Below are 115,343 nucleotides of genomic sequence, written 5' to 3'. Positions count from 1 at the left end.
GGCAAACGTCTACACAGGGTGGATTATCGCAATGGAAACATTGGGTGCCCAAGTAAAAATGCCCTTCAGCAGGAACCTCATGGTAGTAGTTGTCGTCGGCTTCATCAAATTTCAATCCCTGGCCATCCTTCATTTCATGAATTCGGATATACTGCATCTCGGAATTTCTATCTTGATTGTTCTCTTCCACACAGGCACTTACACAATCCATATATCCCTGACATTTGGAAATATTGAAAGCATATCCGAATAGCACATTTTCCTGTGCATTTTCCGAAGTCATGGAGATGGTTTTGTTGGTACGAAGCTCGTAGGAGCGGACTAATCGGTCCACAGTGGCCTTCTTCTCTTCGTCACTCATCAACTTGTAGTTCCCCTTGAACTGTTCTTCCCAATCTATTTGTGCTTTTTCCTTGGATTTTTCATCGGCAACCACACTACAGGAAGTTGTAACGGCCCCAGCGCCAATAAGCAAACTGGCAGTCAATTTTTTAAATGCGGTTCTACGATCCATCTGCACATCAAAAACCTGCTCAAAACCATCTTTGTGCCTCTCATCTCCAATTGCACTACTTCGAATCTCATTTTGATGTCCACCACAACCTCCAGAAGTATTGCCACAGCCACAAGTTGAAGCTTGTTGCTTTGGTTTGCTATTGGACAGGTTTAGTGAAAACCATTTCGTATTATTTTCGCTCATACCTCAACAGTGTTAATGTGACAATCCTTCTTTTCTTTCCTTTTCCATCTGCGTATTAAATCGTGATGGCCAACGAGTATCAAAACTCGGGCTATGGGGATTATGGCAATTCACACAGGTCATGGAAGCCCTTGGCGGAGCCCAACCTGCTATTTTTTTGCCATGAGCTCCACCGGTCCAATCCTTAAATTGAGCCGTATGGCACTGACTACATAGTTTATAGCTTGCATCAAAATCAATTTCTGAACCCGTTAAACTTGTCAATTCATCTAAATTGCTTTCACTGTGACAAGTAATGCAATTCATGGTGAGATTATCAGCATGGGCTAATTTCACATTCCAATGGGCTTTTTTTCCAATCTCCAGAGATGTCATGGAAGCCAGTGGTTTGGTATGACATTCAGAACAGGCATAGGATTTAAGCTGCCCCTTGCGCTCTGGAATTAAAAAAGCATGCCCTTCTTCATGAATTTCCAGAAGTTTCATTTCCTCAAGCAGGGTTTCTAATGAAATGTCCGTACCAATAAAGTCCTTGCTCTCCTCTTCTATCTTGTCCGTAAGGCTATGATACTTGGATTCTTTGTGTTTACAAGAGAAGGAAAGGAACAGGGCCATGATCAGGCAACCGATGCTGTATGTATAGCAATTGTTATTCATAGCTTTCTTCCAGATTTCTTGAAAAAACTTCAATTTGATCATGCTCGACAGTGTTGGGAACATGGCATTGTCTACAATTGATGCGTTCCGGATGTGTAACCCTAATCTCTTTTGGGGCACTTGGCCCTACGTGACAGGATAAACAACTTTCCCGCATGCTAAGTAGGTGCGGAATCATGGGTGGACTTCCGGGAAGTGCATTGTTGACACCAACCTCTGGGGGAGATACCTTGGTAAAATTCGTCTCAGCAAAAAGCCCTTTGGTATTTTGTGTGACATGGCACTGTCTGCAATTGATCATTTCGGGATGGGGTGAAATAGGTGCATAGGCATCAAACTTTTGAACAAAACCTCCACTTTGATGGCATTGAAGACAAACATTGCCCCCCAAGTCCCTTTCTTTTTGGACTGGATGTGGAATACTTGGCGGCGCTCCTGGGTAGGCTCTGTTGTCGTAATAGGTTTCCAAGCTGCGCTGATGGGCCTCATCAATGGGCATTTGATTAAAGTCCAATGCATTTTCCGATTGTCTAAAAACACCGCTTTCCGAAGGAATCAACGTTCTGGAGGAGTTAGATTCAACAGGAATATACGGGCCTTCCAAGCCCTGTTCGTAGCTGTAGTTCCAAACAACAACAAAGCCAATGAACAACAGGGCAAACAACGATATGATCCCTAATCTTTTTCTCATATTTAGGCTTTTTCCACCCTTACTGCACACTTTTTATAATCGGGTTCCTTGGAAATGGGACAAAAGGAATCCAGCGTAATATCATTGATAAGTATATTTTCATCAAAGAAGGGAACAAAAACCTGCATGGGTGCCGGCACACCCCTCTCATTAATGGATGCCGGAAGTGTAATTTCCCCTCTTCTTGTGGTCAGTCTTACGGCATCGCCTGTCTTTATCTGCATGCGTTCGGCATCATCCGGGTGTAATTCTACATAAGCATGTGGCATAGCCTGGTGCAATACTGGAATCCTCCGGGTCATGGAGCCGGTATGCCAGTGTTCCACAACTCTCCCGGTATTGAGCCAATAGGGATACTCGTTATCCGGTTCTTCGGCTGCAGGTTCGTATGGGCGTTGCCAGATGATGGCTTTCCCATCCGGTTTTCCGTAAAAATGAAAATCCTCGCCATTGGAACAGGCTGGATCATATTTGGCATTGAACCTCCATTTGGTTGATTTCCCATCTACATAAGGCCATATAGCTCCGGATTGCGACTTTAGGACTTCCAATGGAGCCATATTGTGTTTTATATTGTCGTGATGTTTTCGATATTCGGTGTAAATCTCTTCAATGTGCGTTTCCTCTTTGTATGGAAACTGCTTTTCGTAACCAAGTCGTTTAGCTACCTCAATGAGCTGCCAAGTATCACTAATTGCTTCGCCGGGAGGATCCACCATTTGTTCAAAATACTGGGTTCTTCGCTCCGAGTTGCCATACATCCCCTCGCGTTCAATCCACATGGCAGAGGGCAAAATCACATCGGCGATGTCTGTAGTCGGAGTTGGGTACACATCGGATACCACAATAAATCTACCTTCTTTTTTGGCACCATCCCTATAGCGTTTTAGCTTGGGCATGGTTACCATGGGGTTGGTCACCTGAATCCACATAAAGCGAATATCCCCACGATCCAAAGCCCGGAACATTTCTACAGTGTGATAGGTGGGTTTGGAAGGGATGTTTTCTGCTGGCACACCCCAAATTTTGGCGGCAAATTCCCTGTGTTCCTTGTTCATGACCACGCCATGCGGGAGTTTGTGTGTCAGTGTTCCCACCTCTCTAACCGTACCACACGCACTAGGCTGCCCGGTCAATGAAAATGGACTATTTCCGGGTTGAGATATTTTACCTGTCAACAAATGGATGTTATAGACCAGATTATTGATCCAGGTGCCTCGTGTATGTTGATTCATCCCCATGCACCAAAGCGACATTACTTTCTTATTTGGATCCCCATAATACGAAGCCATGTACTTAATATCCCGTACCGAAACCCCGGATAATTTGGATACTTTTTCAGGAGTATAATCCTCTAGGAAGGTTTTATAATCCTCAAAGGAGATTTTCTCAGGCTTGTCAGTAAAAGTATAATTGTCCTCCAGTCCATAACCCATATTGGTTAGTCCTTTACTGAAGCTACAATGCTTTTCCACGAAAGAGTTGTTTACCCATCCGTTTTTAATGATTTCATAGCAAATGGCATTGGCCACAGCCAAATCTGTTTGGGGCAAAAATAAAATAGATTTATCCGCAGCGGTACTTGTTCGCGTGGTTCTGGTAGCAAAATCTATGATTTTCACTCCTCTCTTCAAGCGTTGGTCCAACAGACGGGAAAATAACACGGGGTGCATTTCGGCCATATTATTCCCCCAAAGAACAAACACATCGGCATGATCAATATCCTCATAACAACCCATGGGCTCATCTAAGCCAAAAGAGGTTAAAAATCCTGTTACAGCACTGGCCATGCACAAACGGGCATTGGCTTCTACATTGTTGGTACCTATACATCCTTTGAACAATTTGGAAGCTGCATATCCATCAGGAATGGTCCATTGCCCAGATCCATAAATGGAGACGGCATCTTTACCGTGCTCCGCAATGGTCTCTTTCATCTTGGATGCAATAAGATCCAAAGCTTCGTCCATGGAAGTCTTCACATATCGGCCATTCTTTTTGACCAAAGGGTGGGTTAAACGGTCTTTCCCATACAAAGCCATTATGGAATGATATCCTTTTACGCAACAAAGTCCCTTGTTAACTGGCGAATTGGGGTCTCCTTTTACGGCAACCGCCTTTCCGTTTTCCGTACCTACAAGTACGCCACAGCCCACACCACAAAATCTACAAGGGCCTTTTTTCCAATCCAAGTTTGCATTTTTTGGAATCCCCTTTTCTTGCTCTGCTGCAAACATGATTCCTGGAAACATGGATGCTGCAGCGGCTATTGCAGAAGCCATGGCCATTTTCTTTAAAAAACTTCTCCGGTCAGTAAGTGTAGTTTGCATAGTTGATTCTATTGTGGTGTATTGAATCCGGATACCAAGGCCAATAACTTTAAGCTTTTTATAGATTCCAAACGTGCTTTAAGCACTTCTTCTTCCTGCTTGGTCTCTGTTTCGGTAACCAAGGCAATTATTTCCATATTTTGGGCGGGAACTACTTCACAGGAAGCCATTGTAGATAACTCCTGCAAAAGTTCTTCTTTTTTGCCGTCATGGGGATGGACTAAATAGCTTTTAATGGGCATATGGTTTGAAATGGTATTCCATGGTAAACACAACCATGTTGATCGTTCAATATTGATTAGTCTTGAATAAAAATGAAATCAATTGCAACCTGGAATCCAGGAAGGAGGGTCCATCTTTTTCAATTTACTCAAAAATGAACATATTTCCATGCCGTTTTTATGACTTTTGTCATGTTTTTGACAAGAAAAAAGACCTGTCTTTGAAATAGTGTTATTTTTTTGGGAAATCTGTTTTAAAAAGCTCAGGCTTGATTATTAGTTGTACCCAAGCCCAATTGTTAGTGTTATCATGAGGCCTGCCTCCTTTGATCAAACTCATACTTTCAGAAGCAAACATATGGGAATAACCTAGATTGATTTTGGCATATTTCATCAGCTGCTGATTGAATACCAGGTCCAGTTCTGTTCCTAAATAACTGTCCTCGTCATTTGCAAATGCAGCATTGGCCGCAAAGTAATGGCCTTTTACCAGCAAGCTGTTCTTCTCACCAGTGGCAAAAACAACTTTGGCGTATAAATCATTCAAGCCTACATTATTGGCATGGTTGCCTACATAAAAATAGTCCATAAACCCGTTGAATTTGTGATTGGTTCCATAGAGCGGGAAGAAGGATTTATTTTTGGATTCCCCAGCTTGGTCGGTTCCGCTAATCAGCTCAAATCCTAAACCAAATAGGGTCTTCCCAGGTTTGTAGTTGGCTTCTAAGGCCAAAAGATAGGCAGCAAGGTCCGTAGTGGCATTAGCCTTACCAAATTGATAGTATACATTTCCATTGAACTTGATCTCATCTATTGGAAAACTAAAATGTGAACCAGCAGTATGTGTATAAAAAGTGCCGTCAGGTTGGTCGTTATCTATCCCTGTAAAGTTCTGAAAGCCCGTATTAAGTGCCAAAAAACTAATGGAACTCTTATCCCATGTTTTTTTCGCATGGGCATATTGCATGGCTTTATAGGTGAAAAATCCTTGAATAAAAAAGCCCGTACCTTCGTTGGATTGGTCCTCTTGACTAAAGGCTAAACCCAAATCTACTTTCCAATCATCCTTTTCATATTTCAGCAAAGCTGCATCATGAAATCGTCCTTGCATGGTCCAGTCCACTTCACCAAAAATGCGCTGATCATCATACGAAATGGCCTGACGACCTGCTTTTATTGACCAATTTTCGTCCAAATATAGCTGGCCCCAAGCCTGGAACAATCCAAAGGAATTGTTATCATCGCCAATTTGGAGTTGACGTGTGTCTCCCCAAGTGCTAACATCCTGCACACTAATGTATAGTCTAAGCATCTCATTTCTATAGCCCAAATTTAACCGGGAACGTTGTGTGACAAAGGCAGCTGGATCCGCATTGTCTGGGAACAGATTGTTAAATCCATGACGGTATTCGAATCGCGCTCTAAGGTCGGCTTCCAAAGTAAGTTGTGCATTGAGTTGAACTATCGAAAGAAAGCCACAGGCAATCAGGATTAGAGTAAACTTGTTGCTGGTCATAATTAAGTTATTTAGCGATACAAAAGTTGCCCGTGTTGACCATTAAAAATATGATAAATGTCATAACCTCAGTCACTTTAGGCCCATATCTTCGCTCAGTATTAGCATTTTAAATCATACAATATGGAAGTCGTCAAGGACAAAACTGTTTCAGAATTTGTGACTGAAAACATAAAAACCGCCCATGTATTTAAGAAGTTTGGAATTGATTTTTGTTGTGGGGGCGGTATCACAATAGCCAAGGCATGTGCCAAATTTGACGTGAACCAAGAGCTTTTGGAAAAAGAACTTTTGGAGGTTGAAAAAACTGTGGACCGAAATCATAATTATAATCAGTGGGACCTATCTTTTCTTATAGACCATATCATCAATGTGCATCACACCTATGTAAATGAAAGTTTACCCATTATCTCTGAATATGCGAACAAGGTTGCCAAGGTCCATGGCCATCATTATACGGAAGTGGTTGAAATCAATAGATTATTTCATGAAGTAGCCAATGAGCTGCTTTCGCATCTTCAAAAAGAAGAACAGGTGTTATTTCCATTTATCAAAAAAATGGTGCAAGCCGATAATATGGAAGTATCTGCTCCTTTTGGATCCGTAAACAACCCTATAGCGATGATGGAACACGAGCATGAAAGTGCTGGTAACATTTTTAAGGAAATCGAACAATTGACCAATGGCTACACTCCCCCACCGGAGGCTTGCAACACATTTAGGGCGCTTTATTCCAAGTTGGAAGAATTTGAACAGGATTTACATCTTCACATTCATTTGGAAAATAACATTCTGCATCCAAAAGCCATTGCCTTGGAAAAGAAAATGAGCTAAGTATTTACTTTGGACATGAAACTTTGGATTTATCCCATAAGTTGCAACCTTTAATCGTTAGCTTATGGGGTAGAAATCACTTTAAACTGTACTTTTAGTAGGTAAATAGGTTTAGTGCATTCACTCAAAAAACACAGCGTTCTTGCTTTAGGGTATTTCCTTTTGATAGCGCTGTTAGGTCTTTTATTGCGACTATTTCCGGTTGTTGAACTTCCCATCAACTACCGTTTTTTAGTCCACACCCATTCCCATATAGCTTTGTTGGGCTGGACTTATACCGCCTTGACCACCCTTATCTATAAGGCATACCTTAGTAAAGCGTCCATAGAAAGAAGGTATCGGATGTTGTTTTGGTGCACCCAGGGAACGATTATTGGGATGTTGCTGACTTTTCCTTTCACTGGATATGCACTTTTATCGATTGTTTTTTCAACCCTGTTCTTGATCGCATCGTATATTTTCATGTGGTTTTTTGTAAAGCATACTATAGCAGCGCAAAAAAAGACCCATGCCTATAAATGCATTTATGCCTCACTCTGGTACATGGTACTATCAAGCTTGGGGCCTTGGGCATTAGGTGCGATTATGAATACGGCTGGAAGTGGTTCAGACCTATATCGAAATGCCATTTATTTCTATTTGCATTTTCAATACAACGGGTGGTTTGTTATGGCGCTCCTTGGATTATTGCTGTATTTTCTCGAACAAAGGAAAATTGAATTGCCACACATTGGGTTCAAACAATTCTTTTGGTTCATGAATCTTGGGGTTATGGCTACATTTTGTATTTCTTTATTGTGGATGAAACCTTCAAACTCCGTTTACATTATTTCCTTATTAGGTTCTGTAATGCAGCTGTTTGCATTCTTTATTTTGATTAAACACGTATTGCCTTTCAAAAGTAAGGTTAACCGGATGGATTCCAAGCTATTCTATCTTTCATTAAAAATTGCAGCCATCTTCTTTTTGGTCAAAGTGTTTCTGCAACTATTGGGTTCCGTACCCTATTTTGCTTCTATTGTTTCCTCCAATATTGATTTGGTCATTGGGTACCTACATTGGATATTTTTAGGTGTTGTTAGCTTGACCGTCCTTGCCTTTTTGTTCCATTCCAAATTAATCGAGCTTAGCCGCACCTCGATAATACTTTATCTACTAGGTTTTATGCTAACTGAAGGGCTTATCTTCTATAAAGGCGCGATGGCTTGGATCAAAGAACCTGTAATGCAGTACTATCCTTGGTTATTGCTATTTGCTAGTTGTCTTCTCGTCATTGCAATTGGTTCTATTGTAATTCTGCAATTAAGACAAACATTGGTGCAGAAGTTGCGCTTAAAATAATTGAAATACTTTCAGCCAATTTTGGTAATTGTAATAATAATTAAAGGATTCCCATTTAGGACTAAGACATCTTTTTATACATTTGACGAAAGCAGAAATTTATGTTATCCAACGCATGTAAATATGCTATCCGCTCCATTCTATTTTTGGCAATGTACGTTGAAGAAGATGAAAAAATAGGAGTCAAAAAAATTGCAGAAGCTCTAGAAACACCCCAGCCATTTTTAGCCAAGCTATTGCAACAATTGGCCAAAAACAAGCTGGTTTCTTCACATAAAGGTCCCACGGGGGGCTTTTTCTTGGATGAGCACAATCTGGAAAATTCGATTTGGGATATTGTCAAGTGTATTGACGGTACGGTAAAATTTGACCAGTGCTTTATGGGCTTGCCATCATGTGGTGATGAAAACCCATGCCCTGTTCATTTTACTGTGGCTCCGTTCAAGAAAAAAATCTATGCTGATTTCAAAGACAAAACCATTAAAGAATTTGTAGCGGAAATTAAACAAAAGGGCAGGTTTATATCATTAAAGGACTTTGAAGCCATCAAAGCAATTAGGACTGATGTTTAATTCTTTCGTAAAGTTTCACCAACGATTGCAATAACTCAACCGGGGTGGTCAGAATTTGATAATGGTTTTGACCAAACATTTGCGGCAAGTAATATTTGGCTTGGGCCTCAATGGCCAATGCGTACGAGTTTATCTGACGTTCGTTGAGTTCCCGTAATGCCTGTTTGATGTCATTTATCCCATATTTTCCCTCGTAGCGATCATAATCGTTAGGCTTTCCATCAGAAATCAGGATGACCCATTTGTTCTTAGTGTCTCTTTTGTCCAATAATGCCCCTGAATGTCGCAAAGCAGGACCTATCCTTGTATATCCATTGGGTTCTATGGCCCCGATTTTAAATTTTGCCCGGTTCCAGTCCTCATCAAAACCTTTCATAGTGATATAGGAAGAGTGATTTCTTGTCTTGGAATAAAAACTGTTGATTGAGAAATCAATATTAAACTCCTCCAATATTTCCCCAAACAGGATGGACACCTGCTTTTCTACATCGATGACTCGATTCCCAGCAGCATAACCATCGCTGGAGAGGCTGCTATCTAATAGCAAAAGAATGGAAAGGTCCTTTTCCTTTTTGCGCTTGCACAGGTATATTTTTTCTGATGGGGTATGACCTGTATTCACATCCACAAACAAATCAGTTATGGCATCCAAGTCGAATTCTTCCCCTTGGGTTTGTCTGCGTTGCTGCTGATACTTATTGTTTACGGTGGTCAGCATTTTTCTTAGTCCCAACAAGGTTGACCTGTTTTTGGAAACCGCTTCTCTATAATAATCAGGGTTGGTTTTTGCAATGGTTTTGGGGTATACTTTACAAAAATTTTCCTTGTAGTTACGCTTGGTAAAATCCCATTCATCATAGCTGACAAAATACCCTTTATCATCCCTATCTGCGCTTTCGGCAATCGTCGTATTTTCCACAAAATCTGCTTGGTAAACCGAATGCGCCGTATCGTCAACCCGAACTGTAAATTTCATGTTTAGATCCTCCAGGGCGTTGGCATGGTCTTCCAAATCATCATCTCCATCCATATTTCTGAAATTCCCACCAAACTCATCCGCAGTTTCCACTTTTTCAAACTGATGTTGCAATACGGAATCTTCCACCTGTTTTTCATCTACTTGAACAGAAACAATTTCTTCCACTGCATTGGCTTTGAGCGTGGTTTTAGGTTGATGTTGTTCAGCTGACTTCACTTTTTCAGAAAAGTTTTCCAAGGTATCCCCCATTTCTTCCTCAGGAGAATCCCGCATCCATTTACCATAAATAAATGAAAAATCCGGTGCTGTTTTTGGCTTTACCTGGACCGAATAATGGGATATCAATCTTTGATAATATTCTTGGGTTACCGGATATTCCCTGAACAGAATTTCCAGTACCGGTGATGCTGTTTTTTGAGCCTTTTCCCGTGATGCATTCAATTCATGTTCACCATTGTCCTTCCAGTTTAGCCCAAAGTTTTTTTGAATGGATAAATACAGGATTCGAAATAAATAAAAGGACAGGTTTTCCTCCACAGTGCCAAACTGGGCGTATTTTGAAGGCAGAAAGAAATTGTTGTTCTTGTAGCCTCCTTCCCTTTCGGCGGCATAAAGCTCTATTGCTTGTCCTGTCACTGCCCGGGCAAATATGGTGAGTCGAGGTTTTATATCTGAAAGGTGAACCGCATGGGATACGTTGGCCTCTCTATTCTTTTTTCGTTTTTTGAAATAGTGGGCAAACTTGGTGAAGAGATATTCATCGGGTTCAAACTCGAACATAACTTATCTTTTGGAAGTGGGATTCACAGAACTCAGAACTCAGAATTCAAGACTCCTAACTCATTCTTCATCCTCAGATCATTAAATCGCAGAGATCGTTAAGGGCTTCAATTACCTCCAAATCATCTGTGAGCGGTTCCACAACAGCAGAATGCACGGCCAACCTTTTGGGCAAACCGGAACGCATCAATTTTGCAGCGTCCACCAGTAATCGGGTTGAAACGGTTTCCGTGAGTCCCAGCTCTGTTAAATTCCTGATTTTATTGGCGATGTTGACCAGTTTTTTGGCATCAGCCTCCAAAATGTTGGTTTCTTTTGCCAATATCTCTGCCTCTGCCTTAGCTTCTGGATAGTTGAAGGAAATTGCCACAAAGCGCTGTCTTGTGGACGGCTTTAATTCCTTAAAACCCCTTTGATAACCAGGATTAAATGAGGCAACCAACATAAAATGGGGATGGGCCTTAATCGTTGTACCGAGTTTATCAATGAATAACTCACGTCGGTGATCTGTCAGGGAATGAATGGCCACGATTACGTCAGGTCTAGCTTCTGCTATCTCATCCAAATACAATATTGCCCCAGTTTTGACTGCTATGGTCAGAGGTCCGTCCATCCAAACTGTTTCTGCCCCCTTGATAATATATCGTCCAATTAAATCGGTAGAAGAGGTCTCCTCATGACAACTGACCGTGATCAATTGTTGGTTAAGTTCATGGGCCATGAACTCAATGAATCGGGATTTACCAGTACCGGTAGGCCCTTTCAATAAGAATGGGATCCTACTGCTATAGGTATGCTTAAAAATTTCTGCCTCCTTTCCCACGGCCCTGTAGTAAGGGGCAACCTGGGTGTCTATATCCATTTTGATGCTTTTTGCTTCCACTGTATTGATCATTTCAATATATTTTAAGGTCTAAAAAGCAATCATGAATGAAGCAATCCTTGAAGAGTCAGGTATGAGTAAATTGAATGCTTCACCACTGGCTACGATTGCTTAATAGACCTATTTATTAACAGTTTCAATAATTTTTTCCACGGTTTCCTTGTTATCTACCCCTAATCCTTCTTGCTGGTGCACCAATTCTCCCTGAGGATTAAATACACTAATGATGTTGGAGTGTGAAAAGGCCATAGGGGAAATTTGTTTATACTTGACCGCAAGAACATTGGCAAATTCCCTTACCCCCATCTCCGTTCCTTGCAAAAAAGTCCAATGATCACCATCCATAAAGTTTTCCATTGCGAATGCCTTTAAATGGGTAGGCGTATCTGTTTTTGGGTCGATGCTTACCAAAACATATTGCATGTCGTTAGTAAAGGACTCTGGAATCTGTTTTTCAATATTTCGCATGTCAGCCACCAATCTGGGACAGGCCGCTTTGCATGTAGTGTAAATCATTACCATGACCAAGGTCTTTCCCTTTAAATCCTTTAATTCGATGCTGTTGCCCTCCTCCGTATTCCACTTAGAGGTAAGATTGAAAATGGATTCTTCCGAAATCTCTTCTGATTCCACAGGCTCTGCTGTCAGCGAAGTCAAAGTCATTAAATCCATTTTACAAACCGGACAGCTTCCTCCTTTATAATAAATTTTATCGCCCTCACATTTCATGGGACATGCATATGCTATCTCGTTACTTGCCATGGTTTTGGTTCCATTATTACAGGAAACCAGTACAAAGAGCATTGTGAAAATGCCAAGGACCCACTTATAGTTGTTCATCATCTTTGTTTTTTACACATCTAAACCCAAGGTTTTTCATGGTGTATTTTGCCTTCAAACTCCCTCGGGTTGCATATCGCATAAAGGCAGCGTAGTTCATTAAATCCGTAGCGCCAACTGCGCCACTCCCGCAGAATAGGTTACTGTCGTTGTCAACATCTTTCCGTGATTCGCCAGACATCAATACCGAATTGAAGTCGGAAGTCCATTCCCAAACTAAACCATGTAAATCGTAGACTCCCCAATAATTTTTGAAGGTGGAGCCAATTACATTGTTGAACGTTTTGGGCTTTTCATACCATCCCAGAATGTATTCGTTATAGGTTTCGTTTTTTCTGGCGTCCGGTTCATTTTCGTTCGCCATGGCCGCATACTCCCATTCATCAATGGTTGGCAAACGTTTTCCTTGGCATTCACAATAGGCATTGGCGGCAAACCAGCTAATGTTGGTAACCGGGGCAGTTAGTTCCAATCCTTCTTTCAAAGTTGTATCCGAGGTCCAGTTCATTAAGTAGCTGCCATCGGCAAACAACTTTTTTACCTTAGACTTTTGCCAATTTGGATTTTGCTTTACAAAAGCGACGAACTCCTGATTGGTCACCGGATATACGTCCATATAAAAATCTGAAATGGTGACTTTTAGGGAGTCCCTGCCATAAAGTGGGATATAGGTTCCGCCTTGAATAGCGACCATTTTAGATTGACAATTTGCATTGGCCACCCAAAGAAAAAGTATACAAAATGTCAATCTTAAAACAGTCATCCGCTATTAGTGATTAGTGCCCATTTTTAACCTGCTCCACTTGGGATCGGGTCACATTGGTTTTGTTGTTTCCCCATGAATTGTAGATATAGGTAAGCACATCGGCCACCTCATCGCTACTAATGGCCTGTTTGGTCATAACGCTGTTGTACTTTTGTCCATTGACCGTGATTTCACCGGTTTTACCATTCAAGACAATGTCAATGGCACGATTCACATCGGCATTGAGATAATCCGATTCAGCCAAAGGCGGGAATGCATTCGGAATCCCCTCTCCGTTGGCCTGGTGACATGCAAAACAGGTTTTGGTATAGATTTGTTTTCCAGACTCCATTTTTTCTGCCAAGGTCTTGGTACCAGAACTAATGTCTGTATCCTCATCTCCATTGGGCATAACCTGTATACCTCCTCCTTCAGGATTATAAATACCTTCTTGAACCACACCAGAATAGATGGTTTTGTTTTCTTCACCCTGCACCTTTAACATTCCCAATGCACCTTTGTTAAAAGCCCTAAAGATGGAATGGTCCACTAATATGAAGGTCCCTGGCACATCCACCCTGAACTCCACAATTGCAGCACCGCCGGCAGGAATTAAGGTAGTCTGCACATTCTCATTGATGCTGCTACCACCTTCCACCATTACCTTATCAAAAATCTCCCCAATAACATGAAAGGAGGACACCAAATTGGGCCCACCATTGCCAACATAAAGTCGAACGGTCTCACCCACATTGGCTGTTATGGCATTATCGCCGGTCAAGGCGCCCACACTCCCGTTGAAAACCACGTAATCTGCATCTTCATCTACTGCTTTTTGCATATCGAATGCTTGCAGGCCTGGATCACCGTTTTCGCCTTGGGTATAGAAATCCCCCTGCATGATGTAATATTCCTTGTCCACTCTGGGTAGTCCGCCTTCGGGTTCTACCAAAATCAATCCATACATACCATTGGCAACGTGCATCCCAACAGGCGCGGTAGCGCAGTGATATACATACAAGCCTTCATTAATAGTCTTAAAATTGAATTTCTTCTCATGACCTGGTGCCACAAAGGAAGATGTTGCCCCACCACCTGGACCGGTTACCGCATGTAAATCTATATTATGGGGCAACTTATTATCCGGGTGATTGGATAGGGTGAACTCCACCTCATCGCCTACTCTAGTTCTGATAAAACTTCCGGGAACAGAACCACCAAAAGTCCAATAGTTATAGGTAGTTCCATCCGTCATGGTGCCTTCTTGTTCCAGAATTTCCATGTTCACAATGAGCTTTTTGGCTTTACGATCGCCTACTCCTCTGGGAACATTTGGTGGCGCTGTCAGTTCTGCCGTCATTTCCCTGCTTACCGGAATATCGGCCGCAGAAGCGTATTCCTTTTTTGTGGTATTATCTATACAACTTTGCAATCCAATGGCTCCAATTGCCATTAGGTAAAGTACTGCTAGTCCATTTTTAGGTTTTCTCATTTAATTCTTTTTTGGTTTATGGTTGTAGTTCTAAAGCTTGATCTGTCGGTTTGCCGTGTTTGATAAAATCTATGATGTATAAGGCTATTCCCAACGTTAATATGGTGGCACATAGCAGTAACACCACAAAGTGGATGCTAATCTCATTCTGTACCTGCATGAATTCCATTTTAAACTTTCGTTCCAAGTACACTTGGGCAACACCGGCAACCCCAAAGGCCACAGTCATTCCGATCATACCGATGTTCGAAAGCCAAAAAGCAGCTCGTCCCCTAGCACTTAAATACAGTTTTCTTCCTGTCATATTGGGCATACTATAGCTTATAATTGCCAAAACAATCATAGCATAGGCTCCCCAAAATGCTAAGTGTCCGTGCATGGCTGTAACCAAGGTACCATGGGTATATAGGTTGGTTTGCGGTAGCGTGTGTGCAAACCCCAGTAATCCTGCTCCCAAAAAGGAAACAATGGCCGCGCCCAAGGTCCAGAACAATGCCAGTTTATTGGGATGTCTTTTTTCGCCTTTACGGTACATGTTGACAGCAAACAAGGCCATTGCCAAAAAAGCCAAAGGCTCTAAAGCGGAGAATATCCCTCCTACAATCAACCAAATCTTGTTAACACCGATATAATAATAGTGGTGCCCCGTTCCCAATACTCCAGAAAGGAAGGTGAGTCCAACAATTACATAGAGCCATTTTTCAATAACCTCTCGGTCTACTCCAGTAAGTTTAATCAGCAGGAAAGAAAGGATACCGCCCATAATCAATTCCCAAACACCTTCAACCCAAAGGTGAACCACCCACCAACGGAAGAAAGAATCCATCACTTGACTGTCAAAGGGTAACATCCCAGGTAGGTAAAGTAGAGCGGCGAACAATAGTCCCATAGAGAGTACCAAGGCTGTAGTGGTCCTTCGTTTTCCTTTAAACAAAGTGACCAAAATCAAGCCTAAAAACAAAAGGACATTGGCTACTACCAAAAAGTCCAATTGTCTCGGAATTTCAAGGAATTTTCGTCCTTCCCACCAGTTAAAATGATACCCGACTATGGCTGCAACTCCCACCAGCGCCAAAGAAATTAATTGTACATAAGCCAATTTTACATTGACCAATTCCCGTTGCGCTTCCTCTGGTATAATGTAGTAGGCGGCTCCCATAAACCCGGAAAGCAACCAAACTACCAATAAATTGGTATGTACGGCCCTTGCGGTATTAAAGGGGATAAAATCATGAAGTCCATCCAGCCCTATACGGGCAAAGCCCATAATAAATCCATAGGCTAGTTGCAAAACTAATAGTAGCATGGAAAGTGCAAAAAACCAGTAAGCTACTTTTTGTGATTTGTATTTCATATCGTTGGTTTTAGTTGTTGGTTTTGTCCTTGGCCAATGGAGATACCACCGTATCAAAACCATTGAGGTCAATGTCATCTATCCAATCAAAGAATGCAATCAGGTCTGCCGCTTCTTCGTCGGAAAATCCATAGGCCACCATTTTTCTACCGTTGGGTGCCCATGCATTTGGAGTGGTAAGTACCGCTTTGATGTAACCTTCACCTCTTCGGTCTATAACCTTGGTAAGTTCTGGCGCATAGTAGGCGCCCTCACCTAAAATGGTGTGACACCCCATACAATTGTTGGCTTCCCACAATTGTTTTCCCCGAACAACCTGTTCGGTAATGTTCCCGTAGTTGGATTGATCCTGTTCCTTGCTAAAGGAATAAATCGTAAGCCCGATAAAGACAAGAAATGTCACCACCGTCCCTCCAAGAAAAAAAGTACGTGCTTGTTTTTTTGATAACATGGTAAATTGATTAGTATTTGATAATAAAAGACTATTTTATCCTTTATTCTGTAAAAATAGATAGGTGCCTTAGTTGAACACATGATATTTATCATGTTTCACCATAAAGAGCGCTAAGATTGTGGTAATTGTCAGATGATTCGTTGTGTATCTGAAAAGTCAATTATGGGTTGACTCTTGGACTGATAACCATTCAGCACCTCAACTCTTTTCTTCGCCAAGTGCCCTTCTTTTTTATTTTCATGATAATATCTTAGACCATGTTCCCTTTGTCTTCCTGTACTAAAACTGGAAACCCGTTTCAAATATCCAATCACCCGAGTGGCATGATCCACTTCTTTGGAACTGCATTTACTACAGTTATGCAAGGTCCGCTTATCGATATGGTCACAACTGTTGCAAATAGTAATTTTAATATTGAAGCAGAAATAATTACATCCTGCTCTGGCCGTCGCGTGAATCAACTTTTCAAAACCCTCCTGATTGGGTGCCTCCTCCAGGTTAAGGTGTAGCGCCGAACCACCATCCAGGTATTTTATGGTTTCCTTACCGTGCAAAATAATTTTGTCCAAGGTGTTGGTATCTGTGTCCTCTACCCTATAGAAATAGGAGTTATAACAATCCCGGGGTACAAAAAGGCCATCCTTTCTATCCCAATTGGCATTTTTCACGCCCAGGTTTTCAGCTGGTACAAATTCAGTGTTGAACATATAACCATGCTCCTGTTTAGCATTTTTATTTTCAGTGTAGATGGCTTTGAGATAGGTGTTGACAAAGGCTTTGTAGTTTTCATTGTTCCCAACTTTGATTCCCTGACTCTCCGCTGCTTCCACCATTCCATTTATACCTATGGTCAGAAATTGTTTGTCCAACCCAATAAATCCAGCTTTATACACTGGCAGTAGTCCAGCAGCCTCATATTCTTCAATGAGTTTCCTGAAGGCCACTTGATATTTATGAATCTTTTTAACCTCTTCCGCGATATCCGCTCCTTTTTGAACCAATCGATTCATATTGAGCGTAATGACATTGATGGATCCGGTCGCGACGCCACCAGCGCCCAATGAATAACTGAAAGTGTTATCGCTGATCTCGTTACGGAGTCGGCAACAGGAAGCCAAGCTATCTGCATTTTCTGACTGATAAATAAAGAACGAATTACCTTCACTCAATTCCCTTGCGCACATTTGGGTGAATTCATGATCTACTGGCTTTCCTTCTTTGGTAAGCATGGCCGCGGTAACTACAGGAAAGGTCAAAATGGCTCTGGTGCGCTCGGCATTGAACCAGTTCATAAAGTAGGATTGCAGCTTTTTTACACTTTCCCACCTCGGTTTTGTCATGTCAGGAAAAACAAAATCCCCAAACATACTATTGAAGTAAGCTTCATCATATAGGGAAATATTCCAGAAAACAGATTGGTATCCCCTAGCGGCCGCTGGTTGATTAATAGCATAGACCACATGCTGTAAATGGTTGGCAATGGTCTTTTCATGGGTTTTCAGGTAATCTTCTCCATAATCAATCTTGGCAAAGTGATCAAAGTACATCAAAAACTCCACCGTGGCCAACGCCCCTGCAAATTGGGAACTGATAGCAAATACCAGATTGACAAACTCCCCACAAAAACTTTCCAAATGTTGGGGAGCCCTACTCTCCCCTCCCAATTTGGTAAGTCCGTCCAGCAGAAAAGGATACATGCTAATGGAAACGCAGTACGGTTTTAAAGAGGTTTCATCATGAACATAGATTTCATGGGACTCAATTTGCCTGGTATACTCTTCGGCAAGTTCATTACCAAAAAGGAATTCAATTTTATCTTTTACCAATTTTCTATTGACTTGGATGTTGATGTCCTTGTTCAATTCGGCCTCCATTGTGGCAATGTTTTTTGAGGTCACATTGGCGTTGGCATCCAGTTTTGATCCATCCGCCGCATTGGCTGAGTGCATATACTGGTTAATAAACTTTACTTTTTTTGAAATTTGTGCGTCGGTAAGTCGTATCATATGTGTTGTTCTTTTAGAAATAAGTGATTGCATATTTTGTTGGTCCGTACTTCTATGAATTTTTGGTTGGTCTTTTTGCTGTCCAATCCTCCAAGCTCTCGGATCCATTTTCCAGTTTTGATCCAGGTCAACTGTTGTAAGATGCCGTCTGTAACTTGATCCTGACCTGTGTACAAACAAGTTTTGTATCCTTTATTCTTGGCATGTTTTAAGTATTGAATAAGTTCATCTTGATGCCATTCCCCTCCCATGAAAAGGACACAGCTGGCGAATCCGTAATATTTATAAAGGATATGGTCAAACAGTTGGTGTGTAAGCTTTTCCCCGTTTCCCTCCTTCCATAAAAACGGGGAATGGCAGCCTTTGCAACGCAGTGAGCAACCAGAAATACTGAAGCAAAGGCTGATTTCGCCTGGTACTTCTTGAAGCACAATTTGGAGTTTGCTATAATACATAAATTAATAAAAGACCTTTTTATCTTTTAAAATTATAAAAGACTTCTATCCAAAAAATTCTATAGCAATTGAGTTATTAAGGATGTTATCAACATCAGGAAATTGCAAAAAATAGCTATTTTGTAGTTCAACTAACTGATTACATTCTCCCATGTACACTAGAAAAATTTTTCCCGTAAAGGGCGTTATCATGTGGACCAGAAGGCATATTTTACTTTTCCTTCTTTTGGCCTCCATTCCTGTTTTTCTGTTTGATGTTTTACGATGGAAATGGCTTCATGTGCCGTGGTTACCCCTTGGAGTATTGGGAACCGCTGTGGCATTTATCGTTAGTTTTAAGAACAATGCCTCCTATGACAGACTCTGGGAAGCCCGAAAAATCTGGGGAGGAATTGTCAACACCTCCAGGTCTTGGACCATTATGGTCAAGGATTTTATTACTAACAAACACGCCAAAATTCCGGTAAAGGATGTAGAGCTTAAAAGCATCAAACGGGAGTTGGTCCACCGACATGTAGCCTGGCTCACGGCTTTGCGATATCAATTACGAAAGGATAAACCTTGGGAATCTCATCTTAAAAATCAAAAGTCCAATAAGGAGTTCCGTGAATCCCAATATACCTTGTTGGAAGATAACGTTCCCATAGAAGAGGTCATCGCGCCCTACATTTCCAAAGACGAGTTTGAAGCCATATTCAGAAAAGGCAATCAGGCATCGCAATTGCTGGGTATCCAATCCAAAAGACTGGCTGAGCTTATGGATCAAGGCTTGATTGAGGATTTTCGACATATGGAAATGATGGCGATGCTCACCGAACTGTACACCCTTCAAGGGAAGAGTGAGCGAATCAAGAATTTTCCATATCCAAGGCAATTTGCCACCTTAAATTATGTATTCGTATGGGTATTTATTCTATTGGTTCCCTTTGGAATCATGGAGGGATTTGAGGTTATAGGAGATAGAATAATAAGTGACCTCAACGAGAACCCGGCCTATTTTGAGATCACCCAAAACCTTCAACTCTTTATTGGAAAACATTTTGTTTGGTTTTCCATTCCATTTAGTGCGTTGATCTCCTGGGTGTTCCATACCATGGAAGCTATTGGGGAGAATACCGAAAATCCGTTTGAAGGTGGACCTAATGACGTTCCCATCACCGATCTGAGTCGTGGCATAGAAATAGACATTCGCCAACTGATTGATGATACGGATATTCCGGAACCTTATCAATGGCAGAATGATATTGTAATGTAAATTCGATAGGATTGCTACCGCCTGTTGAGGTATAACAAAGTGGTTGTCTAAAGGTTCCCTCGAAGTCTTTCGAAAGCTTTAAAGGCCTTATCGACATCTTCTTTAGGTGCCCATTCAAATTCTCTTTGGGTTACCCCATAGTGGCTCTGGAGACTATCCAGTTTTTGACGCATTAAGGTAATTTGCTCGATGTATTGGGGGTCGTTGATGGCATTGCGTAGCTCGTTGGGATCTTTTTTCAGGTCATAAAACTCCCAAGCATCTATGTCATCATAAAAATGAATGAGCTTATAGCGCTGGGTTCTTACCCCGTATTGTTTTTTAACCATATGAAAGGCTGGGTAGTCATAATAATGGTAATAAATAGCTGCTTTAAAATCAGATTGGGAACCCTCCAAAACCTCTTTAAAGGATTCGCCTTGCATCTCAGAAGCATATTGGCTTCCACCTGCCAAGTCCAAAAAGGTGGGTGCGAAATCCAGATTCTGTACCATGGCACTAACTGACATACCAGGCTCAATTACTCCGGGTAACTGCATCAACAAGGGCATTCTCAGGGATTCTTCATACATAAACCGCTTGTCAAACCATCCTTTTTCACCCAAATAAAATCCTTGATCCGATGTGTACACCACCAAAGTATTTTTATCCAGTCCCGATTCCTCAAGATAATCGAGGATTTGACCAACCCCTTCGTCAACAGCAGCAACGGTAGCCAAATAATCCTGTAAATATCTCTGGCCCTTCCAAATATCCAATTCCTTGCCCGAAAGATTAGCAGCGTGATATGCATCATTCTTTGCGCTATAGGCATCGTCCCAAGCACTTCGTTGTTCCGGTGTCATACGTTCAAAATCCGTTGTCCAAGGATTATGAGCCAATGCAGGGTCTCCCAGTGCGGCCGTCATTTTTAAATCATGGCCCTCGTACATATCCCTAGAAATGGTCTGTTGCTGCTGTTGGGCTGCTAGTTGACCTTTATGTTCGCTGAAATATGTATCAGGCAACGGAAAAGTAACGGAATCATATTTGTTTGCATGTCTCAAAGCCGGCATCCAGTTCCTATGTGGGGCCTTATGGTGGACCATCATAAAAAAAGGCTTGCCATCTCTTTTATTCTGTAACCAATCCAGGCTTTTCTGGGTAATAATATCCGTAGCATATCCTTCAATAATGGTAGTATCTTTTCCCTTAATAAACTCTGGATTATAATAATTTCCCTGATCATTCAAAATTTCCCAATGATCAAATCCTGTTGGTTGCCCATAAAGATGCCATTTTCCAATGACCGCTGTTTGATAGTCCAGTTTTTGAAGGTATTTGGGCAAGGTAGCCTGATTATTGTCAAACCTTTCCCCGTTCATTCTAAAACCATTTATATGGCTGTGTTTTCCTGTAAGAATTACAGCCCGGCTAGGGCCACAAATGGAATTGGTGCAAAAACTATTCTGAAAAATTACCCCATTTGAAGCAATTCGGTCGATGTTGGGTGTAGGTGCCAATTGGGACAGCTGATGGCCATACGCACTAATTGCCTGAAAAGCATGATCATCTGCCATGATAAAAATAATGTTGGGTGGTACAACCTCGGTCTCATGCTTCTGACCTTTACAAGCCACGAGCAATAAAATGCCTATGTATATAATCACTTTTTGCATCCGTCTATTATTGCCTATTTGATTCTATTTTAAAGTGAAAGTTCTACTCAGAGCGGCATTGGAATCCGTTCCCACAAAAACTTCAAAGGCACCGGGTTCAGAAAGAAATTCCAAGTTCCCGTTGTAGAATTTCAAATCATCATGATTCAAGGTCAAGTGAACGGTTTTACGTTCACCTTTTTTGATAAAGACTTTTTTAAATCCTTTGAGTTCCCTCTTGGGGGGAGTAATGGAGCGGACCACATCGCGTAGGTAGAGCTGAACCACCTCTTCCCCATCAAAATTTCCGGTGTTCTTAACTTCTACCTGTATCTTCAATGATTCGTTCTGATGTATTTCCCGTTTATCCAGTTTTAAGTTTGAATATTTAAAGGTGGTATAACTCAATCCATACCCAAAAGGGAACAGTGGCGTATTGGGAGCATCCAAATAATTGGAGGTGAACTTTTGAAATTTTTCGTCTGGAGCTGGTCTTCCTGTATTTTTTACACTGTGGTAAACTGGAATCTGTCCCACATTTCTTGGCCAAGTTGCCGTGAGCTTACCAGATGGATTATAATCCCCAAAGACCACATCGGCTACCGCGTTTCCTGCCTCAACTCCAGGATGCCAAACTTGCAACAGGGCAATGGGTAATTCAAACTCTTCTGGAATGGTCAAAGGTCTTCCGCTCATTAATACTACGGCCACAGGATGTCCTGTATCAACCAAAGCCTTAATTAGTTTCTTTTGATTTTCGGGAATTGAAATATCTGTACGACTTGCGGCTTCCCCGCTCATTTCCGTGGCTTCACCCACTACAACTACCACAACATCTGCTTTCTTCGCAGTTTCTATCGCTTCGGCCAGTAATACGTTTGCAGGCTTTGGATCAATTTGAATGCGAGGGCCAAATACATTGACTTTTTTGGCAAAATCCTCATCATTGGAAATATTGGCACCTTTAGCATATTGGATATCCGCGCCTGGTGCAACGTCCTTAAACCCTTCCAAGATGGTAATGGCCAAATCTGGGTTTCCCGTAGGAGCCCAAGTACCTAACATGTTGTTTCTGCTGTCAGCTAATGGCCCAATCAAAGCAATTTTTGCTTTTTTATTCAACGGGAGGATTTGATCATGATTTTTGAGAAGAACAAAAGAACGGGTAGCTAGTTTTCTGGCCAAAGTCCTATTTTCAGCAGTCAGTATATCCTGTTTGGGGCGATTTGGGTCAAGATATCTGAAGGGGTTATCAAACAGACCTGCTTTGTATTTGGCTTCCAAAACTCTTCTACAAGCTTGCGTAATTTCAGCTTCGGTTACTTTACCCTCTTTTACAGATTTTTTCAAGGTGGTGAGAAACCCTTCACCCACCATATCCATGTCCAAACCTGCCTTGATGGCCAAACTGCTAACGGCTTGCAAATCGCCTAGACCGTGTGCCACCATTTCATTGATCGATGTGTAATCCGAAACCGCAAACCCATTGAACCCCCAACGTTCGCGCAACAATTCTGTCAGTAACCACTTATTGCCCGATGCGGGAATCCCGTCTATGTCATTAAAGGAACTCATCACACTGGCAACACCTGCATCCACAGCAGCTTTGTACGGAGGCAAGTACTGATTGAACATCTTGATCTTGCTCATATCCACGGAATGATAATCCCTTCCCGCTTCGGAAGCTCCATAAAGGGCCAAGTGTTTTACACAGGCCAACATCGTATTTGGCGCCATTAAATCGAGGCCCTGATATCCTTTAACCATAGCTCTAGCAATGGCTGAACCTAAAAAGGGGTCCTCCCCTGCTCCTTCGGCTATTCGTCCCCATCTGGGGTCCCGGGCAATGTCCACCATGGGCGAAAAATTCCACATAATGCCATCTGCAGTGGCTTCTTTGGCGGCCATTCGCGCAGCCTCTTCCATCAAATCCATATCCCAACTACACGAAAGTCCCAGTGGAATGGGATAGGTGGTTTGGTATCCATGAATGACATCTGCTCCTATCAGCAACGGAATTTTAAGCCGAGTATGGTTTACTGCCATTTCTTGTGCCATACGAACCTTGTCGGGACCGGAAATCCCAAACAAACCTCCAACCTGACCTGCCTTGATTTTGGCTTCTACGTTTTTGCTTACCACTGCGCCTGTTGCCACCCCACCTCCTGGTGTAAGTAAGTTTAATTGCCCTATTTTTTCCTCCAAGGTCATTTTGTCCAGCAAAGTCTCCACCTCTGGAATGGGTGATTTGATTTGGCCCTGGGTATGTCCAGTTACTAAAAAGCCTATCAGGAAGAACAAAAAGTAGTGTTGGATTTTGGTCATGTTAAATCGTTTCGAAAAGGATTGCCCCATCAGTGACTGGGGGTTTTAATTGTTGTATTGGAATCCAAACAGATCAAGTCCGTTCTGAACATCTTCATTCTGCATGAAAAGATCCCAGAGCAGTTCTGTTCTGTAATTTTCTATCATTAATACTTGAGGTCCCTGGTCTATGGCCAAATAAGCTTCTGCCACCCAAAAATCATTTTCAGGGCTAAAGGCATCATAAAAGCCAGCCGGCCCCAATAACTTATCCTTGTTCCGATGGAAATAATGCATGGCCTCCAATGCCTTTTCAGGAGCGTAGGGAATCGAAGAGATCGCCGCAGTGGGTGAAATCACACCAGTATCGTTGGCGGGATGATGGGCATTATAACCTAGGTTTCCATCACTGTTTCGGGTATAGCTAGCGGTAAGACCCCAACAATCCGGTCCGTAATCCTCAAAGTTTTTGGGATTCTCAACGCAATAGTTGTAGTTGATGTTGGTATGGTTAAGGTTTACACTCCAATAGTTGGCAAATTCATCTGAAAGCCCTTTTGGGTTCAATCCCAAATAGGAATAATGCGCCCAAAACAAAGGACCTCCATACTGTTGGGCCCCTGGATGTCTAACAATTAAGGGAATGCCATACTGGGTATTGGAGGATTTGATCCCACCATTTGAAGCCCAACCGTTGGTGTAGACCTCCTTGGTAATGCCATAATCAGGAGATGCGGCTGCCAAAACATAGGCAATCAAAACTTCATTGTATCCCTTGAGTTCCAAATTAATATCGAATCCAAAATTGGGACTCCAATGCCAATACAAGGCATTTTTTTCTTGAGTATACCAATTCCATTCTACCCCTTTCCACAGCGTATCCGCCTGTCCAGAAATCTCTTTTTCAACATCCGTCCCATTTTTGAAATATTCTTTAACGCAGATCAGTCCCTGAACCAGAAATGCCGTTTCCACCAAATCCCCACCATTGTCCGTTGGGCTAAAAGGTATAACGTTGCCCGTACTCCCATTTATCCAATGGGACCAAGCTCCATGGAACCTATCTGCATTTTCCAAAAAATCCAGCAATTGTGAAAGACGTCGTACCCCTTGCTCCCGCGTGATATATCCTCTTTCAACCCCTACCAAAATGGCCATCAGTCCGAAGCCTGTTCCACCAGAAGTGACCACATGCGAGTCCCTGCCCGGATCATTGGGGTGATACCGTTCTTTGGCTCCACCAGAATTGGTCTCTGCAAAATCCCAGAAATATCTGAAGGTCTCCCTTTGTGTCAAGTCTAGAAGTTCTTCATCGCTGATTGTAGGTTCTGGCACCACAGGCTCGTCATCATCTGGAAATGCGATTGGGGTATAGGTGTAATCATCTTCTCCACAAGCATAAATAAGACAGAGTAAAAAGACTAAAAAAAAGGGGGCTTTACCCATTATTTTCGGTTTTGGAATGTTGAAACCCTAGTTTATCTAAACCTTTTTGCACTTCTTGGTTGGACATGAACAGCTTCCAAAACAGCCCGCTTCGATGGTTTTCAATCATGACCGGTATTGGACCTTGATCAATGGCCAAGTACCGAGGTAAATACCATTTTTTATCCAAACTAAATGCGTCATATGGTCCGTATTTGCCTACTAAACTATCTTGTTCTGTATACATATATCGAAGGAAACGCATGCTTTCTTTAGGGGTGTACGGCATGGACGAAAGTGCCGCCGTGGGTGAAACTACACCAATGTCCCTATCCGGTCGGTGGCTGGCATATCCCTTGGGAGAATAACTGGAAGTGAGTCCCCAGCATTCCTCTCCATATCCCTTAAAGCCTTTTGGATTTTCCAAGCTGTGGTTGTAGTGAATCCGAGCGTGGTTCACGTTCAATTTCCAATAATCGGCATAAGCATCCGTAAGCCCTTTGGGATTTAAACCCAAATATGAATAATGTGCCCAAAACAAAGGTCCAACTGGCGAACTATCGTGTTCATAATGATCCAGTTCAGTTTCCAAGCCATAATAGATCGTATCCTTAGTGATATTACCGCTTTTGGCCCAACCCTTTTCGTACACATTTTTTTCAATAGGGTGGGTAGGAGAACTGGCCGCCAAAATGTACATGATCAAGGCTTCATTGTATCCACCCACTGGAAAATTCATTTCCCATTGATATTCCGGGCTCCAATGCCAGTAGAGTACCTTTTCCCCATTTTTGGTGTACCAATCCCACTCAACTTCCTCCCAGAGTTTTTGAATGCGCTCACAGAGCTGTTGTTCCTGTTCATTTCCGTTGCTGAAGTACGCTTTTACTGTAAGCAAACCTTGGATAAGAAAGGCGGTTTCCACAAGATCCCCTCCATTATCCTTTGGACTAAAAGGTGCCGTTTTACCGCTTGGTTGCAGCCAATGTGGCCAAGCCCCGTGAAATCGATCGGCCTTTTCCAAAAAGGACACAGCCTTTTCATATCGCAGAAGTGCCTGTTCCCTGTTTATAAACCCACGTTCCACGCCCACCAAAATGGCCATCAAGCCAAAGCCGGAACCTCCAATGGTGATTACGTCCTTGTCATGGCTGGGATAAATGTTATCCAAGTGAATACGCTCGCGGGCAAGTCCTGAAATTGGTTCAGCTCCTTCCCAAAAATAATTGAAGGTCTGTTCTTGAACGAGGTTCAACAAATCTTCATCCGAATATGCTTTAGCTGAAGTATTTTGAGCTATAGCCTTTTTGCTAGTTCCTTGGCCATTGCATCCCGCTACTGTGAATGCAACGACCAAAAGAACTGAAATTAAAAATAACCTCATTGAAAACTAACTAACTCTAATAATTGCTATTAATTTATAATGTCTTGTATCTCGGTCTGGGTCAAAGCTTTATTGAACAATCTAAGTTCATCGATATAACTCAAATCTGACCAATGGTTCCATTGGGTGAATCGTGGAGTACCTGATCCGATGGACAATACATCACATCCACTCCAATCGATTCCATCAAATGCGCCTTGAGCCACTACATCGCCGTTTATGTAGACCACACATTCTGTTCCGGAAATGGTGAAGGCCAAATGGACCCAATCTGTGGTATCGCTAGGTATTGAGGCCGTTGCTCCGCCATCAAACCAGCTGTCTGCTGTGCCATTACCGGCATTAAGCTTGAAAACCTGTCCGTCTCCCCCTGCTTCGCGGAAGAATCTAAATCCGTTCGTTCTTAGATTCTGCACATCTGGATATTCCGCATTTTCGGTATCTGGTGGTCCCATGACCAAAATTCCTGCCCTATCTGGGTCAGCGTTGATTTTGTACCACATGGTCGCACTAAACTCATCGCCTGTCAGGTTTGTGGTTGGGAAGGTTAAATAGGAATCTGCTGCACCTGCATAGGCCTCATCCCCGCTAACTCCTTCGCCCGCGGTTCCCGGAGTTCCCACGGCGGTTGCCTCTGCTCCACTCACCAAATCGGTATTAGTGCCATTAAAAGGAAGGTACAAGGTTTCACCATCCAGCGGTTGATACCCTCCCCCATAGACTTCTTGCACTTCTTCAAAACTCAATGCTTTGGTAAAGAAACGAAGTTCGTCCAGGGCACTTAAATCGGACAAATGGTTCCAATAGTCAAAAGTGGGGCCTCCGGACCCTATGTTGAACGTTTCGCAACCCGTCCAATCAACAGGTGCCGACATATCCGAAGAGCGGACTTCCACCCCATTAAAGTAGATGGTGTTCTTATCATTGGCTATGGTAAAGGTAATATGCACCCATTCGCCTGCCGCTACATCTATCACGTCACCATCGTTCCAACTTTCACCTGCACCGGTTCCTACGTTTAACTTGATGCGCTGTTCGTCAGCATTACCTTCCCTGAACAATCTAAAACCTTGGAAACGGTCATCTACATCGTCCCCAATTACTATAATTCCAGCCCGATCAGGGTCCGCGTTGACCATATACCAAAATGCTCCACTAAACTCAGAGGTGAGTAGTCCTTCCGCAGGGTAATTTATGTATGAATCGGTAGCTCCCATAAAAGCTTGATCTCCTTCCTGGCTATCATTTGTAAATCCAGTTGAGCCCACTTGTTGGGCCACTTTGCTTCCCACCATATCAATGTAGTCCCCTTCAAATGGCATGTACAATGACTCACCAGGGAACTTAGGGATGTAAGGATTCACCGCATTCAACATGATTTGAATATCAGTTTGTGAAAGCGCCTTATTAAAAATACGTAGCTCATCCATGTCACTGGAATCGGACTTGTGGTTCCAATAGTCAAATGTGGGGCCACCCGCCCCAATGGTCATCACCTCGCAATTGGTCCAATCAATAGGTGCTGCTAAATCGGCTGAAAGCGTTTCCATTCCGTTAAAATAGATGGTACTTTTTGTTCCCGAAATGGAAACGGCAATGTGTACCCATTCTCCAGCGGTTACATCTATAACACCTCCATCGTTCCAGCTTTCGCCATCTCCTGTGCCCACGTTGAGCTTGATTCGCTGTTCATCAGCACTACCTTCCCTGAATAACCTAAATCCTTGACGGCGGTCATCGGCATCATCGCCAACCACTAAAATACCTGCGCGGTCCGGGGTGGAATTTACTTTATACCAAAATGCCGCGCTGAATTCGTTGCTTTTCAAATTGTCCATTGGAAATTCCAAATAGGCATCTGTAGTGCCTCTATAGGCATCGGAACCAACAAAACCACCACCTGCAAAGCCAGGTGCCCCAACTTCTGTTGCTTGTTGAAATCCAATCAAGTCCCTGTAGTCCCCATCAAAGGGCATGTAGAACACTTCACCATCAAACATGGAAACATAGGGAGGGGCTTTGGCGAAATTCACCTCTTCCGTAGTTGTTTTTCCCTCTATGTCCGACGCCGTAACCGTTAGTTTATGGTCACCGTCCTTCAGACCATCATAGGTGAATTCTTCCAAAACAATCCTATAGTCCTTAAATGTATTGAAGGAAGCTATTTGGTTTCCGTCCAGAAGTACCTTGATATCTTTCACCTCAATGTCATCTGTTACTCTAATATCGATATCCAAGGTAGTCTCATCCTCAAAAACCTTTATTTCTGTTCCTTCAGTTGGGTAATTGATGGTCACCTGCGGGGCAGATTCATCTGCGCCTGCACCTACCTCGGTTATAGGGTCTATACCTTGATCACATGCGGTAAAAAATGCCACCGTTAGTAAGGCTGCCAGTATCTTATATGTTTTTTTCATCGTTTAGTTCTTTTCGGTTATTTCTGTTAGTTGCCCAAGATTGGAAACTGATCTACTTGAGCCTGTGGATACGGTAGAAATGCTTTGTCAGCACTAAAGGTTCTCCCATCATAACTTAGTTCACTGGTTCTATTGAGTCGGACCATGTCGTAATATCTCTTTCCCCATTCCATGCCCAATTCAGCGAACTTTTCATCCAAAACTTGATCTAAGGTGGCACCTGAAATAGCAGGCATATTGGCTCTAGTCCGAACCAAATTCACGGCTTGATCTGCGGACATTCCAGAAGCGGTTGCACCTTGGGCCAATGCTTCGGCATACATCAACAAAATCTCGGCATACCTGATAATGTTGAAGTTTTTATTGCTGCCATATGCTGTTCTACCTGATATTAGTTGATTGGAAGGCAGATAGTGTTTCCCACTGGCAAACAAGGCCCGGGCATAATCCTCAATGACGTCTCCATCCCTGGTAGTATTGCTTACAAAAGCAGGCAATGTGGCATAATTGGGATCCGTTTGCAATTCGGTAATGCCTCTGTCCGTGAACAAAACACTAGTCTCCAAGCGAACGGTTTCCCCCCGATCCAACATAAACTTGATGAATTTCATACTGGGTTCAAAAAAGCCCCAACCGCTGGAAGCTCCATCCACAGCTGGCGTCCATCCCTGCGGTCCATAAGGCGCGTACAAATGACTTTCACGATCTCCTTCACCTTGTCCAAAATCGGAATATTGCATATCGAGAATGCTCTCATCACTTAATTTTCCAGGGGTTTTAAATAACTCGTAGAAATCAGGGAACAAACTAAACTTGTTGGAGCTGATAATCTCTGAGCAAGCATCTGCCACCACTTGATAATTTCCCAATTCTTGATTGGCCAATGCCTTAATGGCCAAGGCTGTATACTCGGTAACCCCTCCAGGGAGATCCTGTCTCTCATTGGGACGCATATTAGGTAAAAATGGCAGAGCCTCATCCATTTGATCGGAAATGTGCTGCATGACCTCAGCTTGGGTTGGCACCGTTTCCACGTCAAAAAGTTCTGATGTTTCTGAAGATGTAGGAATAAATACATCCCCCCAAACTTGTGAAATATGGAATAGCATTATGGCCCTTAATACTTTGGCCTCTGCAATATATTGATCTCCCAAAGCCTGCCCCGCCGCATCAGCAACTTCCTGGTATCTGGCTATTTGCTCCATACCTGTATGGGCCGTAATCACATCCACATAGATGTTTTCCCAAAGGGAATTATACATCCAATAATCTTTGTTGTAATTGAAAAGGTCTGTTTCTGCAAAATCTTGCTGATCCCCCAATCCGCCAGCATTGACATCATCTCCACGTACTGCTATCAGCAAAGGTTGTTCCCAACCTCTGGATTGAAAGGCCTCATACACCCCAATAATGGAGAGTATCATGTCATCTGTATTTGTAAAGTCCGTACCACCGGCAAAATTGTTGTTCAATTGTGGTTCATCCAGTTTGTCCGAGCATCCTACTGCGGCCAAAAGAAGGAGTACCGCTAGGGTTATGTTCTTGATTTTCTTAGTTAGCTTCATTTTCTTTTTTTTAGATTTTTACGTTTACTCCAATGGTATAAACTGCGGGTATTGGATAGGTTTCGTTATCCACACCATTTGGTACTTCAGGATTGAATCCGTTGTAATTGAACAAGGTTAATGGCTTTTCAGCAGTAGCATAGATTCTTACCTGTGGTATTCCTTGTTGACTTCCATCTTTATTGATGGTATAGCCCAGGGTTATGTTTTGAATTCTAAAGAAATCGCCGTCTTCTATGAAAAAGTCGTTCAGTCTTTGGTTCCATCCCTTTCGAATTCCAGCTGAAGATGGGTAACTGTTCGATGTACCTTCACCATGCCATCTGTTTACCGCAAAGTCCCGATCCCAATTGGTATCATTGGTAAAGATTACCTCTCCGCGTTTCCGGTTGAGAATGGAATTGCCACCTTGACCAATGGCACTAGTACTAAAGTCCCAATTTTTATAATTGAATCCTATATTGAATCCATAGGTATACGAGGGAAGAAAAGACCCTAAAACGGTTCGGTCATCATCGTTAATATCTCCGTCGCCATTGATGTCCCTGTAAATAAAGTCCCCAGGTTCCAAGTCATTGGCAACCGCCACTGGATCGGCTTGTATTTGGGCTTCATTTTGATACACTCCTATGATTTCCCTACCATAAAAGGCAAATATGGATTCGCCTACAATGGATCGCTGACGGAATTCCGCCGTGCCGGCATCCAAAAATTCAGCTCCTCCTAAACCTAGAACCTCATTATCCAAGGAGGCAAAGTTGGCTCCTATAGAGTAGCTAAAGTCATTAGAAACCCTTTTGTCCCAGTTAAGAGCTATTTCCAACCCGCTATTTCTGATTTCGCCCACATTTTGTCTAGTGGATCCGGGAATAAGGGGCCGCAGTACTGGAATTACCGCATCTTCCGTGTCCCTTATATAATAGTCGGCTTCTATGGAAAGGTTATCGTTGAACATTCTTGCTGAAAGTCCTGCATTGATTTCCTCGGTTACTTCCCATTTAAGGGCAGTGAAATCGCTACTGGTGTTTAAACCACTGAAAAGAACGTCCCCGAGTGCGGTTGTCACTACTTCTGACGTAATGGAGCCTTCACTGGAAGGAACTCGGTCGTTCCCCAATTCTCCCCAACTACCTCTTAGCTTTAGGTAGTTAAGCGTATTATTTTCGGGAAAAAAGCTTTCTTCGGATACCACCCAACCTGCACCAACAGTGGGGAAATACCCCCATTTTTCCTGATACTTGTTGGTGCCATCTGCACGGAAAGTCCCATATAATAGATAGCGGTTGTTAAAGTTGTAGGACACCCTTCCGAAGTAGGAAAAGCCAAATTCCCTAGCACCTCCGTCAAAGGTATCTTCTTCCACAATGGTTTGCGCAAGATTTATAAAGTACGCTTCTTCTCCGGATAATGGAAAATTCAATCCTCTTGCCTGAATCAAGTCAATGGCTTCATCCCGAAAAGAAGAACCCGCCAATACGGTAAGGTTGTGCTTACCAAAATCATCGGTATAGGTAAGGGTATTGTCCCAAATCTGGTTGGATGTTGTCGTACTTCTTTTTAAGAGTGATGCATCCACTCTTTGGAAATTGTCGCCGATAAAATAGGGAAGCCGTACTTCTCGTCTGTCAATGGTTTCAAAGTTATGGTTGTAAGCCGTTCTAAATTTTAACTTTTCCGGTACTAGATCAACCTCTGCATAGAAATTAGCCACAATGTTTCGGATTTTAGAACGGTTCTCACTGAAATCCATAGTGGGAAATGGATTTTGTCCGCCGCGGTAACCCAAATCCTGGGCGTTGGCATAAGGTGTTGGGAATACATTTGGATCTTCTTCCAAAAGCGGGTCAAAAACCGGTAAAATAGGCACCGCAAAATATGCGGCTCTCCATGCTGAAGTTTCTGCATCAAATCGAGTAGAATTACTAAAAACCACACTTCCACCCACTTTTAGCCAATCATTGGCCTTGTAATCTATTTTACTTCGCAGGTTAAAACGTTCATATTCGTTCTTCATTTTTAGAATACCTCCTTGCTCAAAATAGTTGGCTCCAATAGCATAGGTGGCATTTTCACTTCCTCCGGAGATTCCAATACTATGATTTTGAATCAAGGCCAAGCGCATCACCTCATCATACCAATCGGTGTTGACATCGGGTACGTTAGGGTTAATTCTACTGCGTCCATATCGTTGCATGGCATTCAGAATAAACTCTGCATCTGGATCGGAACCTGATTCCAAGGCCAAAGTTGTAAACTGTTCCGCATTGGCCATTTTCAATACATTCTGTGGTACTTGATATCCGGAATAACCATCATAAGTAATTTGCGGTTTTTGGTTGAATTTTCCGGATTTAGTTTCAACAAGAACAACCCCATTGGCAGCCCTCACCCCATAAATAGCCGCAGCGGATGCATCCTTTAAGATAGAAACCGAAGCGATATCCGTTGGATTCAAAAAGGTGATATCACCAAAGAAAGCCCCGTCCACCACATAAAGCGGTTGACTTGGGTCAATGTTGTCATTAAGATTGGTGTCGTAAGATCCAATTCCCCTAACCCTTACGGTTGGGGACTGTCCTGGTCCTCCATTGTTCACAATCTGGAGTCCTGCCACCCGTCCTTGTAAGGCTTGCATGGGTTGACCCACTGGAGCTAGTTCCAGTACCTCAGAATCAACCGTGGTGATAGCGGATGTAAGGTCCTTTACCTTTAATTCGCCATAACCCACCACAACCACTTCATCAAGGAATTGGGTATCTTCCTGAAGTGTTACATTAATGGTTGTTTGACCATTAACAGCTATTTCCTGTGTACTATAGCCAATATAGCTAAACACCAAAGTGCCATTGGGGTCAATGTTGGAAATGGAGAAATTTCCATCAAAATCCGTCTGTACTCCTGTTGTTGTACCCTGTAAGATCACTGAAGCTCCGGGCAAAGGTTCTCCCAGCTCATCATTCACGGTTCCTGAAACTGTAATATTACTTTGCCCAAATGCAACAATTTGGCAGCACAAAAGTGATATTACCAATAATACGTTTCCAAATTTCATAATTGTTTAATAGTTGAGTTATGTTTTTGCTAATTTAATAATGGAACCCGCCCTCCATAGTTAAAAGGAGTACATAAAAAATACATCACTTTGAAACCGTCTGGAAAGCTCTATTTTCATAGGCTTTGCAGTAGTAAATTTGTTCAAATGAGAAAGATTTTTTTAGTAGTGATGTAGTAATGATGTATTGGTGTTTTGAAGCAAATTGTAGGAAAACTTCGGTTTTCTGAAGTTCTTAGAAGGTTATTAAAAAGTTAGATAAACTTTTAGAACTATCAATTTCCAACTTTTTCCGTAATCTGTACCGATGTATTTCCACACCTCTAACTGAAATGGCCATCAGAGGGGCAATTTCCTTGGTGGACAAATTCATTTTTAGGTAAGCGCATAACTTTAGATCTTTTGGGGTGAGTTTGGGGTAAGCCTTGAGCAATCGCTCAAAAAAGTCCTCATGAAGCTCCTTAAAATTAACCTCAAAGCGTTTCCAGTCATCCGTATCCTGTATGGAACTGTTCAGTTTTTTAATAAATGAACGGTAGCGTTGCGAATTGGAAAATTTGTCTTTATTGACCAGCAACATATTCTTTAGTTCAAGAATCATTTCATTCTTTTTGGCTATGTTCAGCGTGGTGCTGGCCAATTCATTCTGTTTGAGTTTAATCTCCCTGGCCAGTTTTTCCTTTTCCATAGCAGCAATTTGCTCTTCCTGTTCCTTCTTCATTTGCAACTCAAGTTCCTTTTGCTTTCGTCTTAACTTGCGTCGGTTGTAATATCGAATTGCGAATACCGTAGCAATCCCCAACGCTATGTAGAGTGCCATACTAGCCCCTGATAAAAACCAAGGTGGCGCTATTTCGAAAGCAAAGGTTCGAGCCTCAGATATTTTATTGTCATGGCCCATGTTGGAAACTTTGAAAAGGTATTCTCCGTGGGGCAAGTTTTGGAATTGAATAGTTCCGCTTTCAACAAACTCGGCATAACTTTTTGGTCCCAAAAGTTGATAATGATATCTGGATTGCAAGAGTTCCGGCGAAGCAACCTCAAAAGTTAAAATCTGTGAGCTTTTATAAGGTATCCGAAGGGGATCCACTGCACTGGAATACGCTGAACGTTCATCCCGAACAAGATTTATGTGAGGAGTGGGAAGACTTAATCCATGTAACCAATCCTTTAGGGTGTTTTCATCAATCATAGCAAACCCATCGCTAAGGGTTATGTAAGAAGTAGAATCGTTGACCTTGATCAAGTTTTGGGAATCTGGAGCCAAACGCTCGTTCAGTGAGAAATCTGTTATAGCCAGACTGTCCTGTTTTAAATCTGTATGTACTATTTCCTTATTACCGTCCCTATTGACAAACCAAAATTGATCATCGTCATAGAACAACAATTCCTGATCATTAAATTTTTGAAATTCCTCAAATACGCTAATACGGTCGAGAATGGGATCGTATTTGTACCAAGATTTCTCCCCACGAAAAACAATTTGGTTTTTGATTTGATAAATTTTGATGTTGTAGGCACTGGGCGTCTGTGAGCCTAGGTATTCTTTTACATCAATCACTTTTGAATAGGTTTCGTCCACTTGGATTCTATAAAACCCTTTATAGGAATGTGCTGCCCATAGCACGTGGGGTGTTTCAAAACATAAGTATTTGATGGGTACATTAATGCCCTCAATTTTGGAAACTTCCCAGTCTCCTCCTCCATCTTTTTCATATTTCACCAGACCATTATAGAAGCCTTGTATATAACCCGAACGGCGTTCCGGTATTCTCACTAAACCGTAACCCCCTGAAAAAGAAGAAATTTGCTCAAAATTATTTGGATCTACTTTATATGTGCCGGTGTTATGGCCACATAACAAATCTCCTTCTACAACTTCCAAATCCCAAACATGTCCCTGTGACCCTTCTACGAACTTAAGCTCGTTTTCATCAAAATAAAATACTCCTGTATTGCTGCCCAAATACAGTTTATTATTGTGCATGGCCATATCATACACCATTCCTAAAGTCCCTGAAAAATCGGTGTAGTAGGTAATGGGGTTGTGAAGTTCAGCTCGAGCAATGCCATTATCCAACCCAAGCCAAAGTTGATCCTGGAACCGTGCCATAGACAAGACGGTATTGTTCTGAAGACCGGCTTCCCGGTTCAATACCTTAGACTTATCGGTGTTTTGATTATACAGATAAATTCCATTTTTAATGGTACCAAATGCAATCTGTTCACCATCAAATTTCAGGATTTTGTTAAGCTGGTGTTGCTTGAGTTCCTGATTCAATGCTGCCTCCCAGGGCCTTATACCATTTTCATTCCAGATGTAGCAGCCATTTAGCTTGGTTCCAACTAGAATACCTTCCTTAAAAGGAATCATGTCTGTTACCGCCTTGCCGGACAAAATTTCCTGATTTTCCAAAGGAACCAATTCATCCTGCCCCAACATAAACAGTCCTTCTGAACTACCTCCAACAATCAGTTTATCATCATGCACCAAAATATCGGAAATAACCTGCGTAGGATCCAAAACCTTAATTGTATCACCTTTATAGGTATATATGGCAGAAAAGGATCTAAATATGACTTGATCGTCCATAGATCGAATCTCCCAGAACTCCTCGCTGGTAAATTCATGGTCTTTAATGAGATGGGTAAGGGAGGTATATTGTAACGAGCCTAAATCATCCATTACCCAGAATCCAAACTCCTCATAGGATCCTGTATAAATTTTATCTCCGATTACAGCAACTGATCGGACTATGGTATTGTTTGGGAGTTTGTACAAAACCCATTGTTCACCATTGTAGTGCAGCAAACCTTTGTTGTTGGCCACAAAAAGCTCCCCGTCCGGATTGACCGCTACTCCCCAGTTTTTACTTGCCCCTTTATATTCAGATAGTTTGTAATTATAAATAGGAGGCAGCAAGTTTTGCGAGTGGATGGAAATCGTGCAAAAGAAAAAGACAACAATGATTCGGTAAGCGGTGAGCATTCTTTTTTAGGTTAAACCCATTAAAATTTTGTTCCTAGTGGTTTGATTTGTAAACCCAGCCTTATGGATTCCAGAAGTACAACTTATACAAACAATTGCAAGAGATGACCCCTAAGATAGTCAAAGTCCCCAAAAATACTCGCAATCAATGAGGGAATCTTTGACCTATGTAATGGGAGTCAAATCCACTGGCCATGGAACCCGATTGATAAGTCAAGGGGTTTTATATTCTAACGGAACAACTCCCCTATTGGCTTGTTGGAAGCATGGGAAGGGAAGGGAATGTTCAATAACATGGAAAGGGTTGGCGCAATTTGGTCAATGCTTTTGGCTCTTACGGTCTCCCCTTTAGGGACGTTCCATCCAAACCATAAGCAGGGTACGTGCTTGTCGTTGTTGTAGAAAGCACCATGGGTCGTTCCCGCCATCCGTTTTGGCATCCAACCTGATTTGAAATGCAACAAAATATCACCCGAATTATCCGAGTGGTAACTTTTTCTAAAAACTGTATCCATGTCCCAATTTCTGTTGGAATGGAATTCAGGAACATACAGTTCTTTAATTCCTTCCATCTTGCTTAAAAAATTCATGGACGCTTTGAGTACTTCCTTTTTTGGTGTTTTTACCCCATTTAGATAAATCTGCGTTTTGTCCATGTATGCAACGTAATTTTCTTCTCCAAAAAGCTTGGAAAGTTCCTTATTCAATTGTTCCTTGATGGATTCCACTCCAAAATAGTCTCCCGGCAAATTTGAGGTTTTAAGAAAATCCGGATGATCGCTGGCGGCATGATCTGCAGTAAGAAACACGAGATAATTGCCTTTTCCCAACCTCGAATCAAAAAATGAAAGCAGGTTGGCTATTTCTTCATCCATACGTAAATAGGTATCCTCCAATTCCTTGGATCTAATGCCATAACTGTGGCCTATGTAATCTGTACTTGAATAACTGATAGCCATAAAATCAATTTCCCTCCGTTGACCCAGTTTTTCGCCGTCCATAGCCGCTTTGGCCAGGGCAGTCAAGAGCGAATTCCCGAAGGGAACGTAAGGCATCATGGCAAAGTTCCCATTGGCTTTATGTAGCCGTTTTAAATTATAGGGAAGCGTGGCGTCCGTCCTTCCTTTAAACACCTTTTCCATAGAAGCGTCATCTGCTCCACTATTTTGATACATCTCAGATGGTTTTAGCAGATTCCAAGTCAGATTGAGCAAGGAATCCGCTAGTTGTCTTTTGTTGAATTCCATCAACCAATAGGGAAGTTTCTCTGAATAGTAAGAGCTAGTTATGAATTTGCCCGTCTGTTCATGATACCAAAAGGCATGGTTGGCCAAATGTCCCGCGGGAAAAATGGCTCCTCTGTCCTTGAGTGATATCCCAATCACTTTGGAACGACCATTGGTAAATAGTTTCAATTCATCTGTGATGGTAGAGGCCAATAGATTTTTAGGCGACCGGGAATATCTACTGATTTCCTTTTTTGCATTGGAGGTTCCATCTGTCAAAAAAACACCTTCGTCTTGGGCGCAATACATATTTCTTTTTGCAGTTTTGTCGTACCAATCATTGGCGACTATTCCATGGTTTGCGGGTGTAGTACCTGTATAGATTGATGCATGTCCGGGACCTGTGGCCGTTGGCACGTAGTTGTAGTGCATGTTCTTGACATTGAAGCCTTCCCGCATCAATCTTTTAAACCCATTCGCTCCATAGTTATCCTGAAAGCGATACAAATATTCGGCTCGCATTTGGTCAACCACAATTCCAACAACCAGTTTAGGTTTGGCTTGCTGCTGTGCTAGAGCCAATTGTGTAAAAAACATTATTACTGTGTAAATTCCAATCTTCATATTATTTGCTTTGATAAGGGCCATATTCTTCTTTTATTTTGAGGGTGGATTCGTCCAAAATATAGACTTGGTAGGTTGAACCATTTGGAGCTACCCGAACAACAATATGTCCTTGGAGGCTTTTGTAATTGTCCTTAAACCAGGGACCATAGGTAACCAAAGTCTCGGGATGCATATTGGTGGAGAAAATATGTCTGGAACTTGTTTCGTCATCTTGATAAATAAGCCGTTGGTAAACTTCCTGTCCGGGATGGTCTGAGCACCACAATTGCTGAACCACAACTTGGGGATCAAGCGTTTCTACAAAAAAAGCATTGGTGGCATCCCGATTGCCATGATGATTAAGGGTAGTGACCTCTACAGGCCCTACCACTTTAGCCATAGGGGTCTCCACATCAAACCATGGTGGTAGCCCATACCCTTGAAGCCCCGTGTTGTCGCCTCCGGTGAAGTAATCAAAGGGGCCGTATGATATTTTAATGGCCAAACTCAGCGGGTTCTCATTATACCCTCCGTTATAGAAAGAAGTTATATCCTCTGCGGTAAAAAGTTCACGGGTTTCTTCTTCGTTTCCTGTCCAAATCGTTGCGTTGGTTTTGATGTTTCTAATGGAAAAACTGGGATATTTAGCTTGATCTTTTTTTAAGTGAATCTGCGATTTACTACCCACCTCCAAAGCCTCTGTGGGCACATTTTCTTCAGAAATAAAAGTCATATAATCCTGAAAAATTTCATCATCCTTAAGATAAGTGGCAAGATCAACAGGAAAGCTTAGGGACGGGGAATCCCGATCTATAATTTTCCCAAAGGGAATTTCCCTACCCAATTCCGCCAAACTTCCATAGTGGTCAGAATGAAAATGGGAAACCAGCGCATAGTCAATGGAATCTTGATGTCCTCTTGGGGCAACCTGCTTTATATAATTGGAAATCCATTCCCAAGTGGGTTTACTATTATCAGGTACCGGAGAAGTTGCCTTTAAAGGGGTGTACTTTTTCTCGAATCCTTCCTTGTCCATGCTTCCTGCATCAAATAACATGGTGGTACCGTCAGGCAATACAAAAAAGGTACTGTTGCCGCTCCCAGTATTAATATGATGGATATCCAAATAGCCTTCCTCCCAAAGGGGCAAACGTTTTGAGGATTCGTCCAATTCGATATTCTCTTGACGGTTGGTTTCTTTTTCTGCTTTGGTATTACAGCTGATTTCAAATACAAGAGCCATTGCAATAAAGATGTGGTTTAGCTTAGGTCTCATCTGCAGTAATTTTATATAAAACATAGCTTATAAGTTCTTTTACTTTATCCCGATAATTCTGATTGGCTTCCTTATTCAGCCTATTGGCAATAATTAAACAAATGGCAATGGCTTCGTGCCCCAACATTTTGGCAAGACCATAAAGCGCGGAGCTTTCCATTTCGTAGTTGGTGATTTTGTATCCGTGATATTCAAAGTCGGAAAGTTTGTTATTGATATCATCCAACTTTTTGGAAAGTCGCAGTTCCCGTCCTTGCGGAACGTAAAATCCTGGTGCCGTTATGGTGATTCCTGTAAACGTGTCCTTACTTTTCAACATTTTCAGGAGTTTCGGGGAGGCATCCACCACATACGGGTTTAGAAAGATGGTATGTCCTCCTACCAATATTCGCAGCAATCTTCGGAACTCCTCATTTACAACTTCCGCCCCATCATCATAGAAGTACAAAAGGTTATCAAAACCAACCGATTTTTCGGAAATCACATAGGAGTTGACAGGGATATCCTTTTGAAGGCTCCCTGAGGTGCCAATTCTAATAAAGTGGAGCTTTCTTTTTGTTGTCTTGATTTCTCTTGAGTCAAAATCAATATTGACCAAGGCGTCCAGCTCATTCATGACTATGTCAATATTTCCAATGCCAACACCTGTTGAAACCACTGTAATCCGCCTCCCATTGAATTTGCCGGTCATGCTAACATATTCCCTATTGGCAATCTTGAACTCCACCTCCGTAAACAAGGACTCAAATACATTCACCCTTTTGGGATCCCCCACAAGAATTACGGTATTTGCAATTTGGCCCGGCTTCAGGTGCAAATGGAAAATACTCCCGTCAGGATTGACAATTAATTCGGAATCCAAAATCATATCACCCTTACTTATGCAGATTCTTGCTTCTTAGAAATTCCAACAGCAACTTTGGCCTATCTGTTTGGATGATATCTACATTATTGTCAATGTACCATTGATAGGTATTTATATCCATAGCGGCTTTTTCGTCATCATGTCCCCCGCTTAAATGCGGCCATAGAGAATTGACCCATACGCCTGATCCTTCTTTCCGAATTTGGCTGAAATAGGAATCCAAGCCAAGCGTATCATTGGAAACAATAAATTCGAATGCAACAGGTTTCCGGCTCTTTACATAATCCGTTACAATTTGGTCACTATCCTTTTTTAACCGGATTATAGGCATGAAGTAAACTTGGTCTAGATAAGCTCCAAATTCTTGTTCCACTTCTGCCCTCGTCTTGGTTCCCTTTATGACGACCTGATCCAAAGTACCGGTCGTCTTTACAATTTGAAAACATTTATCAAAAATGGGGTAGCTCTTATCCAAATTGACCAAAATTTTGTCCTTGGTCGTTCTAAGCGCTTCCTCCAAGGTTGGGATTCCATGGGGAGTGGGAACGCCCAAACCGTCTTTCAACCTCAGCGTTCTCAAGGAATCTAAGGTCCATTCCTTCACTGCACCTTTTCCCGTTGTTGTACGATCGATGGTTTCATCGTGCATAAGCACCAAATGTCCATCCTCGGTTTCCCGGATATCAATCTCAACCATATCTACTCCCATATCTATGCAGTTTTGAATGGCTTGTATGGAGTTTTCAGGGGCATTTCGCCAATCGCCACGATGGGCTACCACCATCACTTCCTTGTTTTTCGAATCTTTTAGATTGGCGATTTTATCAGCAATCAAGTTTACATTCGGTATTGCTTCAGAAGTTATTTGCTCCTTGATTTCCTTTTGTTCCTTGCAACCAACCCATATTAGAAGAGCGGTCAAAAAATATAATCGTTTCATACTGTGTGCTTCGTTAGCTAGAAAGTAAAAAGAAGTAAAGGGGGGACATAGTCCCCCCAATTGAATTAAAAAAACTAACTCAAACTAACTATCTCTCTACTAGTTACAAGACTTCATCTTGTGTGTGTTTAGCCCTTGGATTAATATCCCGGGTTTTGTGTAATGGATGCATCGGTATCCAATTGACTTTGCGGTATAGGAAGAATCAACTTAGTGGCATCAATAGTAACATTGGCTCCTGTACTGCTAAAGAAAGCATTCATGACTTCCACCGCAGTGCCATATCGCTTAAGATCCAGCCAGCGATGTCCTTCTCCGATAAACTCGAAACGCCTTTCTTGTTCAATAGCATCCCTAACATCCGATTGTGTGGTTGCCGTTGTCCCAGCCAATCCAGCTCTGGCGCGTATGGCATCCAACTGCACTATAGCCTCCGCGGTTTGACCGTTTTCGTTCAAAGCTTCTGCATATTTAAGGATGACATCGGCGTAGCGAATAATGAGATGATCACTGCCACCATCGTCAGCACCGGTGGTGGATACCTCATACTTCGTTGAAAAGTAAAAAGGATTGGCACCTACGTCTACAGCTACATAGTCGTTAAGTCTGGTGTCCCCTGCCTCATAGGAATCTATAAAGGCCTGCGTGGGCAAATTATGGCCTTTGGCATTAGCTGTGGTTCCAGATGGGCGAAATTGGGAACCTGCGGGACTACCCTCAAATTCTCCATCCACCAAAAATCCACTTGCAAATTGCACTTCAAACAAAATTTCGGAATTCCCTTCGTTGGCCACACCAAAAATATCGGCTGTGGTTGGAGCCAAGTCATAAACCCCCGAGTTAACAACGGCTTCATAATTGGTCAGCGCTCCGCTGAAATTACCTTGGGTCAACAGTACATCGCCCAAAAGGGCCTGTGCGGCTCCCCTTGCTGGTTTTCCAGAGGATTTCTCCACGGGTAAATCTTGGATGGCATCGTTGAGATCTGCTTGTATTTGGGCATAGACCTCCGAGGATGCGGTACGACCCTGTCCAAAGAAATCAAATGGACTTTCGGTTTCTATTACAACTAAGGGAACATCTCCATACAAACGCACCAAATTAAAGTACAATAGGGCGCGAACAAACTTCATCTCCCCTATTCTGTTGGTCTTTAAAGCGCTGGATTCATACTCGATATCTGTAATTCGGTTCAGCACGGTATTAGCCCGTTGGATTCCTCGGTAAGATTCTCTCCAAATATCTCCTACCAAGTCATTTCCGGCATTGGTGGAAAAGTCGTCCAATTGTCCAAAGCGACCTCCATCATTGGCGGCGATTTCTTCAAAGGAATCCTCTCCGGAAATCTCGCCAACACCAATTAAATCCAGTCCGTAAAGCCCTCCATTCTGAAGTTGGGCATACACCCCCGCCACAGCACTTTCCAACTCCTGTTCGTTGGAATAAAAATTGTTGGAAGCCTTTTCCGTTATAGGTACAATGTCCAATTCCTTTTCGCAGGAAGTCAATCCTACCAAGACACCAACCATTAGAAATATATATTTATTGAAATTCATTTGTCTTAAGTTTTTGGTTTAAAATTTAACGTTTAATCCAAGCGCTATAAAGCGTGTCAACGGACTTGCAGACTGGATCCAGCCCCTTGTCAAGGTCTGTTGGTTATTGGTGTCTCTGGTATCCAAGGCATCAGGGTTATATCCCCTGAATTTAGTGCTGTTGAAAATGTTATTTCCAGTCAGGTAAAGCCGAAGGAAATCGATGCCCAAATAGGCCGTGGTACTTTCGGGGAAGTTATATCCCACTTGCATGCTTCTTAAACGGAAGTAATCCGCATCATAAACCGAAAGACTGGAGGCCCGGGTCAACCTACCGGCAGATGAAAAACTGGAAAAATCCGGTCTTCTAAAGAAACCATTGGGGTTTCGATCCGAGTAGTAATTGTCAAAATAATGCTGGGTGGGAACAAAAAACCCTTCCCCACTTTCGGCAAAATAGACCATGCGGTCCGAGACCTTCCTTCCTTCAACACCTGCAAATTGAGCGCTAAAGTCAAAACCTTTATAGTTCAGGTTAAACCCAAAACCATAGGTAAAATCAGGATTGTAATCGCCCAAGGTCACCCTATCATCTGGGGTTATCTGCCCATCTCCATCGGCATCCCTTACAATGTAATCCCCAACCTCGGTACCGGCCAATGGGGCAATGGTGGCTGCATCAATCTCCGCTTGGGTCCTGAAAACACCTTGGATATCGTACGCGTAAAATTCTGCTATGCTTCCGCCCACTTTGGTCAAAAAGTCCATCCCTCCATTATTCTGGATAATCTGTTCCTGCCCTTCTCCCAAGGCCAAAACTTCATTTTTACTACTGGTAATATTGGCGTTGAACGAGAGGCCCAACTCCCCAATCTCAAAGTTATTTCCCCGGATTTCGAATTCAAATCCCTTGTTCTCCAATTCGCCAATATTTTGCAATGATTGCGAGAATCCTGATTGCTGTGGTACCGGTACTTCCAATAAGAGGTCCGTGGTATTGGATTTGTAATATTCCGCTGTAAACAGGAGTTTGTTATCCAAGATACCTAGATCCAATCCCACATTAAGTGCTGTGTTGGTTTCCCAGGACAAATCTGGGTTGGGTGAGGTATCAGTATAGGACCCAGGAACCAACTGCCCATCAACAACGTAATTATCTGGTTCGATCAAGGCTATGGAACCAAAATCCCCTATTTGGTTATTTCCTGTTTGTCCCCAACTTGCCCTTAACTTGGTAAAGCTTACCAATGCATCCTCTGGAAAAAATGATTCATTGCTCAAGGTCCATCCGGCAGAAACGGAAGCGAAATTTCCGTATTTGGTGTTGGCACCAAAACGGGATGAACCGTCCCGCCTGAAGGATCCCGAAAGGGAATATCTACCATCATAATCGTATTGCAAACGGGTAAAATAGGATTCAAGCGCCCATTTACTTCTTCTAACCTCGGCTGACGGATTGGTTGCTCCCGCGATGTTGCGCAGGTTATCATCTGCAAAGTTGTTGCTCTCCAATCTGGTGTTGTACCCATTTTCTTCTTGATAACTGAAACCCAACAGAACATCAAAATTATGTTTGTCCAGGGATTTGTTATACGTCAGGAGGTTCTCTGTAATGAAGTTTTCCCTTCTTACATTGCTTTCCATTGCTTGGGTGCGATTGTTGGCCACCGGAGTTCTATAATTTCCGATGTTAGAGGGGGCAAAAAACTCCGTGAAAATGGAATTGTAATCCCCTCCCAAGGAAGTTTTAAACTTCAATCCCGCTAAGGGTTCCACCTCAAGATAAGCGTTTCCAAAAACCCGCACCCTTTTTTCATAAAAGTCGGTCAATGCAGTTTGAGCCACGGTATTTTCCGAAATGGGTCCATCCCAATTGTCATTGTTGTCATGCAATTGGTTGGCAATGGCAAAGGTTCCATCTTGGTTGTGGATGGGATAATACGGTTGCATCAAAATAATGGAAAAACTGGGGTCTGGTTGTGCCTTGGCCCCTAACCCATAGTTAGACCAACCAGCCTCACCTGTAGGATTGGAATTAACCAAGGACACATTGGACGTAACCCCAAAGCGAATACGATCACTGATCTGTGAATTGAGTTGCACATTGGCGGTATAGCGCTTGTAATCAGAATCCATGATAATGTTCTCTTGATCCAAGTAGCCAAAGGATATGGAGTAATCGGTTTTTTCTGTACCACCGCTTAGGTTTAGGTAATGGTTTTGCTGGGAAGCGGTGCGAAAGACGGCATCCGTCCAGTTGGTATTGGTCAGTCCAGCTTGTCCATCCAGATATCCTTGAAGGTATCCAGGAATTCTACTCCGTTTTCCTCCTCCATTGGCATCACGGGTGGCATTGTCATCAGAAACACTTCGTCCCGGACCTCCTGAAACATATCCGAAATTTCTGGAGTCTGAATCAAATAGAGCGGCATCATAGGCATCCACCAGTTCAAAATTGTCAATACGGTCTTGAAATCCGTAGTACGTGTCATAGGTAACTTTTAAGCTCCCCTTTTTTCCTTTTTTGGTGGTGATCAAGATAACCCCATTTGACGCTCTGGATCCATAAATGGCAGCCGAAGCCGCATCCTTTAGAATGTTAACGGACTCGATGTCCTGGGTGTTGATAGAACTAAAGGAAGAACCTTCGGACAAGGGGTTGCCATCTATCACGATCAAGGGGTTTGTTCCCGCAGTAAGGGTGTTGAGGCCCCTAATTTGAACCACTGAATTCTCCCCTGGGTTTTTTCCATTTCCAAGAATTTGTATCCCGGAAACGTTCCCTGCCAAAGCCTGCTCAAAATTAGCAGTGGAGAAATTGTTCAACGCTTCGCTATCCACTTTGGAGACCGCTCCATTAAATTTCTCCTTGGTAGTAGATCCATAACCGATGATTACCACTTCGGCCAATTTCCCGGCATCGGGTTGCAATTGCACATTCACGGTAGATTGTCCACTAACGGCTATTTGTTGGGTGGAGAATCCCAAATAAGAGACCTCTAAAACAGCATCCGAAGAGGATACTTCAATAGTATAGTTACCATCAAAATCAGAACTGACCCCATTGGTTGTTCCTTGTTCAATGATACTGGCTCCCGGTAAGGGCTGCCCATCCACGTCAGTAACAGTTCCGTTCACAGTAAACTGCAGGTTGGGCTGCACATTGGACTCTTGCGGTTGGGAAGTTGGTTCGGGTTCGGTGCGTTTCACCAAATAAATCCGCCGGTCATTAAGGTTGAAGGTGGTATTGGTATTTTGAAAAATCTGGTTAAGTACTTTGCTTATGCGCTCCCGATCTACTTTGATCGATACAATCCGGTCGATGTTTACATCTTTTATCTTGTAAACAAATTCAAACTCGGTTTTACTTTCAATTTCATCTATTAATTGTCCAACGGAAACGTTGTCCAAATCCAGCGTCACTTTCGTACGTTGTCCGTAGGCATCATTGGCCTGCATGGAAAATAAGGCAGCCAAGATGAACAACGTACTGAGTTTCATTTTTAGGTCATATTTAAATACTGGAAATAGGCTTCTTTTAGGTGTAAGAAGTTTTTTCATACTTTTATAGTGTTAATTGTGGTTAATCTTTTAAGTTTAATCACTCCGACCAATCGGAAGATGTTCCTAGCATTTTCCGATTTTTTTATGGCCTTCTTTGACCATAACAAGAAGTAATCATTCGTAATTGGTTACATCTTTTTTGAATTTTATCCCATAGGCAGTTTTGTGTTTTAAGTTTAGCGGTTTGTTAGTTAATCTATGATTATTTTTTCATCCAGAATTTGATAATCAATACCATAGTTGGCCTTTAATTCCATGAGCACATTTTCTATGGGTTCCTTACCAAAATTGGCATTGAACAGGTCATGGGTCAAATCCTTGTTGTTGTTGACAATGGTCACATCATAATGTCTTTCCAATTTCTTCATGATGTTGCTAAAGGTCATATTCCTGAACACCAGTTTGCCATTGATCCAGGAGGTATACAAACTGGTTATGACCTTTGAGGTGTCAATATGGTTGCTGGTTTTATCAAAACTTCCTTTAAATCCTGGTTCCAGTTTTACATTTTTTTCCGAACCGTATCCATCCTCTTCTGTATATAGACTTACTGCTCCTTCCACAAGGACTACCTCCGTGGTTTCGTCCTCCGGATAGGCAGAAACATTAAATTGAGTTCCTAAAACCCGAACATTTAAACCATTGGTATTCACTACAAATGGATGATTGGGATCCTTGGCAACATCCAAAAAAGCTTCCCCTTGTACATAAATCTGTCGCTGAGCGCCCTCCATAAATTGAACCGGGTATTTTATGGAAGATCCCGCATTAAGGTAGGCTATCGTGCCATCAGAAAGTTGAAGTTGAAAGGTTTTTCCTTGCGGAACAGTCAAGGTGTTATAGGCCAATTCTCTCTTGGAACTTACTTCTGAATACTTTATACTTTCGCCATCTTGTTTACCTATTACATTGCCATCCTTATCCAGTACTTCCACTTCGCCATCCTCGCTGATTACCTGAATATCCCCGTTTTCAAGTTGTAGGGTAATTGCGTTTTCAGGTATAATCATATCGGTTTCCTGGGCAGTATTCTGTAGAAGGAGATAAGCCGTAGCAAGTAGGGCCAAGAACGCTGCAGCAGCGGCGGAAATTTTCCAAATGGCAGCTCTTTTCCTGGAGTCATCTTGGGTTTGCGAATGGATGGAAGTCCATAAGGCATCTTTTACGGCTTTTTTGTGTGCCTTGGATTTAAAATGGGGTTCTAAATTCGCTAGATTGACGTCATCCTTAAATTTTTCCAACAATTTCAATTCATGATCAGAAATGGTGCCGTCCAGGTATTTGTCCAATAATTTTTTGAATTCGTTCTCTTGCATAATTCGTGCGCTATACTAGGATGAACCAGAAAGACCATGAAACTCACATTCAATTACATATTTTAACATTTCTTTAACATAATGGAATGATACCGATCAGCGCTACAATAGGGCTGAAAAAAATTAAAGATTTGCGATAAAGGTGATAAGTGCCGTAAGTGAGGACTGTGCCAATCTTAGATTCTGGCGGATGGATTTAAGTGCAATGGACATTTGATTTTCCACGGATCTTTTTGAAATGCCCAATCTTTTGGCAATTTCTTCATTGGAAGCAGCTTCCATTCTACTAAGTCTGAAAATTTGCTGGCACCTAGGGGATAATTCTGTCAACGACTTTTCTATGATGAACTGCGTCTGTTCCAGGTTATGCTGGTTTTCCACCCTTGCCGGACGCCCCAGTTCCAAAGATTCTAATACTTGCAGATGCACTGCATTGAGTTTGTTATCCCTCAAATATTTAAAACAACCATATTTGACCGAACGGAAGATGTATGCTTCAAAATGAATAATGTTCAGATTTGCCCTTTTTTGCCACAAATTGATCCATATTTCCTGGACAATATCCTTGGCTACATCTTCATTTAAAACGATGGATTTGGCACGAATAAACATGGGCTCCCAAAAAAGTTCAAATAGCTTACGATAAGCTTTTTTGTTTCCTTTTTTGAATTCCGCTAAGAGTAGTTTGTTAGTTTTCCCTTTAGTGCCTGACATTTCAATCTAATACTTGATTAAATGAAATTTTCATGCAATAAATGTATAAAAAATGTCATTATCATTGAAAAATGACAATTATTGTAACCGATTCATAAGGATAATTTAATATTGGGGTCAAAACTGATAAATCTCCTTAAATGTCCTAAAACCAAGGGAACAACAAGATTTTGATTGGCAATTACCGTTTCAATTATGTAACAAAATTTTCTTTTTTTCTATTTATTTTCCAATAACACATTCATCATCGCTTGGGCCGAAGTTGCACCAATTTCCGCAATCCGTTCCCTAGGGGTATGATCCCCAATCTCATACGTAATACCAACTGCGTTGTGACCATAAAGAAACCAACCTTTAGAAACAGGACGAGTACTGTTTGAAGCCGCTTCATTTACCTTATATCCTGCTATATTCTGTTCCAGTAGCTCAAACCAATCATCAATAAAATGAGGCAAACTGGTACCTTCCCGTATCTCATTGGTGTAAAAAACATCTTCATAGGTTGAGTGGAAATCCAATCCCAAAATTATTTCACCCATGCTTTCCTTGCTAGTTCTTAGCAAGTGCCCAACCACATTTTTGATTTCAGGTTGACGGTATTTGGACCAGTCCCGGTTAAGATCTACCCCATTGGCATTGTGTCGCCAATGCCCCAAATCCACCCCATCTGGATTCATTATTGGAAAAACCAGGACCCGGTACTTATTCAAAAATTGGGTTGAAAGCTCTGATTGGTCAACAAGGGTGGTCAAAAAATTTTGGAATGCGAAATAGCCGGTCACCTCTGGAGGGTGTTGCCTTGTCATCAGTACAATAATGGGTTTGCCAGTAACATTGCCATGATAAATATCCAAAACGGGGATGTTCCGTCCCAGTTCAGTCTGTCCAACACTACCTTCGCGAACAAAATCCCTATTCCCTACAACATCTTCCCTATACCATTCTTGAACATCTTTGGAATTATTTATTTCCTGGCCAGCAACAATAATAGGTTCCCGGCTCAAGTTCAGCTTTAATATCATCCCAGATTCTGTCTCTGCTAAATCCAATGAATCTATTTCACTCCACTTGCCATCCTCTTTCCTTTTAGGCTTGTACCGGTGGTCAAATCCTTCCGGGTAGTCAAATAGGAAGTAGGTCTGCTTTGGGCTATCTGACCAAACTTTGAAGCCATAATATGGGCTTTTATTTATTGGAGTATTCTCCGGTTCAAATCGTAAAATAATGGTTGAATCATTTAGTTTTTGCGCCCCATTAAGGCGGGCTCCATCAAACTCATTGCTGACCCATACCCCTAAATCCTCAAATGCATAGCTCTTTTTTATTTGAAGATCAATGGGTTTGTTCTTGGTATCCACAGGTATTGGAAACTTCACTCTTTTGGGTCCTGAACAATGGACAAAAAGCAATATGGCAGGAACAATTAAAAGCCATTTGATCCTCGAAATAAATTGTCTTTTCATTGGTTTCTTAGTTTGATGGATTAAATCTTGATTTCCTCTTTCAATTGCTGTGTCTTTTGACTGGTATGACTAAAATGTTGCATCAATTGATAGACATGGGGTATCTGCCTTTGAAAACGTGTCAAAATATCTTCTGAAATATTGTCCCTACTGAATGGAACTATTTTCACGTATTCTTGAATCTGCCCTGCATTTCTTCCATATTTGAAATCGTAAGGGAAACGCCCAGTATGGTCAATTACATTTGCTGCATTGTCGCGGTTGGCCACGCTAATATAGAATTCACTTTCCTTAATGTTTCCCGTTGGATTGAAAATTGATTCCTGTTTAAGGTGAGCAAAAAGTTCTTTCGCTGTATCCACTGCCGGATCTATCAAATTAATTTCTTCGGCCATGAAAGCCCTATATCGATAATCATTATTTTCTGATTGGTAATTGTACAGCTCTCCAAGAATCTTTTTGATTTCCTCCGTCATATAGGGGTAATGTGTACAGCCCAAAATCAAAGATTTTAGCTTGTTTTTGGTTCCGGATTTTCTGATTTTTTCTAAGAGCGAAACCAAATGATAGCGTACATAATTCTCAGCGTCATTAATTTGGAGCATGGAACAATCATCAACCTTTTCTGAATCGCAAAGCATTTTATTGTCCCCAAAATCAAAATTATACATCGAGAAAAGTGTTTTATCAATTTTCAGGTTGCCTTCAAGTCCAGGGCCTTTGTAATCCTTTCTAGGTGTGGTCAAATTTTTATCGAAATAATCTGGATCCTCATCTACGGCCTCCGCAATGCCAACTCCTCCCTGGGAAAACACCTCAATATTTCCCGTATAACCCATTTCATTCTTCAACTTCATTATGGTATTGTGGTATCCCTTTGATGACACCGTTCCGGCCGTGGCCAGGACACCAATTATCGCATCTTCACTTTTATCCAATCCTTCCAAAGTTCCTCTAACACCGGCATCGATTACACCTATGACCTTTATGTCTGTATTTGCTTTGCTCAGAAACTCTTCAATATATTCTTTGCCATAAGCGGTAGCTGTATTACAGGCAATGACCAAGGCCTTCACCGGTTTTTTGTCCATGTTTACATCTTTGTCATCTCCATGGGAATAGTATTTGTTACCTAGCAAAAATTGGGCATCCTTGATGATATGTTCTTTCAGCAAACCCACTTTATCCACTTCGGAATAGTTGCCGTACGGCATATTGGCCTGATCTCCCAAATAAATAAAGGATTCTTGATCAAAATCCAGCTGGCCGTCGCTGCCTTGGATGTAGGTTGTATTGTTGTTTTGATCATAATTAACAATGGCCTTCAGCACAGTCAATCCTCCCGTTCCGGAATCAAAAACACCGATGGGCAGCGTTTTATCATTGATGGGATAATTTTTGAAATCGATATGATAGAAACTATCCTCTTCCTCAATAATTGTGTTGACTATATTGGCTGCAATTTTGCCCTCTGCCGTAGTTTCCTTTTTATGCTCCTTCCGGCAACCTATGATAACTATCGAGGCCAGAATAAACAAATAGCAATGTTTCATGTTTTTTAGTTTATGGGTCAATTGTATATTGTTGAACTAGTTTGAATCATCTTTTCTCAACACCTTACCAAACAATCCGTTGGTGTATTCGCCTTTTTCAACGGCCAGTTTTCCATTGATTATGGAATACTCCAATCCCTCGGCATATTCAAAAGCATTTCTATAATCTGCTTTATCCTTGAAAGTTTCTGGGTCAAACAAAATAATGTCCGCGTAAAATCCTTCCTTCAATTTACCCCGAAGCGGAATCCTAAAAATCTCTGCGGTTCTGGCAGAGCTGGCATTTATAAATGCAGGCAAATCCAAAACGCCTTTTTCCTTTACATACATGTGGTATTTTCTTGGAAAAGAGCCATACTTTCTTGGATGCCCCGTATTTCCATCAGAGCCTGTGACCACCCATTCTTGTTTCATAAAATTGTTTATGTCGTATGCGTTCATATTGAAAGAGGCCACACGCACATAGCCGGATTCCAAAACCTCATAAACCGCTTCTTCGGCCGGTATGCTTAATGTGTTCGAGATATCCAAGAGGGTCTTTCCTAAGAAGCGTTCATCATCGCATTTTACAATTAGTAACTTATCTGGTCCTCCTCTTTTGGTTATGTTCTTTTTGGTTTCTTCAAATACCCTCTTTTTAATTTTAGGATCCCGTGCCCTATAAAGCAATGAATCTTTACCCCCACTCTCGGCCCACCTGGGTGAAACAGCGGCATTCAAACTAGTGGCCGAAGCATCATACGGATATTGGTTGGCCGTAACCTCAATACCTTCTTTTTGGGCATTTTTGACGAGGGCTATAATGGAATCGCTTTGCTTCCATACATCAACCCCCAGACATTTGATATGGGAAATATGAACGGGGAGCTGTGCTTTCCGGCCAATTTCAATGGCTTCTTCAACTGCATTAAGCAAACCAATGGTACTAGATCCCTCATCCCGAAGATGAGTATCATAGATTCCACCATTCTTGGCAACTACCTCCGCTAGGGCAACCACTTCTGAGGTTTGGGTATAACTCCCAGGAGCATAATACAAACCGGTTGACATACCAAATGCTCCGGCATCCATTTCCTGCTGTACTAAGGCACACATTTGCTTAACCTGGTTTGCCGTAGGTCTTGTATTACTGTTACCGATGACTGATTCTATCACTTCATGATGTCCCACTAATGGAACTACATTGGTCCCTATTCCCTGACTTTCATAAAGCTGCTTGTATTGGGATAATGGATAAAAACTATCGCCATCATTGCCAACAACCACCGTGGTGACGCCCTGCTTTAGAAAGGAAAGGTTATGGGCAGTTTCCGGTTTGATCAAATCCCTATCTGCATGGGTGTGCGGGTCAATAAATCCGGGAGAAACAATCAATCCCTTGGCGTCTATGGTTTTTTGGGCAACTATATTTGCTATTTCATCTCCTATCCAAATAATTTTATCTCCCTGTATCCCAATAGCAACCTCAGCGGGTTCTTCGTCGACTCCATTGAATACCTGACCTCCTACAATAAGCAAGTCTACTTGCTTTTGTGGTTGGGAGCAAGAGATCACAACCCAGAAGCACAACACTAAAGCCTTAGTTAGAAAACGCGCCATTTTTCTGCTTTGTCATTAAGGTTTGCATGAGTTTTTCCGCATATACCTGACCTCTTTTTCGAATGGTATCCCTGTTGGTTTCATCTCCATCCTCATAGGTAACCGACTCAGCTCCAAATACGTTAAAAAAGTAATTGTAGCAATAAGGCAATTCCTGGCTCCTTCTTCTGACTTCTACTTTAGCGGAAAATGAAGAGTCAATTTTCTTAATCCAATCAGGAATAATAGCTGCTGTTTTTAGCTCGTTGATTGAATCAAGTACTAAAATATAGGGACCGCTATGGGATGTATGAAAATCCAAGGCAAAACGGATTTTTTTACCTTGTTTCACCTTCCCTTCCACAAAATCTTTGACCATTTGTGTTTCTGGTTGGCTAAAATCAATCCAATCCCTATTTAAATCAACACCATTAGCATTGTGCCTCCAATTCCCCATATCTGCACCATCAGGATTCAGTAAAGGAAAAGTGTAAATGTTGAAGTTCTCTCTAAACGCCTTAGCAATTTCAGTGTTTGAAAAAAGTGTTTCGTAAAAACTTTTGAAACCTATGGTTCCGCCGGGTATCTCAGGCGGGTGCTGACGTGCCACCAGAACAATACAATCTTCTACATCAGTCAGTTCATGCACTAAGGCAAGGTTATCTTTATCCAAAACTGTCTTTCCCGCAACTAGTTGTTCAATTTCTGGATGTTCACCAACTATTTTTTCCATCCATGCATAAGTGTCGGCGGAAGTCTCAATTTCCTGGGCAGCCACATATAGTTTTCTTGAAGATACCTCAAGGAAAAGGGTTGCCGTATGGTTCAGGGTATCTAACACAAATTGAGCAGTGTCCAAAGACGTCCAATGCAGTTGGTCCCAGCTTACCTTGGGAACATATCGATGTTGATACTCCCCATAGTCCAAAGTCAGTTGAACGGTCTTGCTATCTTCCGCTTGAACCGCAAAGGCATACCATGGACTTGGATTAATGGGCTCGGATTCCGGAAGAACGTTTGCCTTAAATTTGTTGTTTGCCGTTTTCTCGATATCGGCCAAACGAGCACTTGCAAACGAAGTGTCAAAAACAACATCGTCCGTGTTTTGTTGTTTGCAGCCTTGCGATAAAAAGACCAAACACAGTAAGCTTAAAAGATATCTTGTCAACATTAGGATAATTTAAAATGGGCGGACGGCTAGGTTAACAGGCTGCCCATTTTTATCGAACAGCCTGTTTCCAGAACAACACTTAATTCAAATACTAAACTTAAACTAACTCAATGCGTTTGTTATTGATTTACCGGAGTTTTTATAAAAATGTCCGTTATGTCGGGAACGTTGGCACCGTTGGTATTTTCTTCCGAAAACGGATATAGGAATCTTTCCGGGTGTTGGGCGCCGGTATTAAAAGGAACTCCAACTTGTATTGCAACAGCATCTTTCTTGGTTCTTCGCAGATCATTAAAACTGACCAACTCAGCAAAGAAGGAAACATAGCGTTCCTGGATGATTTCCCGTAGCAAGGCCTCATCCCTAGTCAGGGAGCCGTCCACATTCTCGATACCACCAGCATCAAAATCCGTGTCTACGTAATCATCATATATTCCTGTGGTAATGGCAAAATGCTCGCCGCTTCTCAAATTCGCCCTATGCTCGTTCAACTTGCCCAAAGCACTCGCAAAGTCGTTAGACCGGATGGCCGCTTCAGCCCAAGTCAACAAGTTCTCTTGAAGGGATATCAGATTCATGGGTTCAGCCACCCCGGCTATTCCATTCAGGTTAATCTGCGTTCCATCAAAATAATAAGCGACCCTGTCCACTTCGTCGGTTTTTGCATTATTGCGATTACCGGCTCCCGTCATTAATTCAATCAGATATCCTCCTTCTGTTGTTAAATCATCGGGGAAGCTCCCGGTAAAAAATTGGTTCAATAGATTGGTGTCCCCGGTAAGTACCACTGCCGGTGGATGATATTGCATGGATTCTGACGGCAAGGAAATGCCGCTCTGGGCAGCGGCTATGGCATTGGCATAATCGCCAACCTCCAAGTACAAACGGGCTTTCAGCGTATATGCTGCCTTGATCCAACTACTTGAATCTCCTCCAAAGAACAAATCTTCAGCAATTCCTCCGCCTGTAGCCGCGGTTTGCAAATCCGCTATACCTTCGTCCAACAAGGTCTGTACATTGCCATATACCTCCAGCTGACCATCATATATTGGTGTTGGGATATCGGCGTTTACAGCCTCGGAGAACGGAACATCACCAAACATGCTGGCGGCTGTACCCAAGGCATGGGCTTCCAAAACCTTTGAAGCTCCAAAGAAAAAATCCTTGTTGGTAACTGGGATGCCACTTCGTAACTCCCTCGCTTGTTGCACCACTCCCACATAAATATTGAACCAAGGGGTGTCAGAATTGGTATTTCCATATTGGTATTCTTGAATGGGAGCAAATCTTCCACTCCCCACAAAATTGCCGGTCCAAACCCCAGCTGCCCAATTCAAATATCCCAACTGCGCTGTAATATCGGCCAATTGCATTCCGGTAAATAAGCTCTGCCCATCTACACTACTAATGGTGTTTGGGTCATTGTCATTTATATCATCAACTATGTCTTGGCAAGCAAGAACATTGAAAAGAATTACTATAATGGTTGCTATTTTGTATACTCTCATCACGCTTTCTTTTAAAATGTTAAACTCAAGTTGAACAAATAGGACTTGGTGGATGGATTTGTGTAATAATCCAATCCTCTTGAGTTCCCTACTCCAGCAAAATTCTTGTCTGGGTCGTTACCGATTACATCTGTCCACAGGACAAGATTTCTTCCGGTGAAGCTGAAACTTACATCAGATAGCTTCAATTTTTCCAGTACCTTCTCCCCAAGGGAATAGGTCAGTGTAATTTCCCTAAGTCGGGTCCAGGTGGCATCTTGAAGCCAAAGCTCACTAAAGCCTCGGTTTCCAGCGCCATTGCCTCGATACCAGTTCTGTTCCAAAAGCACAGGTCCGGCTCCAAAATCAAACAAGTTACCTCTGACGACTTCACCAGCCGCATACGTAGCTCCGGTAACATCATTAATTCCACCGGTTGGAACGGTAACCTTGTTTCCAGATTCCCTACTAAACCCTCTTTGGCTATTGATCTGCCGGGTCATGTCATAAAAGTCACCGCCTTGGGAATGCTCAAACAGCACATTCATGGATACGTTTTTGAAGCCTAGGTTAAAACCTAGTCCTCCAGTCCAATCTGGATTGGGATCCCCGATTACATCATATTCCGGAGTTCCCACCGGAAATCCGTTGGCATCCAGTTCTATACTTCCGTCTGCATTCCTAGGTAATTTTCCACCAAAAATGGCTCCCATTTGATACCCTACAGCGGCTACAGAATCCCCTGTTCCAAATCCTGTGAGTCGCTGTACATCGGCGCCCGCCAAACTAGTGACCTCATTTTTATTGGTCGCAAAGTTTCCATAAGGAGTAAGCGTCCAATATTCACTGTTTCCTAGCAAGTTTGCGCTAAACTCAAATTCAAACCCTCGGTTCTTCATGGAAGCACCATTGGTATAGATACTGGAGAAACCGCTGGAAGGCGATCTATCCAAAGTCAATAGGATGTCCTCAATCTCATTGGTGTAATAGGTAAAGCTAGTGTTTAGGATATTATCAAAAAACCTGAACTCAAGCCCACCTTCGATTTCCGTCTTTATTTCAGGTTTTAGGTTGGCATTACCCAATCTGTTATCCAATCTAAATCCACCGCCATGGTTGGTTGATGACAGGTTACCAAAAATCCCGTTGCTATAGGTAAAATCTCCTTCATAGTTGGTAGAGCTCCTATAAATATCCGGTTGAATACCCACTTTACCCCAGCTTAATCGAGCTTTGGCAAAACTTATGAAACTGTCCTCAGGAAAGAAGTCCGCGTTGGAAAATTGCCAAGCTGCACTTGCTGATGGATAAAAGAAAGGATCCTTGATAGTAGATGCTGCCTCAACAGTACCTGATAAATCGATAAAAAGTTGATCGTACAATCCAAAGTTGGCCGTTGCAAAACCTCTATTGGATCTTCTATGGCTGATAAAATTATCTCCCTGGATTATTCTGGAATTATCTAGTGTATAGATCTCATCATTTGCAATGAAATCACTACCGACTATGGTTTCCCTATTGAATTTCCTATCATTGATATTCCATCCCAAAATAAACGAAGAAGTAATTTCTTCATTAAGGTTGGTATCATATTTTGCAATGGCATCAAAGTTTAATTCCGTTGCTCCAATACTCTCAAAGGTCAAATTACCTTCCAACCTAGGGATAAGTCCGGTTCGAGCGGAACCTCTTGGATATAAATACGTACGGTCATCACTATAGGTATCCACACCTCCTCTAAGTTTAATATTCAGACCATCCACAGGGTACACATCCAGCTCTGCTGAATAAATATGTCTGTTGACAATATTTGGTGCTTTTTGCTCATTCGTAGTCCATAGCGGGTTGTTGTAAAAAGGCCGTTCCGAGGCTCCTACAGGGTTTCTATATGATCTATGCCGACCACTGAACTCAGCACCGGTGTCGCTTACGTAGGTACCTGTATAGTCCTCAATATTGAAGTCTGATATATTCCGGTAAAACCCAAGTAACAATCCAGCGGTGTTGGAGTTCTGCTGAATCCTGTTGGCGCTGATTCTGGAGTATTTCCCTTTCAGTTTTAAATTGATATATTCATTAAATCGGTGGGAGGCACTCAGGTTTACCGTATGCCGTCTGTAATCGTTGTTTCTAATGATACCCTCTTGATCGGTGTTCCCCAAACTGAAGAAAATATTGCTCTTTTCATCACCCCCACTGATGCTCACAGATTGTTCCAGTAGCACGCCTGTTCTAAAAACGTGATCATGGTTTTCATCCAAAAACGTATCCCTGGAATTTTTACCCCCGTGCAAATTATCAGTTGTTCCATCTGGAATGGGATAATAAGTACTTCCGGTTTGGTCGCCAATAAAGAACCCTCCTGAAGTGTCAAAACTATCCTCACCTCCTGATCTTGTTGATATCTCGTCTCCCCATCCATGTAGATATCCATGTCTAAACCTTCCGTCAAGTCCCTGGCCGTAATTGGATTGAAGCGGCGCAATGGCATTGACTTCATCCAAGGAAATCGCAGTTTTTAAGTTAACCCTGAATCCTCTCCTACCCGATTTGGTGGTGATAATAACCACACCATTGGAAGCTCTAGACCCCCATAAGGCGGCTGCAGAAGCTCCTTTCAGCACTTGTAAAGTCTCAATGTCATTTGGGTTAATATCATTCAGACGAGATTGCTGAGATGTACCATTTCCCGTTGCACTACTGGCTCCTCCCTGGGTACTGCTATTGCTGATAGGTATCCCATCCACAATAATTAGTGGTTGGGTACTTCCAAAAATAGTGTTGGCGCCACGAATCCTAATATTGGAACCGGAACCAGGATCACCGTTAGATCTGGTGATATTAACACCTGCCATTTTACCTTGAATGGCGTTGGCCACCGATGTTTCACCAGAACGCACCAAAGCCTCTGGCTTTACACTTGAAACGGCAGTACCCAACTTGTCGGTACGTACTTCAAAACCTAAAGCGGTTACCACCACTTCGTCCAACGCCTGGGCATCTTCTTTGAGTACCACATTGACCGTGGTTTGCCCATTAACTGGAATTTCTTGCGTGAGATACCCAATATAACTGACCACCAGAATGGCGTTTCCATCTGGGACTTCAATGGAATAATTACCATCGAAATCCGTAGTGGTACCGTCAGTTGTTCCCTTGACCACAATACTGGCTCCGGGTAGAGGCCCTACATCGTCAGTTACAGTTCCGGAAACCGCCATTTGGGGTGTCTCCTCCTTAGAATTGGATTCAGGCTGTGCTTCATTTTTTTTCAGCACAACTTGTCTGCCATTGATATGATAATCTATCCGGTTAGGCTTAAAATGCTGCTCCAAAGCATTGTCAATGGTTTGGTTCTTTATTTTAAAATCTCCCTTTTTCTCCTTTAAAGTTGACATCAAATCCTCCCCATACATAAAAACAAACTCACTTTGGCCTTCAATGCTGTGGATAATATCCAATAAAGTAGCATCCTTCAGGTTGACCTTTAGCTTTGTTCTTTGTGAGTAAGCATCTGTGTAAGAATAAAGTGTGAAGAGCAATAAAAATAGTGTCAGAAACCTCATCACTTTTTTGATTTTGTCCATAAAATTGCTCATGCAATCATATGGAAACCCCTTTTTTTCCATAATTTAGTTAGTTGTTTGTTTAAACAATCCCTGTTTTTACAGGTTACCAGCCAGAGCATGGTGCGAACATGCTCTGGTTTTTTATTTGGTAATCAAATAGCCTTTGATTCCATTTTTTTCAAAGTTAGCTGAAGCCGAAACGGCCAAATTTTCCATGGTTTCTTCAATTGAATCATTAAGATCCAATTTTCCTGTGAGCTTGAATTGCTGATCAACATTTTCTCCTAATTCAATGTTGATATTGTAATACGTTTCCAAGCGCCTCACTACATCTTGTAATGGTTCTCCCTTAAAAATAAGCAGTCCCCTAATCCAAGAAATATAGATTTCCGTGTCCACCCGCATTTGGCGCTGTACAGCTTTTGCCGACACATTCCATTCAGTCAGCTCCCCCGGTTTCATAGTAGTTTTTCTTCCCTTTCCGAACAACTTGTTTTTAGTTTCATTGGTTAAAAAGACTTCTCCTTCGGTCAAGACCGTAGTCACCCTATCATTATTGCTGTAAGAGTTCACATTGAACTTGGTTCCCACTGCTGTTACGGAAAAATCATCGTCCTTCAAAACCTTAACTGTAAAAGGTTTGTTAGCGTCCGATTCAACCTCAAAGAAAGCTTCGCCATCCAAATAAACTTCCCGAGAATTTCCTTTAAAAACTTTTGGAAAGACCAACCTGGATCCAGAATTTACATGAACAATGGAACCATCTGCCAGGGTTATTCTGCTGTGTTTACCATATGGAACTATAAGTTGGTTCATTTGTAGGTCATCCGTGGTATCACCATTGCGGATATCCAGAGTATCCTTTTTATTGATTACAAGGTTATTGCTTCCGGAGTAGTTAATTACAGAGCGTTTTTGATCGATTGCAATCTCTTGGTCGTTTTCAAGAATCAACCTTGTATCAATAGCTGAATCTATGGATACTTGTAGCAAAGACTCCATGTTGGGCTTCTCCCCATTTGTTTTGCCTGTGCTCAAATAAATTACCGTCCCGATTAGAATTACAAAGACGGCGGCGTATTTAAGAAAATTGAGATATATGGGGCTTCGGCGGGAATTACCCAAACCAGTCCTCACATACAATTGATCTAAAATTTTCTGTTTTTGGTTTTGGGAAAGTTTTTCATTGGATGCTTGCAAAGTTCCGAGATACTCCTTTAAGATGCGGATTTTGGATTCCTCTTCAGGATTTTCTTTAATGAAGTTTGCCCAATATGCATCCTTTTCAGTAGTGGGATGGGCTATCCAGTCTACAAATTTTTCGTCATCAAGATATTTGGTCAAATCCTCCAAGGCTATGCTATTTATCCTATAGGGACAAAAGTTTGCACTTTGTGGACACTTTTTTTAAGATTTTTTTTAGAATTTTCGTTGACGGAAGAACAATGTTGTTATAATTGATTGAATAACAGCATATTAAATGCGGCTACTAAAACACCCTTAACATCGAATAGAATAAAACAATACCCTTGTAATCGTCGAAAGCTTTGCTATTTCTTAACTTTTTTACGGCGCGATATACCTGTTTTCTAACGGAAGCATGGTCAATCTTTACGATTTCGGAAATCTCATCATAGCTTAAGCCCACACTGAACCGTAAATACATGATTTCTTTCTGTTTTGTGCTTAGAGTCTCTAGAGCCTCATTGACCAAACGCTTTTTTTCCGCATCCAATTCGGACAAAATTCTTCGGTCTTCGAAATTCTGACCAGCACTAAAGCTCAGTCCAGGTTGTTCATGGAATTTTGTCTTCTTTCTTTCCTTTTTCCTTTTTTTGAATATAGAGTGTTTTAGTGCTTTGAGGATATAAAACTTGATGTTTTGCGGTTCGGCTATGGCATTTCTATGTTCATAGATGTCAATAAATACTTCTTGGATACAGTCCTTGACGAGTTCCCTATCCGTATCCAGTTTCAATCCGTATGCATACATATCATCAATACATAAATTATAAACGGATTCGAATGCGGACTTGTCGCCTGCTTTAAATTTTGACCATAAATTTCCCTGATCCATAGATAATCCGATGCCCATAGGAGCACTATGTTGACACTTTCCCTTAGTTGACTATAAACAAACTTAAAAAATTAAAATTAGCTTGATCTAACCTGACATGTATGGGTTAAAAGTACATCTGGAAATGAGCATATCAAGCGATGGGAAGATTACCGAGGCAGTAGGGATTTATATGAACTGGATGTTGATAAGCAGTTATATAAAATAAATACTCTGAAATTACTTTCAGGGCTTCTCTTGCTTTAGGGTAATCACGGAAGAATTTCCTGGGCACTTCCTTTACCGCTCCGTGCTGAAAATAAAAAAGTTCCATCTACAAATCCAAGCAAGCTTGATTTATACAGGAACTTCTTTCATTTATTCGTGATCGCGGAAGGATTCGAACCTTCGACCGTCTGCTTAGAAGGCAGATGCTCTATCCAGCTGAGCTACGCGACCTTGCTATTTCATGTCGCGTGGCGAAGCTGCCAGTCCCGATTTGTTTTTCGGGAAGCTACGCGACCTATTTTGCGGGTGCAAATATACAATTAACCTTAGTTAATTTCCAATATTTTCCAGCCAAATGCAAAATACTCCCCAAAAACAAAGCTTACTTTCTAATCCTTTACATTCTGGAAGAGCCCAATGACCCTTACCTTACTAAGTTTGCCATTTGCAATTTGCCTAATCTATAAGGAAACGCTCTTTAAGCAAATCAATTTCAAAATCAGAATTCTAGGTACCCTAAACCTCAAGCTGTGATTGAATCTAAATTTTATAGCGATTCACTTTGTTTTGAATGGTTTTATGCGATTCTGGTGCCCAATCACCACTACATTCATCCAACATTTAATCAAAAACGAATTAGAATCATGAAACATTATCAAAACGCACTTGTAGTACTTGGGCTGCTATTTTTAGGAACCCTGAACGCTCAAAAAAAGTTTTCACCAGAGGAACTGTCCAGCTTTAAACAAGATTTCAGGAAGCACATCCTCAAAAAAATGAAAAAGCACAATATTACCGGTGTAAGTATTGCCATGGAAATTGAAAATCAGTTGATTATGTCGGAAGGGTTTGGATTCTCGGACAAGTCCAAAAACACCAAGGCAACCAAAGACACAGAATATCCCATTGGGTCGGTATCCAAAATCATTACATCAACCGCTGTCCTAAAGTTATGCACCGATGGGCTTGTTGATTTGGATGAGGCGTATTCCCATTACGTGACCGACTTTGCCATGAAATCCCATTTTGGAGAGGACAGTAAAATTACCATTAGGCATATGCTTTCCCATTATGCTGGCCTACCGAGGTTACGAGCCAAAGGATTCATGAAGAAAGAACCTGAACCTTTAGAGCATCTCTTGCAAAATTCCAAGGAAGAATATCTTATTTCCCCGCCGGGGAGGGTTTATCAATATTCAGATTGGGGCGTTGACCTATTGGCCTTGCTTGTAGAACGTGTATCCGGGATGCCCTATGAAGACTATGTTGAAGAGAACATTTTTAAACCGCTGCAGATGACCCATTCCTATTTTGGCCCTGCCAAAAATACCAAGGGCTATGTGCGTGAGGTGGAAACAGAAACCTACAAATACAGCCATTCAGGATCAGATGGGGTAACCTCGAGCGCCGCTGATATGCTTAAAATAGCTCGGTTGTACACCAAAACAGGACGAAAAAGTGCTCGAGGATTTCTAAGCGATGCCATGGTTGAAGATGCACTCCAAAAGCAGTTTACCAATGCCCCTTTGGCGTTTGATACGGGAATAGGGTTGATGTGGGAACTATTACCCTTGAAAACTGGGCATACCCGCGTAAAAAAAGCTGGAGTCCACGAGCCCTTTTATTCCTACATCTTTTTTATTCCAGAACTGGATACTTCCATCGTGATTTGTAGTAACTCCAATTCCAGTAGCTCCATCCATTGGGACAGCTGGGGAAAATTATATGCCTTCATGGGTAAAAAGTACAAAGCTTCTAAAAATCACCAAGCGGAAAAACCGAAAGTCAACTACAAAAAAGTTACGCTTAGCAACGAGGATTTCAAGAAAATTGAAGGTACCTATAGCACCTCCATTGGACTATTAAACTTTAAGAGAAATGGTAATGCTTTTGATGTTGATCTCAAAGCGGAGAACAAGAAAGGGGTAGGTGTACCCTACTCCAATGGGCTTATCAAATTATATGTAAAAGTCATGGGCGTAAAAATTCATGCCATGGATGTTTTTTGGAAAGAATCCGAAGGAGAGATAATCATTGGCGAACAATTTGAAAGTGGTACTCGACATGTTATGGGATCCAAAATAAGGACCAAAACAATACCCAATTCGTGGAAAAGAGCTGTGGGTACCTACACCGTGGCCAATTATAGTGATAATGACTACCAAACCATTGACAAGCTTCAGTTGTTTATTAATTCAGAAAATGTCTTGGAGATTCAGGGAAGTGGCAAATATCCAAGGGAAATGGGTATTCAATTAGGTTTATCACCAATATCGGAAGAGCTGGCAGTAATTCCTGGCTACAATTTTGATTTCTTTGGCGGGGAAACTGTTAAATTGAAAAAAGAATCGGATGGTACTTCTTCATTGTATCTATCCGGATATAGATTTAAACGCATTGACAAATGATGCACAAGGACATGGGGGAGGCAACAAAAATAAACCAGAATTTGCTTTTTAAACGACCTTATATTTGGATCGTTACCGTATCTGTTACCTCCCTCAATTTTCTGATTACCTACAATTTTCAAAATATGGATGTTCAGCATATCTATTACTATTTGGTAGATGTGCTGACCACCTATTTGATTATCGAGTTTTACGCATTGGGAATTCGCTGGCTCAATCGCAAAATGCCATTAAACAAGGATTTCGTCAAAAGGGTAACTTATCAGCTGACCTTGCACACCCTAAGCGTGATCATTTTCACCATTCTATTGAACGAGTTGTTGGATCATCTCTTTTTTGAGGGGCAACGGCTATCCCTTTCGTTTGTTTTTTATACCAAGGATACACTTGTTGCCCTCCTGTTTATCCTGCTTTTGCATATGGTTTACTTTGGTTTGTTTTTACTGTCAAACAAGCAAAATCAGGAATCCTTGAATATTGCTCCAGATGCCAGAATCAAGGTGAAAGATGCCTTTACCTTTAAGTTGTTGAATCAGAAGGAAATCATTGCAGCGTACTCGTTACTGGGGATTACCTATGTAGTGGATTCCCATTACAACAAATTCTCTTCGGAATTGACATTGAAAGAAATGGAGGGCCTATTGGATAATCGTTTTTTTAGGGCGAATAGAAAGTTTATACTTTCCAAAGCCATAATAGATGCTTTTGAGAGTGGAAGCTACGGCAAAATTGAAGTAACCCTTAAGACCCATGATATAGTTGACTTACCTCAAACAATAGTGGTAAGCAGGGACAAGGCTTCTCCATTCAGAACTTGGATAGGCGAAAACTCGCATTGATATTCCAAAAATGGACTTGCTATTTTTTTATTGGTAAAAAATCAAATGGAATTTCTAGAAATAATTGGTCAATGCCAATACTCCATTGTAAGAGATAATTAGGGAAAAGAACAGTGCAGCAATTAGGCCTATATTGATCCATGTCCCTGTCTTATTTCCCTTCATCAATTTTTTGTTATTGATCAGCAGCAGAATCCCGATGATTACCAAGGGCAGCACAAAAACATTGAAAATCTGGGAAAGAATCTGCATCTCAACCGGGTTTGACCCAAATATGGGAACAATTAGGGCAAACAGACAAGCAAAGGCCGTAATTCGTTTGAACTGTTTGGAACTGGTGTCCAATTCCCCCGATTGGAAGTCTGCAATTAAAATGGGGACAATCAGTAAAATGGGGAATATTGAGGAAAGTCCAGCACTTAGGGTTCCAAAAAAGAACAGCGTCAGTGCAAATTTCCCGGCTACAGGTTCCAAAGTGTTGACCATATCCAATACTTGGGTTACCGGTTTTCCATCATAAAAAAGTGCCCCGGTGGCAACCGCCATAATAGCAGCGCTAATTACAAATACCAAGATGGCTGCCAAGATCGCATCTTTTTTTTGTTCCTTAAGATTATTAACCGTCCAACCCTTGCCTTTTACAAATAGTGGACGTGATAAAAAAGTTGCCGCTGCCATGGTGGTTCCAACAAACGCGGCCACCAGCATTTTACCTCCTGGCACTTCTGGAATACTGGGAACAAGTCCCCGTACCACATCAACGGGCAATGGGTAAACCATACATAGGGATATTAGAAAGGAGAATCCCATTATAGTGACAAAAATGACCAGGATCTTTTCAAAGAAAGAATACTTGCCCACCAAAAGAAGGGCATATAAAATAGACGTGACCGACACAGCGATGACAATCACTATTTCATATTTGTTTTCAGAGATTTGTGGAAAGTAAATCGCGAATATCTCATAAATGATATTAGCGGAAATTCCCATAATTCCCATCAAAGAATTCCACTGACCTAAAGCAATTCCCATGATGACCAGAATTGCCATGACCTTGCCCCATTTAAGGTGTTTTTTGAACGCAAATAGTGCAGTTTCTCCTGTAATCAGGGTAAAATTGCCATAAACATGAATGAGAATCCCAGAAAAAAAACAACTGAGCAATAGCACCCATAAAAGTTGCATACCATACGTGCTCCCCGCCACAATCATTGAAGTAACGCTTCCTGTACCGATGGTATAACCAATGGCAAAAATACCAGGGCCGAAAGCCAGCACAAGGGCAACTAATTTTTTAAATAGAGTTCGCTTTTCGGCCATTTTACAATTTGATACTCGCCATTTAATGCGAGATTATCTAAAGTTATCCAAGTGTTTCGAGCAAATCAAAAACCTACTGTCCAGCAGTTCAGATTTCCTCTTTTTTTCTTAACTAAACGCCAAGCCACCGTTAATATCAATATTGTTCCCAGTTATAAAAGAGGCTTCATCAGAGGCCAAATAAGCCGTTAAATCAGCAACTTCCTGAGCTGTTCCTTCTCTCCTTAACGGCGTGCCGGATGCTACTTTGGAACGAACTTCATCTTTGGTAAAGTCATCGTGGAACTTGGTTCCTATTAAGCCAGGACAAAGGGCGTTTACTCGAATTCCTTTGGGTCCGAGTTCTTTGGCCATGGCCCTGGTGAATGTACTAACCGCCCCTTTTGAAGAACTGTACAAGGCCGAGCCTCCTCCTCCGCCATCTCTTGCTGCCAAGGATGATAGATTAATGATTGAGCCTCCTTGGCCCATTATGGGTTCAAAAGCCTGGGACACGAACACCGTGGATTTAAAATTTACATTCATGACCAAGTTGTAAAAACTTTCATCAAATTCTCCCAATGTTTTTCTGGCGAAAAGCCCTCCGGCATTGTTTACTAGGATATCAACCTTACCTCCAAAAGCTTCAATCACCTTTGTTTTAAGGTTATTGATGTCGCCCAGATTTGAAACATCCGCTTTTACGGCAATGGCTTCCTGTCCCAAAGATTTTATTTCTTCAATGGTTTCCATGGCCGCTGATTCAGAGTTGTAGTAATTCACAACCAATTTTGCGCCTTCTTTGGCAAGCTTAACCGAAATGGCCCGCCCAATGTCTCTTGAGCCTCCAGTAACGACAGCTATTTTTCCTTCTAATCTCTTCATTCCCATTTTATATTCCTAAACCTTGTCCACCACCTACTTGGATGGTTTCGGCTGTTAAAAATGCCGCATCATTACCCACCAAAAACGAAATAACGGAAGCAACTTCCTCGGGTTGTCCCAATCGCCCTAGTAAGATATTGTTTTTCCAGGAAGCAAATACCTCTGGTTTGGTAGATTTGATCTGTGTGTGAAATGGTGTATCAATTGTCCCTGGAGATACAGCGTTCACGCGAATACCATATTCCGCAAGATCTTTTGCCAATGCCCTTGTAATGGCATGCACGGCTGCTTTTGAAGTGCCATAGATACCTGCGCCAGGTCCACCCGCATTCCATCCTGCTATGGAAGTATAGTTAATAATTGATGGGGTTTCTCCTTTTTTAAGATAAGGTATGGCCGCTCGGGAAACGAAAAATGTTGAATCAAGATTCAAGGCCATTACCCCTCTATAGAATTCCGTTGTCATCTCCTCAAACCTGGACCTTCCTCCCAGACCTCCCGCGTTGTTTATCAGTGCATCTATTTTTCCATACTTTTCCCCTATAGTGTTGATGTTGGCGTTTACAGCTTCTTCATTGGTAACATCAAAACCGTAGTATTCTGCTGTGATGCCTTCATCGGTTAGTTCTTTTATTCTTTGGGCTCCAACTTCATCCTCTATTCCATTCAAGATCACAGTGTATCCATCCTTTCCGAGTCTTTTTGCAACTTGAAAGCCAATTCCGCCTGTTGCACCTGTTACAACGGCTACTTTTCCTTTTGATATCATTTGTTGTCTTTTTATTTGATGTGCGTTATATCGAATCGAGTTCGACTGGTTTTATTTTTCTTATTAAAATGTATATGGATAGTACTGCCAGTGGGGCTAGTACGGCAATTATTATAAATGCAGGGGTATACGAGACCGTGGTTATCTTTGGTATAAGCCAGTTCATGATAATAACCGAAATAGCAGCTACCGTACCTGCCAGACCTGCCAATGTTCCAACTGAAGGGCCTTTTAACAGGTCACTAGAAAGGGTCTGGATATTGCCAATGGCAAATTGGAAACCAAATAGTACCAAGGCCACAATATAAATGAAGGTCATTGGATTATTGCCTTTCACGAAGAATATGATTCCCAAGAGTCCCAAGAAAATCAGGACACCTCCTATAAGAATGGACATCTTTCTTGAATAATCAACCGAATGCTTTTCCATCAGTTTACCACAAAACCATCCGCCCAAAATGCTCCCTGCCATTCCGCCTAGATAGGAAATCCATATGGTTGATCCTATTTCTTCAATGCTAAAACCAAATTTTGAGTTTAAATACAATGGCATCCATCCTACAAACAACCACCAAATTGGCTCTATAAAAAATCTTGAAACCAGAACACCCCAAGATTCTCTGTAGCTCAGAATTTTTGCTAGGGAAGATCCTTTTTCTTTTTGGGTTTCCTCAACAGGGGCAATTCGGTCAGAGAGAATCATGTTCCTTTCCTCTTCGGTGATCCATGGATGTTTCTCTGGTTTTGCCTTGTTGACGATTAGCCAAGGGAAAATCCATACAAAACCGACCAAACCTAAAATGATAAAGGTTGTACGCCATCCAAATTGTGCATACAAGTATGCGATCAAGGCTGGTGCTATTACGCTACCTAAAGAGGCTCCAGCGTTGAAAATACCTTGGGCAATGGCACGTTCTTTAACAGGAAACCATTCCCCATTGCTTTTTACGGCTCCCGGCCAATTACCCGCTTCACCCAGACCCAACATGGCACGCACTATTGATAGTGACACCAAACCTCTGGCAAATGCGTGAAGTACGGCTGCAGCTGACCATAAGGCAATGGAGAACACAAAACCAAATCGCGTACCGATCTGATCGTAGAGTTTTCCTGACAGGAATTTGCCCAGTGCATAGGTAATCATAAAGACATTCAACATAACAGCATAATCCGCCTCATCCATGCCTAAATCCTTGCCCATTTCGGGCCACATAACACCAAATGCCGTTCTATCTATGTAGTTGATTACGGTAGCAATGCATATTAATGCTATTACCCACCAACGTAAGCCTTTTAATTTCATCTTTTTAAAGTTTTAAGGAAGTACGACAAGAGTTTTCCCTGTAGGCAAAATGGTTCCAATCCAAACCAGCCCTATTTATCAAACACTTTTGAATCTTAAACATGATAAGTAATTCCTACAGATAGGTAGGAACAGCTATCGTATTCCGTTTAGTTTTCTTCCCTCCAAATATTTCAATTAGCAAAAACAAAAGCGTGCATTTTTGTTTTTACCCTAATTACAATGACCATTAAATGTTATAGCAATATTGATACAAGATCTTAAAATGCGCCTTCATTTTTTCCTTGGCCATTTTTGGATCCTGATCTTTTATTGCTTCGTAAATATCTTCATGTTCCTGAATTCCCTGAAAGGAGAGGTTGGCATCGCAAACATGGTACTTTTCAAAATTTGTAATAATCTCCGGGGTAATAATCAACATGAACGTATTCATGGTACTGTTCTTGCTTGCCTGAGCTATTGCCAGATGAAACAGTAGGTCTTCCTCGACAGCTTTTTGTCCGTTCAAGACCTTCTCCTTGTAGGCATCCAAGGCTTGCCTCATTTTCGTCAAATCTTCATCTGTCCGCCTTAATGCCGCCAAACGTACAGTTTTAAGTTCCAACAGGATCCGTGTTTCCACCAAGGACTTAAAATCAGGATCTTCCAACCTTAAAATATCATCCATCATGCCACTCATGGCTATCTGCCCGATATCCGCGATAAAGGTTCCGCTTTGAGGTCTGGACTTTAGTATGCCAAAAAATTCCAATTTTTGAATAACCTCCCTAACATTGCTTCTACTGACACCAAATTTTTCAGAAAGCATCCTTTCGGAAGGCAACTTGTCTCCAGGTTCCAAATTTTTATAATTAATCAAGTCACGTAACTTGGAAATTATTTCCTTTTGTACCTCCCGGTTTTCGCTCTTAGTAAGAATGTCAACTCTCATAAATTATCTCAAATAAAATTGGTTAACCAGATTGGTTTGTTAAATTTAATCAATTTGTCCTAATCAGGAAAACATAGTTTATAGTAATGCCAACTCCCAAATTTTCATGCTGTTTGATTAACTATTGGCCAACAAAATTGGCCAATAGCTATCAAAACCTAACTAACTCAATGTTCAACCTCTAATTCATAATATTTTACAGTAGCAGATGTACCTTCATCTTTGCTAATTAAATAATTGCCTGCCTTAAAATAGTTTTCGAATACTCCCCACTTTTCTAGATCTTCATTTTCCTTAATAAATGACTCTTCGCCATTTAATATTACCTCAATGCGCCCTTCTGTCGCGATTACCTCCAATGAGAATTTTTCTGTGCCCACAGGGTTGGGAAAAGAATAGGGTTCATCATCCTCCCATGCCGAAGTAGTCAATAATTCTTCATCCGACACATTCAAATCCTTCAATTTTTTAGTGTGCACCCTAACTTTACCGTCATTCCAATAGATCTTTAAAACTGGTGGCGCATTATTATCATCCTCTCCAATTAAATCCCGTTGTTCGTTGGTCAATCTGCCATGAATCTGCATGATTATGGTCCGATATTTATTCCCATTTTCATCTTCCGAAATAAAAGGAACTGAAAGGGTTCCCCTCATTCTCCCTCCTTCGGAAAAAGTCCAATTGGTGCTGTTGCTCCCTGGCACCATTTGCTCCCTCAATTCTGTTCTGGAATACGTGGAATTAGGAGTGGACGACCCTGGAAAGGTGTAAAAAACCAACGAGCCATCTGTGGAATCGTTGTACATATATGGAAGCAATGCCTCATTAGTGGCATAATCCAGAATTTCTGGTGGTTTTACTTCATCGGGCCCTCCAATTGGCAAGGTTACTTTCCAATGACTCAAATCAATTTCTGGAAGCAAATAGTCTGGTTCCTCATTTTCCGAAACCGTATCATCAACCACATCTTCCATTGGGTCATCCTCCACTTGTGTGGTTTCTGGGACCTCCTCTGAAGATGGTTCACAATTGAATAGGATCAAACCCATAAAGAGTACAAGTGGCAAGCCTAATATATGTGTATAGTTGCTCATTAAACCTATTACTAATGCGTTACTGATAGTTCGTAAAACTTGACTTTGGCATATGCTCCTTCATCTCGGGATTGGAAATAATTCCCTGCTTTAAAATAGTTTTCAAAGATTCCCCATCGCTTAATACTTGGATTGTCGTAAACGAAAAACTCATTTTTATTGAGCGAGACTACCATTTTACCATCCGAAACCTTGACCTCCAAATTGAACTTCCCGAAACCTACTTCTTCCTGGAAATTCTTTCCTTTGTCATCTTTCCAAGCCTCCTTGTACAAAATTCCTTTTGAAGAAACCGCTGGATTTACCAATTCTTTGGTCTTCACCCTAATTTTCCCATTATGCCAATATATTTTTAGGATGGGTGGTGCATTGTTATCTTTCTGTCCAATCAGTTCTTTTTGCTCATTGGTCAATCTTCCATGGATTTGTGCAATAATCACCCTGTGATACTTCCCATTCTTATCCCGGGACACCTCATCCATGGCCAATTTGGCCTTTAGGGTACCGCCTTGTGGGAAGGTCCAGTTCACATTATCGTTTCCTGGTACCATTTGTTCACGCAGCTCCGATCTGGAATATTTCGTATTCGCGGTAGTGGCCGCGGTTGGAAATGCATAAAACACCAAGGCACCTGCTGTGGAATCATTGTACATATATGGTTTTAAGGTTTCATTGGTTGCATATTCCAAAATCTCCGGGGGGGCAACACTTATGGCACCTCCCTTGCCTTTGCCTTCAGGAATGGTCACCTTCCAATGACTCAAATCAATGCTCGGAAGTTTTACCTTTTTCTTCTTCTTTTGTTTCTTCTTTGCTGGTTTAACATCTGATGCCGCAACACTATTGGTATCTCTTTGAGCCGTGACAACAACAACCGAAAAGGCCATTATAAAAAGTACCAGATATTTCTTTTGGAGAACTTTCATTTAAGAGTTTTTGTTTGCAACATTCGTTTGGATGTCTACCGCTGTGTTCTTCATTTCTTTTTTAGTGACCATCCGGACCTGAAATGTCAGTCCGGATGGTTTTTATCCTAAACAATGGTTTGTGTGTTACTAATTTGTGATTTCAACGTTATCAAAGAAGGCCTCTGCTGAACCATCCACCACATCTATGTTCCTTACATATATAACAATTTCATTGGTTGATGCTGTGAATTGAAATGTATGCGTAGCATAAGCATCACCATCAGTGTCGAAAATATTAGGAATTGCAAAATAAGCATCAACATCCGCGTCTGCCCCAAGATTGGCGTTGATACCGGTTTCATCGGCAATCTCAGTATTCAATATAAACACTTCGGATGTGATTCCGGCCGCGGTGGTCCTTGCATCAATGGAGAAGGTATAGGTCTCTCCTACCTGAACGGGTACTACCTGATACAATCTACGTCCTCTCTCATCCAGTTTTCCACCTCTTGTACCATTATTTCCATCACTGGTGGAGCCAGCCTGTTCACTGTCATCCCCATATTCTGTTTCGAGCCAGGAATCCAAAGCTCCATTATCCCAAAGTGGATCGTACGGGCTAGGAACGGTGTTGCCATCATTATCAACTACGGTGCTATTGGGAGTCATGTCCCAAGCATCCGCATTATCACCGGTGTTGACCGTAAACTCATCAAAAGTTCCGTTGAGCACTTGAACAACAAATCCGTCAGATACTACCAGGTCCTCAGTAGCCACATGCGTATTTCCTGTAATACTGGTTGCAGTCAAAGTCACCGTATAAATACCATCTTCAGTATAGGTATGTGAAGGATCCATTCCAGTAAACTGGAATCCATCACCAAATTCCCACAACAACATTTCAGCTCCTTCGGAAGCATCGGTGAACGTATACGTTCTATAATCGTCCGGATCTACCTGAAAAGTAAAATCTGCCGTAACCGGTGCAAGTATGTTAATGTTCTGTGCTAGTGAATTTGAAAGGTTTGATTCGTTCGTAGCCACGAGCGTAACCGTATACTCTGCAGCTGAGGCATAAACATGGGTTGGAGACTCTTCAGTTGATGTGTTTCCATCTCCAAAATCCCATTCGTAGCTCGTTGCCCCTGTTGACGAATTTGCGAACGTATATTCCAAAAAGTCGACTTCACTCTGAGAAGCGGTAAAACCAACCGAAGGTGGCACTGCTCCAGCTGCTCCTATATCAATGGTGAAATCATCCAATCTAGCTTCAACATCTCCATTGGTAAAAAAGATAGCCACCGTATTATTACCACCCGAATTAAAAGATAGCTTCGCCTGCACATAAACATCAGGCTCAGAGTCATCAGTGACCGTTATTGACCCAATGGTTCCGTCAGCGACTTCTTCCAATGTGGTAAACGTACCCCCATTTTCCGTAACTCCCAGAACGGAGACAATTAGCCTAGGGTCTGAAGAACCGCTCAACATTGTATACCAAAAACTCAAGTCGTAATTGGTATCAGGATCAACGGTAATTTCTTGATAACCAGCGCGATCTCCGGCAGGTAATGGCAATTTTCCTCCTTGATCTCCAAAAGTTACCGGGCTACCCGTAATCTGAATTACGCCACCCAAATCGCTGTTTCTCCAAGAGTCACGACCATCACCACCACCGTCAGGCAGGGTGTCATCTTCAAATCCAGCTTCAAGGATGATAGGCTGAAATGGGCCCTCAACCACAATAACATCTATTGTTACCGAACCTGATTCACCATTGCCATCAGTTGCTGTTAACGTTACTGGATATGTACCTTCCCCATCTTCAAATGTGAATGTAGGATCTTGATCTGTAGAAGTATTACCTCCTCCAAAATCCCAAGCGAATGCAGTTGCTTCTGAAGAAAGATTGTTAAATCTAATGGTTCTAAAGTCTTCCGAGGTGGAAGCATATGCAAAATTTGCATCTGGAAAAATGGTGTCTACCTTGGAATTTGAATCTGGAAATTCATCTCGAAAAAGTTCGTCCCCAACGCAGCTCACCATAAAACTTGCAGTGACCAAAACTAAGAGCACTAGTCTCGTCGTGTTAAATATTTTTACGTTATATCTCATTGTCTTTTGAATAATAATTAATAGCCTGGGTTCTGTGTTAACAGACCTTTACTTATGTTTATTTCCCTTGCCGGGATTGGTAACAACAAGGCCCTGGAATTATAGATATATCCCATTTCGGCAGCATGGGCCGTCAAAACCTCATCCGCCACTCCAAATCGTAGCAAATCAAACCAACGCTGATTCTCAAATGCCAACTCCACTCGTCTTTCAACCAATAGTTCTTGTTTGGATACACTGGATATTATATTTGGTGCCGTTTCTGGAAACGCCCTATCCCTGATCATTTGAAATGACACCAAGGCACCCGCATCAGAGGTGGTGGTTCCTGAACCTATGGCTGCTTCCACGTGCATCAAAAGCACATCCGCATAACGTATAGCTATATAATCATTACCTGCATTCCGTGCATTGGGTCCGTATGGGTCTGGTTCAGCCGTGGAATCAAATCCATCTGGGAAGAATTTGGCCACTTCATTGGAACCATTGACCGTAGTGTATGAAATAGCGGTTCTTGCACCGCCAAAGGCCACAAAATCAGTGATTAGATTGTCATTGACTATGTTCTGCCCATCTTCCCTACCGGCGCGAATGGCGGAGGTGAATTCTGATGAAAAGCTTTGACTTTCCAGGGCATTTCCGGATTCGTATTGAATAGCGAAAATGATCTCATCATTCAATTCGGAATAGAACACATCATAAAAGTTAGGTTCCAACGCAAAGTTCCCACTACTGATAATGGCTTCACATAGTTGCTCAGCACCGGTATAATTGGGACTGGGCTGAGTTAAATATACCTTTGCCAGAAGGGCTTGTGCTGATGCTCTTGAAGCTCTTGATTTGAAAGAGTTATCCAAAACATCCACAGCTTCTTGCAAATCGGCCACAATTTGAGTGTAAATCTGTTCTTCTGGGATTCTGGTAAACAGGGCTTCTTCATCTGTTGGCCCTACCACTTCAGTTACCAAGGGAACATCGCTATATAATCTTACCAATTTGAAGTAAGCATACGCTCTTAAAAACTTGGCTTCTGCCGTATACCTTGCTCGGTTACCAGCATCTGCAACATCAATAAAGTTTAAGATATTGTTCGCTCTGAAAATCACTTCATACATAGAAGCGTAATAATCTTCGGATTCCACATTGTTGGCGTTGACCACATATCTATGGAAATCTGACTTGGAACCTTCGAGGGTCGCATTTCTTGTATTGTCCGTTCTGTGCTCGGTCAATAAGTGTTCAAATTGCACTCCCCTATTGGCGGTACCAATATTGGTCACTGTATTTTCATTTACCCCTTGAAGGGCGTCGTAAATCCCAATAACACCGGCCAATACATCCTCATCGGATTGGAAAAAAGCATCCACGGCTACCGAAGTGTCCGGTAAAGGGTTCAAAAACTCATCACTGCAGGAAGTAAGCACAAATGCCGTGATGGCAAAGACTAAATATTTTATATGTTTCATAGTTTGTTTTTTAGTAATTAAAAATCAATGTTCAAACCTAAAGTCATGGTTCTGAATATTGGCGTTCCTGCTCTTTGGGAGCCATAGGCCCTGGGATTTCCATTATCATCGTGTTCTGGATTAAAACCGTGATAATCATCCGCAGTGACGTAAATCAGATTTTGACCGGTCACATAAATTCTTAAATTGCTTAAGCCCAATTTAGATGTCAAATCATCCGAAAAATTATATCCGAGGTTTACATTTCGCAATGAAAAGTAATCCGCGCTCGCAATAACTTCACTTGTCAATACTTTTTCTTGAATGAATGAGGTATGTGGAACAAGACCGTCGGTAACTGCTTGCAATTCTCCCCCACTTCTTGTTCTGTTTCCAAACCAATTATAGAAATATTGATCTCCAATATTATTAACCTGGGCCCCTAGGCTTCCTTGAACCTGAAATGATAGATCAAAGGCGCCAAATTGAAAGTCATTGGTAAAACTGTACAATAAATCTGGGTAAGGATCTCCTAAAATGGTCTTATCCTCTTCCGTAATTATTCCATCACCATTAAGGTCTTTTACTATGGTATCATCGGCTTGACCATTAATTCGATTCCAGGGATTGTCTACATAAGTAGTTCTAAACTGGGTGTCGTCATAGACATCCGTATCCACGACATAGCCCCAAAAAGATGATATAGGCTCGCCTATTCTGTTGATCCATTGGGAGTTTCTACCATAGGTGTCTTCAATGAGTGCGTTGTTCGAATCTCCAAAACTTAATAATTCATTTTGGTTTGTGGATGCAATTAAAGTAGAGCTCCAACGAAACTTCTCGCTTACAATATTTCTCGTTCTAAGTTCAAGTTCCAACCCTTTGTTTTGGACTTCACCTAAGTTCACGATACCATTGTTAAAGCCAGTGATATACGAAACGGGATTATTTAATAGTAACTCATCACTGTTTCTTTGGTAATAATCCAAGGAACCTGATATTCTGTTGTTAAGAAATCCGTAATCCACACCAACGGTGAATTCTTCGGATGCTTCCCATTGTAACAATGCGTTTGCAATATTAAGCGGCGAAACACCGGCGGCCACACTTCCGTCAACAATGGCATTGGAGTTTTGCAATAGTGCCAAATATGGCCATACATTTACGGTTTGGTCTCCCACATTAAAATTCTCGGAACCGGTAAGACCGTAACTAGCCCTAAACTTTAAATTGTTTACTATATCACTACTGCTCAAGAAATCTTCTCTGGCTGCATTCCAACCGACTGATACCGCCGGGAAATTACCGTATTTGGAATTTACCCCAAAAACTGAACTTCCATCCCGTCTAAAGGAAGCATTAAATAGATACTTGTCTTTGTAGGCATAATTGACCCTGGCAAAGTAACCTACTTTTCTAAGTTCAGTATTCACCTCGGAAAAACTGGCTATTGCCGTTGCTCCTTGCAGATTTTTAAGTAAATCATTGGAATATCCGTTTCCAGTAGTAATACTTTCCTCGGATTTTCGCTGCTGAATTGTCATCCCAGCAAGCAAACCAAGATCATGATCACCAAATGTTTTGCTATAGTTTAGCGTATTATCGGAAATCAGTCTTGTACGGAATCTATTCTGTAAATTGTATTGCGCCCTGCTATTACCGGCTGCATGATGTTTTGTTCCGTCCCATCTTCTTCGGGTTCTTTGTTCTAAGGTAATCCCCAGAGATGTTTTTGCGGTAAGTCCATCCAAAATTTCGTAGCTAAAGTATGTAGAACCGAACAACTTGGTATTATCCTCGTAATGCTCTCTCTCTACGTATTGTGCAAATGGGTTGGAATCACCTGATGTACGAGGTCTTTCCGTATTGCCATCATTGTCATAATCCCTGTTTTCCAAATGGTTTTCAAAGAAGTAATCTCCAACACCGACATCGGGATAATTGCTTCTATTTATAAATTCAAGAGTTTCCTCAGTATGATAAATAGGCAACCATGGTGATTGACGTGTAGGATTATGAATTGATGTAGGTAATCTTCTTTGCTCGGTGAAGGATGGTGAAGCTCTAAGCCCAAATTTTAATTTATCGGTCAATTTGGTATCCAACTTCACATTGGCGATGTAGGATGTGTAGTCATCAGTAATCACAACTCCCTCATCGTGAAGGGCTCTTAAAGAAGCACTGAACTTAGTGTTCTCAGACCCTCCCCTAGCAGAAAAAGAATGGCTTGTGACGTTTCCTCCGTCAAAAAATACATCTTGCCAGTCTCTGTCAATTCCGGTGATTCTAACAAGATCCTGAGCGTACAGGGTTTCACCTGAAAGTGTTCCGGTAGCGGCTTGCTCAATCCTAGCCCAATCAGCAACACTCTTCCTGTAATCATCACTGCCATGGGCTTCTTTAAAGCCTATGTACGTTTGATAGCTAAATTGGGTCTTACCTGCTTTTCCACTCTTCGTGGTAATCATAATAACCCCGTTTGACCCTTCACTACCGTAAATAGCTGCTGAGGCTGCATCTTTTAAGACTTCAAACGACTCCACATCGTTCATATCAATATTTGCCAAAAATTCAGAGCTAACCACGATTCCATCAACCACCAAAGCAGGACCGGAGTCGGCTGTTATAGATCCAAAGCCCCTAATAGTAATGGTGGGTGCTCCCCCAGCTTCGGCATTAGTGGCCTGAATGTTCACCCCCGATACCTGACCGATTAGGGCCTCATCAACCCTGGATACGGCAATTTGGTCCAGATCATCATTGACAACTTTGGATATTGATCCTGTCAAGGTTGATTTTTTCTGGGTACCATAACCTACCACAACTACTTCATCCAACTCACTGGTATCTTCTTGAAGTGTAATGTTGATAGTTGCCTGTCCAGAAATAATTACCGTTTGTGTGGCATAACCGATGTATGAAAATTGGATTACCTCATTATCGGAAACAGAAAGTGCATAATTACCATCAAAATCGGTTTGAGTACCGCGTGTAGTGTTGAGTACGATAACGTTTACCCCTGGAATGGGGACATTATCTGCATCTTGTACGATTCCAGAAACGCTATAAGAGTCCTGGGCAAATGATTGTATACCGACCAGCAATATCGCAATCAATAATAGTTTCGATTTAAAATTCATTTGTTTTAGTTAGTTTCAATAATTCATGTTGATTAGTAAAATTCTATTCACATTGTGCATTGTGATCTTGTGCTCGCTGATTGCCAACCACAACTGGTCTCCTTAAATCAAATGAATTCCGTAGTTTTGTGTTGACAAGTAACTGTAAAGTGTATTTGTTTATGTATTACTTCCCTCCAAAGAAGTGATATCTATAAAAGGATAGGCGTGCACCTATCCTTTTTTTGTTGCCTTATGTTTTCATAGTTAGTTGTTTTTAATTGGTATTCCAAACTGGTTAACCAATTTGGTTTACCAAATATATGTTATTTTTTCGTTAAAAAAAGTAAAATCTTGATTTTAACACTATTAGCTCATGAAATCTTCGCGAATGGGGCTAAAGACGTCTATTAAGACCCCAGCCTCCGTGCAAATCGCTCCGTGCATGGCGTGCGGCGGAATATAGAAGGAATCACCTCCTTTTAAGGTTTGGGTTTTCCCATCAATTGTAACATCAAAACTTCCACTCTCCACATAGGTAACTTGGGAATGATAGTGTTCGTGCATCTGCCCCACGGCACCCACTTCAAAGTGCACCTTTACCAGCATGATCTTGTCATCATAACCCATAATTTTTCGTTTTAGGCCTTCTCCAACCACTTCCCAATCCAAATCTTCTCCTTTTATAAATTCTTTGCTTGCTCCAAATGTTTCCATATACTAGTATTCTTATTTTATTAATAAAGTCTTTAGGTTATACGCTCTTCTATTTAGGTGGCATCCCCGGCCCTACTGTCGCTTCCCTAAACCACACTTCCGTATAACAGCCGTTTTCATATTGTTTCTGGATATCCCCTCCGTAGGTTTCCGCACCTGCACACCAAACCATGTTGGTTTCAGGGCTTTTGCCATTGGTTTGGTTATACGCTCCTTGTTTAAAGTAGCCTAACTCACCTTTATACGCAGTAGCCCGCTCTATTCCGTCCTGGCCAATCGGCACAAATAATTTTTTCACCTGTGCAGGCAGGTCGGATTTGTTTGCGTACTCCGAAACCATAAGATTTTTTGTAAAGGTTTTTGTTTCATGATCCTCGCTTTTAAACGTGAGGTACATAATCCCTTTATACACATTTACCTCATAACTGAATTCTTCTCCCAGTTCTATTCCATCCTCAGGTTCTGTGGGATAATCATTTTTTCCATTTCCAATAACGGACATGTCATATCCCCAAACCGCGGTTGAATAATCCCATCTCTTTGAATTGCTCCCTTCCGTATTGATTTCATAATTCCAGAAGACGGATCCCTTGCTCTGTCCTGGAAATTTCTTGTAAAAGATTTTTAAAGGCTCATTTTCATGACCATCACCACTATGAATCTGCCCTACCACAACTGAATAGGAGGCGGCAACCCTTGCATCCCCAGAAGTAGAAACATGCATAACCTTGCAGGTACCAGTGAGATTACCTCCTTCTTTGGGTGTCCATTCCCTTTTTTCGTGCAACTCCGTTCTGGTATTGCTAGAGTTTTTTGAAGTAATTCCCGAATTAGGGGTTTTATACACCACCCAACGCCGTGTACCATCAATTACGGTATAGAAAAAATCTTCATGTTCAAATTTGGTGAGGTCTTCCACATGTGTACCGTTACCCATTAGTATTTTGAACTTATCCATAAAAGGAATGACTTCATGCGGATAGACCGTTTTCTTACTAAGGCCATCATTGGCCAAGAAATACCCTGCATTGGATATGGCATCATCACTAATACTGATACTTGCGGATTTGAACCACACTTCAGCATAGTTTCCATCCGTATATTGTTTTTGAATATCACCTCCATGGGTTTCAGCTCCAGAACACCAAACTTTGTTTATTTTAGGGTCTTTTCCATTGGTTTGATTGTAACAGCCCAGTTTAAAAAAGAGGCCCTCATCTGCATATGCATTTTCACGTTCCACACCATCTTGCCCAACAGGTACAAATAAATTCGCTACCTGTTCTGGCATGTCTGAGCGTTTTGCATATTCAGACGTCATAAGATTTTTGGAAAATGTTTTGGTTTCATGCCCCTCACTTGTGAATTGAAGGTGCATAATACCTTCCCTTATTTCTACCTCATAACTAAACTCTTCCCCTAAAGCAATGCCATCTTTCGGTTCTGGTGGATAGGTGGTTTTATCCGTTCCAACCATGGATAGATCATAGCCCCAAATGGGATAGGAATAATCCCATCTTTTTGAATTATCATCACCTGCGGTATTGATTTCGTAATTCCAAAAGACGGAGCCTTTGGTATGACCAGGAAATTTTTTGTAAAATATTTTTAGTGGTTCGTTCTCATGCCCATCCGCACTATGAATCTGACCAACCACCACAGAGTAGGTTGAAGCAACGCGAGCATCCCCTGTAGTGGATACATTCATAACTTTAAGGGTAGCGTTCATCTTGGCTTCCTCCATTGGAGTCCACTTTTTCAACTGTGCCAGCTCGGTCCTTGTATTGTTGGAAGTCCCATGGGTGTTGCCCGCATTTGGTGTTTTAAACACTACCCATTCCCCATTGTCGTCTGCTGCCGCATAAAAGAAATTCTTATCCTCAAAGTTGGTTGCCGTACCCACATTGGAACCGTCGCCTAGAATTAAGTTCCAATGCTGGAAAAAAGGTATAATCTCTTGTGCATGAAGTCCAATTTCCGCCTTTTCAAGATGACCTGTTTCTTTCTTTTTACTTTCAACACAACTAATAAACAGCAAAATGATACTCACTAATAAGGTATAATGTGTATACGTTGGTTTTGTTATTTTGAAATTCATGTTATTTATTATGTTGGTTACAATTAAAACACCTCGGTCACCATACCCTCTTTAGTTTTTCAAACAGCTCAATCAGTTCTTCAAAGTTTGAAATAAGACCTACTTATTATCAAATTAAAGTGACATTACATATGGAATCCTTACCATTCAAAATTGGTTAACCAGTTTGGTTTACCAAAAATACGGTTATTTGCAAAACTCACAAATTTTTAACATAAAATCAATGAATATTATCCCCCAATGAACAGTTTATCCTTGGTAATACAACTTGATATATTAAAAAATAAAGCATGTCAAGGTCGCTAAATAGAGCACCTTTTTGGTGAAGATCAGTAATTAATTACTGTTTTAATGGCTATTGGTTGCGGGTGAATTCCAAGACCTTTCCGGGTTCAAGTTCCATCTTTGTTTCCTTTCTGTTTTTACCTGCAATGGTCAATGTACTCTTCTCGGTTCCCAGTGCATGAAGTTGGAGTTTGTTGCCGCTCAGCTGTATAAAAAGATCTGTCTCTAGATTGGTTTGAATATTCAGGTCTTCAAATTTTAAATCCTTTATACCAAAGAAATAAAATTGATTATCCTTACTAATACTAATAGGATTTTCTCCTGCCATTTTCCAATTGGTCATGTTCACCTCCCAATCATAAAATGTGAATTTATCCTTGGTTTCATCTATTCTGTTGCTGTATCCCCGATACGGATAAACAACAGTTAGGAAACTAAAATTCTTCTGACCTTTTTTTGATACCACGCTCCAATTTTTTCCTCTTGTTCCATAACCAGCAACAGTGTCCAATTTTGATAACTGCAAAATATCATGGCCGCTTGCGTCGGGAGCTGTGGCTCGAAGAAGGTTTGGGCCATTTTCATGGGTGTAATGGCCTTGCCAAACTTGTTTGTATTTGTGTGCCGATTCAGACGAAAAGTTATCTTTTACAATCCAAAAGTCATCTTTTATAAATACGACTTGCCTAGTATAGTCTACTCCCACATCCTCAAAGCCATCGTGACTCCCAATGAACAAATCAAAATTATCATTGGTTGACCAGGCAATTACTTTAGGGTTGGGCAAGCCTCCAAACTTACCAAAGCCACTTCCTCCTTTGTTGGAAGTCCATTTTTTTCCCTGCATTTCGTTGTCGACCAATGCGACGTTCTTGACCTTTGAGTTTTTAAACAACTCAAAATCCGCCAGGGAATAACGCACTTGGTAGTTCGGTAAAATTGCATGTCCGTTTGCTATCGCTTGAATCCCCAGCATATCGCCATGCTGATGGTCTGGCTTCTTGTCATCGAGCCCAGAACTTATCACCATCATTTTGTCATTGACATTCCAACCCTCGCGCATGATATAATAATGTGTGTCTGTAAAAGCCAGAGATCCGTAAGAAGGTTTTTTGCGCTGAATGTTTTCGAGCATTTGTACCTGTGTCTGACTCAAAAACCAATACATTCTTTCATTAACCCTATTGGAAGCGAAGTACCCAAATTCAGGGTCTTCAAAAAGTAAGTAACCAAGTGTCATCACTCCCGAAATGTCATTTTTCTCCGCCCATGGAATCTCTGTATCATCCTGAAGCACTGGGGCACTTTTATCGGGATAGGCTATCTTAACAAGGGTAGAGAACAGACCTCTAAGTTTTACAGTCCAGTCGTTGGCTATTTGAATACGGTTTTGTTTGGCCAACTGGTACACATAAAAGTAATTGTTGATATCACTCATATGATAATGCACAGAACGTTCAAACTGAAACCCGTCTTTATTTATTTCTTTATCTAGATGCTCACCAAGTCGTTTCATGGCTCTATCATACCATAGATCCGTACCCTTAAAATCGCTAAAAAGGATAGAAAGCATAGCCAATGCAGACATTCCTCTAGTCTGGTGGTTACCAGATTGGAATGTATCGTTCCGCTCATAGAGATGTTGCCCATGCTGTAAAAGTGTGGCAATGGTTGTCAGCTGGTCCTGGTCGGAATATTCCGGCTCATTGAGAATCATATTATGGATCCACAGCCAATTGAGAATCCTGTAACCCGACCTAAAAACCTCATACACTCCGTTCCCATCTTCTATTTTTTCGTAGGCCCCGGATTGGAGTGCCGCATTGAGCGATTCCATCTGGTTTTCAAAATAACGGATGTATTTTGGGTTTCTTCCTTCATTGAAATAAAGCAAAATAATATCCACCATTTTGTGCTGCCTTGCTAAATGACGGAGCGCATAGGCATTCACTTTTTGACCGTTCAAGTAATTAAATGGCAAAACCCATTGTGTGGAATCGGGGTATTTCCCAAGATGGTCAAACGCTCGTTGTTTATGATTTTCTTGATTCTGATAAAGCTTGTTGTAGTGTGGAAGGCGTTGTTTAAAAGTCTTGTAATTGTAAAAGAAGCGTTCCGAAAATTTTTCTCTGAAATAGGCGGCAAGTTGCGCCTCTGACAATGCCCCATTAGGCGATATTTGATCTTTGACCTCACGCTTTAAAAAAGCTTGGAGCCCTTCTGTTTTTAAAACGTTGTTGGATGGTATTTGCTGTGCACAAAGACAAAGTGAAAAAAAAGAGCATAGAAAAAATATGGAGACTTTCATCAGTATTTCCGATTAGTACATCAGCTTAAGCGGAAGGTTTTCCTCTACAACCAGCTCCCCTGAGTTTTGTATTTCGTTGTTGGAGTGCGTATTATTTTTTGCACCCCACAAACGGGCAACAGTTTTCACGCTATTGTTCAAGAACCTATTATTTGAAATGTCTACATTAATGATACCGTAGGTATTGATTAACACTCCATTTTCCTCCTTGGCACCGCATTGCGTAAAAGCGCTATTGGTCAGTACTAGGTTGCCTCCCACAGTAGATTCATCATAACCTCCCCTATAGTAATCAACAATGTTTTTAGGGATGTTCTCAAATCGACAATCGTCGATGTAGATATTCTCGGCATTGTAATCGCCACGGTCATCGATTTCCGCTGACAATTCCAAACCATTTGCACAGTTTTTAAAAAGTGTGGATTGGAATTTTATGTATTCCGAAAACGAATTTTTATACGCTTTCAAGACATAACCGAAATTCGATATTTCGCAGCCGGTTACGTTCAAATTGTATAGACTGGACATGTTGTCTTTTAAACTGGCAAATGCATAGGTATCTCCAGTTCCATTTAGTATCACCGATTCCAAAACAAGCTTGCCCTTGGGGTTCATTTCAAATACAGGGGTTGTTGGTTCTCCGTTATATTGAACAGTAGCCCTATTGTTGGCATCAGCAGACTTTATGGTTAGCTTTTTATCAATTTTTAATGAGGATTTTAATTCAAATCTGTCATTTGTCAAGATAATGGTGTCACCACTTTTGGCTGCTACAACAGCTGCTTTCAGCTCAGCGGTCGAAGCAACATTGTGGGTTGCGGCACTTGCGGTTTTTGATGTCCCAACAGGGTACCAATCAGGACCGTATTTAGATAAATCCATTAGATTCGGCTTCGCAGCTGTTGAATTTGCGATTGCACCAACCAGATTTGAATTTGTACGCGGATTTCCGAACAAATCCCTGGTGATTTGGTCAAACTCAAAACCGTTATATAATTCAAGGTCGGACAGGCCATTGGACGGTATTAGAATATTATCTTCTAATGCTGTTAGTGTAAATTGCTCTTGCCTCAATACTGAATCATATTTGAATGTGGCGCCTTGATTGTTTATCACATTACTTTTAAAGGTTATTCCATCCAGGGAATCATGGGCAACAATGGGGTATGTATCTGATTTGTCATTGTAAACAAGATTGTTTGCCACAATAGTACGAATAGGTCTTTCCGACCTGATTTCAGAAGCTGGGAGCACATCCTTTTGATCCACATTGGATCCCACTCCAAATTGTAAGGGGGAAGTGCAATTGATCCAAGAATTATGTGCCACTACAACATCCGTAACCTGGATATATCGATTAAGAGGAGATTTAGGAATTCCGTTCATTACGGCAAGTGGACTTCTGAAAACCTTCCCTTTTAGGTTATAAAAATAATTGTTGGTTACCCAATGCCCGGTACCAATCAACCGTACACCTCCAATCTGTTCAGAATTTACATCCCCAATAAAATAATTACCATCTACGATGCAATAGTTTCCATGCCTTGTCACCAAAGAACCTTCGCTCTTGTAAAAGACATTGTTCCTAAACTCATTGAAATTCGTTTTACTGGAAATGACCTCTACTTCGCCATTACACCTATCAAAAAAATTGTCTGCTACCAGGGTGTAGCTGGGGGCCATTGAAGTGAAGCTATTTCCAAGTTGAATGGTCTCAGCACTAGGGCCACCCTTGGGAGGTCTTGGTCCAAAATAGTTGTTGGTGATTTTATGGTAGTTCTTTATGCTTTTATTTCCAGCCAAATCTACCCTTACCGTTGGTCCTCTATTGGATTTTCCTGCAATATAGCAATGGTCTAGAGCATTATGCCGTCCTTTAAATTGCACCCAGAGATCACTTTGGTTTCTCTGGGTTTTGTTGTAATCCAAAATAACACAATTGGTCATCCGGGAGTGGTTGGCCACTGTATCGTTGTTGATGGCAAACTCTATTACAGCTCTCGTTGGGGAGGAGCCCTCGGTAAAATACAAACCGTTTACCACTAGGTATTCACCGCCGAGTTTCAAATCGGATTTTCCCACGATTCGAACTTTACCTGGAGTTTCTGCTTTTAAAGTAATGGGCTGCTTGTTATTTCCATAACCAACAAATCGAATTTGAACATCCTTCCAATCCCCATTTGCCATAATAATCTCATCTCCCGGATTTGCCTGGGCTATCGCGGCGTTCAATTCATTGATATCTTTTACATAGATACCTACTTTAGTAGACCTTTCTCCACAGGCAAGCAGTAACAGAAATGCACTTATAATCAATATACTTTTTTGTATCATTTTCAGACATTTTACACCCATCCAGATTGCTGAAATCTCTATCCTAATGCGGTATCGATAGAGTTTTGGGATTACTTTTTAAAATTGGTTAACCAGTTTGGTTTACCAAAAATACATATATTTGTACAACACGCAAGTTTTTAACATTAATTCCGTGTATAAACCACTAATTCCGGTCTGGTTATGAAAGAAACTAAAAAAGCGATTACAAGGAGAAACTTCACCAAAATATCGGCAGCAGCTATTGGAAGTATGCCATTAATGGGATTTGGCAACCCTCTTTTCAACGCTGTATCAAAACCAAAAACCGACCTTAACATCAGCTTGTTTTCGAAACATCTGCAATTTCTTGATTATAACGAGATGGCAGCAGCGGCGGCAGAAATGGGATTCAACGGATTGGATTTAACGGTAAGACCCAAAGGAAATGTATTACCAGAAAACGTCACCAATGATTTGTCAAAGGCGGTTGATGCTATGAAAAAATATGGGGTCAACCCCGAGATGATGACCACAAATGTTTGGGATGTTAACAATCCCGAACAAAAAACAGTTTTGGAAACGGCAAGTGAACTGGGGTTTACGCATTACCGCACAGGCTGGTTAAAGTACCCTGAGAATAGAACTATTGAGGAAAGTCAAATTCTTTATGGACAGCAAGCCAAAAAAATGGGATTGCTCAATAAGGAATTGGGATTGATTGGCTGTTACCAGAACCATGCAGGAAATCACGTGGGCGCACCCATCTGGGACCTCCCTCCTATTTTAGAGGCCACCAACAACCAGCATTTCGGGGCACAATATGATATCAGACACGCAGTCGTGGAAGGAGGGGGTAGCTGGGAACTTGGCTTAAGACAAATAAAACCCTTCATTAAATCTATCGTAATCAAAGATTTTAAATGGGGGAAAGTCGATGGGAAATGGAAACCGGTCAACACACCTTTGGGAGAAGGAATGGTAGACTTCAACCGATACTTTTCCTTACTTAAAAAATACAATATCAACGTTCCGGTTTCCTTGCATTTGGAATATGATTTGGGAGGCGCAGAACATGGTCTTTCGAATATCACAATCGATAAAAAGGAAGTTTTTGATCACATGAAAAAGGACTTGAATTTTCTAAGGAATACTTGGAGCAACGCCAAATAAAAAATCAACACACATGTCCGCACCATTAGAAACTACCAGAGCTAAATTGAAATCAATCAGCACGGCCACTATAGCCACTTGTTTATTTAAACGGGGGCTAAGGAATCAATTCATTCAAGGGGTTCAGCCTCTTAAACAAGGGGAAACAACAATGGTGGGATTGGCTTTCACCCTTAGGTATATCCCGGCCCGTGAAGACTTGAATCCCATTGAAGTATTCAAAAACCCCAAGCATTTACAGCGCGTGGCCGTAGAAAAATGCCCTCCCGGACATGTGCTTGTCATTGATAGTCGCAAAGATGCAGGTGCAGCCTCAGCTGGCTCCATTCTGGTCACTAGGCTTATGAAACAGGGGGCCGCAGGAATTGTTACCGATGGTGGTTTTCGAGATTCGGCAGAAATAGCTGATTTAGATTTCCATGCCTATCATCAAAAACCTTCAGCACCTACCAACCTAACCCTGCATCAGGCCATTGCTATAAACGAGCCCATTGGCTGTGGCGATGTTGCGGTCTTCCCTGGCGATTTTATTGTTGGGGATGACGATGGAGTCATGGTAATACCATCCAAAATTGCCGAAGAGGTAGCAGAAGAGTGCCTACAAATGACCTTGTATGAAGAATTTGTTATGGAAAAAGTCAAAGAGGGAGTATCGATAATTGGACTTTACCCGCTTACCGACGACAAAACCAAAATCGAATTTGAGCAATGGAAAAAAAGAAAATGATTTATCCCGCCCTCATCAGTTTAAAATTGGTCGAGCAAATCAAGGTTTCAACCTGAGGCAGTCTAGGCACTTTGTGGTCTAATAGAGTACATTCAAGGAAACCATTTGTGGATTACTTTCTAAGCATAGTCTTAGCAATTTACGAGGTTTGACGATTCAGAAATGGATCAAGCTCAAACGACCCATTATTTAGCAATCATCTTAATGTAACAAAATAGTGGACTAAATGATGTTTTGATACAATACCAAATGAAATTATGTTGCTACCTTGTAACTGATGAATTTTGCAAAACCTTTGTCCCTTTTATTTGTGGTGCTATGTATGGGCTGTGCGAGGGAAAGTAAAGTGGTAGATGAAGTTGAAAGACCCAACATAATTATCATTCTAACGGATGACCAAGGGTGGGGGGATTTAAGTATACATGGCAACACCAACCTATCCACTCCCCATATAGATTCACTGGCGATTGAGGGAGCGGTTTTCGATAATTTTTATGTACAACCAGTCTGTTCCCCTACCCGGGCAGAGCTCTTAACAGGTATGTACTTTCCAAGATTGGGGGTTTACTCAACTTCTGCCGGAGGTGAACGCATGGACGTATCTTTCCCCACTTTAGCTGATTATTTTCTTAAATCTGGATATGCTACTGCGGCTTATGGCAAGTGGCACAATGGAATGCAGCCACCTTATCATCCCAATAGCAGGGGCTTTGAGGATTTCTATGGTTTTTGTTCCGGTCACTGGGGAAATTATTTTAGTCCTATGTTGGAACACAATGGGGAAATTGTAAAAGGGGAGGGTTTCCTAGTGGACGACTTTGTGAACCATGGTATAGACTTTATCTCAAAGCATCAAGAACAACCTTTTCTATTGTATCTCCCCCTTAATACACCTCATAGTCCAATGCAAGTTCCAGATGTCTTTTGGAGCAAATTCGAGGATCGCGAGTTACAGAAAAGGTATCAAAATGAAGATGCTGAAGATTTACAATTTACCAAAGCTGCACTAGCAATGGTAGAGAATATCGATTGGAACGTAGGTAGACTGACATCTTATCTGAAACAAAATGATTTGGATAAAAACACCATTGTTGTCTTTATGTCGGATAATGGCCCCAACGGATGGAGATGGAATGGTGGGCTAAAAGGCAAAAAGGGCTCTACGGATGAAGGCGGTGTAAAATCCCCTTTCTTTATCAAATGGCCTGCTTCCATTGACTCAGGGCAACATTTTGAACAAGTAATGGGGTCTGTGGATTTGCTTCCGACATTGCTTGGGTTGGCCTCTGTTGAATCACCGAAGGACCTAGGCTTTGATGGTCGAGATTTCAGCAGTCTTATTAGAGGTCAAGGAGAGCAGATAAAGGATAGGGCAATCTTTAACCATTGGAACAATAAAACTAGCGTACGAACCCAAAGTTATCGCTTGGATTCTGAGAATAGGTTATACAATATCTTCACTGATCCAGGACAGACCACGGATCTATCCCTTTCGCATTCCAAATTAAGGGACTCCTTGATTATCTTAAAAAACAAGTGGATTGAAGAGGTGGCAACTACAGAAAGGGGTAATCAACCCTTTACCCTAGGGCATACTGATTTCGACCTGACCCAACTACCCGCCAGGGATGGAGAGGTACATGGCAACATCAAACGGAGCAATAGATGGCCCAACGATTCCTTCTTCACGAATTGGAAGAGTGTTCAAGATTCAATTACATGGGATATAGAGGTATTGAAGAAAGGGACTTTTGAGGTAATCCTGTATTATACCTGCGAGGAACAAGACATAGGGGCGGAATTGGAATTGGGATTCAAAGACTCAGCTATAAGAAAGAAAGTGGTTAATCCACATTCACCTCCACTGATCGGGGCTGAAAATGACCGCTTCCCCAGAATGGAATCGTATGTTAAAGACTTTATCCCTATTTCGCTTGGTGACATTCATCTGGAGCAAGGAAAAGGCACTCTTGTATTAAAAGCAACCGAAATACCTGGAGATGAAGTCATCGATTTCAGGTTACTCCAATTTGTGCGACTTGATGAGCAATAGTGCTGTTTTGAGACACGTTCAAAAACAACGAAACCCCTAGCCAAACTAGAGGTTTCAAATGGTCGGGGTGGCAGGATTCGAACCTGCGACCTCCTGCTCCCAAAGCAGGCGCGATAACCGGGCTACGCTACACCCCGAGGTGTTTATGTAAAAGAAAAAGCGGAGAGACCGGGACTCGAACCCGGGCAGCACTTACGCGCTGACAGATTAGCAATCTGCTCCGTTACCACTCCGGCACCTCTCCTAACATTTTATTATGAACTTGCACTCTGAAAATGCGGATGCAAATGTACCTTTTCATCCGTAAGATCGCAACTATTTTTTTATTTTTTTAAACCTAGTTGACCAGATTAAAATTTTACTCGGGATACTCTACCCGCAGATGATAAATATTGGTCAATTTTTGTTTCAACACTTTTTTTACCATCTCAATCTCCTTCAATGTAATATTCGCATTCAAAAACTGGTTGGCTTGCATTTGTCCGCGCACTATCTTCTCCACAAAATCGTCAATCATTATAAAAGTGGGGTCTTTTAAACTCTTTGAGGCGGCTTCCACCGCATCAGACATCATCAAAATAGCTGTTTCCTTAGAGAATGGGATAGGTCCTGGGTACCTAAATTTGGCTTCGTCCACCTCTTCCTCCAATTCTTGCTGTTTTTTGAAGAAGTAGAACACCAAAGTGGTCCCATGATGGGTTCTTAGAAAATCTATCACCCTGTCCGGCAATTTATTTTTTCTGGCTATCTCAATGCCTTTGATCACATGGTCAATAATAATTTTGGCGCTCTCCTTTGGTGGCAAATCATCATGTGGGTTAACATTGGTTATTTGATTTTCAGTAAAAAAGGTCGGGTTTTCCATTTTACCAATATCATGGTACAAGGCTCCAACCCTAACCAACATGGCATTGGCGCCAATCTCATTTGCAGCCGCTTCGGCCAAATTTGCTACCTGAAGGGAATGATGGAAAGTACCAGGCGCCTTATTCGAAAGCTCCTTGAGTAATTTGGAGTTGGTATCAGATAGTTCCAAAAGAGAAACATCTGAGATCAATCCAAAGATTTTCTCGTAGATATAAATAAGAGGTTGGGCAAAAAGTGTCAGCAATCCGTTCAAGATAAATATCCCGAACAGAGTCCATTCTATATTCTCTAAATTACCTTCATGAATGGTATGAAATGCAAAGTATCCTATAATATAAATTAGGGTGATTTGCCCTACCGAGATAAAAAGATTAGCCCTCTTGTATAGCTCTGACGCGGTAAGAATTGTGACAATCCCAGCAATGGTCTGCAAAAAGATGTATTCAAAGCTGTTGGGCACAACAAAACCCAAAATGAGAACGGTAAGTACATGGACAAACAACCCCAATCGCGCATCAAAAAAGTTCTTTAGCACCAAGGGAAGAATGCAAAGAGGCACTACAAATACATAGCTTTCATTGTTTTTGACCATCAATGTCGTAGCTAAAACCATCAACAAGATGTTCACGAAAATGAAGGTTACTTTGTTGTTGTTTTTAAAAATCTCAACACGATACCTTTTCAAGAACAGGAAAAGCATTATGAGTACCAAGGCTACCAGAATGGTATACCCCAAGAGAATGAAGTAAAAATTGGTACCCCCCCAAAGTTCAGATTCATATTCCGCTTTCAAAGAATCCAGAATTTTGAAGTTTTCAGCCTCAACCACTTCCCCTTTGGCTATGATCAATCTTCCTTCCGAAACCTCCCCCCTAGTAAAGGAAATTTTGGAAAGTTCATCCTCCAAAGCCCTATCAGTGAAGGCTTCGTCATACGCAATGTTGGCCTCCAATGCATTGTTTATAATCGCTAATAGATTATCATCTCCAGCTAATTGTAATTGTGAAAATAGCCTCGATGTTAAATTCCTGGCCTTTGCATTATCCAGGTAATTATTGCTCATTACCGTACGAGCTTCATTGTTTTTAACCACTCTCACGGTACTGGAACCTGGCAATTCTTGGAAAATGCCTAAATCATAGACACTGTCAATAACCCGGGAAGCCCAATTCTGGAGAGCATTCTGTTGTCTAATGGACAAGGAATTCCCATTAAACGAGGTTTGCAGTTGCTGCAGCACCTTTTGCTTGATTCCCTCTGGAATAGAAGCATCATAGGTATAATAATCTGTTTTATTATCCCGAAGGGATTGCTGCTCTTGGGCAATTTCTTCAGCAGTTTTTTTTATAGAAAAATCGATTGGGGCGTAGAGGTTTTCATACTGCCAAGGTTTTCCTTTTTGAAATTCATACTTGAACTTACCTCCCTTCGGAAAGAAAAACACAATCAAGGCCACGGAGACCAGATAAAGAAAGTACTTATAAGCAAGTGATTGATGCTTGTAAACGTTATCCAAAGTTTTTCCCATTCTCCTTGCTCTTGCCTCAAAAATAGAAAATAATAATAAGAAGTTGGATCATGTTCTCCGCATGGGCCCTTGCATTTAATTTTAGTATTTTCGCATCAGTAAAAAGACGTTTATGAATAAAGTTGTCATTGTTGCCGCTGCCCGAACACCCATTGGAAGTTTTATGGGAGCACTTTCCACTATTCCAGCCCCTAAATTGGGTGCAGTTGCCATAAAAGGTGCTTTGGATAAAATTGGTCTGAAACCCGAAATGGTCGAGGAAGTTTTAATGGGAAATGTAGTGCAGGCGGGAACGGGACAAGCACCCGCCCGACAAGCCGCGATATATGCAGGAATTCCGGATTCCGTACCCTGTACTACCGTGAATAAAGTATGTGCTTCCGGTATGAAGGCCATTATGCAGGGCGCCCAGTCCATTGCATTGGGGGAAAACTCCGTTGTAGTGGCTGGCGGCATGGAAAATATGAGTTTGATTCCACACTACGCCTATATGCGTACAGGTCAAAAATTTGGGCCGGCAAGTTTTGTTGATGGAATGCAAAAAGATGGACTAGTTGATGCGTATGACCAGAATGCCATGGGGGTATGTGCTGATGCCTGCGCAGTGGAACATGATTTTAGTCGTGAAGACCAGGATGCCTTTGCAATTCAATCTTACGAGCGCTCCGCTGCTGCCTGGAAAGCCGGTAAATTTGCTGATGAAGTAGTTCCCGTTGAAGTGCCACAACGAAGAGGAGAACCTATTGTGGTCCTGCAGGACGAGGAATTCAAGAACGTAAAAATGGAGAAGATTCCCGCATTGAGACCTGCATTTACAAAGGAAGGTACGGTGACTGCTGCCAATGCGTCCACTATAAACGACGGAGCTGCTGCAGTGGTACTTATGAGTGCTGAGAAGGCTGCAGAATTAAATTTGACCCCGCTCGCAACGATCAAGGCCTATGCAGATGCAGCCCAGGAACCAGAATGGTTCACAACTGCTCCGGCAAAGGCTTTGCCCAAAGCCCTAGCGCGTGCTGGAGTAGCTATCGGGGATATCGACTTTTTTGAGGTAAACGAAGCCTTCTCTGTAGTAGGTTTGGCCAATATGAAACTCTTAGGTCTTGACGATTCCAAAGTAAATGTCAATGGTGGTGCGGTTTCGCTAGGCCATCCCTTGGGCTGTTCTGGTGCAAGAATCACCATTACCTTACTGAGCGTCCTGGAACAAAACAATGCCAAGCTCGGAGCAGCTGGTATTTGCAATGGTGGTGGTGGCGCTTCTGCCATTATATTGGAAAGAGCATAACATCCTCAAGAAGGCCTGCAAATGCAATATGGAATCTGCCACCTCAGTATTGTACCCATTAGGGTGAACCCTGAAGATAGCACTGAAATGGTGTCCCAACTACTTTATGGGGAGCATTTCAAGGTTGTGGAAAGCAGGAAAAGGTGGAGTAAAATCCGTGTCGCTTACGATAAGTACGAAGGTTGGATTCCAAATAACCAATTCACACTAATTTCCGAAGAGGACTATCAGGGTTTGGATGATGATACTCAAAATTTAGCGGCAGATATTGTTTCCCATATATGTACCTCAGATGGAATGCTGCTACCCATTGTTATGGGTTCGGTAATTTCTGTTGCAAATGTATTGGGGCATACTTTTGAGGGCCATGCCATCGAAAGTCAACAAGCAAAGTCAAATCTGGTGGACACTGCGTTGCTCTATTTGAACACCCCCTATTTATGGGGAGGCAAAACACCTTTTGGAATTGACTGCTCCGGTTTTGCCCAGATGGTCTACAAAATAAATGGATACAGTTTAAAACGGGACGCCGAGCAACAATCACAGCAAGGAGAGGCTCTAAGCTTTATTGAAGAAAGTGAACCGGGGGATTTGGCCTTTTTTGATAATAATGAAGGTATTATAGATCACGTTGGAATCATACTCAAGGACAACTACATCATTCACACCCATGGACATGTGCGAATAGATCGTTTGGATCATACAGGTATCTTTAACACTGAGGAAAAAATCTATACCCATAAACTCAGGGTCATAAAGAAGATCATATAAAAGAAAGCCCCGACTATCGTCGGGGCTTTCTTTTATGGAAGAACTAAATAAATCTATTCTCCCAATAGTTTTTTAACTCGCATAAAGTTATCAGTATCACCCAATGCGCCGTAAATATTTTTTAATTGTGTCAACACACTTTGGTTGTCCGGATTGGACTTAAGGGCATCCTCCAAAATCTGGGCTCCCTCCAAAAACAAGTCATCCTTTTGCTTCTTTAGCTCATCGTATCTAGCGATATCAGCTCTAGAATTTCCTAAGGCGTTCATTTCATCAATAAGACCATTACCTTCATTCACATAGGTAGTTGAAAGGTTCAAAAGGGCATTAATATATCCAGGGTCTACGGCCAATGTCTTTTTATACGCATCTCTCGCGTCTTCCAAATTTCCTTGCTCCATATTGATAACCCCGATATTATAAAGCAAATCTGCATTGTCTGGTGCCATTTCGGAAGCTTCGGACATCAATTCCTTAAACTTTTCCTTGTTTCCCATGGCATAGTATAGGTTGGCTTCGCCAAGCACAAGGTTCACGTCATTGGCGTCAACGGCTCTTGCATCTGTATAGGCAGCCAAAGCTTTGTCATTATCACCCAACTGCTGATAAATAAGCGCAACGTTTTTTACAATTTCCGCTTTTTTGGATTCTGTTCTTTCCTCTTTGGGATCCTTGTGGGTACCCGCTTTAACGTATAAATCCCGAGTAGTTACATCCATGGTTTCTACTTCACCTGTCTGTACATTAACCGCAGTGTAGTTTACTCCACTTCCATCATAACCTATTTCCTTAAGCTCATTGTAGTAGTCCAACGCCTTTTCATAATGTTGGCCATTTACTGCGCTACTGGCAGCATAGTACAAATAAAGCGTATCGGTTGGGCTCAACTTGTAGCTCATATATAATTTCTCGGCCGCAGCTTCAAAATCCTTTTTACCATTGTCCTCTACCGCAGCATTAACTAAATCTGCTGTAATTTGGGCCAAGCTCTGGGTAGCAACCGTTGTGTACTTTTCCTTTCCACTGGCTTCTTCAACAGAAATAACCTTGTTATATGCATCAATAGCGGTTTGGAATGCAGCAGTATCTCCTTTATTGGCAAGGTCAAGGTATACATTTCCCTTAATAGCATAATACTGGGCCTGCAATCTTTCATCTGCCCCATCTATAGAGGATGAAGCGCTTTCCAAAGCAGCTTTGGCGGCTGGTGTATCTCCTCCTTTTAACGCTTTTTCAGCGGCTTTGATTTCGTTTTTTTGGGAAAAACCTATCGCCGAAACCGAAAGGGCTATTAATATTAAAACTCTAGTTCTCATTTTTAAATTAATTATTAGTGTTTACTGATTATTCTTTTTTATCCTCCGTATTATTATCAATTGCTGTGCCATCTTCTCCATTAACCTCAATATCAAGGATATCCGCCTCATCCATCGCATCTTCATCTTTCATTACTTTGGCTACGGCGGCAATGGAATCATTACCTTTTAAGTTAATAAGTCGAACTCCTTGCGTAGCCCTTCCCATGACTCTTAAGTCTTCAACACTCATACGGATTGCTATGCCGGATTTGTTGATGATCATCAAATCATCGGTATCCGATACATTTTTAATGGCGACCAATCCTCCGGTTTTATCGGTAATGGAAATCGTCTTAACGCCCTTACCTCCTCTATTGGTGGTTCTGTAATCGTCAATAGTGGAACGCTTTCCATAGCCGTTTTCCGAAACCACTAAGATATCGTCCTCAAAATTATGTACGGAAACCATTCCTATTACCTCATCATCATCACTGGCCAATCTAATTCCCCTTACACCGGAAGCATTTCGACCCATAGGTCTGGTCTTGCTTTCTTCAAAACGGATGGCCTTACCAGATTTTAATCCAAGGAATATCTGGCTGGTACCGGTCGTCAGTTTAGCTTCCAGTAGTTCATCTTCATCCCTAATGGTTATGGCATTGATACCATTTTGACGTGGTCTTGAATACTGCTCTAAAGAAGTCTTTTTAACCGTACCCTTCTTAGTAGCCATAATTACATAATGTGAATTTACATAATCTTCATCCTTTAGATCTTGGGTACATATAAAGGCTTTCACCTTGTCTTCGGATTCAATATTGATCAAATTCTGAATGGCCCTACCTTTAGAGGTTCGGCTTCCTTCAGGAATTTCATACACGCGCATCCAGAAACATTTTCCCTTTTGGGTAAAGAACAACATGTATTGATGGTTGGTGCCCACAAAAAGATGCTCCAAAAAGTCCTCATTTCGGGTAGAGGATCCTTTTTGTCCCACTCCACCCCTATTCTGGGTTTTGTACTCCGTTAGCGGAGTTCTTTTGATGTATCCCGCATGGGAGATGGTAATGACCACTTGCTCATCCGGAATCATATCTTCAATGCTCAGGTCACCTCCTGCAAAATTAATCTCAGACCTTCTCTCATCTCCGTACTTCTCCTTCACCTCCAGAAGTTCATCCTTGATGATTTGCATTCTGCGTTCTTTCTTGTCCAGAATGTCTTTTAAATCTTCAATGGTCTTCAACAATTCGTCGTATTCCTCGCGAAGTTTATCTTGTTCCAGTCCAGTAAGTTGACGCAAACGCATCTCAACAATGGCTTTGGCCTGAACTTCGGTGAGCTTAAAGCGTTCCATTAAACTGCTACGTGCCTCATCTACATTGGATGATCCACGTATAATGGCAATCACTTCATCAATATTGTCAGACGCAATGATCAGTCCTTCCAAGATATGCGCCCTGTCCTCTGCTTTCTTGAGTTCAAACTTCGTCCTGCGGACAACCACTTCATGCCTGTGGTCCACAAAGTGCCCAATAATCTCTTTTAGGTTCAATAATTTTGGTCTCCCTTTGACCAAGGCAATATTGTTCACACTAAAAGAGGACTGAAGTGCTGTATACTTGTACAACATGTTAAGCACGATATTGGGTATGGCATCGCGTTTTAGAATATACACAATACGCATCCCTTTTCTATCGGACTCATCCCTGATGGCAGAAATCCCTTCAATTTTCTTATCATTGACCAGATCCGCTGTCTTCTTGATCATATCGGCCTTATTGACCTGATATGGAATTTCGGTTACAATGATGCATTCCCGGCCTTGGACTTCTTCAAAACTAGCCTTGGCTCGCATTACTACACGTCCGCGTCCGGTATGGAAGGCTTCTTTTACCCCATCATAACCATAAATGATTCCACCAGTTGGAAAATCGGGGGCCTTGATATGAGTAATCAGTTCATCAATGTCAATATCCTTATTTTCGATATAGGCTACCGTACCATCCACTACTTCCGAAAGGTTATGCGGTGGCATATTGGTGGCCATACCAACAGCAATACCGGAAGCTCCATTGACCAACAGGTTTGGAATTCTGGCTGGTAATACGGTAGGCTCCTTTAAGGAATCATCAAAGTTAAGTTGGTGATCAACCGTATCCTTGTCAATATCCGCCAACATATCGTCAGCTATTTTCCGCATTCGAGCTTCGGTATAACGCATGGCCGCTGGGCTATCCCCATCTACGGAACCAAAGTTACCTTGCCCATCGATCAACATATATCTCAAACTCCATTCTTGGGCCATCCTAACCATGGTATCGTAAACCGATGTATCGCCATGGGGGTGGTACTTACCTAGAACCTCACCCACAATACGGGCCGATTTCTTATGCGCACTTGTAGATCTAACCCCTAGCTCGTGCATTCCAAAAAGTACTCTTCTATGAACAGGCTTAAGTCCGTCCCTGACATCTGGCAGGGCACGTGACACAATGACCGACATTGAATAATCAATGTAGGCAGATTTCATCTCATCCTCGATGTTGATAGGAATTAACTTTTCTCCTTCCGCCATGCTAAAATCTTGTTGTTTTTTGTGGTTAAAATATCATGCCAATATACGCAAAATCGCCCCTTTCAAAACACTTGAGGCTTACTTTATTAAAAAAATTATCAACATCATAATTTGGTCCCCTTCAAGATGATAAACCTGTGTTAAAGCATTAAAAAAATGCACTTTATTTCGACTTTTACCACTAGTTTATCGAATATGGGTACAGTATTTGACTACTGTAATGATACTTTTATTAATTTTAATTGCTGAAAAGGAAGTGTATGGATGATAATTTTTCCCCAAGAGTAAAAGACGTTATAGCATATAGCAAGGAGGAAGCCCTTAGATTGGGGCATGATTTTATAGGAACGGAACATTTGATGCTAGGTCTTTTGCGTGATGGAAATGGCAAAGCCATTAACATTTTGGACGCCTTGGATGTTGACCTGGACCACTTGAGAAGAAAAGTGGAGATTCTAAGTCCGGCGAATCCAAATACCGGAACAACCCAAAAGGACAAGAAGAACCTACATTTGACAAGACAGGCAGAAAGGGCGCTTAAAACAACCTTTTTGGAAGCCAAACTCTTTCAGAGTTCTTCCATCAATACGGCCCACCTATTGCTTTGCATCCTACGCAACGAAAATGATCCAACCACCAAATTGCTTCATAAGCTTAAAGTGGATTACGATAATGTTAAAGAACAGTTCAAGTCCATGATCACCAGTGATGATGATTATTTGGACACCCCTCAAGCAGAGTCTTTTCCAAGTGATCCCGAGGAAACCGGGGAATCCAAAGAAAGTAACTTTGGTTCCAGTTCCTCACAAAAAGGCAGTAAGAAATCCAAAACTCCAGTGTTGGATAATTTTGGACGCGACCTTACTCGACTTGCGGAAGAGAACAAACTGGACCCTGTTGTGGGTAGGGAAAAAGAAATCGAACGTGTTTCCCAGATATTAAGCCGTAGAAAGAAGAACAATCCTTTGTTGATTGGGGAGCCCGGGGTTGGTAAAAGTGCAATCGCGGAAGGCTTGGCCTTGCGCATTATCAATAAAAAAGTTTCCAGAATACTTTATAACAAAAGGGTGGTTACTTTGGATTTGGCCTCTTTGGTGGCCGGCACAAAATACCGTGGACAGTTTGAGGAGCGTATGAAAGCGGTGATGAACGAATTGGAGAAAAATGACGACATCATTCTCTTCATAGATGAAATCCATACTATTGTTGGTGCCGGAGGTGCCACAGGAAGTTTGGATGCATCCAATATGTTTAAACCAGCATTGGCGCGAGGAGAGATTCAATGTATCGGAGCCACAACTCTTGATGAGTACAGACAGTACATTGAAAAGGATGGTGCCTTGGAACGGCGTTTTCAAAAAGTAATGGTTGAGCCAACAACGGTAGAAGAAACCATTGAAATCTTGATGAATATCAAGGGCAAGTACGAGGATCACCACAATGTCAATTATACAGATGATGCAATTTTGGCCTGTGTAAAATTGACCAACAGATATATGACTGACAGATTCTTGCCGGACAAGGCTATTGATGCTTTGGATGAGGCAGGTTCCCGTGTTCATATCGTCAATATGGATGTACCCAAACAAATCTTGGAACTGGAAAACCAGCTGGAAGATGTTCGGGAATTAAAAAACAGCGTGGTCAAGAAGCAGAAGTACGAGGAAGCCGCCAAATTACGTGATGATGAGAAGCGCTTGGAAAAAGAGCTGGCTTCGGCTCAAGAACGCTGGGAAGAAGAAAGCAAGCTCCACAGAGAGACAGTTTCTGAGGACAATGTTGCCGATGTTGTTTCTATGATGAGCGGAATTCCCGTGAACAGAATTGCTCAAACGGAAAGCAATAAATTGGCTGAACTACCCGACTTGATCAAAGGTTTTGTAATTGGTCAGGATGAAGCCGTAGCCAAAGTGGCCAAGGCCATTCAACGTAACCGGGCCGGCCTTAAGGATCCCAACAAACCTATTGGTTCCTTTATATTCTTGGGGCAAACCGGGGTTGGAAAAACCCAATTGGCCAAGATTTTGGCCAAGGAACTTTTTGATTCCGAGGATGCACTTATCCGAATTGACATGAGCGAATACATGGAAAAATTCGCCATTTCCAGGTTGGTGGGCGCACCTCCAGGATATGTAGGTTATGAAGAAGGTGGTCAGTTGACCGAAAAAGTACGTCGTAAGCCCTATTCCGTTATTCTTTTGGACGAGGTGGAAAAGGCACATCCTGATGTTTTCAATATGTTGCTTCAGGTACTTGATGATGGATACTTAACGGATAGCCTAGGTCGAAAAATCGACTTTAGGAATACGATTATTATAATGACCTCCAACATCGGAGCACGCCAATTGAAGGATTTTGGCCAGGGGGTTGGATTTGGAACTGCCGCCAAAAAAGCGCAGGCAGATAGTCATCAAAAAAGTGTTATCGAAAATGCGCTAAAAAAGGCATTTGCACCCGAATTTTTGAACAGAATTGATGACGTGATTGTGTTTAATCCGTTGGAAAGAGAGGATATCCACAAGATTATTGATATTGAGTTGGACAAACTTTTCAGCCGTATCAAGGACATAGGATATGATTTGAAGCTTTCCAAGAAAGCCAAGGATTATATCGCTGAAAAAGGTTTTGATAAACAGTATGGTGCTCGCCCATTGAAGCGGGCCATCCAGAAATATATTGAAGATGCCTTGGCAGAGGAAATTGTCAATTCCAAACTAGAGGAAGGGGACAGCATTTTCATGGATTTGGATGAGAAAAAAGAAGAACTGACCATCAAAATCAAAAAGCAGGAAAAGTCTCCTGAGGCAGAACAATAAATTACATAAACCAAAATAGGAAGAGCTCCGTTGTACGGGGCTCTTTTCATTTCAATTTTACCGTACACACGATATTTACGCTTTTAATCTAAATTTTTTCTAGCCATTGGGTGTTCCCCATACCTTCGTAATGAGAGACACTATAATTTTGGGGAATGAGAATTGCTTCTAATAAGAAGGCTATAATTGTGCGGGAATACCAGTTGGATATCGGAACCGTGCAAGTTTTTGACAATTACATGGTCGCCACGTTTGAAGAAGGGGCCACAATGACACTGGAACGAGCCTATCAAATCATCGGGATATCAGAAATTCACTTTAGAGATAAGGACTTTGGTTATATAAGCCTGAGGAAAAATTCTTATGCCGTTGATCCCACCATCTATAACTATTTACGAGGCATGCAAAACCTAAAGGCATTTGCCATTGTTTCCAAAAAGGAAATTGACATGCACAATTTTAAGATAGAGAAGCTTTTCTATAAAAAGAACATGGAGTTCTTTATTGAGTATGACAATGCTTTGGCTTGGGTAAAGAAAAGACTTAAAAAAACCAATAAAAGGGATACCGCCTAAGCCCCTTTTCCCTCTTGAGGTTCTGGTCTTTTAAAAAGTTCCAAATACGCTTTTCCAATATTTTCAATGATTCCTGTGGCTTTGAGGGCATCGTAACTCACCAAAGAAGCACCAATATCACCAGCTAGGCCATGGAGGTATACCCCTAGTACTGTTGCTGGTAGCGAATCATATCCCATGGCAACCAGTCCCGTTATCATTCCAGTTAAAACATCTCCACTACCTGCAGTTGCCATTCCTGGATTTCCAGTACTGTTCACATATCCTTTCCCACCATAAAACGTGATGGTATGTGCGCCTTTGATGACCAATACAATATCATGTTTCGTGGCAAAGGTCTTGGCTTTATCCAATTTGTCAAAGTCATTCTTCCACTCCCCAATCAAACGTTCCAGCTCTTTGGGGTGAGGGGTTAAAATAGACAGTTTGGGAATTTCGTTCAACAATTTGGGGTTTTGCGACAAGATATTCAACCCGTCAGCGTCTATTACCAATGGCAAATCAACCTCCTTCAAAAATTTCCCAAAGGCCTGCACCGTCTCTTCCTTGGTTCCCATCCCCATTCCAATACCTATAGCATTTGGCTTGAACGGAATTTTGATTTCAGAAATATAATCATCCTCGGCATCTGTAAGCACCATGGCCTCCGGAAGTGCAGTTTGCAAAGAATGATAGCCACATTCCGGAACAAAAGTAGTTGCTAAACCAGCTCCAATGCTTAAGCAAGCATTAGCTGCCATCTGAACAGCTCCAATTTTACCATACCCACCTCCTACAATCACAGCATGACCATAGGTGCCCTTATGGGAAAACTTTAATCGCGGACGATAAATGGGTTGCACATCAAATTGGGTCATGAACTCATAATCCACCTCTTCCTTGACCAAAAATTCAGCATCGAGACCTATGTCCAACAGCTCCCATTGATTCTGATAGACACCGGTTTCCGGTAAAAAGAAAACCAGTTTGGGTACTTGAAAACTGAGTACGTAACTGGCCCGTATCACATGATCGGTATTCCAAGGCATCCTATCACTGGGCAATCCCGAAGGAATATCCACAGAAAGTACAAAAGCCTGGGAGGCATTGATATGCTCAATAAGTTTACCTACCCACTCACTGGGTGCCCTGTTCAAACCAATCCCAAAAATGGCATCAACGATAATATCGTTGGGTGATATTTCAGGCATCACGCAATCGTCGTTAAGAAATTCAGGCCAAATTTTGCGATCTTTTAATCGTTCCAGATTCAACAAGAAATCCTTAGAACGCTTTTCACTATAATTGACCACATGTACCTGTATATTATAGTCCGCCTCCTTTAAGTGTCTTGCCAGCGCTATTCCATCCCCTCCATTATTGCCAATACCACAAAACAATTGAATAGTGACTTCAGCTCCTTGCAATCGGGAATGTATCCACTCAAAAAGTTGGGTAGCAGCCCTTTCCATAAGGGCATCACTAGGAATTTGCTGTTTCTCAATTGTGAATTTGTCAGCCTTATAGATTTGGTTCGCAGTAAAAATTTTCATTCAACAAGAAAAATTAACAATTGCTATGGATTTCGTAAAAATTTTAGAATCATTTGAGGAAGCTACCAAAAGTACTACTTTTGAACCTGATTACTGTACAATGCAATTTAAACAAACGGATATAGAACGCTTCAAGATGAACACTTCTTCATCCATCTTCGCTTTGACTACCATCACCCCTTTGGGGTAGTCTGTATATTATTTCCGTCCGTCCTTAAATTAATTTCAACATTTTACAACCACATTGATCATGAAAGTCCTAAAATTTGGTGGTACTTCGGTCGCCAATCCAGAAAATATAAACAAAGTAAAGTCCATTGTCCAAAGCAGTTCCAAAGAAAAATTGGCCGTTGTTGTCTCCGCCTTTGGTGGCATTACCGATATTTTACTAAACACATTGCAGCAGGCATCTGAACAAGATGATGTATACAAATCAGGCTTGGAACAAATTGAACAACGCCATATTGAAGTCATCAAGGCGCTAATTCCTGTACACAACCAAAGCGCCATCTTGAGTAAGGTCAAAAGTGCCCTGAACATTTTGGAAACGCTATTGGAAGGCTCCTTTCTCATTGGCGAGATAACACCCAAGCTATCCGATAAGATCGTGAGCTATGGAGAGTTACTTTCTTCCTATATCATCAGCGAATTTTTTAAGGCCGAAGGCCTTGATGCCACTTTTAACGATAGTAGAGAGTTGATCATTACAGATAACTCCTACGGAAAAGCCATTGTGAACTTTGAAAAGACCAATGCCAACTGTAAGGAATACTTCGAAAGTGACCAACATCAAATCCATATACTGCCCGGCTTTGTAGCCTCAAGTAATGATGGAAATTCCACAACCTTGGGTCGTGGGGGTTCTGACTACACGGCTGCGATTGTGGCTGCGGCAGCGGACGCTACCCTATTGGAGATTTGGACAGACGTCAGCGGGATGTATACCGCCAACCCAAGATTGGTAAAACAGGCTAAATGTGTGACTCATATTAGTTATGAAGAGGCCATGGAACTCTCGCATTTTGGTGCCAAGGTGCTTTACCCTCCCACCATACAACCTGTGTTGGGCAAAGAAATTCCTATTGTCATCAAGAATACGTTTAGTCCTGATGATGAGGGTACCTTGATTACCAAAAACACCAATGGAGGCGGTAAAACGGTAAGGGGTATTAGCCATGTAGGGAACATTAGTTTGTTATCTCTGGAAGGTCCAGGTATGATTGGAATTCCTGGAATTTCCAAACGATTTTTTGAGACACTTTCCTTGGAAAACATCAGTGTGGTTTTGATTACCCAAGCCTCTTCCGAGCATTCCATCTGTGTTGGAATTGCTGATGAAGACGTGGATCGTGCAGTTGAAACGGTCAACGAGGCCTTTGAATACGAAATGGCCCGTAAAAAAATCAAACCGGTCATTGTTGAAAAAGATTTGACCATTGTTGCCTTAGTGGGTGATAATATGAAAAGCCATCAAGGATTGAGCGGGAAGATGTTCAGCACCTTGGGGAAAAACAATGTGAACATCCGTGCTATTGCCCAAGGAGCATCGGAGCGAAATATTTCTGTAGTCATCAAGAAAGCCGACGTTAAAAAAGCTTTGAACTCCCTTCATGAAGAGTTTTTTGAAGAGAATATCAAGCAGCTCAATCTGTTTGTGATGGGTGTTGGCAATGTAGGTTCCAAGTTCCTGAACCAAATCCGTCAGCAGAAAAAATATCTGAAAGACGAATTGCAGCTCAATGTCCGTGTTATAGGGATCAGTAATTCCAGAACCATGGCCTTTGATGAAAACGGCATCGACCTTAACGAATGGGAAGCGGTTCTTGGTAAGGGAGAAAAGGCTGATAAGGAAAATTTCTTTGATAAAGTCAACGAGCTTAATTATCGAAATAGCGTTTTTGTGGACAATACTGCCAGTGACGAAGTGGCAAATAGTTACCCAAATTACCTCAAAAACAGTATTTCAGTGGTCACCTGCAATAAAATTGCTTGTTCCTCTGATTACACGCTCTATAGAGAACTTAAACAGCTTGCCAAAAAATACAACGCGCCTTTTTTGTTTGAAACGAATGTAGGTGCAGGGTTGCCAATCATCGATACCTTAAAAAACTTGATTGCTTCCGGCGATAAAGTAAACAAGATACAGGCCGTCCTCTCAGGAAGTTTGAACTTTGTCTTCAACAACTTTAATGACGAAGTCACTTTCCACGATGTGGTGAAACAGGCGCAAGAGGAAGGCTATACTGAACCTGACCCAACCATTGACCTCAGTGGTATTGATGTGATGCGCAAGATTTTAATTTTAGCACGGGAAAGTGGTAATCAATTGGACATTGAACAAATTGAGAACGAAGCCTTTTTGCCCCAAGAAAGCCTGGATACCAATTCCAATGAGGCCTTCTTTGAATCCTTGAAAAAGCACGAGAACGGGTTCCAAGAACTTTTCAAGCAAGCCAAAGATGCAGATAGTAAACTAAAATATGTAGCCCAGTTTGAAAACGGCAAGGCAAAAGTTGGTCTGCAAAAAATCCCGAAGGGGCATGATTTCTACAACCTAGAGGGGAGTGATAATATTGTGCTGTTCTTTACGGAGCGCTATCCCAACCAGCCCATGATCATAAAAGGTGCTGGCGCTGGAGCTGATGTGACGGCATCTGGTATCTTTGCGGATATTATCAGAATTGGAAACTTTTAAGATGGAAGAAATCAAAGTTTTTTGCCCGGCCACTATTGCCAACGTTTCCTGTGGATTTGACGTACTGGGGCTGGCATTGGATTCCGTTGGGGACGAGATGATTGTCCGTAAGACTCCTGGAAAAGGCATCAAAATAACCAAAATAATTGGTCAGGATTTACCCTTGGAAACGGAAAAGAATGTTTCGGGTGTAGCTGGTCTGGCCTTGCTTGAAAAAAGTAGTTATGAGGGTGGATTCGAAATAGAAATTGACAAGCGGATTAAACCCGGTAGTGGTATTGGTAGCAGTGCCGCCAGTTCTGCTGGGGCTGTTTGGGCCATGAACGAATTGTTGGGCAAGCCTTTTTCCAACTTGGAGTTGACCCAATTTGCTATGCAGGGAGAAAAGTTGGCGAGCAATGTGGCACATGCCGATAATGTGGCTCCGGCCATTTATGGGGGCTTCACCTTGGTTCGCAGTTATGAACCCTTGGATATTGTTTCCATTCCCACCCCGGATGAGTTGTTTGCAACGGTAATCCATCCTCAAATTGAAATAAAGACGTCGGATTCAAGAAAAATTCTGAAGACCAAACTTACCTTGGAAACCGGGATTCGGCAATGGGGCAATTTAGGTGGTCTTGTGGCAGGTCTGTTTCAAAACGATTATGAATTAATTGGTCGTTCCTTGGAGGACCATGTCGTAGAACCCATCCGTTCCATTCTAATCCCCGGTTTTGATGCTCTCCGAACCAATGCACTGCAAGCTGGAGCGTTGGGTTGTGGAATCTCTGGTTCTGGCCCTTCTATTTTTGCCTTAAGCAAAGGTGAAGTTTCCGCTCAAAAAGTAGCCGAAGCTATGCATAAAACCTATAGCTCCATAGGTATCGATTTCGATATTCATGTTTCCAAAGTCAATACCCAGGGGGTAAAACCACTATAATTTTCTATGAAGTTTTACAGTTTAAACAATTCAGAAAATCAAGCTAGCTTCAAGGAAGCCGTTATTGCCGGAATTGCCCCAGACAAAGGCCTTTACTTTCCTGAGAAGATAAAAGCTTTACCAGCAGATTTTTTTAACCAAATAGAGATCTTATCCAATCATGAAATTGCCTTTCAGGCCATTCATCAATTCGTGAAGGATGACATTGAAGATGAAGCTTTACGGGAAATTATCGCAAACGTGCTTGATTTTGATTTTCCAGTGGTGGAAATCGAGGAAAATGTGGCCACCCTGGAACTTTTTCATGGGCCAACCATGGCCTTTAAGGATGTAGGTGCTCGATTTATGGCGAACTGCCTGGGCCATTTCTCCAAAGGAGAAAAAACGGAGGTAACCGTTTTGGTGGCCACTTCCGGGGATACCGGAGGTGCGGTTGCCAATGGTTTTTTGGGAGTTGATGGCGTTAATGTAGTCATCCTCTACCCTAGTGGAAAAGTTTCGGACATCCAAGAGCGACAACTGACCACTTTGGGACAGAATATTGTGGCCATGGAAGTGAATGGTGTTTTTGACGATTGCCAGCGTATGGTAAAAACCGCTTTTTTGGACACGGAGATTACGGATCATAAAAAATTGACCTCAGCCAATAGCATCAATATTGCCCGTTGGTTGCCACAGTTGTTCTACTTTTTATTTGCTTATAAACAAGCTAAATCCCAAGGAAAAGAAATTGTTTTTTCTGTACCATCGGGGAATTTCGGGAACATTTGTGCTGGAATGGTAGCCCAAAAACTGGGCATGCCCGTAAAGCATTTTGTAGCCGCTACCAATGCCAATAAAGTGGTGCCCAATTTTCTTCAAAATGGAGTATATGAGCCGCTACCTTCGGTTGCCACCATTTCCAACGCCATGGATGTGGGCGACCCCAGTAATTTTGTTCGAATACGACATTTGTATCAAGATGAATTGGCAAATTTGAAGGACAACCTATCCTCCTATTCCTTTTCGGATGATGCCACGAGGGAGACTATGAAAACCATCCATCAAAATTTTGGGTATGTTGCCGACCCGCACGGAGCGGTGGGGTATTTAGGCTTAAAGGAATATCAAAAAGTGAATCCCGATACCTACGGTATTTTCCTGGAAACCGCACATCCTGTAAAGTTTTTGGACGTGGTGGAAGAAACCCTGAGCTTGAGTCCGGATATCCCAGCCCAAATCCAAAAGGTAATGAACAAGGAGAAAAAATCCATCAAAATTGACAATTACGAGGGGCTAAAATCCTATTTAATCGAGGGCTAATCATCCCTTAGACCAGTTAACAACAATTTGTTTAAAAGATTCGCATTTTTTAAGAGCTACTTTGCGGAATTCGAATAAATTTACCCCATAAACTGGACGTAATGAAATCAACAGCATTGACCGAAACCCATATCGCACTTGGTGCCAAGATGGTCCCCTTTGCGGGGTATAATATGCCCGTTTCCTACGAAGGGGTAAACGCAGAACACGAAACCGTACGCAAGGCCGTTGGGGTCTTCGATGTTTCGCACATGGGGGAGTTTTTAATTGAAGGGCCCAAGGCCCTGGATCTTATCCAAAAGGTGAGTTCCAATGACGCCACAAAGCTTACAGTAGGCAAAGCGCAATACAGCTGCATGCCCAATGAAACAGGAGGTGTTGTGGATGACCTGATCATTTACCGTATAAAGGATGAGACGTATTTATTGGTGGTCAACGCTTCCAATATTGATAAGGATTGGAATCATATTTCAAAATATAATGAGGCCATTGGGGCCGAGATGAAAAATATCTCTGACAACTATTCCCTATTGGCGATTCAAGGACCAAAAGCGGTGGAGGCGATGCAATCGTTATCTTCCATAGACCTAGCCGACATCAAGTTCTACAACTTTGTTGTAGGGGATTTTGCTGGGATAGACCATGTTATCATTTCCGCTACGGGTTATACCGGTTCAGGCGGATTTGAAATTTATTGCAAAAACTCAGAAGTGCAACAAGTTTGGGATAAGGTTTTGGAGGCAGGAGCGGATTTTGGCATCAAGCCTATTGGTTTGGCTGCCCGGGATACCCTCCGATTGGAAATGGGTTACTGCTTGTACGGAAACGATATTGACGATACTACCTCTCCCCTAGAAGCTGGATTGGGCTGGATTACCAAATTCACCAAGGATTTTGTAAACAGTGAGGCCTTGGCCGCACAAAAGGAAGCGGGTATCACTCGAAAACTGATAGCTTTTGAACTTCAGGAACGTGGTATTCCTCGACAGGGCTATTCCATTGTGGATGCCGATGGCAACGAGATTGGAAAAGTGACCTCTGGAACCATGTCTCCTTCACTTTCCAAAGGGATTGGATTGGGATATGTGCCGAAAGAGCTTTCCCAAGTGGATGCCGAAATCCTTATCCAAATCCGGAAAGCACAAGTAAAGGCCACTATTGTAAAACTACCATTTTATAAGGGATAATGGTAGATTTTCAGCCCATTTTAGACCAAATCCATAAGAACATTCAACAATGTTCCGATAAGGGTCGGGTCGCTGATTATATTCCAGAACTTTCCAAGGTGGACCCCAAAAAGTTTGGTATTTCCATTTTGGACAACCAGGCACAACAATTTTCGGTGGGTGATGCGCAGGAAAGGTTTTCCATTCAGAGTGTGTCCAAGGTACTTCTACTGTCCATGGCCTTTGCCAAGGTAGGCGATGCACTTTGGAAACGGGTGGATGTGGAACCATCAGGGGATCCCTTCAATCATTTGTCGCTCTTGGAAATGGAAAACGGAATTCCCAGGAATCCCTTGATCAATGCGGGGGCCATTGTGGTCTGCGACGTGCTGTTGTCCCAACTCAAAAATCCGAGGGAGGAATTTTTGCAATACATCCGCGATATTGCTGGGGATGATTCCATCCATTACGACTTGGATGTTGCGGAATCTGAAAAAAGAACTGGGTTCAGAAACTATGCCGCGGCAAACTTGATAAAGTCATTTGGGAATTTGGAACATGATGTGGAGGATGTTTTGGACTTTTATTTCCATTCTTGTGCTATTGCCATGAGCTGTGAGCAGTTGGTCAAGGTGTTCTATATTTTTATGAACAGGGGCAAATGTATGGCCAACAACCATTATTTGGAGCTATCGCAGGTAAAACGAATCAATGCCATAATGCTAACCTGTGGATTTTATGACGAGGCCGGGGAATTTGCCTTTGAGGTAGGTCTGCCAGGCAAGAGTGGCGTGGGTGGCGGAATTGTGGCTTTGTTACCCAATGAATTTTGCGTAGCAACTTGGTCACCTGGACTCAATGAAAAAGGAAATTCCAAGTTGGGGATGCTGGCGTTGGAGCAATTAACGACCGAGACCGGTTTGTCAATTTTTTAGTGTTTGGATAAAAAGAAGATACTCATACTAGGGGCCAGTGGCTTCATCGGCAACGCCATTTACAAGGAGCTCTGCAACTATTTCAACACCTTTGGCACGTATTGCCACACTACTATCTACAGCGATAATGGGCAATTTCTTCGTTACGATATGCGGGAGGACGATATTGTGCGATTGTTGGAAAAAGTACGCCCAGATTTTATTATTTCGGCACTTCGTGGGGAGTTTGCCGCCCAGATTCAAGCACACGATCACATGATGGAATACCTCATCAAAAATGAGGCGAAGCTCTATTTTATTTCTTCGGCCAATGTATTTGATGCTTATAGCAAATTCCCGTCCTACGAGTACGATAAGACCCTATCGGAAAGTGTGTATGGCCGGCTAAAAATCAAGATTGAGAACATGATGATGCGACTTCCCAAGGAAAAGACCGCCATCCTTCGTGTTCCCATGGTTTTTGGAAATAGTTCGCCCCGTGTAAAGGAAATCAAAATGCATTTGGAGGCCAATGAGCCAATCGAAGTATTCCCCAACCTCATCATCAATGTTACCAACGACGACCGACTGACCCAGCAAATCCACTACCTCATCAACAGGGACAAAACGGGGATTTTCCATTTGGGAAGCAAAGACCTTATCCAACATGAGGAGTTTATTAAGGAAATCGTTAAGCAATTGGGGAACTTCCACCCTATTTTAAAGCGGGTATTTACCACCAACGAAGACCGATATCTCGCAGCCTTGCCCAAACACAACAAATTGCCAAAGAATCTACGGGTAAAGTATCAGGAAATCATAGACCATCATATTCCCGTTGACTAATTCTAAATTTTTAGTGCTAAGTTTTAAATTAAAATCCATTCAACATTTAACACTTAGAACTCAACATTGAAAATCAGAAATCAGACTTCAGTTGTCAGACCCTACACCATTAATCCAGGACCCAAGACTCAAATTTCCATTTTCCATTTTCAATTTATCTTATCTTTAAATTGTTCTGCATTAACCAAATAACCACCTTCAGCTCATGAACACCAGAAAAATAATTGCATTAATATTTATTGGCATTGCCCTGGTATTGGGAGTACTTTTCTATTTGAGCATTCGGTTTCCAGAAGGTATTGAGGAGTATTTTAAAAAGGAATACTACAACCAGTTTGGGCCTTTAGCTATAGCAGTGGAGCTTTTGGTGGCGGGTTTTTATTTGTTCAAAAAACATCCCAAAGCCAATTTTACGCTGGCTCTCTTTGGATTTACGGCTGTTTTAGACCCTATTTTTAACCTTACCGGACTGTTTACCAGTATGGTTCCCATTTATGCGATGGTACTTTTCTCGCTCTGCGCCCTAGTTGCCCTTTGGTTATCCTTTACCAATGCGTTTGAATTAGGTAAAATATCATTCCTTGGCGCGCTGTGGGGATTTATTCTAGGAAATGCCGTTGAATTGTTCTTCAATTATTTTTAGCAAATTTGAATTCAATATTGGGAATCAGATATCAGAGGTCAGATACTTTGCCCTTTTACCCAATACCTAAGACGTAAAACCCAAGTTTAAAATCCCAAATTCCAAAAATCAAATAATCCAACAATCGAAATAATCCTTAATTTGTAAGCGTGAACAAAGACCTACACCACCTACCCAAATCCAAACAAGAAGAACTGGAGCTTTTGTCCCAATTGTTATCTAGTTACAAAGAGGTGGAAATGGTCATCCTGTTTGGCAGCTATGCCCGTGGCAACTGGGTGGAAGATGAAACTATTGAAAAAGGTACGCGATACGAGTATCGGAGCGACTATGACCTGCTCGTGGTCCTTACCCATGACGATACCCATCAGAAATTCCGGATTGAAAACAAGGTAAACGCCGAACTTAGGGATACCGGAAAAGTAAAAACCACCATAAGCCTTATTTTCCACAGCATAAAACACCTGAACAAGGCTTTGACCACAGGCAACTACTTTTTCAAGGATATTAAGGAGGAAGGTATTCTGCTATACGACTCCGAAAAATTTAGGCTGGCTCCGCCCAAAAAAATGACCCCGGAGCAGTACCAGCAGAAGGCACAAGAGTATTATGACCAATGGTTTGAGACTGCGAATAGCTTTTACAAGCATTACAACTATGCCTTTCAGGACAATGATTTAAACCTAGCGGCCTTCCAACTCCACCAAGCAACCGAACGTTATTATACCACCATTCTCTTGGTCTTTACGGATTACCGTCCCAAGGACCATAACTTGGAAACCCTTGGTATAAAGGCGGAGATGTGCGATAAGCGTTTTGCCATTTTTCCCAAGTCCACCAAGGAAGAAGAACGGCTGTTCGAGCTCTTAAAAAAAGCCTATATCGATGCCCGTTACAAAATGGACGAGTACTCCATCACCCATCCCGAGTTGGAATATTTGGCGGAAAAAGTGCAGTTGTTAAAGCAGATAACGGAGGAGATTTGCAGAAGGAAGATTGGGGAGATTGGGAATGGTTAATGTGAAAATTAAGAAATGAGTGAATTTGACAACGTAATGTCCGAAAGGTCAGATTTTGAACTTTTTGAGATTTTGGGGCATCAAAAAGACAGTTACAAAGCAGAGGCCTTGGCAGCAGCACAAAGAGCATTTGATTCCAGAAATGTTACCCGTGAACAGATTTCGGAATTTGAACAAAGAATACAATCTGCTCTTGAGCAGCAAAACCTAAAAGAAAAGCGAAACAAAGAACTCTCAAAAAAGGCATGGGATTTGGGAAAGCTTTTTCTGCCTACCGTGAAGGATACCTTGGACAAAACTTTTTTGTCCCTTTGCATTTTTTTATCGCTTGCTTACCTCTACCATTTAATCCAAGATTTAAGTCTGATCATTGTGTTCTTTTCGGACCTTGGGGATTGGGATGCCAGTGTTTGGGAGTTTCTACTCCCCTATGTTTTGTTCCCTATCGGCATTTTTGGGCTTTGGAAAAGAAAGAAAGTAGGGTGGTTTTTAATTAGCGGTCTTTTGAGTTATTATGCCTTTTCCACTATCTATGGTGGCATAAGTGCATACAGATATAACTTAAACGGCAATTTTGGTGTGCTGGACAGTATATTCCCAAAACCCAATGTTGCAAGTTTGCTGTTTCGGTTTGCTGTGCTCTTTGGAATTGTAATTTTCTTAAGTCGTAAGAAAGCTCTCGAAATCTATAAGATAGGAAGGACTACTGCATTGGTTGTTATAATAATCATATGTGTTTTAACCACCATACGATGGTGGGGTATGCTATGATACTAGCTTAAATATTTTTTTAAATGACAAGAGAAAAATTAGTGAAGTTTGGCGTGGAAAACATTGTCTGTAAAGGAGAAACGGAACGTATTGTAACGGTATTTTCACTCGACTATATTGCCCATGCCGGTGACAAAACATATAAGGGCCATGATTTCCTGCATCGTTGGACAAAGCAGATGTTGGCCTCCATTGATAATATTAAAGCCATAAAAATCCAGATACTGGCCAAAGACGAAAACACCCTTACTTGGCAACGTACCTTAACCGGAGTTCATAAAAAAGCACTTCGGGGAATCCCGGCCTCCAATCAAAAAGCAACTTGGACAGAAATGGTGGTCAGTCGTTTTGAGAATGGCAAAATTGCCGAGGAATGGCTGGTTTCTGAGTTGGCCGCGGCGCTGCTATTGAAACAGCCTAAAAAAAGGTAGTTTATTATGCGGGTATCATCATATCAAAATCTGCCGCAGTAGCAATAACTTTTCCTATAATTTCAGGAGTTACAGAATTTTGTTGCGCACTTTCTTGATTGGCCGGTAAGCCCATTTGCTCAAAAAACTCCCTAAATCCTTTGGGACTATGAATATTGATCCATTTGCAGGGTGTATCGCTTTTATTACCAAAGGTATGCAAGGTCTTGGGTGGAATGTCCACGGACTCCCCTGCCCTAACGTTCCTAATTTCCCCATTGACCATAAACTCCATCTCACCTTCCAAAATCAAAAAAGATTCTTTGTACGAATTGTGCAGATGCGGTGGCGGCCCAGGTACATGAGGAGGAGTTTCGGCATACATTAGATCATAATCCCCTGAAGTATCATGTACAGTAACCTTATGGCCCAACACCCATCTTGTATTTAAATTTTCCATTTTATAAGACATTTGTCTCACAAACATAAAACATCCTTTTGAAATATCAAAAACTTATAAGATATTTGTCTCATGAACAAAGAATACATCCAAACCGGACGCACCAACCAAAAACTGGAAACCCGAGA

83 protein-coding genes, 3 tRNA genes and 1 pseudogene (2 of these 87 cut by a window edge) are annotated in these 115,343 nt (G+C 41.8%); 25 read left to right on the top strand and 62 right to left on the bottom strand.

The window, feature by feature from the left end; genetic code table 11:
* The 6 genes from FGG15_RS00985 to FGG15_RS00960 form a co-directional block, all read right to left on the bottom strand.
* Positions 1-700, bottom strand: the 5' portion of a protein-coding gene (locus tag FGG15_RS00985) for a 4Fe-4S dicluster domain-containing protein (protein WP_138832285.1). Its footprint begins 398 nt before the window's first position; only the first 700 of its 1,098 coding nucleotides appear in the window; it begins with the start codon at positions 698-700; its stop codon lies beyond the left edge, outside the window.
* Positions 701-712: 12 nt separating this feature from the next.
* Positions 713-1,357, bottom strand: a complete 645-nt coding sequence (locus FGG15_RS00980) for a cytochrome c3 family protein (RefSeq protein ID WP_138832283.1) — start codon at positions 1,355-1,357, stop codon at positions 713-715.
* Entirely contained in the window at positions 1,350-2,048 is a 699-nt protein-coding gene (locus tag FGG15_RS00975; RefSeq protein WP_138832281.1) for a nitrate reductase cytochrome c-type subunit, read from the bottom strand. The genes FGG15_RS00980 and FGG15_RS00975 overlap by 8 nt, the downstream gene beginning before the upstream one ends.
* Before the next feature lie 2 nt (positions 2,049-2,050).
* Positions 2,051-4,378 (bottom strand): molybdopterin-dependent oxidoreductase, encoded by a 2,328-nt coding sequence (locus FGG15_RS00970; protein ID WP_138832279.1) that lies wholly within the window; start codon positions 4,376-4,378, stop codon positions 2,051-2,053.
* 8 nt (positions 4,379-4,386) lie between these two features.
* Entirely contained in the window at positions 4,387-4,620 is a 234-nt protein-coding gene (locus FGG15_RS00965) for a hypothetical protein (RefSeq protein WP_138832277.1), read from the bottom strand.
* Positions 4,621-4,831: 211 nt separating this feature from the next.
* Positions 4,832-6,115 (bottom strand): alginate export family protein, encoded by a 1,284-nt coding sequence (locus FGG15_RS00960; protein ID WP_138832275.1) that lies wholly within the window; start codon positions 6,113-6,115, stop codon positions 4,832-4,834.
* 123 nt (positions 6,116-6,238) lie between these two features.
* On the opposite strand from FGG15_RS00960, the gene ric reads away from it, so the two are divergent.
* From ric to FGG15_RS00945, 3 genes are all read left to right on the top strand, one after another.
* Positions 6,239-6,949 carry an iron-sulfur cluster repair di-iron protein gene (gene ric, locus FGG15_RS00955; RefSeq protein WP_138832273.1) on the top strand — a complete coding sequence of 237 codons (711 nt, stop codon included), beginning with the start codon at positions 6,239-6,241 and terminating at the stop codon, positions 6,947-6,949.
* 114 nt (positions 6,950-7,063) lie between these two features.
* Positions 7,064-8,290: a hypothetical protein gene (locus tag FGG15_RS00950; RefSeq protein ID WP_138832271.1), complete on the top strand. Its 1,227-nt coding sequence runs from the start codon at positions 7,064-7,066 to the stop codon at positions 8,288-8,290.
* A 101-nt stretch (positions 8,291-8,391) separates the two neighbouring features.
* Positions 8,392-8,862 carry an RrF2 family transcriptional regulator gene (locus FGG15_RS00945; protein WP_138832269.1) on the top strand — a complete coding sequence of 157 codons (471 nt, stop codon included), beginning with the start codon at positions 8,392-8,394 and terminating at the stop codon, positions 8,860-8,862.
* On the opposite strand, the gene FGG15_RS00940 is transcribed toward FGG15_RS00945, so the two are convergent.
* From FGG15_RS00940 to nrdG, 9 genes are all read right to left on the bottom strand, one after another.
* Positions 8,846-10,621 carry a nitric oxide reductase activation protein NorD gene (locus FGG15_RS00940; protein ID WP_138832267.1) on the bottom strand — a complete coding sequence of 592 codons (1,776 nt, stop codon included), beginning with the start codon at positions 10,619-10,621 and terminating at the stop codon, positions 8,846-8,848. The two genes, FGG15_RS00945 and FGG15_RS00940, sit on opposite strands and share 17 nt — an antisense overlap.
* A gap of 73 nt (positions 10,622-10,694) precedes the next feature.
* Complete coding sequence (locus FGG15_RS00935) at positions 10,695-11,516, bottom strand: CbbQ/NirQ/NorQ/GpvN family protein (protein WP_237561713.1); 822 nt, start codon at positions 11,514-11,516, stop codon at positions 10,695-10,697.
* 108 nt (positions 11,517-11,624) lie between these two features.
* Positions 11,625-12,344 carry an SCO family protein gene (locus FGG15_RS00930; protein WP_262710820.1) on the bottom strand — a complete coding sequence of 240 codons (720 nt, stop codon included), beginning with the start codon at positions 12,342-12,344 and terminating at the stop codon, positions 11,625-11,627.
* A complete protein-coding gene (locus FGG15_RS00925; protein WP_138832265.1) occupies positions 12,331-13,038 on the bottom strand; it encodes a formylglycine-generating enzyme family protein in 708 nt (235 codons plus the stop codon). Before FGG15_RS00925 ends, FGG15_RS00930 begins: the two co-directional genes overlap by 14 nt.
* Before the next feature lie 82 nt (positions 13,039-13,120).
* Positions 13,121-14,581 carry a copper-containing nitrite reductase gene (nirK, locus tag FGG15_RS00920; RefSeq protein ID WP_138832263.1) on the bottom strand — a complete coding sequence of 487 codons (1,461 nt, stop codon included), beginning with the start codon at positions 14,579-14,581 and terminating at the stop codon, positions 13,121-13,123.
* A 16-nt stretch (positions 14,582-14,597) separates the two neighbouring features.
* On the bottom strand, positions 14,598-15,935 hold the full coding sequence (locus FGG15_RS00915) for a cbb3-type cytochrome c oxidase subunit I (RefSeq protein ID WP_138832261.1): 1,338 nt from the start codon (positions 15,933-15,935) through the stop codon (positions 14,598-14,600).
* A gap of 10 nt (positions 15,936-15,945) precedes the next feature.
* Positions 15,946-16,386, bottom strand: a complete 441-nt coding sequence (locus FGG15_RS00910; protein ID WP_138832259.1) for a c-type cytochrome — start codon at positions 16,384-16,386, stop codon at positions 15,946-15,948.
* 131 nt (positions 16,387-16,517) lie between these two features.
* Complete coding sequence (gene nrdD, locus FGG15_RS00905; protein ID WP_237561712.1) at positions 16,518-18,395, bottom strand: anaerobic ribonucleoside-triphosphate reductase; 1,878 nt, start codon at positions 18,393-18,395, stop codon at positions 16,518-16,520.
* On the bottom strand, positions 18,392-18,850 hold the full coding sequence (nrdG, locus tag FGG15_RS00900) for an anaerobic ribonucleoside-triphosphate reductase activating protein (protein ID WP_138832255.1): 459 nt from the start codon (positions 18,848-18,850) through the stop codon (positions 18,392-18,394). The genes nrdD and nrdG overlap by 4 nt, the downstream gene beginning before the upstream one ends.
* Positions 18,851-19,001: 151 nt before the next feature.
* Here nrdG and FGG15_RS00895 point away from each other — a divergent pair, with 151 nt between their 5' ends.
* Positions 19,002-20,105 carry a bestrophin family protein gene (locus FGG15_RS00895; RefSeq protein ID WP_138832253.1) on the top strand — a complete coding sequence of 368 codons (1,104 nt, stop codon included), beginning with the start codon at positions 19,002-19,004 and terminating at the stop codon, positions 20,103-20,105.
* Positions 20,106-20,152: 47 nt separating this feature from the next.
* Here the strand turns inward: FGG15_RS00895 and FGG15_RS00890 are convergent, their stop codons facing one another.
* The 25 genes from FGG15_RS00890 to FGG15_RS00770 form a co-directional block, all read right to left on the bottom strand.
* Positions 20,153-21,763 (bottom strand): sulfatase family protein, encoded by a 1,611-nt coding sequence (locus tag FGG15_RS00890; RefSeq protein WP_138832251.1) that lies wholly within the window; start codon positions 21,761-21,763, stop codon positions 20,153-20,155.
* Between the two features lie 24 nt (positions 21,764-21,787).
* Complete coding sequence (bglX, locus tag FGG15_RS00885; RefSeq protein ID WP_138832249.1) at positions 21,788-24,067, bottom strand: beta-glucosidase BglX; 2,280 nt, start codon at positions 24,065-24,067, stop codon at positions 21,788-21,790.
* A 45-nt stretch (positions 24,068-24,112) separates the two neighbouring features.
* Entirely contained in the window at positions 24,113-25,492 is a 1,380-nt protein-coding gene (locus FGG15_RS00880; protein ID WP_138832247.1) for a glucoamylase family protein, read from the bottom strand.
* Complete coding sequence (locus tag FGG15_RS00875) at positions 25,485-26,855, bottom strand: glucoamylase family protein (RefSeq protein WP_138832245.1); 1,371 nt, start codon at positions 26,853-26,855, stop codon at positions 25,485-25,487. Before FGG15_RS00875 ends, FGG15_RS00880 begins: the two co-directional genes overlap by 8 nt.
* 29 nt (positions 26,856-26,884) lie before the next feature.
* Positions 26,885-29,272 (bottom strand): LamG-like jellyroll fold domain-containing protein, encoded by a 2,388-nt coding sequence (locus FGG15_RS00870; protein WP_138832243.1) that lies wholly within the window; start codon positions 29,270-29,272, stop codon positions 26,885-26,887.
* Positions 29,273-29,298: 26 nt separating this feature from the next.
* Positions 29,299-30,837 carry a RagB/SusD family nutrient uptake outer membrane protein gene (locus FGG15_RS00865; RefSeq protein ID WP_138832241.1) on the bottom strand — a complete coding sequence of 513 codons (1,539 nt, stop codon included), beginning with the start codon at positions 30,835-30,837 and terminating at the stop codon, positions 29,299-29,301.
* A 10-nt stretch (positions 30,838-30,847) separates the two neighbouring features.
* Positions 30,848-33,889 carry a SusC/RagA family TonB-linked outer membrane protein gene (locus FGG15_RS00860; RefSeq protein ID WP_138832239.1) on the bottom strand — a complete coding sequence of 1,014 codons (3,042 nt, stop codon included), beginning with the start codon at positions 33,887-33,889 and terminating at the stop codon, positions 30,848-30,850.
* 235 nt (positions 33,890-34,124) lie between these two features.
* Positions 34,125-36,878, bottom strand: a complete 2,754-nt coding sequence (locus FGG15_RS00855; RefSeq protein WP_138832237.1) for a helix-turn-helix and ligand-binding sensor domain-containing protein — start codon at positions 36,876-36,878, stop codon at positions 34,125-34,127.
* 230 nt (positions 36,879-37,108) lie between these two features.
* Positions 37,109-38,728 (bottom strand): alkaline phosphatase PafA, encoded by a 1,620-nt coding sequence (gene pafA, locus FGG15_RS00850; protein ID WP_161991891.1) that lies wholly within the window; start codon positions 38,726-38,728, stop codon positions 37,109-37,111.
* A gap of 1 nt (position 38,729) precedes the next feature.
* Positions 38,730-39,986, bottom strand: a complete 1,257-nt coding sequence (locus tag FGG15_RS00845) for a ComEC/Rec2 family competence protein (RefSeq protein WP_161991890.1) — start codon at positions 39,984-39,986, stop codon at positions 38,730-38,732.
* The gene (locus tag FGG15_RS00840; protein WP_138832230.1) at positions 39,976-40,854 is read right to left on the bottom strand and encodes a nucleoside phosphorylase; all 879 of its coding nucleotides are present in this window, start codon (positions 40,852-40,854) and stop codon (positions 39,976-39,978) included. Before FGG15_RS00840 ends, FGG15_RS00845 begins: the two co-directional genes overlap by 11 nt.
* 7 nt (positions 40,855-40,861) lie before the next feature.
* Entirely contained in the window at positions 40,862-41,791 is a 930-nt protein-coding gene (locus tag FGG15_RS00835) for a glycerophosphodiester phosphodiesterase family protein (RefSeq protein ID WP_138832228.1), read from the bottom strand.
* Positions 41,792-41,931: 140 nt separating this feature from the next.
* Positions 41,932-43,347 (bottom strand): RagB/SusD family nutrient uptake outer membrane protein, encoded by a 1,416-nt coding sequence (locus FGG15_RS00830; protein WP_138832226.1) that lies wholly within the window; start codon positions 43,345-43,347, stop codon positions 41,932-41,934.
* Between the two features lie 18 nt (positions 43,348-43,365).
* Entirely contained in the window at positions 43,366-46,887 is a 3,522-nt protein-coding gene (locus tag FGG15_RS00825) for a TonB-dependent receptor (RefSeq protein ID WP_138832224.1), read from the bottom strand.
* 194 nt (positions 46,888-47,081) lie between these two features.
* On the bottom strand, positions 47,082-48,206 hold the full coding sequence (locus FGG15_RS00820) for a FecR family protein (RefSeq protein ID WP_138832222.1): 1,125 nt from the start codon (positions 48,204-48,206) through the stop codon (positions 47,082-47,084).
* A 123-nt stretch (positions 48,207-48,329) separates the two neighbouring features.
* Positions 48,330-48,920, bottom strand: a complete 591-nt coding sequence (locus FGG15_RS00815; RefSeq protein ID WP_138832220.1) for a sigma-70 family RNA polymerase sigma factor — start codon at positions 48,918-48,920, stop codon at positions 48,330-48,332.
* A gap of 218 nt (positions 48,921-49,138) precedes the next feature.
* Positions 49,139-50,383, bottom strand: a complete 1,245-nt coding sequence (locus FGG15_RS00810) for a M14 family metallopeptidase (RefSeq protein WP_138832218.1) — start codon at positions 50,381-50,383, stop codon at positions 49,139-49,141.
* Positions 50,384-50,403: 20 nt separating this feature from the next.
* On the bottom strand, positions 50,404-51,936 hold the full coding sequence (locus FGG15_RS00805) for a glutamate racemase (protein ID WP_138832216.1): 1,533 nt from the start codon (positions 51,934-51,936) through the stop codon (positions 50,404-50,406).
* Positions 51,937-51,972: 36 nt separating this feature from the next.
* A complete protein-coding gene (locus FGG15_RS00800; protein WP_138832214.1) occupies positions 51,973-53,535 on the bottom strand; it encodes an N-acyl-D-amino-acid deacylase family protein in 1,563 nt (520 codons plus the stop codon).
* Complete coding sequence (locus FGG15_RS00795; protein WP_138832212.1) at positions 53,516-54,685, bottom strand: M14 family metallopeptidase; 1,170 nt, start codon at positions 54,683-54,685, stop codon at positions 53,516-53,518. Before FGG15_RS00795 ends, FGG15_RS00800 begins: the two co-directional genes overlap by 20 nt.
* A 119-nt stretch (positions 54,686-54,804) precedes the next feature.
* Positions 54,805-56,193 carry a SusD/RagB family nutrient-binding outer membrane lipoprotein gene (locus FGG15_RS00790; protein WP_138832210.1) on the bottom strand — a complete coding sequence of 463 codons (1,389 nt, stop codon included), beginning with the start codon at positions 56,191-56,193 and terminating at the stop codon, positions 54,805-54,807.
* An 11-nt stretch (positions 56,194-56,204) separates the two neighbouring features.
* Positions 56,205-59,801 (bottom strand): SusC/RagA family TonB-linked outer membrane protein, encoded by a 3,597-nt coding sequence (locus FGG15_RS00785; protein ID WP_138832208.1) that lies wholly within the window; start codon positions 59,799-59,801, stop codon positions 56,205-56,207.
* 81 nt (positions 59,802-59,882) lie between these two features.
* Positions 59,883-61,094, bottom strand: a complete 1,212-nt coding sequence (locus FGG15_RS00780; RefSeq protein ID WP_138832206.1) for a FecR family protein — start codon at positions 61,092-61,094, stop codon at positions 59,883-59,885.
* 136 nt (positions 61,095-61,230) lie between these two features.
* Positions 61,231-61,836 (bottom strand): RNA polymerase sigma factor, encoded by a 606-nt coding sequence (locus FGG15_RS00775; protein WP_138832204.1) that lies wholly within the window; start codon positions 61,834-61,836, stop codon positions 61,231-61,233.
* A 346-nt stretch (positions 61,837-62,182) separates the two neighbouring features.
* Positions 62,183-62,256: transfer RNA gene (locus tag FGG15_RS00770), tRNA-Arg, on the bottom strand.
* Positions 62,257-62,669: 413 nt separating this feature from the next.
* On the opposite strand from FGG15_RS00770, the gene FGG15_RS00765 reads away from it, so the two are divergent.
* Entirely contained in the window at positions 62,670-64,433 is a 1,764-nt protein-coding gene (locus FGG15_RS00765; RefSeq protein ID WP_138832202.1) for a serine hydrolase domain-containing protein, read from the top strand.
* Positions 64,430-65,272 (top strand): LytTR family DNA-binding domain-containing protein, encoded by an 843-nt coding sequence (locus tag FGG15_RS00760; protein ID WP_138832198.1) that lies wholly within the window; start codon positions 64,430-64,432, stop codon positions 65,270-65,272. Before FGG15_RS00765 ends, FGG15_RS00760 begins: the two co-directional genes overlap by 4 nt.
* A 54-nt stretch (positions 65,273-65,326) precedes the next feature.
* Here FGG15_RS00760 and FGG15_RS00755 read toward each other — a convergent pair whose 3' ends face one another.
* From FGG15_RS00755 to FGG15_RS00690, 15 genes and pseudogenes are all read right to left on the bottom strand, one after another.
* Positions 65,327-66,592 (bottom strand): NRAMP family divalent metal transporter, encoded by a 1,266-nt coding sequence (locus FGG15_RS00755; protein ID WP_138832196.1) that lies wholly within the window; start codon positions 66,590-66,592, stop codon positions 65,327-65,329.
* A 108-nt stretch (positions 66,593-66,700) separates the two neighbouring features.
* Positions 66,701-67,456 (bottom strand): SDR family NAD(P)-dependent oxidoreductase, encoded by a 756-nt coding sequence (locus tag FGG15_RS00750; protein ID WP_138832194.1) that lies wholly within the window; start codon positions 67,454-67,456, stop codon positions 66,701-66,703.
* 7 nt (positions 67,457-67,463) lie between these two features.
* The gene (locus tag FGG15_RS00745) at positions 67,464-68,225 is read right to left on the bottom strand and encodes an SDR family NAD(P)-dependent oxidoreductase (protein WP_138832192.1); all 762 of its coding nucleotides are present in this window, start codon (positions 68,223-68,225) and stop codon (positions 67,464-67,466) included.
* Positions 68,226-68,250: 25 nt separating this feature from the next.
* Positions 68,251-69,528: an MFS transporter gene (locus FGG15_RS00740; RefSeq protein WP_138832190.1), complete on the bottom strand. Its 1,278-nt coding sequence runs from the start codon at positions 69,526-69,528 to the stop codon at positions 68,251-68,253.
* A gap of 229 nt (positions 69,529-69,757) precedes the next feature.
* Positions 69,758-70,459 carry a FadR/GntR family transcriptional regulator gene (locus FGG15_RS00735; RefSeq protein WP_138832188.1) on the bottom strand — a complete coding sequence of 234 codons (702 nt, stop codon included), beginning with the start codon at positions 70,457-70,459 and terminating at the stop codon, positions 69,758-69,760.
* 167 nt (positions 70,460-70,626) lie between these two features.
* Positions 70,627-71,553, bottom strand: a complete 927-nt coding sequence (locus FGG15_RS00730) for a polysaccharide lyase family 7 protein (RefSeq protein WP_237561711.1) — start codon at positions 71,551-71,553, stop codon at positions 70,627-70,629.
* A gap of 11 nt (positions 71,554-71,564) precedes the next feature.
* Positions 71,565-72,479, bottom strand: a complete 915-nt coding sequence (locus FGG15_RS00725) for a polysaccharide lyase family 7 protein (RefSeq protein ID WP_138832186.1) — start codon at positions 72,477-72,479, stop codon at positions 71,565-71,567.
* 129 nt (positions 72,480-72,608) lie between these two features.
* Positions 72,609-74,576 carry a PKD domain-containing protein gene (locus tag FGG15_RS00720; protein WP_138832184.1) on the bottom strand — a complete coding sequence of 656 codons (1,968 nt, stop codon included), beginning with the start codon at positions 74,574-74,576 and terminating at the stop codon, positions 72,609-72,611.
* A gap of 17 nt (positions 74,577-74,593) precedes the next feature.
* Positions 74,594-76,042, bottom strand: a complete 1,449-nt coding sequence (locus tag FGG15_RS00715) for a RagB/SusD family nutrient uptake outer membrane protein (RefSeq protein WP_138832182.1) — start codon at positions 76,040-76,042, stop codon at positions 74,594-74,596.
* A 17-nt stretch (positions 76,043-76,059) separates the two neighbouring features.
* On the bottom strand, positions 76,060-79,161 hold the full coding sequence (locus tag FGG15_RS00710) for a SusC/RagA family TonB-linked outer membrane protein (RefSeq protein ID WP_138832179.1): 3,102 nt from the start codon (positions 79,159-79,161) through the stop codon (positions 76,060-76,062).
* Positions 79,162-79,509: 348 nt separating this feature from the next.
* Positions 79,510-79,857: a cupin domain-containing protein gene (locus FGG15_RS00705; protein WP_138832177.1), complete on the bottom strand. Its 348-nt coding sequence runs from the start codon at positions 79,855-79,857 to the stop codon at positions 79,510-79,512.
* Between the two features lie 49 nt (positions 79,858-79,906).
* Positions 79,907-80,893 carry a polysaccharide lyase family 7 protein gene (locus FGG15_RS20475; RefSeq protein ID WP_417936023.1) on the bottom strand — a complete coding sequence of 329 codons (987 nt, stop codon included), beginning with the start codon at positions 80,891-80,893 and terminating at the stop codon, positions 79,907-79,909.
* A 639-nt stretch (positions 80,894-81,532) separates the two neighbouring features.
* Positions 81,533-81,955: pseudogene (locus FGG15_RS20470) on the bottom strand (polysaccharide lyase family 7 protein); the annotation flags it as partial.
* Between the two features lie 355 nt (positions 81,956-82,310).
* On the bottom strand, positions 82,311-84,548 hold the full coding sequence (locus tag FGG15_RS00695; RefSeq protein WP_138832173.1) for a heparinase II/III family protein: 2,238 nt from the start codon (positions 84,546-84,548) through the stop codon (positions 82,311-82,313).
* Between the two features lie 12 nt (positions 84,549-84,560).
* Positions 84,561-86,882, bottom strand: coding sequence for a chondroitinase-B domain-containing protein (locus tag FGG15_RS00690; RefSeq protein WP_138832171.1), 2,322 nt, complete (start codon positions 86,880-86,882; stop codon positions 84,561-84,563).
* A gap of 183 nt (positions 86,883-87,065) precedes the next feature.
* On the opposite strand from FGG15_RS00690, the gene FGG15_RS00685 reads away from it, so the two are divergent.
* From FGG15_RS00685 to FGG15_RS00675, 3 genes are all read left to right on the top strand, one after another.
* On the top strand, positions 87,066-88,034 hold the full coding sequence (locus tag FGG15_RS00685; RefSeq protein ID WP_138832169.1) for a sugar phosphate isomerase/epimerase family protein: 969 nt from the start codon (positions 87,066-87,068) through the stop codon (positions 88,032-88,034).
* A 13-nt stretch (positions 88,035-88,047) separates the two neighbouring features.
* The gene (locus FGG15_RS00680) at positions 88,048-88,761 is read left to right on the top strand and encodes a ribonuclease activity regulator RraA (RefSeq protein WP_138832167.1); all 714 of its coding nucleotides are present in this window, start codon (positions 88,048-88,050) and stop codon (positions 88,759-88,761) included.
* Positions 88,762-89,038: 277 nt separating this feature from the next.
* Entirely contained in the window at positions 89,039-90,814 is a 1,776-nt protein-coding gene (locus FGG15_RS00675) for an arylsulfatase (protein WP_237561710.1), read from the top strand.
* A gap of 59 nt (positions 90,815-90,873) precedes the next feature.
* On the opposite strand, the gene FGG15_RS00670 is transcribed toward FGG15_RS00675, so the two are convergent.
* The 3 genes from FGG15_RS00670 to FGG15_RS00660 form a co-directional block, all read right to left on the bottom strand.
* Positions 90,874-90,951: transfer RNA gene (locus FGG15_RS00670), tRNA-Pro, on the bottom strand.
* A 23-nt stretch (positions 90,952-90,974) separates the two neighbouring features.
* Positions 90,975-91,058: transfer RNA gene (locus FGG15_RS00665), tRNA-Ser, on the bottom strand.
* Positions 91,059-91,172: 114 nt separating this feature from the next.
* Positions 91,173-93,209, bottom strand: coding sequence for an HD family phosphohydrolase (locus FGG15_RS00660; protein WP_138832165.1), 2,037 nt, complete (start codon positions 93,207-93,209; stop codon positions 91,173-91,175).
* A gap of 112 nt (positions 93,210-93,321) precedes the next feature.
* Between FGG15_RS00660 and FGG15_RS00655 the strand changes: the two genes are divergently transcribed.
* Together FGG15_RS00655 and FGG15_RS00650 are read left to right on the top strand one after the other, a co-directional pair.
* The gene (locus FGG15_RS00655; protein WP_138832163.1) at positions 93,322-94,497 is read left to right on the top strand and encodes an acetyl-CoA C-acyltransferase; all 1,176 of its coding nucleotides are present in this window, start codon (positions 93,322-93,324) and stop codon (positions 94,495-94,497) included.
* Between the two features lie 21 nt (positions 94,498-94,518).
* A complete protein-coding gene (locus tag FGG15_RS00650; RefSeq protein WP_138832161.1) occupies positions 94,519-95,268 on the top strand; it encodes a C40 family peptidase in 750 nt (249 codons plus the stop codon).
* 53 nt (positions 95,269-95,321) lie between these two features.
* Here FGG15_RS00650 and FGG15_RS00645 read toward each other — a convergent pair whose 3' ends face one another.
* Positions 95,322-96,584, bottom strand: a complete 1,263-nt coding sequence (locus FGG15_RS00645) for a tetratricopeptide repeat protein (RefSeq protein WP_138832158.1) — start codon at positions 96,582-96,584, stop codon at positions 95,322-95,324.
* A gap of 28 nt (positions 96,585-96,612) precedes the next feature.
* Entirely contained in the window at positions 96,613-99,144 is a 2,532-nt protein-coding gene (gene gyrA / locus FGG15_RS00640) for a DNA gyrase subunit A (protein ID WP_138832156.1), read from the bottom strand.
* Between the two features lie 260 nt (positions 99,145-99,404).
* On the opposite strand from gyrA, the gene FGG15_RS00635 reads away from it, so the two are divergent.
* The gene (locus FGG15_RS00635; protein ID WP_138832154.1) at positions 99,405-101,960 is read left to right on the top strand and encodes an ATP-dependent Clp protease ATP-binding subunit; all 2,556 of its coding nucleotides are present in this window, start codon (positions 99,405-99,407) and stop codon (positions 101,958-101,960) included.
* A 155-nt stretch (positions 101,961-102,115) separates the two neighbouring features.
* Positions 102,116-102,535: an STAS/SEC14 domain-containing protein gene (locus tag FGG15_RS00630; protein ID WP_138832152.1), complete on the top strand. Its 420-nt coding sequence runs from the start codon at positions 102,116-102,118 to the stop codon at positions 102,533-102,535.
* Here FGG15_RS00630 and FGG15_RS00625 read toward each other — a convergent pair.
* Complete coding sequence (locus FGG15_RS00625) at positions 102,532-104,067, bottom strand: NAD(P)H-hydrate dehydratase (protein WP_138832150.1); 1,536 nt, start codon at positions 104,065-104,067, stop codon at positions 102,532-102,534. The two genes, FGG15_RS00630 and FGG15_RS00625, sit on opposite strands and share 4 nt — an antisense overlap.
* A 25-nt stretch (positions 104,068-104,092) precedes the next feature.
* Between FGG15_RS00625 and FGG15_RS20035 the strand changes: the two genes are divergently transcribed.
* The 11 genes from FGG15_RS20035 (at position 104,093) to FGG15_RS00575 (ending at position 114,776) form a co-directional block, all read left to right on the top strand.
* Positions 104,093-104,257, top strand: a complete 165-nt coding sequence (locus FGG15_RS20035; protein ID WP_161991889.1) for a hypothetical protein — start codon at positions 104,093-104,095, stop codon at positions 104,255-104,257.
* A gap of 60 nt (positions 104,258-104,317) precedes the next feature.
* Complete coding sequence (gene thrA, locus FGG15_RS00620; protein WP_138832148.1) at positions 104,318-106,762, top strand: bifunctional aspartate kinase/homoserine dehydrogenase I; 2,445 nt, start codon at positions 104,318-104,320, stop codon at positions 106,760-106,762.
* 1 nt (position 106,763) lies between these two features.
* Positions 106,764-107,684, top strand: coding sequence for a homoserine kinase (locus tag FGG15_RS00615; protein ID WP_138832146.1), 921 nt, complete (start codon positions 106,764-106,766; stop codon positions 107,682-107,684).
* A 6-nt stretch (positions 107,685-107,690) separates the two neighbouring features.
* Entirely contained in the window at positions 107,691-108,986 is a 1,296-nt protein-coding gene (thrC, locus tag FGG15_RS00610) for a threonine synthase (RefSeq protein ID WP_138832144.1), read from the top strand.
* A gap of 101 nt (positions 108,987-109,087) precedes the next feature.
* Entirely contained in the window at positions 109,088-110,173 is a 1,086-nt protein-coding gene (gene gcvT / locus FGG15_RS00605; protein WP_138832142.1) for a glycine cleavage system aminomethyltransferase GcvT, read from the top strand.
* Entirely contained in the window at positions 110,173-111,087 is a 915-nt protein-coding gene (locus tag FGG15_RS00600) for a glutaminase (protein WP_138832140.1), read from the top strand. Before gcvT ends, FGG15_RS00600 begins: the two co-directional genes overlap by 1 nt.
* A 3-nt stretch (positions 111,088-111,090) precedes the next feature.
* Positions 111,091-111,912, top strand: coding sequence for a sugar nucleotide-binding protein (locus FGG15_RS00595; RefSeq protein WP_138832138.1), 822 nt, complete (start codon positions 111,091-111,093; stop codon positions 111,910-111,912).
* Between the two features lie 205 nt (positions 111,913-112,117).
* Positions 112,118-112,555 carry a hypothetical protein gene (locus FGG15_RS00590; protein ID WP_138832136.1) on the top strand — a complete coding sequence of 146 codons (438 nt, stop codon included), beginning with the start codon at positions 112,118-112,120 and terminating at the stop codon, positions 112,553-112,555.
* 149 nt (positions 112,556-112,704) lie between these two features.
* Positions 112,705-113,574 (top strand): HEPN domain-containing protein, encoded by an 870-nt coding sequence (locus FGG15_RS00585; protein ID WP_138832134.1) that lies wholly within the window; start codon positions 112,705-112,707, stop codon positions 113,572-113,574.
* 15 nt (positions 113,575-113,589) lie between these two features.
* Positions 113,590-114,345, top strand: a complete 756-nt coding sequence (locus FGG15_RS00580) for a hypothetical protein (RefSeq protein WP_138832132.1) — start codon at positions 113,590-113,592, stop codon at positions 114,343-114,345.
* A 23-nt stretch (positions 114,346-114,368) separates the two neighbouring features.
* Positions 114,369-114,776, top strand: coding sequence for an ester cyclase (locus FGG15_RS00575; RefSeq protein ID WP_138832130.1), 408 nt, complete (start codon positions 114,369-114,371; stop codon positions 114,774-114,776).
* A 4-nt stretch (positions 114,777-114,780) separates the two neighbouring features.
* Here FGG15_RS00575 and FGG15_RS00570 read toward each other — a convergent pair whose 3' ends face one another.
* Positions 114,781-115,215, bottom strand: coding sequence for a cupin domain-containing protein (locus FGG15_RS00570; protein ID WP_138832128.1), 435 nt, complete (start codon positions 115,213-115,215; stop codon positions 114,781-114,783).
* A gap of 72 nt (positions 115,216-115,287) precedes the next feature.
* Between FGG15_RS00570 and FGG15_RS00565 the strand changes: the two genes are divergently transcribed.
* Positions 115,288-115,343: the start of a TetR/AcrR family transcriptional regulator gene (locus FGG15_RS00565; protein WP_138832126.1), read on the top strand. 532 nt of this gene lie beyond the right edge of the window; 56 of the gene's 588 nt are visible here — the first part of the coding sequence; its start codon is at positions 115,288-115,290; the stop codon falls past the right edge of the window.

The sequence above is a fragment of the Flagellimonas algicola genome (genome assembly GCF_005937185.1).
GTDB lineage: Bacteria > Bacteroidota > Bacteroidia > Flavobacteriales > Flavobacteriaceae > Flagellimonas > Flagellimonas algicola.
Note: the sequence above shows the minus strand (reverse complement) of the source record. Positions and strands in the feature narration are given on the sequence as shown.

Excerpts from the sequence above, each read along its gene's own strand:
- FGG15_RS00980 (WP_138832283.1), bottom strand. The coding sequence starts at position 1,357 with ATGAATAACAATTGCTATACATACAGCATCGGTTGCCTGATCATGGCC.
- FGG15_RS00975 (WP_138832281.1), bottom strand. The coding sequence starts at position 2,048 with ATGAGAAAAAGATTAGGGATCATATCGTTGTTTGCCCTGTTGTTCATT.
- FGG15_RS00970 (WP_138832279.1), bottom strand. The coding sequence starts at position 4,378 with ATGCAAACTACACTTACTGACCGGAGAAGTTTTTTAAAGAAAATGGCC.
- FGG15_RS00965 (WP_138832277.1), bottom strand. The coding sequence starts at position 4,620 with ATGCCCATTAAAAGCTATTTAGTCCATCCCCATGACGGCAAAAAAGAA.
- FGG15_RS00960 (WP_138832275.1), bottom strand. The coding sequence starts at position 6,115 with ATGACCAGCAACAAGTTTACTCTAATCCTGATTGCCTGTGGCTTTCTT.
- ric (WP_138832273.1), top strand. The coding sequence starts at position 6,239 with ATGGAAGTCGTCAAGGACAAAACTGTTTCAGAATTTGTGACTGAAAAC.
- FGG15_RS00945 (WP_138832269.1), top strand. The coding sequence starts at position 8,392 with ATGTTATCCAACGCATGTAAATATGCTATCCGCTCCATTCTATTTTTG.
- FGG15_RS00940 (WP_138832267.1), bottom strand. The coding sequence starts at position 10,621 with ATGTTCGAGTTTGAACCCGATGAATATCTCTTCACCAAGTTTGCCCAC.
- FGG15_RS00935 (WP_237561713.1), bottom strand. The coding sequence starts at position 11,516 with ATGATCAATACAGTGGAAGCAAAAAGCATCAAAATGGATATAGACACC.
- FGG15_RS00930 (WP_262710820.1), bottom strand. The coding sequence starts at position 12,344 with ATGAACAACTATAAGTGGGTCCTTGGCATTTTCACAATGCTCTTTGTA.
- FGG15_RS00925 (WP_138832265.1), bottom strand. The coding sequence starts at position 13,038 with ATGGTCGCTATTCAAGGCGGAACCTATATCCCACTTTATGGCAGGGAC.
- nirK (WP_138832263.1), bottom strand. The coding sequence starts at position 14,581 with ATGAGAAAACCTAAAAATGGACTAGCAGTACTTTACCTAATGGCAATT.
- FGG15_RS00915 (WP_138832261.1), bottom strand. The coding sequence starts at position 15,935 with ATGAAATACAAATCACAAAAAGTAGCTTACTGGTTTTTTGCACTTTCC.
- FGG15_RS00910 (WP_138832259.1), bottom strand. The coding sequence starts at position 16,386 with ATGTTATCAAAAAAACAAGCACGTACTTTTTTTCTTGGAGGGACGGTG.
- nrdD (WP_237561712.1), bottom strand. The coding sequence starts at position 18,395 with ATGATACGACTTACCGACGCACAAATTTCAAAAAAAGTAAAGTTTATT.
- nrdG (WP_138832255.1), bottom strand. The coding sequence starts at position 18,850 with ATGTATTATAGCAAACTCCAAATTGTGCTTCAAGAAGTACCAGGCGAA.
- FGG15_RS00895 (WP_138832253.1), top strand. The coding sequence starts at position 19,002 with ATGTACACTAGAAAAATTTTTCCCGTAAAGGGCGTTATCATGTGGACC.
- FGG15_RS00890 (WP_138832251.1), bottom strand. The coding sequence starts at position 21,763 with ATGCAAAAAGTGATTATATACATAGGCATTTTATTGCTCGTGGCTTGT.
- bglX (WP_138832249.1), bottom strand. The coding sequence starts at position 24,067 with ATGACCAAAATCCAACACTACTTTTTGTTCTTCCTGATAGGCTTTTTA.
- FGG15_RS00880 (WP_138832247.1), bottom strand. The coding sequence starts at position 25,492 with ATGGGTAAAGCCCCCTTTTTTTTAGTCTTTTTACTCTGTCTTATTTAT.
- FGG15_RS00875 (WP_138832245.1), bottom strand. The coding sequence starts at position 26,855 with ATGAGGTTATTTTTAATTTCAGTTCTTTTGGTCGTTGCATTCACAGTA.
- FGG15_RS00870 (WP_138832243.1), bottom strand. The coding sequence starts at position 29,272 with ATGAAAAAAACATATAAGATACTGGCAGCCTTACTAACGGTGGCATTT.
- FGG15_RS00865 (WP_138832241.1), bottom strand. The coding sequence starts at position 30,837 with ATGAAGCTAACTAAGAAAATCAAGAACATAACCCTAGCGGTACTCCTT.
- FGG15_RS00860 (WP_138832239.1), bottom strand. The coding sequence starts at position 33,889 with ATGAAATTTGGAAACGTATTATTGGTAATATCACTTTTGTGCTGCCAA.
- FGG15_RS00855 (WP_138832237.1), bottom strand. The coding sequence starts at position 36,878 with ATGCTCACCGCTTACCGAATCATTGTTGTCTTTTTCTTTTGCACGATT.
- pafA (WP_161991891.1), bottom strand. The coding sequence starts at position 38,728 with ATGAAGATTGGAATTTACACAGTAATAATGTTTTTTACACAATTGGCT.
- FGG15_RS00845 (WP_161991890.1), bottom strand. The coding sequence starts at position 39,986 with ATGAGACCTAAGCTAAACCACATCTTTATTGCAATGGCTCTTGTATTT.
- FGG15_RS00840 (WP_138832230.1), bottom strand. The coding sequence starts at position 40,854 with ATGATTTTGGATTCCGAATTAATTGTCAATCCTGACGGGAGTATTTTC.
- FGG15_RS00835 (WP_138832228.1), bottom strand. The coding sequence starts at position 41,791 with ATGAAACGATTATATTTTTTGACCGCTCTTCTAATATGGGTTGGTTGC.
- FGG15_RS00830 (WP_138832226.1), bottom strand. The coding sequence starts at position 43,347 with ATGAATTTCAATAAATATATATTTCTAATGGTTGGTGTCTTGGTAGGA.
- FGG15_RS00825 (WP_138832224.1), bottom strand. The coding sequence starts at position 46,887 with ATGAAAAAACTTCTTACACCTAAAAGAAGCCTATTTCCAGTATTTAAA.
- FGG15_RS00820 (WP_138832222.1), bottom strand. The coding sequence starts at position 48,206 with ATGCAAGAGAACGAATTCAAAAAATTATTGGACAAATACCTGGACGGC.
- FGG15_RS00815 (WP_138832220.1), bottom strand. The coding sequence starts at position 48,920 with ATGTCAGGCACTAAAGGGAAAACTAACAAACTACTCTTAGCGGAATTC.
- FGG15_RS00810 (WP_138832218.1), bottom strand. The coding sequence starts at position 50,383 with ATGAAAAGACAATTTATTTCGAGGATCAAATGGCTTTTAATTGTTCCT.
- FGG15_RS00805 (WP_138832216.1), bottom strand. The coding sequence starts at position 51,936 with ATGAAACATTGCTATTTGTTTATTCTGGCCTCGATAGTTATCATAGGT.
- FGG15_RS00800 (WP_138832214.1), bottom strand. The coding sequence starts at position 53,535 with ATGGCGCGTTTTCTAACTAAGGCTTTAGTGTTGTGCTTCTGGGTTGTG.
- FGG15_RS00795 (WP_138832212.1), bottom strand. The coding sequence starts at position 54,685 with ATGTTGACAAGATATCTTTTAAGCTTACTGTGTTTGGTCTTTTTATCG.
- FGG15_RS00790 (WP_138832210.1), bottom strand. The coding sequence starts at position 56,193 with ATGAGAGTATACAAAATAGCAACCATTATAGTAATTCTTTTCAATGTT.
- FGG15_RS00785 (WP_138832208.1), bottom strand. The coding sequence starts at position 59,801 with ATGGAAAAAAAGGGGTTTCCATATGATTGCATGAGCAATTTTATGGAC.
- FGG15_RS00775 (WP_138832204.1), bottom strand. The coding sequence starts at position 61,836 with ATGGGCATCGGATTATCTATGGATCAGGGAAATTTATGGTCAAAATTT.
- FGG15_RS00765 (WP_138832202.1), top strand. The coding sequence starts at position 62,670 with ATGAAACATTATCAAAACGCACTTGTAGTACTTGGGCTGCTATTTTTA.
- FGG15_RS00760 (WP_138832198.1), top strand. The coding sequence starts at position 64,430 with ATGATGCACAAGGACATGGGGGAGGCAACAAAAATAAACCAGAATTTG.
- FGG15_RS00755 (WP_138832196.1), bottom strand. The coding sequence starts at position 66,592 with ATGGCCGAAAAGCGAACTCTATTTAAAAAATTAGTTGCCCTTGTGCTG.
- FGG15_RS00750 (WP_138832194.1), bottom strand. The coding sequence starts at position 67,456 with ATGAAGAGATTAGAAGGAAAAATAGCTGTCGTTACTGGAGGCTCAAGA.
- FGG15_RS00745 (WP_138832192.1), bottom strand. The coding sequence starts at position 68,225 with ATGATATCAAAAGGAAAAGTAGCCGTTGTAACAGGTGCAACAGGCGGA.
- FGG15_RS00740 (WP_138832190.1), bottom strand. The coding sequence starts at position 69,528 with ATGAAATTAAAAGGCTTACGTTGGTGGGTAATAGCATTAATATGCATT.
- FGG15_RS00735 (WP_138832188.1), bottom strand. The coding sequence starts at position 70,459 with ATGAGAGTTGACATTCTTACTAAGAGCGAAAACCGGGAGGTACAAAAG.
- FGG15_RS00730 (WP_237561711.1), bottom strand. The coding sequence starts at position 71,553 with ATGAGCAACTATACACATATATTAGGCTTGCCACTTGTACTCTTTATG.
- FGG15_RS00725 (WP_138832186.1), bottom strand. The coding sequence starts at position 72,479 with ATGAAAGTTCTCCAAAAGAAATATCTGGTACTTTTTATAATGGCCTTT.
- FGG15_RS00720 (WP_138832184.1), bottom strand. The coding sequence starts at position 74,576 with ATGAGATATAACGTAAAAATATTTAACACGACGAGACTAGTGCTCTTA.
- FGG15_RS00715 (WP_138832182.1), bottom strand. The coding sequence starts at position 76,042 with ATGAAACATATAAAATATTTAGTCTTTGCCATCACGGCATTTGTGCTT.
- FGG15_RS00710 (WP_138832179.1), bottom strand. The coding sequence starts at position 79,161 with ATGAATTTTAAATCGAAACTATTATTGATTGCGATATTGCTGGTCGGT.
- FGG15_RS00705 (WP_138832177.1), bottom strand. The coding sequence starts at position 79,857 with ATGGAAACATTTGGAGCAAGCAAAGAATTTATAAAAGGAGAAGATTTG.
- FGG15_RS00695 (WP_138832173.1), bottom strand. The coding sequence starts at position 84,548 with ATGAAAGTCTCCATATTTTTTCTATGCTCTTTTTTTTCACTTTGTCTT.
- FGG15_RS00690 (WP_138832171.1), bottom strand. The coding sequence starts at position 86,882 with ATGATACAAAAAAGTATATTGATTATAAGTGCATTTCTGTTACTGCTT.
- FGG15_RS00685 (WP_138832169.1), top strand. The coding sequence starts at position 87,066 with ATGAAAGAAACTAAAAAAGCGATTACAAGGAGAAACTTCACCAAAATA.
- FGG15_RS00680 (WP_138832167.1), top strand. The coding sequence starts at position 88,048 with ATGTCCGCACCATTAGAAACTACCAGAGCTAAATTGAAATCAATCAGC.
- FGG15_RS00675 (WP_237561710.1), top strand. The coding sequence starts at position 89,039 with ATGAATTTTGCAAAACCTTTGTCCCTTTTATTTGTGGTGCTATGTATG.
- FGG15_RS00660 (WP_138832165.1), bottom strand. The coding sequence starts at position 93,209 with ATGGGAAAAACTTTGGATAACGTTTACAAGCATCAATCACTTGCTTAT.
- FGG15_RS00655 (WP_138832163.1), top strand. The coding sequence starts at position 93,322 with ATGAATAAAGTTGTCATTGTTGCCGCTGCCCGAACACCCATTGGAAGT.
- FGG15_RS00650 (WP_138832161.1), top strand. The coding sequence starts at position 94,519 with ATGCAATATGGAATCTGCCACCTCAGTATTGTACCCATTAGGGTGAAC.
- FGG15_RS00645 (WP_138832158.1), bottom strand. The coding sequence starts at position 96,584 with ATGAGAACTAGAGTTTTAATATTAATAGCCCTTTCGGTTTCGGCGATA.
- gyrA (WP_138832156.1), bottom strand. The coding sequence starts at position 99,144 with ATGGCGGAAGGAGAAAAGTTAATTCCTATCAACATCGAGGATGAGATG.
- FGG15_RS00635 (WP_138832154.1), top strand. The coding sequence starts at position 99,405 with ATGGATGATAATTTTTCCCCAAGAGTAAAAGACGTTATAGCATATAGC.
- FGG15_RS00630 (WP_138832152.1), top strand. The coding sequence starts at position 102,116 with ATGAGAATTGCTTCTAATAAGAAGGCTATAATTGTGCGGGAATACCAG.
- FGG15_RS00625 (WP_138832150.1), bottom strand. The coding sequence starts at position 104,067 with ATGAAAATTTTTACTGCGAACCAAATCTATAAGGCTGACAAATTCACA.
- FGG15_RS20035 (WP_161991889.1), top strand. The coding sequence starts at position 104,093 with ATGGATTTCGTAAAAATTTTAGAATCATTTGAGGAAGCTACCAAAAGT.
- thrA (WP_138832148.1), top strand. The coding sequence starts at position 104,318 with ATGAAAGTCCTAAAATTTGGTGGTACTTCGGTCGCCAATCCAGAAAAT.
- FGG15_RS00615 (WP_138832146.1), top strand. The coding sequence starts at position 106,764 with ATGGAAGAAATCAAAGTTTTTTGCCCGGCCACTATTGCCAACGTTTCC.
- thrC (WP_138832144.1), top strand. The coding sequence starts at position 107,691 with ATGAAGTTTTACAGTTTAAACAATTCAGAAAATCAAGCTAGCTTCAAG.
- gcvT (WP_138832142.1), top strand. The coding sequence starts at position 109,088 with ATGAAATCAACAGCATTGACCGAAACCCATATCGCACTTGGTGCCAAG.
- FGG15_RS00600 (WP_138832140.1), top strand. The coding sequence starts at position 110,173 with ATGGTAGATTTTCAGCCCATTTTAGACCAAATCCATAAGAACATTCAA.
- FGG15_RS00590 (WP_138832136.1), top strand. The coding sequence starts at position 112,118 with ATGAACACCAGAAAAATAATTGCATTAATATTTATTGGCATTGCCCTG.
- FGG15_RS00580 (WP_138832132.1), top strand. The coding sequence starts at position 113,590 with ATGAGTGAATTTGACAACGTAATGTCCGAAAGGTCAGATTTTGAACTT.
- FGG15_RS00575 (WP_138832130.1), top strand. The coding sequence starts at position 114,369 with ATGACAAGAGAAAAATTAGTGAAGTTTGGCGTGGAAAACATTGTCTGT.
- FGG15_RS00570 (WP_138832128.1), bottom strand. The coding sequence starts at position 115,215 with ATGGAAAATTTAAATACAAGATGGGTGTTGGGCCATAAGGTTACTGTA.